The 113,391-nt window shown below is 60.7% G+C and carries 107 protein-coding genes and 1 tRNA gene (2 of these 108 only partly in view); 60 read left to right on the top strand and 48 right to left on the bottom strand.

The window, feature by feature from the left end:
- The 7 genes from AC1RT4_RS22365 to cobA all read left to right on the top strand — a co-directional run.
- A protein-coding gene (locus tag AC1RT4_RS22365; RefSeq protein ID WP_007916390.1) for an ANTAR domain-containing response regulator crosses the window boundary here: on the top strand, window positions 1-526 show its 3' portion. 50 nt of this gene lie to the left of the window's left edge; the window shows 526 of its 576 coding nt (coding positions 51-576); its start codon lies beyond the left edge, outside the window; its stop codon occupies window positions 524-526.
- A gap of 220 nt (window positions 527-746) precedes the next feature.
- Window positions 747-1,958: a nitrate/nitrite transporter gene (locus AC1RT4_RS22370; RefSeq protein WP_102686943.1), complete on the top strand. Its 1,212-nt coding sequence runs from the start codon at window positions 747-749 to the stop codon at window positions 1,956-1,958.
- Between the two features lie 7 nt (window positions 1,959-1,965).
- Window positions 1,966-3,636 (top strand): bifunctional protein-serine/threonine kinase/phosphatase, encoded by a 1,671-nt coding sequence (locus AC1RT4_RS22375; protein ID WP_493087933.1) that lies wholly within the window; start codon window positions 1,966-1,968, stop codon window positions 3,634-3,636.
- A 309-nt stretch (window positions 3,637-3,945) separates the two neighbouring features.
- Window positions 3,946-6,399: a nitrite reductase large subunit NirB gene (gene nirB, locus AC1RT4_RS22380; RefSeq protein ID WP_493087935.1), complete on the top strand. Its 2,454-nt coding sequence runs from the start codon at window positions 3,946-3,948 to the stop codon at window positions 6,397-6,399.
- Window positions 6,396-6,713: a nitrite reductase small subunit NirD gene (gene nirD / locus AC1RT4_RS22385; protein WP_007951992.1), complete on the top strand. Its 318-nt coding sequence runs from the start codon at window positions 6,396-6,398 to the stop codon at window positions 6,711-6,713. Before nirB ends, nirD begins: the two co-directional genes overlap by 4 nt.
- Window positions 6,713-9,427 (top strand): nitrate reductase, encoded by a 2,715-nt coding sequence (locus AC1RT4_RS22390; protein ID WP_493087937.1) that lies wholly within the window; start codon window positions 6,713-6,715, stop codon window positions 9,425-9,427. Before nirD ends, AC1RT4_RS22390 begins: the two co-directional genes overlap by 1 nt.
- A 13-nt stretch (window positions 9,428-9,440) precedes the next feature.
- The gene (gene cobA, locus AC1RT4_RS22395; protein WP_493087939.1) at window positions 9,441-10,193 is read left to right on the top strand and encodes a uroporphyrinogen-III C-methyltransferase; all 753 of its coding nucleotides are present in this window, start codon (window positions 9,441-9,443) and stop codon (window positions 10,191-10,193) included.
- 75 nt (window positions 10,194-10,268) lie between these two features.
- On the opposite strand, the gene AC1RT4_RS22400 is transcribed toward cobA, so the two are convergent.
- From AC1RT4_RS22400 to ppsA, 8 genes are all read right to left on the bottom strand, one after another.
- Window positions 10,269-11,303, bottom strand: coding sequence for an OmpA family protein (locus tag AC1RT4_RS22400; protein WP_339447809.1), 1,035 nt, complete (start codon window positions 11,301-11,303; stop codon window positions 10,269-10,271).
- A 107-nt stretch (window positions 11,304-11,410) separates the two neighbouring features.
- The gene (sigX, locus tag AC1RT4_RS22405) at window positions 11,411-12,001 is read right to left on the bottom strand and encodes an RNA polymerase sigma factor SigX (protein ID WP_011333251.1); all 591 of its coding nucleotides are present in this window, start codon (window positions 11,999-12,001) and stop codon (window positions 11,411-11,413) included.
- A 90-nt stretch (window positions 12,002-12,091) separates the two neighbouring features.
- Window positions 12,092-12,916 carry a mechanosensitive ion channel family protein gene (locus AC1RT4_RS22410; protein ID WP_007951987.1) on the bottom strand — a complete coding sequence of 275 codons (825 nt, stop codon included), beginning with the start codon at window positions 12,914-12,916 and terminating at the stop codon, window positions 12,092-12,094.
- 2 nt (window positions 12,917-12,918) lie between these two features.
- Window positions 12,919-13,167, bottom strand: a complete 249-nt coding sequence (locus AC1RT4_RS22415) for a hypothetical protein (RefSeq protein WP_007951986.1) — start codon at window positions 13,165-13,167, stop codon at window positions 12,919-12,921.
- A gap of 63 nt (window positions 13,168-13,230) precedes the next feature.
- Window positions 13,231-14,226 carry a zinc transporter ZntB gene (locus AC1RT4_RS22420; RefSeq protein WP_230736519.1) on the bottom strand — a complete coding sequence of 332 codons (996 nt, stop codon included), beginning with the start codon at window positions 14,224-14,226 and terminating at the stop codon, window positions 13,231-13,233.
- Between the two features lie 24 nt (window positions 14,227-14,250).
- Window positions 14,251-14,742, bottom strand: coding sequence for a ribonuclease E activity regulator RraA (gene rraA / locus AC1RT4_RS22425; RefSeq protein WP_007951984.1), 492 nt, complete (start codon window positions 14,740-14,742; stop codon window positions 14,251-14,253).
- Between the two features lie 226 nt (window positions 14,743-14,968).
- A complete protein-coding gene (locus AC1RT4_RS22430; protein ID WP_493087943.1) occupies window positions 14,969-15,958 on the bottom strand; it encodes an alpha/beta fold hydrolase in 990 nt (329 codons plus the stop codon).
- Between the two features lie 98 nt (window positions 15,959-16,056).
- Window positions 16,057-18,432, bottom strand: a complete 2,376-nt coding sequence (gene ppsA, locus AC1RT4_RS22435) for a phosphoenolpyruvate synthase (RefSeq protein WP_258713127.1) — start codon at window positions 18,430-18,432, stop codon at window positions 16,057-16,059.
- 174 nt (window positions 18,433-18,606) lie between these two features.
- On the opposite strand from ppsA, the gene ppsR reads away from it, so the two are divergent.
- A complete protein-coding gene (ppsR, locus tag AC1RT4_RS22440) occupies window positions 18,607-19,425 on the top strand; it encodes a posphoenolpyruvate synthetase regulatory kinase/phosphorylase PpsR (RefSeq protein WP_007951980.1) in 819 nt (272 codons plus the stop codon).
- On the opposite strand, the gene prpD is transcribed toward ppsR, so the two are convergent.
- From prpD to AC1RT4_RS22470, 6 genes are all read right to left on the bottom strand, one after another.
- Window positions 19,418-20,902, bottom strand: a complete 1,485-nt coding sequence (prpD, locus tag AC1RT4_RS22445; RefSeq protein ID WP_493087946.1) for a 2-methylcitrate dehydratase — start codon at window positions 20,900-20,902, stop codon at window positions 19,418-19,420. The two genes, ppsR and prpD, sit on opposite strands and share 8 nt — an antisense overlap.
- Window positions 20,903-21,019: 117 nt before the next feature.
- The gene (gene prpF, locus AC1RT4_RS22450; RefSeq protein WP_493087948.1) at window positions 21,020-22,210 is read right to left on the bottom strand and encodes a 2-methylaconitate cis-trans isomerase PrpF; all 1,191 of its coding nucleotides are present in this window, start codon (window positions 22,208-22,210) and stop codon (window positions 21,020-21,022) included.
- Window positions 22,211-22,264: 54 nt separating this feature from the next.
- The gene (gene acnD / locus AC1RT4_RS22455) at window positions 22,265-24,859 is read right to left on the bottom strand and encodes a Fe/S-dependent 2-methylisocitrate dehydratase AcnD (protein WP_493087950.1); all 2,595 of its coding nucleotides are present in this window, start codon (window positions 24,857-24,859) and stop codon (window positions 22,265-22,267) included.
- A gap of 61 nt (window positions 24,860-24,920) precedes the next feature.
- A complete protein-coding gene (gene prpC / locus AC1RT4_RS22460; RefSeq protein ID WP_074687616.1) occupies window positions 24,921-26,048 on the bottom strand; it encodes a bifunctional 2-methylcitrate synthase/citrate synthase in 1,128 nt (375 codons plus the stop codon).
- 43 nt (window positions 26,049-26,091) lie between these two features.
- Complete coding sequence (gene prpB, locus AC1RT4_RS22465; RefSeq protein ID WP_007951973.1) at window positions 26,092-26,982, bottom strand: methylisocitrate lyase; 891 nt, start codon at window positions 26,980-26,982, stop codon at window positions 26,092-26,094.
- Window positions 26,979-27,701: a GntR family transcriptional regulator gene (locus AC1RT4_RS22470; RefSeq protein WP_173892848.1), complete on the bottom strand. Its 723-nt coding sequence runs from the start codon at window positions 27,699-27,701 to the stop codon at window positions 26,979-26,981. Before AC1RT4_RS22470 ends, prpB begins: the two co-directional genes overlap by 4 nt.
- A gap of 300 nt (window positions 27,702-28,001) precedes the next feature.
- On the opposite strand from AC1RT4_RS22470, the gene rloA reads away from it, so the two are divergent.
- From rloA to pabB, 4 genes are all read left to right on the top strand, one after another.
- Window positions 28,002-28,538 carry a retropepsin-like aspartic peptidase RloA gene (rloA, locus tag AC1RT4_RS22475; RefSeq protein WP_011333239.1) on the top strand — a complete coding sequence of 179 codons (537 nt, stop codon included), beginning with the start codon at window positions 28,002-28,004 and terminating at the stop codon, window positions 28,536-28,538.
- A gap of 5 nt (window positions 28,539-28,543) precedes the next feature.
- A complete protein-coding gene (rloB, locus tag AC1RT4_RS22480; RefSeq protein WP_039769978.1) occupies window positions 28,544-30,079 on the top strand; it encodes an osmotic stress tolerance membrane protein RloB in 1,536 nt (511 codons plus the stop codon).
- Entirely contained in the window at window positions 30,079-31,065 is a 987-nt protein-coding gene (locus tag AC1RT4_RS22485) for an alpha-L-glutamate ligase-like protein (RefSeq protein ID WP_007951965.1), read from the top strand. The genes rloB and AC1RT4_RS22485 overlap by 1 nt, the downstream gene beginning before the upstream one ends.
- Window positions 31,066-31,173: 108 nt before the next feature.
- Window positions 31,174-32,517, top strand: a complete 1,344-nt coding sequence (gene pabB, locus AC1RT4_RS22490; RefSeq protein ID WP_493087954.1) for an aminodeoxychorismate synthase component I — start codon at window positions 31,174-31,176, stop codon at window positions 32,515-32,517.
- 133 nt (window positions 32,518-32,650) lie between these two features.
- On the opposite strand, the gene thrH is transcribed toward pabB, so the two are convergent.
- On the bottom strand, window positions 32,651-33,268 hold the full coding sequence (gene thrH, locus AC1RT4_RS22495) for a bifunctional phosphoserine phosphatase/homoserine phosphotransferase ThrH (protein WP_085690230.1): 618 nt from the start codon (window positions 33,266-33,268) through the stop codon (window positions 32,651-32,653).
- A 163-nt stretch (window positions 33,269-33,431) separates the two neighbouring features.
- Between thrH and AC1RT4_RS22500 the strand changes: the two genes are divergently transcribed.
- The 3 genes from AC1RT4_RS22500 (at window position 33,432) to AC1RT4_RS22510 (ending at window position 36,995) form a co-directional block, all read left to right on the top strand.
- On the top strand, window positions 33,432-34,166 hold the full coding sequence (locus tag AC1RT4_RS22500) for a phosphoadenylyl-sulfate reductase (RefSeq protein WP_007960132.1): 735 nt from the start codon (window positions 33,432-33,434) through the stop codon (window positions 34,164-34,166).
- A gap of 501 nt (window positions 34,167-34,667) precedes the next feature.
- Window positions 34,668-36,212: an NCS1 family nucleobase:cation symporter-1 gene (locus AC1RT4_RS22505; protein ID WP_493087957.1), complete on the top strand. Its 1,545-nt coding sequence runs from the start codon at window positions 34,668-34,670 to the stop codon at window positions 36,210-36,212.
- Window positions 36,213-36,266: 54 nt separating this feature from the next.
- Entirely contained in the window at window positions 36,267-36,995 is a 729-nt protein-coding gene (locus AC1RT4_RS22510) for an aspartate/glutamate racemase family protein (RefSeq protein ID WP_493087959.1), read from the top strand.
- 413 nt (window positions 36,996-37,408) lie between these two features.
- Here AC1RT4_RS22510 and AC1RT4_RS22515 read toward each other — a convergent pair whose 3' ends face one another.
- Window positions 37,409-38,332: a LysR family transcriptional regulator gene (locus AC1RT4_RS22515; RefSeq protein ID WP_493087961.1), complete on the bottom strand. Its 924-nt coding sequence runs from the start codon at window positions 38,330-38,332 to the stop codon at window positions 37,409-37,411.
- A gap of 125 nt (window positions 38,333-38,457) precedes the next feature.
- On the opposite strand from AC1RT4_RS22515, the gene AC1RT4_RS22520 reads away from it, so the two are divergent.
- The gene (locus AC1RT4_RS22520) at window positions 38,458-39,204 is read left to right on the top strand and encodes a 3-oxoacyl-ACP reductase family protein (protein WP_230736494.1); all 747 of its coding nucleotides are present in this window, start codon (window positions 38,458-38,460) and stop codon (window positions 39,202-39,204) included.
- A gap of 76 nt (window positions 39,205-39,280) precedes the next feature.
- Here AC1RT4_RS22520 and AC1RT4_RS22525 read toward each other — a convergent pair whose 3' ends face one another.
- A complete protein-coding gene (locus tag AC1RT4_RS22525) occupies window positions 39,281-39,976 on the bottom strand; it encodes an HAD-IA family hydrolase (RefSeq protein ID WP_007960113.1) in 696 nt (231 codons plus the stop codon).
- 247 nt (window positions 39,977-40,223) lie between these two features.
- Here AC1RT4_RS22525 and AC1RT4_RS22530 point away from each other — a divergent pair, with 247 nt between their 5' ends.
- Window positions 40,224-45,011, top strand: a complete 4,788-nt coding sequence (locus AC1RT4_RS22530; protein WP_493087963.1) for an RHS repeat-associated core domain-containing protein — start codon at window positions 40,224-40,226, stop codon at window positions 45,009-45,011.
- On the top strand, window positions 45,004-45,384 hold the full coding sequence (locus AC1RT4_RS22535) for a UCP019853 family protein (RefSeq protein ID WP_493087965.1): 381 nt from the start codon (window positions 45,004-45,006) through the stop codon (window positions 45,382-45,384). The genes AC1RT4_RS22530 and AC1RT4_RS22535 overlap by 8 nt, the downstream gene beginning before the upstream one ends.
- Before the next feature lie 146 nt (window positions 45,385-45,530).
- Here the strand turns inward: AC1RT4_RS22535 and AC1RT4_RS22540 are convergent, their stop codons facing one another.
- The 3 genes from AC1RT4_RS22540 to AC1RT4_RS22550 form a co-directional block, all read right to left on the bottom strand.
- A complete protein-coding gene (locus AC1RT4_RS22540; protein WP_007952178.1) occupies window positions 45,531-45,695 on the bottom strand; it encodes a hypothetical protein in 165 nt (54 codons plus the stop codon).
- Window positions 45,696-45,817: 122 nt separating this feature from the next.
- A complete protein-coding gene (locus tag AC1RT4_RS22545; RefSeq protein ID WP_493087967.1) occupies window positions 45,818-46,240 on the bottom strand; it encodes a glycine zipper domain-containing protein in 423 nt (140 codons plus the stop codon).
- Window positions 46,241-46,377: 137 nt separating this feature from the next.
- Window positions 46,378-46,746: a glycine zipper domain-containing protein gene (locus AC1RT4_RS22550; protein ID WP_039769955.1), complete on the bottom strand. Its 369-nt coding sequence runs from the start codon at window positions 46,744-46,746 to the stop codon at window positions 46,378-46,380.
- Between AC1RT4_RS22550 and AC1RT4_RS22555 the strand changes: the two genes are divergently transcribed.
- A complete protein-coding gene (locus tag AC1RT4_RS22555; RefSeq protein WP_493087969.1) occupies window positions 46,745-46,951 on the top strand; it encodes a hypothetical protein in 207 nt (68 codons plus the stop codon). The two genes, AC1RT4_RS22550 and AC1RT4_RS22555, sit on opposite strands and share 2 nt — an antisense overlap.
- Before the next feature lie 105 nt (window positions 46,952-47,056).
- Here AC1RT4_RS22555 and AC1RT4_RS22560 read toward each other — a convergent pair whose 3' ends face one another.
- Complete coding sequence (locus AC1RT4_RS22560) at window positions 47,057-47,245, bottom strand: hypothetical protein (RefSeq protein WP_007952174.1); 189 nt, start codon at window positions 47,243-47,245, stop codon at window positions 47,057-47,059.
- Between the two features lie 242 nt (window positions 47,246-47,487).
- Here AC1RT4_RS22560 and AC1RT4_RS22565 point away from each other — a divergent pair, with 242 nt between their 5' ends.
- Window positions 47,488-47,766, top strand: coding sequence for a hypothetical protein (locus tag AC1RT4_RS22565; protein ID WP_493087971.1), 279 nt, complete (start codon window positions 47,488-47,490; stop codon window positions 47,764-47,766).
- Between the two features lie 52 nt (window positions 47,767-47,818).
- On the opposite strand, the gene AC1RT4_RS22570 is transcribed toward AC1RT4_RS22565, so the two are convergent.
- Window positions 47,819-48,139 (bottom strand): YbjQ family protein, encoded by a 321-nt coding sequence (locus AC1RT4_RS22570; RefSeq protein ID WP_064594651.1) that lies wholly within the window; start codon window positions 48,137-48,139, stop codon window positions 47,819-47,821.
- Between the two features lie 154 nt (window positions 48,140-48,293).
- Window positions 48,294-48,383, bottom strand: a tRNA-Ser gene (locus tag AC1RT4_RS22575).
- Window positions 48,384-48,690: 307 nt separating this feature from the next.
- Between AC1RT4_RS22575 and AC1RT4_RS22580 the strand changes: the two genes are divergently transcribed.
- The 3 genes from AC1RT4_RS22580 (at window position 48,691) to AC1RT4_RS22590 (ending at window position 51,425) form a co-directional block, all read left to right on the top strand.
- Entirely contained in the window at window positions 48,691-49,380 is a 690-nt protein-coding gene (locus AC1RT4_RS22580) for a crotonase/enoyl-CoA hydratase family protein (RefSeq protein WP_273902055.1), read from the top strand.
- A gap of 216 nt (window positions 49,381-49,596) precedes the next feature.
- Window positions 49,597-50,319, top strand: coding sequence for a 1-acylglycerol-3-phosphate O-acyltransferase (locus AC1RT4_RS22585; RefSeq protein ID WP_493087973.1), 723 nt, complete (start codon window positions 49,597-49,599; stop codon window positions 50,317-50,319).
- 134 nt (window positions 50,320-50,453) lie between these two features.
- Window positions 50,454-51,425 (top strand): magnesium and cobalt transport protein CorA, encoded by a 972-nt coding sequence (locus tag AC1RT4_RS22590; protein ID WP_007959954.1) that lies wholly within the window; start codon window positions 50,454-50,456, stop codon window positions 51,423-51,425.
- A gap of 39 nt (window positions 51,426-51,464) precedes the next feature.
- Here the strand turns inward: AC1RT4_RS22590 and AC1RT4_RS22595 are convergent, their stop codons facing one another.
- The 3 genes from AC1RT4_RS22595 to AC1RT4_RS22605 form a co-directional block, all read right to left on the bottom strand.
- Window positions 51,465-52,187, bottom strand: a complete 723-nt coding sequence (locus tag AC1RT4_RS22595; RefSeq protein WP_493087975.1) for an amidotransferase — start codon at window positions 52,185-52,187, stop codon at window positions 51,465-51,467.
- A 95-nt stretch (window positions 52,188-52,282) separates the two neighbouring features.
- Window positions 52,283-54,427 (bottom strand): 3-hydroxyacyl-CoA dehydrogenase NAD-binding domain-containing protein, encoded by a 2,145-nt coding sequence (locus AC1RT4_RS22600; RefSeq protein ID WP_493087977.1) that lies wholly within the window; start codon window positions 54,425-54,427, stop codon window positions 52,283-52,285.
- A 17-nt stretch (window positions 54,428-54,444) separates the two neighbouring features.
- A complete protein-coding gene (locus AC1RT4_RS22605; protein WP_039769940.1) occupies window positions 54,445-55,650 on the bottom strand; it encodes an acetyl-CoA C-acetyltransferase in 1,206 nt (401 codons plus the stop codon).
- A gap of 624 nt (window positions 55,651-56,274) precedes the next feature.
- On the opposite strand from AC1RT4_RS22605, the gene AC1RT4_RS22610 reads away from it, so the two are divergent.
- Window positions 56,275-57,060: a c-type cytochrome gene (locus AC1RT4_RS22610; protein WP_493088031.1), complete on the top strand. Its 786-nt coding sequence runs from the start codon at window positions 56,275-56,277 to the stop codon at window positions 57,058-57,060.
- 14 nt (window positions 57,061-57,074) lie between these two features.
- Here the strand turns inward: AC1RT4_RS22610 and AC1RT4_RS22615 are convergent, their stop codons facing one another.
- The 10 genes from AC1RT4_RS22615 to AC1RT4_RS22660 form a co-directional block, all read right to left on the bottom strand.
- Window positions 57,075-57,884 (bottom strand): transglutaminase family protein, encoded by an 810-nt coding sequence (locus AC1RT4_RS22615; protein WP_007959971.1) that lies wholly within the window; start codon window positions 57,882-57,884, stop codon window positions 57,075-57,077.
- Window positions 57,881-58,831, bottom strand: a complete 951-nt coding sequence (locus AC1RT4_RS22620; RefSeq protein WP_007959974.1) for an alpha-E domain-containing protein — start codon at window positions 58,829-58,831, stop codon at window positions 57,881-57,883. Before AC1RT4_RS22620 ends, AC1RT4_RS22615 begins: the two co-directional genes overlap by 4 nt.
- A gap of 12 nt (window positions 58,832-58,843) precedes the next feature.
- Entirely contained in the window at window positions 58,844-60,253 is a 1,410-nt protein-coding gene (locus AC1RT4_RS22625; RefSeq protein ID WP_085690507.1) for a circularly permuted type 2 ATP-grasp protein, read from the bottom strand.
- Window positions 60,254-60,730: 477 nt separating this feature from the next.
- Complete coding sequence (locus AC1RT4_RS22630) at window positions 60,731-61,078, bottom strand: ribonuclease E inhibitor RraB (RefSeq protein ID WP_007959978.1); 348 nt, start codon at window positions 61,076-61,078, stop codon at window positions 60,731-60,733.
- A 210-nt stretch (window positions 61,079-61,288) separates the two neighbouring features.
- Window positions 61,289-61,522, bottom strand: coding sequence for a hypothetical protein (locus AC1RT4_RS22635; RefSeq protein ID WP_007959980.1), 234 nt, complete (start codon window positions 61,520-61,522; stop codon window positions 61,289-61,291).
- A gap of 156 nt (window positions 61,523-61,678) precedes the next feature.
- A complete protein-coding gene (speE, locus tag AC1RT4_RS22640; protein WP_493087981.1) occupies window positions 61,679-62,554 on the bottom strand; it encodes a polyamine aminopropyltransferase in 876 nt (291 codons plus the stop codon).
- Between the two features lie 134 nt (window positions 62,555-62,688).
- Window positions 62,689-62,880, bottom strand: coding sequence for a PLDc N-terminal domain-containing protein (locus AC1RT4_RS22645; protein WP_493087983.1), 192 nt, complete (start codon window positions 62,878-62,880; stop codon window positions 62,689-62,691).
- A gap of 71 nt (window positions 62,881-62,951) precedes the next feature.
- Window positions 62,952-63,482 (bottom strand): hypothetical protein, encoded by a 531-nt coding sequence (locus tag AC1RT4_RS22650; protein WP_262158048.1) that lies wholly within the window; start codon window positions 63,480-63,482, stop codon window positions 62,952-62,954.
- Window positions 63,483-63,572: 90 nt separating this feature from the next.
- Complete coding sequence (locus AC1RT4_RS22655; protein ID WP_085608799.1) at window positions 63,573-64,091, bottom strand: ankyrin repeat domain-containing protein; 519 nt, start codon at window positions 64,089-64,091, stop codon at window positions 63,573-63,575.
- Window positions 64,092-64,188: 97 nt separating this feature from the next.
- A complete protein-coding gene (locus tag AC1RT4_RS22660; RefSeq protein WP_493087986.1) occupies window positions 64,189-66,027 on the bottom strand; it encodes a long-chain-acyl-CoA synthetase in 1,839 nt (612 codons plus the stop codon).
- 388 nt (window positions 66,028-66,415) lie between these two features.
- On the opposite strand from AC1RT4_RS22660, the gene AC1RT4_RS22665 reads away from it, so the two are divergent.
- Window positions 66,416-66,694: a DUF3509 domain-containing protein gene (locus AC1RT4_RS22665; protein WP_007959992.1), complete on the top strand. Its 279-nt coding sequence runs from the start codon at window positions 66,416-66,418 to the stop codon at window positions 66,692-66,694.
- 78 nt (window positions 66,695-66,772) lie between these two features.
- Here AC1RT4_RS22665 and mtnC read toward each other — a convergent pair whose 3' ends face one another.
- From mtnC to aroC, 5 genes are all read right to left on the bottom strand, one after another.
- Window positions 66,773-67,456 (bottom strand): acireductone synthase, encoded by a 684-nt coding sequence (mtnC, locus tag AC1RT4_RS22670; protein WP_493087988.1) that lies wholly within the window; start codon window positions 67,454-67,456, stop codon window positions 66,773-66,775.
- 4 nt (window positions 67,457-67,460) lie between these two features.
- On the bottom strand, window positions 67,461-68,006 hold the full coding sequence (locus AC1RT4_RS22675) for a 1,2-dihydroxy-3-keto-5-methylthiopentene dioxygenase (RefSeq protein WP_007959995.1): 546 nt from the start codon (window positions 68,004-68,006) through the stop codon (window positions 67,461-67,463).
- Between the two features lie 91 nt (window positions 68,007-68,097).
- Window positions 68,098-68,724: a methylthioribulose 1-phosphate dehydratase gene (locus AC1RT4_RS22680; protein WP_493087990.1), complete on the bottom strand. Its 627-nt coding sequence runs from the start codon at window positions 68,722-68,724 to the stop codon at window positions 68,098-68,100.
- Complete coding sequence (locus tag AC1RT4_RS22685; RefSeq protein ID WP_011333208.1) at window positions 68,721-69,866, bottom strand: MFS transporter; 1,146 nt, start codon at window positions 69,864-69,866, stop codon at window positions 68,721-68,723. The genes AC1RT4_RS22680 and AC1RT4_RS22685 overlap by 4 nt, the downstream gene beginning before the upstream one ends.
- A 31-nt stretch (window positions 69,867-69,897) precedes the next feature.
- Window positions 69,898-70,989: a chorismate synthase gene (gene aroC / locus AC1RT4_RS22690; RefSeq protein ID WP_102718276.1), complete on the bottom strand. Its 1,092-nt coding sequence runs from the start codon at window positions 70,987-70,989 to the stop codon at window positions 69,898-69,900.
- 130 nt (window positions 70,990-71,119) lie between these two features.
- Here aroC and AC1RT4_RS22695 point away from each other — a divergent pair, with 130 nt between their 5' ends.
- Both AC1RT4_RS22695 and AC1RT4_RS22700 read left to right on the top strand, forming a co-directional pair.
- The gene (locus AC1RT4_RS22695; protein ID WP_085608804.1) at window positions 71,120-72,073 is read left to right on the top strand and encodes an alpha/beta hydrolase; all 954 of its coding nucleotides are present in this window, start codon (window positions 71,120-71,122) and stop codon (window positions 72,071-72,073) included.
- A 97-nt stretch (window positions 72,074-72,170) separates the two neighbouring features.
- Window positions 72,171-72,962, top strand: a complete 792-nt coding sequence (locus AC1RT4_RS22700; protein ID WP_007960006.1) for a hypothetical protein — start codon at window positions 72,171-72,173, stop codon at window positions 72,960-72,962.
- Window positions 72,963-73,073: 111 nt separating this feature from the next.
- Here AC1RT4_RS22700 and prmB read toward each other — a convergent pair whose 3' ends face one another.
- Window positions 73,074-73,982 carry a 50S ribosomal protein L3 N(5)-glutamine methyltransferase gene (prmB, locus tag AC1RT4_RS22705; protein WP_493087994.1) on the bottom strand — a complete coding sequence of 303 codons (909 nt, stop codon included), beginning with the start codon at window positions 73,980-73,982 and terminating at the stop codon, window positions 73,074-73,076.
- 239 nt (window positions 73,983-74,221) lie between these two features.
- Here prmB and AC1RT4_RS22710 point away from each other — a divergent pair, with 239 nt between their 5' ends.
- The 5 genes from AC1RT4_RS22710 to AC1RT4_RS22730 all read left to right on the top strand — a co-directional run bounded on the left by AC1RT4_RS22710 (window position 74,222) and on the right by AC1RT4_RS22730 (window position 76,992).
- Window positions 74,222-74,812, top strand: coding sequence for a cysteine hydrolase family protein (locus tag AC1RT4_RS22710; RefSeq protein ID WP_011333204.1), 591 nt, complete (start codon window positions 74,222-74,224; stop codon window positions 74,810-74,812).
- Window positions 74,813-74,943: 131 nt separating this feature from the next.
- On the top strand, window positions 74,944-75,264 hold the full coding sequence (locus tag AC1RT4_RS22715; protein WP_007960009.1) for a hypothetical protein: 321 nt from the start codon (window positions 74,944-74,946) through the stop codon (window positions 75,262-75,264).
- Between the two features lie 73 nt (window positions 75,265-75,337).
- Window positions 75,338-75,895 (top strand): Smr/MutS family protein, encoded by a 558-nt coding sequence (locus AC1RT4_RS22720; protein WP_007960010.1) that lies wholly within the window; start codon window positions 75,338-75,340, stop codon window positions 75,893-75,895.
- A 77-nt stretch (window positions 75,896-75,972) separates the two neighbouring features.
- Window positions 75,973-76,518: a GTP cyclohydrolase I FolE gene (folE, locus tag AC1RT4_RS22725; protein WP_003204506.1), complete on the top strand. Its 546-nt coding sequence runs from the start codon at window positions 75,973-75,975 to the stop codon at window positions 76,516-76,518.
- A 102-nt stretch (window positions 76,519-76,620) separates the two neighbouring features.
- Complete coding sequence (locus tag AC1RT4_RS22730) at window positions 76,621-76,992, top strand: glutathione S-transferase N-terminal domain-containing protein (protein WP_007960011.1); 372 nt, start codon at window positions 76,621-76,623, stop codon at window positions 76,990-76,992.
- Window positions 76,993-77,023: 31 nt separating this feature from the next.
- Here AC1RT4_RS22730 and AC1RT4_RS22735 read toward each other — a convergent pair whose 3' ends face one another.
- Entirely contained in the window at window positions 77,024-78,190 is a 1,167-nt protein-coding gene (locus AC1RT4_RS22735) for an aminotransferase-like domain-containing protein (RefSeq protein ID WP_493087997.1), read from the bottom strand.
- A gap of 82 nt (window positions 78,191-78,272) precedes the next feature.
- On the opposite strand from AC1RT4_RS22735, the gene AC1RT4_RS22740 reads away from it, so the two are divergent.
- The 4 genes from AC1RT4_RS22740 to AC1RT4_RS22755 all read left to right on the top strand — a co-directional run bounded on the left by AC1RT4_RS22740 (window position 78,273) and on the right by AC1RT4_RS22755 (window position 82,765).
- Window positions 78,273-78,716, top strand: coding sequence for a MarR family winged helix-turn-helix transcriptional regulator (locus AC1RT4_RS22740; RefSeq protein WP_007960013.1), 444 nt, complete (start codon window positions 78,273-78,275; stop codon window positions 78,714-78,716).
- 196 nt (window positions 78,717-78,912) lie between these two features.
- Window positions 78,913-80,262: an NCS2 family permease gene (locus AC1RT4_RS22745; RefSeq protein ID WP_007960018.1), complete on the top strand. Its 1,350-nt coding sequence runs from the start codon at window positions 78,913-78,915 to the stop codon at window positions 80,260-80,262.
- Between the two features lie 87 nt (window positions 80,263-80,349).
- A complete protein-coding gene (locus tag AC1RT4_RS22750; protein ID WP_007960020.1) occupies window positions 80,350-80,979 on the top strand; it encodes a LysE family translocator in 630 nt (209 codons plus the stop codon).
- Window positions 80,980-81,217: 238 nt separating this feature from the next.
- Window positions 81,218-82,765: a hypothetical protein gene (locus tag AC1RT4_RS22755; RefSeq protein WP_493088000.1), complete on the top strand. Its 1,548-nt coding sequence runs from the start codon at window positions 81,218-81,220 to the stop codon at window positions 82,763-82,765.
- 108 nt (window positions 82,766-82,873) lie between these two features.
- Here AC1RT4_RS22755 and uraH read toward each other — a convergent pair whose 3' ends face one another.
- Window positions 82,874-83,227 carry a hydroxyisourate hydrolase gene (uraH, locus tag AC1RT4_RS22760; RefSeq protein ID WP_011333195.1) on the bottom strand — a complete coding sequence of 118 codons (354 nt, stop codon included), beginning with the start codon at window positions 83,225-83,227 and terminating at the stop codon, window positions 82,874-82,876.
- A gap of 430 nt (window positions 83,228-83,657) precedes the next feature.
- Here uraH and puuE point away from each other — a divergent pair, with 430 nt between their 5' ends.
- The 8 genes from puuE to AC1RT4_RS22800 all read left to right on the top strand — a co-directional run bounded on the left by puuE (window position 83,658) and on the right by AC1RT4_RS22800 (window position 91,762).
- On the top strand, window positions 83,658-84,584 hold the full coding sequence (gene puuE, locus AC1RT4_RS22765; RefSeq protein WP_007960032.1) for an allantoinase PuuE: 927 nt from the start codon (window positions 83,658-83,660) through the stop codon (window positions 84,582-84,584).
- On the top strand, window positions 84,581-85,096 hold the full coding sequence (gene uraD / locus AC1RT4_RS22770) for a 2-oxo-4-hydroxy-4-carboxy-5-ureidoimidazoline decarboxylase (RefSeq protein WP_007960034.1): 516 nt from the start codon (window positions 84,581-84,583) through the stop codon (window positions 85,094-85,096). Before puuE ends, uraD begins: the two co-directional genes overlap by 4 nt.
- An 87-nt stretch (window positions 85,097-85,183) precedes the next feature.
- Window positions 85,184-86,179 carry an allantoicase gene (gene alc, locus AC1RT4_RS22775; protein ID WP_493088002.1) on the top strand — a complete coding sequence of 332 codons (996 nt, stop codon included), beginning with the start codon at window positions 85,184-85,186 and terminating at the stop codon, window positions 86,177-86,179.
- A gap of 156 nt (window positions 86,180-86,335) precedes the next feature.
- Window positions 86,336-86,839: an ureidoglycolate lyase gene (locus tag AC1RT4_RS22780; protein ID WP_027613342.1), complete on the top strand. Its 504-nt coding sequence runs from the start codon at window positions 86,336-86,338 to the stop codon at window positions 86,837-86,839.
- Between the two features lie 51 nt (window positions 86,840-86,890).
- The gene (locus AC1RT4_RS22785; protein WP_007960048.1) at window positions 86,891-88,204 is read left to right on the top strand and encodes a urate hydroxylase PuuD; all 1,314 of its coding nucleotides are present in this window, start codon (window positions 86,891-86,893) and stop codon (window positions 88,202-88,204) included.
- A gap of 169 nt (window positions 88,205-88,373) precedes the next feature.
- Window positions 88,374-89,732, top strand: coding sequence for a nucleobase:cation symporter-2 family protein (locus AC1RT4_RS22790; protein ID WP_011333188.1), 1,359 nt, complete (start codon window positions 88,374-88,376; stop codon window positions 89,730-89,732).
- Between the two features lie 86 nt (window positions 89,733-89,818).
- Entirely contained in the window at window positions 89,819-90,604 is a 786-nt protein-coding gene (locus AC1RT4_RS22795; RefSeq protein WP_493088006.1) for an outer membrane protein OmpK, read from the top strand.
- A 372-nt stretch (window positions 90,605-90,976) separates the two neighbouring features.
- Window positions 90,977-91,762: an outer membrane protein OmpK gene (locus AC1RT4_RS22800; protein WP_007960057.1), complete on the top strand. Its 786-nt coding sequence runs from the start codon at window positions 90,977-90,979 to the stop codon at window positions 91,760-91,762.
- A 38-nt stretch (window positions 91,763-91,800) separates the two neighbouring features.
- Here the strand turns inward: AC1RT4_RS22800 and AC1RT4_RS22805 are convergent, their stop codons facing one another.
- On the bottom strand, window positions 91,801-92,973 hold the full coding sequence (locus tag AC1RT4_RS22805; protein WP_007960059.1) for a patatin-like phospholipase family protein: 1,173 nt from the start codon (window positions 92,971-92,973) through the stop codon (window positions 91,801-91,803).
- 35 nt (window positions 92,974-93,008) lie between these two features.
- Window positions 93,009-93,941 (bottom strand): lipid A biosynthesis lauroyl acyltransferase, encoded by a 933-nt coding sequence (locus AC1RT4_RS22810; protein ID WP_115077092.1) that lies wholly within the window; start codon window positions 93,939-93,941, stop codon window positions 93,009-93,011.
- Window positions 93,942-94,058: 117 nt separating this feature from the next.
- Between AC1RT4_RS22810 and minC the strand changes: the two genes are divergently transcribed.
- The 8 genes from minC (at window position 94,059) to AC1RT4_RS22850 (ending at window position 101,817) form a co-directional block, all read left to right on the top strand.
- A complete protein-coding gene (gene minC, locus AC1RT4_RS22815; RefSeq protein ID WP_007960063.1) occupies window positions 94,059-94,796 on the top strand; it encodes a septum site-determining protein MinC in 738 nt (245 codons plus the stop codon).
- 169 nt (window positions 94,797-94,965) lie between these two features.
- Complete coding sequence (gene minD, locus AC1RT4_RS22820) at window positions 94,966-95,778, top strand: septum site-determining protein MinD (protein WP_064378705.1); 813 nt, start codon at window positions 94,966-94,968, stop codon at window positions 95,776-95,778.
- Window positions 95,778-96,032, top strand: a complete 255-nt coding sequence (gene minE, locus AC1RT4_RS22825) for a cell division topological specificity factor MinE (protein WP_007960071.1) — start codon at window positions 95,778-95,780, stop codon at window positions 96,030-96,032. The genes minD and minE overlap by 1 nt, the downstream gene beginning before the upstream one ends.
- Before the next feature lie 91 nt (window positions 96,033-96,123).
- Window positions 96,124-96,759 carry an RluA family pseudouridine synthase gene (locus AC1RT4_RS22830; RefSeq protein WP_007960072.1) on the top strand — a complete coding sequence of 212 codons (636 nt, stop codon included), beginning with the start codon at window positions 96,124-96,126 and terminating at the stop codon, window positions 96,757-96,759.
- 46 nt (window positions 96,760-96,805) lie between these two features.
- Window positions 96,806-97,906, top strand: coding sequence for a hypothetical protein (locus AC1RT4_RS22835; protein WP_493088011.1), 1,101 nt, complete (start codon window positions 96,806-96,808; stop codon window positions 97,904-97,906).
- A gap of 76 nt (window positions 97,907-97,982) precedes the next feature.
- Window positions 97,983-99,272 (top strand): M18 family aminopeptidase, encoded by a 1,290-nt coding sequence (locus AC1RT4_RS22840; RefSeq protein ID WP_007960074.1) that lies wholly within the window; start codon window positions 97,983-97,985, stop codon window positions 99,270-99,272.
- A gap of 132 nt (window positions 99,273-99,404) precedes the next feature.
- Window positions 99,405-99,581, top strand: a complete 177-nt coding sequence (locus tag AC1RT4_RS22845) for a hypothetical protein (RefSeq protein WP_007960078.1) — start codon at window positions 99,405-99,407, stop codon at window positions 99,579-99,581.
- A 76-nt stretch (window positions 99,582-99,657) separates the two neighbouring features.
- Window positions 99,658-101,817 carry a mechanosensitive ion channel family protein gene (locus tag AC1RT4_RS22850; RefSeq protein WP_493088013.1) on the top strand — a complete coding sequence of 720 codons (2,160 nt, stop codon included), beginning with the start codon at window positions 99,658-99,660 and terminating at the stop codon, window positions 101,815-101,817.
- A 400-nt stretch (window positions 101,818-102,217) separates the two neighbouring features.
- On the opposite strand, the gene AC1RT4_RS22855 is transcribed toward AC1RT4_RS22850, so the two are convergent.
- A complete protein-coding gene (locus AC1RT4_RS22855) occupies window positions 102,218-102,931 on the bottom strand; it encodes a UTRA domain-containing protein (RefSeq protein ID WP_007960207.1) in 714 nt (237 codons plus the stop codon).
- Between the two features lie 351 nt (window positions 102,932-103,282).
- Here AC1RT4_RS22855 and AC1RT4_RS22860 point away from each other — a divergent pair, with 351 nt between their 5' ends.
- The 6 genes from AC1RT4_RS22860 to AC1RT4_RS22885 all read left to right on the top strand — a co-directional run bounded on the left by AC1RT4_RS22860 (window position 103,283) and on the right by AC1RT4_RS22885 (window position 108,574).
- On the top strand, window positions 103,283-104,347 hold the full coding sequence (locus tag AC1RT4_RS22860) for an ABC transporter substrate-binding protein (protein ID WP_115077089.1): 1,065 nt from the start codon (window positions 103,283-103,285) through the stop codon (window positions 104,345-104,347).
- 117 nt (window positions 104,348-104,464) lie between these two features.
- On the top strand, window positions 104,465-105,271 hold the full coding sequence (locus AC1RT4_RS22865; RefSeq protein WP_493088016.1) for an alkaline phosphatase family protein: 807 nt from the start codon (window positions 104,465-104,467) through the stop codon (window positions 105,269-105,271).
- A gap of 5 nt (window positions 105,272-105,276) precedes the next feature.
- The gene (locus AC1RT4_RS22870; protein WP_162130491.1) at window positions 105,277-106,113 is read left to right on the top strand and encodes an ABC transporter permease; all 837 of its coding nucleotides are present in this window, start codon (window positions 105,277-105,279) and stop codon (window positions 106,111-106,113) included.
- The gene (locus AC1RT4_RS22875; protein ID WP_007960203.1) at window positions 106,100-106,900 is read left to right on the top strand and encodes an ABC transporter permease; all 801 of its coding nucleotides are present in this window, start codon (window positions 106,100-106,102) and stop codon (window positions 106,898-106,900) included. The genes AC1RT4_RS22870 and AC1RT4_RS22875 overlap by 14 nt, the downstream gene beginning before the upstream one ends.
- Window positions 106,897-107,886, top strand: a complete 990-nt coding sequence (locus AC1RT4_RS22880) for an ABC transporter ATP-binding protein (RefSeq protein ID WP_011333173.1) — start codon at window positions 106,897-106,899, stop codon at window positions 107,884-107,886. The genes AC1RT4_RS22875 and AC1RT4_RS22880 overlap by 4 nt, the downstream gene beginning before the upstream one ends.
- A 34-nt stretch (window positions 107,887-107,920) precedes the next feature.
- Window positions 107,921-108,574, top strand: a complete 654-nt coding sequence (locus tag AC1RT4_RS22885; protein ID WP_221534153.1) for an HAD family hydrolase — start codon at window positions 107,921-107,923, stop codon at window positions 108,572-108,574.
- 45 nt (window positions 108,575-108,619) lie between these two features.
- Here AC1RT4_RS22885 and AC1RT4_RS22890 read toward each other — a convergent pair whose 3' ends face one another.
- Entirely contained in the window at window positions 108,620-109,582 is a 963-nt protein-coding gene (locus tag AC1RT4_RS22890) for a zinc-binding dehydrogenase (protein ID WP_493088019.1), read from the bottom strand.
- A 181-nt stretch (window positions 109,583-109,763) separates the two neighbouring features.
- On the opposite strand from AC1RT4_RS22890, the gene AC1RT4_RS22895 reads away from it, so the two are divergent.
- Together AC1RT4_RS22895 and AC1RT4_RS22900 are read left to right on the top strand one after the other, a co-directional pair.
- On the top strand, window positions 109,764-111,848 hold the full coding sequence (locus AC1RT4_RS22895) for a carboxy terminal-processing peptidase (protein WP_007960197.1): 2,085 nt from the start codon (window positions 109,764-109,766) through the stop codon (window positions 111,846-111,848).
- 134 nt (window positions 111,849-111,982) lie between these two features.
- Window positions 111,983-113,391 carry the 5' portion of a bifunctional diguanylate cyclase/phosphodiesterase gene (locus AC1RT4_RS22900; RefSeq protein WP_493088021.1) on the top strand. Its footprint extends 382 nt past the window's final position, so 1,409 of the gene's 1,791 nt are visible here — the first part of the coding sequence; its start codon is at window positions 111,983-111,985; its stop codon lies beyond the right edge, outside the window.

Genomic DNA, 113,391 nt, shown 5'->3' on the forward strand with positions numbered 1-113,391 from the left:
GAAAGCCGCGCTGACCGAGGCCGGTTTCGAGGTGATCGACGAGTCGGGCCTGACCATCGACCTGCCGGCGCGCGTCGAAACGGTGCGTCCGGACGTGATCCTGATCGATACCGAGTCACCGAGCCGCGATGTGATGGAGCAAGTGGTGCTGGTCAGCCGCGACCAGCCCCGGCCGATCGTGATGTTTACCGACGAACATGACCCCGGCGTGATGCGTCAGGCGATCAAGTCCGGGGTCAGTGCCTACATCGTTGAGGGCATTCACGCACAACGCTTGCAGCCGATTCTCGACGTGGCCATGGCCCGCTTCGAAAGCGACCAAGCCTTGCGCGCCCAGCTACAGGCCCGCGACCAGCAACTGGCCGAGCGCAAGCGCATCGAACTGGCCAAGGGCCTGTTGATGAAAATGAAGGACTGCAATGAAGAAGAGGCCTACACCCTGATGCGCCGCCAGGCCATGAGCCGCCAGCAGAAACTGATTCAGGTGGCGGAACAGATCATTGCGATGAGCGAGTTGCTTGGCTGAACTGGCACAAATCTCGCTAAGCAATCCCCACAGGTAACCAACGGCGGTTGCCCCACCTACGACAAAGACGTCGCTCACCTTCTTCGCCCCTTTCGGCGGTCCGGGTAGCGGCGTTTTTGCGTTTTGGCCCCACAGCCCGGGGCCGGTGGTGCGGCCGTGGCGGCGCCCCACTGTGCTGGTTCTGACTCCTTCTCGAGATTCTCTACAGCTGAGGTGCGCGATGAATAAAAGCTTCTGGAAATCCGGCCACACCCCGACCCTGTTCGCGGCCTTCCTGTATTTCGACCTGAGCTTCATGGTCTGGTACCTGCTCGGCCCGCTGGCGGTGCAGATTGCCGCCGACCTGCACCTGACCACCCAACAGCGCGGCCTCGTGGTGGCGACGCCGATTCTGGCCGGCGCGGTGCTGCGCTTTGCGATGGGCATGCTCGCCGATCGCCTGTCGCCGAAAACCGCCGGGCTGATCGGCCAGGTGATCGTGATCTGTGCGCTGTTCGGTGCCTGGAAACTCGGCATTCACAGCTACGAACAAGCATTGTTGCTCGGCCTGTTCCTCGGCATGGCCGGCGCTTCGTTCGCCGTGGCCCTGCCGCTGGCGTCGCAATGGTATCCGCCGGAGCATCAGGGCAAGGCGATGGGCATCGCCGGGGCCGGCAACTCCGGGACCGTGTTCGCGGCACTGATCGCCCCGGTACTCGCGGCGTCGTTCGGCTGGAGCAACGTGTTCGGTTTCGCCCTGATTCCGCTGATCCTGACGCTGGTGCTGTTTGCCTGGCTGGCGAAAAACGCGCCGGAGCGGCCGAAAGCCAAATCCATGGCCGACTACTTCAAGGCGCTGGGTGATCGCGACAGCTGGTGGTTCATGTTTTTCTACAGCGTCACCTTCGGCGGCTTCATCGGCCTGGCCAGCGCCCTGCCCGGCTACTTCAACGATCAATACGGCCTGAGCCCGGTGACCGCCGGTTATTACACCGCGGCCTGCGTGTTCGGCGGCAGCCTGATGCGTCCCCTCGGTGGCGCACTGGCTGACCGTTTCGGCGGTATCCGTACGCTCTTGGCGATGTACACAGTCGCAGCAGTCTGCATCGCGGCCGTCGGCTTCAACCTGCCAAGTTCCTACGCGGCGCTGGCACTTTTCGTCTGCACCATGCTCGGTCTCGGCGCAGGTAACGGCGCGGTGTTCCAACTGGTGCCTCAGCGTTTTCGCCGCGAAATCGGTGTGATGACTGGCCTGATCGGCATGGCCGGCGGCATCGGCGGTTTCGCTCTGGCAGCAGGCATGGGCGCGATCAAACAGAGCACCGGCAGCTATCAACTGGCGCTGTGGTTGTTCGCCAGCCTGGGTGTGCTGGCGTGGTTCGGTCTGCACGGGGTCAAACGTCGCTGGAGAACCACCTGGGGTTCGGCGGCCGTGACTGCTGCCCGGGTCTGAGGCCTGCATGGCCCTGCAACTGAGCTTCGCTGAAGCCAGCGCCACCGGCCCCCGCGCGGAAAACCAGGACGCCTTGCGCCTGGTGACCCCGGCCCCGGCGCTGGCGGCCAGCAAAGGTTTTCTGTTTGCCATCGCCGACGGCGTCAGCCAGTGCGCCGATGGCGGGCTGGCTGCGCGTTCGACCTTGCAGGCGCTGGCGCTGGACTACTACGCCACCCCGGAAACCTGGAGCGTGGCCCAGGCCCTTGATCGTCTGCTGCTCGCACAAAACCGCTGGTTGCAGGCCAACGGTGGCGGACAGCCGCTGCTCACTACGGTCAGTGCGCTGGTCATGCGCGGCCGGCGGTTTACCCTGGCGCACGTCGGTGATTGCCGGGTCTATCGCTGGCACGCCGAGAACTTACAGCGGATCAGCGAGGATCACGTCTGGGATCAACCGGGCATGCAGCATGTGCTCAAGCGCGCACTGGGGCTGGATCAGCATCTGGTGCTGGACTTTCTCGATGGTGAACTGCGTGACGGCGAATGTTTTGTACTGCTCAGCGATGGCGTGTGGGCGGCGCTTGGTGATACCGCCATCTCCGGAATCCTGCGCGATCAGCCGGATTTGCACAGTGCCGCGCAAACGTTGGTGAACGCCGCGCACCTGGCCGGCAGTCAGGACAATGCCAGTGCGCTATTGGTGCGGGTGGATGCTGTTGGCGAGGCCAGCCTTGGCGATGCGCTGATTCATTTGCAGCAGTGGCCGCTGCCCCCGTCGCTGAAACCGGATCAGGTCTTTGAAGGCTGGCGGGTTCATGAGGTTATAAGTCGCAGCCAGCAATCATTGCTGTATCGCGTGCTCGATGGTCAGGGCCAGGCGTGGCTGTTGAAGACGTTGCCTGCACAATTGGCAGACGATGCCCAGGCCGGTCAGGCCTTGCTGGCGGAGGAATGGTTTCTCAAACGCGTCGCCGGGCGGCATTTCCCTGAAGTCCATAGCGCTGGCCAGCGTCAGCATTTGTACTACGTGATGCGTGAATATTCGGGGACGACCCTGGCTCATCTGTTCGAACAAAGCGGTCCGCTGCCACTGGCTCAGTGGCAGGATCTGGCCGAACGCCTGCTGCGGGCGGTCGGCCTGTTGCATCGACGGCAGATCCTGCACCGCGACATCAAACCGGAAAACCTGCACCTGGGAGACGACGGCGAGTTGCGCCTGCTGGATTTCGGTCTGGCGTATTGCCCCGGCCTGTCGCAAGACGCACCGTCGACCTTGCCCGGAACCCCGAGCTTCATAGCGCCGGAAGCCTTTCAAAGTGCAGTACCCAGCGCACAACAGGATCTGTATGCGGTGGGCGTGACCTTGTATTTCCTGCTCACCGGGCATTTTCCCTACGGCGAGATCGAAGCCTTCCAGCGTCCGCGTTTCGGGGCGCCGGTGAGTGCCGGGCGTTATCGCCCGGATCTGCCGGAGTGGCTGGCGCAGTGTCTGGAACGCGGTGTGGCGGCCGATCCTTTGCAACGCTATGAAACCGCCGAGGAATGGCTGCTGACGCTGGAGCAAGGTGAGCGCCGAAGCTTGAATGTACGCCCTCGCCCCTTGCTGGAACGTGAGCCGCTGAAGGTCTGGCGAACACTGGCGTTACTGGCACTGCTGGGCAATCTGGTGCTGCTGTTTCTGTTGTTTCATGGCTGATGCGGCGCTCCATTAACGGGCGTGCCGCTTCCATTCAGTGCAAAAACCACACTGAGCATCTGGCCAATTCCAGCGTTACCCCAGTGAATTCGCGGCTCATCACGACTTGGCACAACCACTGCATTAACGTTTTCAACTGACATAAAGCCCGACCTTCAACGACGAAGGCCAGGCTTCCCGAGAGAACGGGACAAGGACAAAGGCGTCCTCGCTAGGTAACTGGCGGGACGCCTTTTTTGTTTGCGCCATTTTTGTCGAGCAAGGCCTGACTGCCCACAAGAGGCAAGCCCGATGCTCCCGGAGAACCTGATGAAAAAACTCAAACTGGTGATGATCGGTAATGGCATGGCCGGGGTCCGCACCCTGGAAGAACTGCTCAAGCTGAGCAACGAACTGTACGACATCACGGTCTTCGGCGCCGAACCGCACACCAACTACAACCGCATCCTGTTGTCGCCGGTACTGGCCGGCGAACAGACCTTCGAAGAAATCGTGCTCAACGACCTCGACTGGTACCTGGAAAACAACATCAAACTGCTGCTCAACCGCAAAGTGGTGGAGATCGACCGGGTCAAACGCCGAGTGATCGCCGAGGACGGCACCGAGGCCGAATACGATCGCCTGCTGATCGCCACCGGCTCGACCCCGTTCATCCTGCCGATCCCCGGCAACGCCTTGCAGGGTGTGATCGGCTACCGCGACATCGCCGACACCCAGGCCATGATCGACACCGCCAAAACCCACAAGCACGCCGTGGTGATCGGCGGCGGCCTGCTCGGCCTCGAAGCCGCCAACGGCCTGATGCTGCGCGGCATGCACGTCACCGTGGTGCACCTCGGTGAATGGCTGCTGGAGCGGCAACTGGACAAGACCAGCGGCCAGCTCCTGCAAACCGCCCTCGAATCCCGTGGCCTGCACTTTCGCCTGTGCGAACAGACCCAGGTCCTGCACGACGCCGGCAACGGTCGCGTGGGCTCGGTGCAGTTCAAGAACGGCGACATCATTCCTGCCGATCTGGTGGTCATGGCCGCCGGCATCCGCCCCAATACCGAACTCGCGGAAAAGGCCGGTATCCCGTGCAACCGCGGGATTCTGGTCAACGATACCCTGCAAACCTACGACCCGCGCATCTATGCCATCGGCGAATGCGCCAGCCACCGTGGCATCGCCTACGGTCTGGTGGCACCGTTGTTCGAACAGGCCAAGGTCTGCGCCAACCACCTGGCCCAATTGGGTTTCGCCCGTTATCAGGGCTCGGTGACATCGACCAAACTGAAGGTCACCGGCATCGACCTGTTTTCCGCCGGCGACTTCATGGGCGGCGAAGGCACCGAGACCATCACCCTCTCCGACCCGATCGGCGGGGTGTACAAAAAACTGGTGATCAAGGATGACGTGCTGGTCGGCGCCTGTCTGTACGGCGATACGGCAGATGGCGGTTGGTATTTCCGGCAGATTCGTGAGAATCACGCCATCGGCGAGATCCGCGATCACCTCATGTTTGGAGAAAATGCACTTGGCGATGTAGGACATCAGGGCCAGGACAAAGCCATGAGCATGGCCGACAACGCCGAAGTCTGCGGCTGCAACGGCGTGTGCAAGGGCACCATCGTCAAGGCGATTCAGGAACACGGCCTGTTCAGCGTCGACGAGGTGAAAAAACACACCAAGGCTGCCAGCTCCTGCGGCTCCTGCGCCGGACTGGTCGAGCAGATCCTGATCAACACCGTCGGCGGCGCGGCGGACGTCAAACCGAAAAGCGAAAAAGCCATCTGCGGTTGCAGCGATCTCAACCATGGCCAGATTCGCCAGGCCATTCGCGAACAGCATTTGCTGACCATCGCCGGCACCATGAGTTACCTCAACTGGCGTACCCCGAACGGCTGCGCCACCTGCCGCCCGGCCCTCAACTACTACCTGATTTCCACCTGGCCCGGCGAAGCCAAGGACGATCCGCAGTCGCGCCTGATCAACGAGCGGGCCCACGCCAACATTCAGAAGGACGGCACCTACTCGGTCGTGCCACGGATGTGGGGCGGCGTGACCAACCCGTCGGAACTGCGACGGATCGCCGACGTGGCGGACAAATATCAGGTGCCGATGGTCAAGGTCACCGGCGGCCAGCGCATCGACCTTTTGGGGATCAAAAAGCAGGATCTGCCGGGTGTGTGGAAAGACCTCGACATGCCGTCCGGTCACGCCTACGGCAAATCGATCCGCACTGTGAAAACCTGCGTCGGCAGCGAGTTCTGCCGCTTCGGCACGCAGAATTCGACCCAGTTGGGCATCGACCTCGAACATGACCTGTTCAATATGTGGTCGCCGCACAAAGTGAAACTGGCGGTCTCCGGATGCCCACGCAACTGTTCGGAAGCGGGGATCAAGGACGTAGGAATCATCGGTGTCGATTCCGGCTGGGAGATGTACATCGGTGGCAACGGCGGGATCAAGACCGAAGTCGCCGAGTTCTTCGTCAAGCTCAAGACCGCCGAGGAAGTGCGCGAATACAACGGCGCGTTCCTGCAGCTGTACCGCGAAGAAGCCTTCTACCTCGAACGCACCGTGCACTACCTGCAACGGGTCGGCATGGAGCACATCAAGAAGGCCGTGCAGGAAGACCCCGAGCGCCGCAAGGCCCTGAACGAGCGCCTGCAATTCTCCCTGTCGTTCGAACAGGACCCGTGGAAAGAGCGCCTCGCCCAGCCGCAACTGAAAAAAGAATTCGACTTGATCCCCGTGAAAAACCTGGAGGTGCCAGCATGAACTGGCTCGATATCTGTGCCCTGGAAGAGATCAACGCCCTCGGTTCGCGGATCATCGCCGGGCCCAAAGGTGACATTGCGATCTTTCGCACAAGCGACGACGAAGTTTTCGCACTCGATGACCGCTGCCCGCACAAGGGCGGCCCGTTGTCTCAAGGCCTGATCTACGGCAAACGTGTCGCCTGCCCGCTGCACAACTGGCAGATCGACCTGCAATCCGGCGAAGCCCAGGCGCCGGACGTCGGTTGCGCGCACCATCACCCGGCCCGGGTCGAGAACGGCCGTGTGCAACTGGCCCTGCGGGACGCCGTCTGATGAACCGCCAGACGACCGCCTCGACCTGCTGCTATTGCGGGGTCGGCTGCGGCGTGCTGATCGAGCATGACGGCGAGCGCATTTTCGGCGTCAGCGGCGATCCGGCGCATCCGGCCAACTTCGGCAAACTGTGCAGCAAAGGCTCGACCCTGCACCTGACAGGCGACCTGACAGCCCGGGCGTTGTATCCGGAATTACGTCTGGGCAAAGGCCTGGCGCGCAGTCGTTGTGACTGGGACACCGCGCTGGATCACGCCACCAACGTGTTCGCCGAAACCATCGCCGAACATGGCCCGGACAGCGTGGCGTTCTACATCTCCGGGCAGTTGCTGACCGAGGATTACTACGCCTTCAACAAACTGGCGCGGGCGCTGGTCGGCACCAACAACATCGACAGCAATTCGCGGCTGTGCATGTCTTCGGCGGTGGTCGGCTACAAACGCAGCCTCGGCGCCGACGCACCGCCGTGCAGCTACGAAGACCTGGAGTTGAGCGATTGCGTGGTGATCGTCGGCAGTAACATGGCCTACGCCCATCCGGTACTTTTTCGCCGTCTCGAAGAGGCAAAATCCCGCCGCCCGCAGATGAAAGTCGTCGTCATCGACCCACGGCGCACCGACACCTGCGATCTGGCCGACCTGCATCTGGCGATTCTGCCGGGCACCGATGTCGCTTTGTTCCATGGGATTTTGCATCTGCTGTTGTGGGAAGACTGGATCGACCGCGACTTCATCAAGGCGCACACCGACGGGCTCGCCGAGCTGAAAAGCCTGGTGCGCGACTACACCCCGGCGATGGTGTCGCAGCTGTGCGGGATCAGTGTCGAGCAATTGCAGCAATGCGCCGAATGGATCGGCACCGCGCCGAGTTTTCTGTCGCTGTGGTGCATGGGCCTGAACCAGTCCACCGCCGGCAGCGCGAAGAACAGCGCGCTGATCAATCTGCATCTGGCCACCGGGCAAATCGGCCGGCCGGGCGCAGGACCTTTCTCCCTGACCGGTCAGCCGAATGCCATGGGCGGGCGGGAAACCGGTAGCCTCTCCAACCTGTTGCCCGGCCATCGTGAGGCTGCCAACCCGGAGCACCGCGCAGAAGTGGCGGCGTATTGGGGGGTGGAGTCACTGCCGGAAAACACCGGTCTCAGCGCCATCGAACTGTTTGAACAAGTGCGCAGCGGCAAGATCAAGGCGTTGTGGATTGCCTGCACCAACCCGGCGCAATCGATGCCGGACCAGAATGCTGTGCGGGCTGCGCTGGAGGCTTGTCCGTTCGTGGTGTTGCAGGAGGCGTTCCGCACCACTGAAACCGCAGCGTTTGCCGATCTGCTGCTGCCGGCGGCCAGTTGGGGCGAGAAGGAAGGCTCGGTGACCAACTCCGAGCGGCGGATTTCCCACGTTCGCAAAGCCATTGCCGCACCGGGGGAAGCGCGTCCGGACTGGGCAATCACAGTGGATTTCGCACAACGGCTGGAGAAACGTCTGCGGCCGCAACAACCAGGTCTGTTTGCGTTCGAGGAAGCGGCGCAGCTGTTTGACGAGTACAAACAACTGACCCGTGGCCGCGATCTGGATTTGTCCGGGATCAGCCATGGGTTGATTGATGAACTGGGACCACAGCAATGGCCCTTCCCCGCTGGCGCCCGCCAAGGCACAGCCCGCCTGTACGGCGACGGGATCTTTCCTACGGCGAACGGGCGCGCGCAGTTTGTTGCCGATCCCTATCGCGCCGCCAAGGAACAACGCGACGCGCGCTTTCCCCTGACCCTGATCACCGGCCGCCTGCGTGATCAATGGCACGGTATGAGCCGCACCGGTACGGCGGCGCAGTTGTTCGGTCATGTCAGCGAAGCGGTGTTGAGCCTGCATCCTGACGAGTTGCGCCGCCACCGCTTGCAGCCGGGGGACCTGGTGAATCTGAAAAGTCGTCGGGGCGCGGTGATTGTGGCGGTTGCCAGCGATGACAGCGTGCGTCCGGGCCAGGCGTTTTTGCCGATGCACTGGGGCGATCGTTTCCTCAAGGGTGGCGTGAACAGCCTGACCCTGCCCGCCTTCGATCCTTTGTCGAAACAGCCGGAACTCAAGCACAGCGGTGTGCGGCTGGAACCGGTGAATTTGCCATGGCAACTGTTCGCATTGATCGAGGGCGATGTTCAACGGCATTTCGAGGCGCTTCGACCGCTCTGTGAGGCGTTTTCCCACGCAAGTCTCAGCCTTGTCGGACGTGAGCGGCCTGCGCTGCTGATACGCGCAGCCAGCGCCGTGGCGCCGGAGCCGCAATTACTGCGTGAAATCGACCAGTGCCTGGCCCTGATCGACGGGCCGGTGCTGGCTTATGACGATCCTCGCCGCGCCATTGGCAAACGGGTACGCATCGAAAACGGACGAATCACTGCGATCCGTCTGGCCGGCGAAACCCTCGCCCAACACTGGTTGCAAGGTCTGTGGCTGGAAGGTCGCGCCGACGAACAACTGCGGCGCTGGCTGCTGGCACCGATGAGTGCACCACCGGGCAATGCCGGCGCGCAGGTTGTGGCGGACAAAACCCTGTGCAACTGCAAGAACGTCAGTCACAGCACGGTCTGCGCCGGTATTCGTGAAGGTCTGGATCTGCAGGGTTTGAAAAACAAGTTGGGGTGCGGCACGCAATGCGGTTCCTGCGTCCCGGAAATCAAGCGCTTGCTGGCCGCCGAAGTGCGTCCGGTCGCCGTCATCTGAAGAGGAAAACACCATGAACGCGAAAGTCTGGCTGGTGGGCGCGGGCCCCGGTGATCCTGAACTGCTGACGCTCAAAGCGGTACGTGCCTTGCGCGAGGCCGAGGTGGTGCTGATCGACGATCTGGTCAATGAGGCGGTACTTGAGCACTGCCCTGCTGCGCGGATTATCGCGGTCGGCAAACGCGGCGGCTGCCGCTCGACGCCCCAGGCGTTCATCCATCGGCTGATGCTGCGTTATGCCCGTCAGGGCAAATGCGTGGTGCGGCTCAAGGGCGGCGATCCGTGCATTTTCGGGCGTGGGGGTGAGGAAGCGCAGTGGTTGCGCGAGCGCGGGGTCGAGGTGGAACTGGTCAATGGCATCACCGCCGGACTGGCCGGCGCGACCCAGTGTGATATTCCGCTGACGCTACGCGGCGTGGCCCGGGGCGTGACGCTGGTCACGGCCCACACCCAGGACGACAGCCAGTTGAACTGGCGGGCCCTGGCCCAAGGCGGGACAACGCTGGTGATTTACATGGGAGTGGCGAAGCTCGGCGAGATTCGCGAACAGCTGTTGGCAGGCGGTATGGCAGCGGATACGCCAGTGGCGATGATCGAGAATGCTTCATTGCCAGAGCAACGCGAATGCCGCAGTGATCTGACAGCGATGGAAGACGATGCCCTTGGTTTCCAGCTCAAGAGTCCTGCGATTCTGGTCATAGGCGCCGTCGCAGCGGCTGCAACCCAGGTCGATTCGATTAGCTGGGCAGCCGATCGCCTGGCCTGACAATCTCTGGCTTCATCAAATCGCAGGCAAAGAAAAGCCCGGCCTGAGCCGGGCTTTTCTCGCAGCGGCAGCTAATTACTTAGCTTGAGCTTCAACCTGCGCTTCTACGCGACGGTTAACAGCACGGCCAGCGTCAGTTTTGTTGTCAGCAACTGGGCGGGTTTCGCCGTAGCCAACAGACTGAACGCGGGACGATTCAACACCGTACTGGTTGGTCAGAACTTGCTTAACGGCGTTTGCACGACGCTCGGACAGTTTCTGGTTGTAAGCGTCAGGACCGACGGAGTCAGTGTGACCTTCAACAGTAGTGGTGGTGGATGGGTACTGCTTCATGAAGTCAGCCAGGTTTTTGATGTCGCCGTAGCTGTTTGGCTTCACAACCGACTTGTCGAAGTCGAACTTGACGTCCAGCTCAACACGAACAACTTCAGCAACTGCCGGGCAGCCATCAGCGTCAACAGTTACGTTGGCTGGGGTGTCTGGGCACTTGTCAACGTTGTCGCAAACGCCGTCGTTGTCGCTGTCGGAGCAGACTTCAGCTGGTGCTGGAACTGGAGCAGCAGCAGGCTTGGAGCCGCCACCGAAGTTCACACCGATACCGACGCTAGGAGCCCACTCGGTGTCGCCCTGGTCGATGTTGTACTGAGCTTCAACGCCAGCACGAGCGTAGAAGTTGTCGGTGAAGTACAGCTTGGCACCAGCGCCCAGGTTGGCGAAGGTGGAACGGTTACGACCGTTCGAGCCGTTCTGGTCGATGCTCTGGTCGGAGAAACCGGCCGAGACGTATGGACGCAGCATGTCGCCTGGGTTGTTGAAGTGGTACAGAGCGTCCAGAGCGGTGTTAGCGCCTTTGACGTTCTTGCCATCGTCGGCACGCACGTTGTGCACTTCGTCGTAGCCCAGACGCAGTTCAACGTCGTCGGTCAGGAAGTAACCGATCGAACCGCCGAACAGGTTGCCGTTGTTCTTGAAGTTACGAGCGCTGTCGAATTGTTCTTTCTTTGCGAAGCCTTCGATTTCAACTGCGCCTTGGCCTTGTGCCAGAGCGCCGAACGAAGTGGCGGCAATCAAAGAACCAATGGCCAAGCCCAAGGTGTTTTTCAGTTTCATCCGTTAAATCCCCATCTGGTGATTGTGAAGCAGTCCCGCAAACCGGGGGACAACTCGGCGGCAAGTCTATCAGAACTTGCCTACACGTAAGAGATATTTGCGCCGAACTAAGTTTCAGCAATGCCTGCAAATTTCTCACGCAATTTATCAAGAGCGCGTTTGTAACGCATTTTTGTCGCACTCAAACCCATGTGCATGATGTCTGCGATCTCCTGGAATTCCAGCTCTGCGACAAATCGTAGCACCAGAATCTCCCGGTCGATCGGGTTCACATACACCAGCCAGCGATCGAGCCCGCCCTTCTCCTCGGGTTTCGGCGCCTTTTCTTCGGACGCTTCCTCGAGGGGGTCAAGACTCAGTGCGTCCATCAAGCGACGCTTTCGCCGTTCCTTCCGATACTGTGTGATGCATTCGTTGTAAGTGATGCTATATAGCCATGTCTTGAACTTCGATTTCCCCTCGAAGTTCTTCAGGCCATACAGCACCTTCAACATCACTTCCTGACAGACATCGTCTGCGTCGCGATCGTTCCCGAGATAACGCGCACAAACGTTAAATAATGTCCGCTGGTAACGCCGCATCAGTTCTTCATACGCGCGCGTCACGTGAAAAAGCTCGGTATGCGAGCGCGCGACCAACTCCTCATCAGAGAGCTCGCGGGGGTCGTAGCGCGTGGATAGCGTTTGGGCTTTATTCAAAACAAGTCGTGCCGACAGTCAGGTCAATGTCCACCGCAGCCAGCGACAGCTGGCATTTTGCGGCGGCATACATTAGCAGGGTTTGCCGGGTTAGCGGCTACTCACATGCTGCTCCAGCAGGATCCGATTGGAGAGAGAGACTAGCTCACCCTCATCGGTCAGCAATGTGGTCTTAACCGTGCCGATCTCTTCGATCTGGCCTTCGACCTCGCCAATACGCACTTGTTGCCCAACCTGATACAACTCACGCACATAGATTCCCGCAAGAATCTGACCGGCAATTTCCCGGCTTCCCAAACCCATGGCCAGCGCAACCGCCAGACCAACGGTAATCAATACGATGACGATCACATGGTTCAGCAGGTCGGTCTTGACCTCCAGCTGACTGATCGCGACCGAAATGCTGATGATGATCACCAGGCCCTGGGCAATTCGCCCAAGCCCTGAAGCGTAGTCCAGGCCTACGCCTTCTGCCGCCCCGCGAACCAGGCCATTGGCCAGTTGCGCAAGCAAAACACCCACCAGCAACACCAGCGCGGCACCGAACACTTTCGGCAAATACAGCGCGAGCATGTCAAGCGTAGCTGAAACTCGCTCAAGTCCAAGGGATTCTGCTGCCGAAACCAGAAAAATCAGCAGAACGAACCAGTAGACGATTTTGCCGATCAGGGTCGAGATCGGCACTTGCAGCCCCGCGCGGGACATCAGTTTGGTCAGGCCGGTGCCGCCCATCAGGCGATCGAGGCCCAGTTTGGCCAGCAATTTGGACAGCAGGGTGTCCAGCAGCTTGGCCACGACAAAACCCAACAGCAGCACAACCAGTGCGCCGAACAGGTTCGGAATGAAGTTAGCGACTTTGGTCCACAACGCAGTCATTGCAGTGACGAGGCTCTGAGTCCAGAGATCAAGTTCCATATTCAATCAGCCTTATCAGCAGTGCGAGCGGTAGGTTTACGGAGACGGGAGACCGGCGCGACATGGGCCGAGCCGTTATTAAGGGCGATCATCAGCGCGGGCAGCCAGCGGCCCAGCAGGCTGAACAGATCGCCGGCGCCAACCTGGCGGTTGGCGGTTTTGAGTACGCGGCCCAAGCAGGCATCGTCGTCGCGGCTGGACGGCGAGGCGTTGAGCATGTCGCGCAAAGACTGTTCAAACGGATCGTGCATACGCACCTCTCGTGATGTCTGTGAAAGACGCGGGCAAATTTGGTCGGGTCACATGGCGCATCGTCATACCCAGCGCAAACGGCGGAACAACCACCATTGTCCGAACGCCAGGGCGAGCACTGTCAGGCAGGCGATCAGGAAACCATAAGGGCTGCTCGCGAACGGAATGCCGCCGACATTGATGCCCAGCAGACCGGTCAGAAAACTCATCGGCAAAAAGATGCAGGTGATGATCCCGAAGCGATACATGGTGCGATTCATGCGCACGCTCAAACGCCGGTCTTCGGCCTCCAGCACAAGCCCCACGCGCTCTCGGGTCAATTCGAGCTCTTCGAGATAGCGGGTCAGGCTGTTGTTCAATTCGTTCCAGTAGTCGGCATCGTCATCGACGAACCATGGCAGTTTTATCCGCGTCAGCTGTCCGAAAATATCCCGCTGCGGTGCCAGAAAACGCTTCAGCCCGGCAGCCCGGCGACGGATGTGCAAAATGGCGCCGTGCTCGGGGGTATACCGTTCGTCGGCATCCAGTTTTTCTTCCTCTTCATCGACCACTTCGGAGAGGCAAGTCACCAGATCCTGCACCTTGTTGGTGAGGAATTGCGCCAGATACAGCATCAGTTCGGACGAGGTTTTCGGCCCCTTGCCCTCGCCCAGCATCACCAGCAACTCGTCGGTGGCCCGCAATGGACGCAAGCGCAGGGAAATCACCCGCTGGGCCGAAGCGAAAATTCGCACCGACACCATGTCTTCCGGCTCGGCACCGGGGTTGAGATTGACCCCGCGCAAAAACAGCAGCAGCTCGGAGTCCGGCAGCGGCAACAGGCGTGGGCGAGTGTTTTCTTCCAGCAGCAGATCGCAGGCGAACTCGTTGAGCCCACTGGATTTGCGCAGCCAGGTCTGGGTCTGCGGGTGACTGCGATCCCAATGCAGCCACAGGCTTTCATGAGCCTGCAGCTGCAGATCGTCGAGATCAGTCCGGGCTATCGAACGCGCACCGCCTTTACCGTCCAGCACCAGGGCATGCACCAGCCCCCATTGCGCGTTTTCTTCCTCGAACATCCTCACCCCTGTGGTTACCGCGATTTATTCAGGCATTTTCAGCGGACTTGGCGAGATGATCACGCCATTGTTGTCCGCATAGATGTACTGGCCGGGATGGAAAGTGACACCCGCGAAGGTCACCGGCACGTTGAGGTCGCCGATACCGCGCTTGTCGGTCTTCATCGGGTGGCTGGCCAGGGCCTGCACGCCCAGATCGGTCTGGGCGATGACGTCCACATCACGGATGCAGCCGTAGATGACCAGCCCTTCCCAACCGTTTTTCGAGGCTTTCTCGGCGAGCATGTCGCCCAGCAGCGCGCGACGCAGGGAACCGCCACCATCAACCACCAGCACCTTGCCATTACCCTTGAGCTCGACTTGCTCCTTGACCAGCGAGTTGTCTTCGAAGCACTTGATGGTCACGATCTCGCCGCCGAACGAATCACGGCCGCCGAAATTGCTGAACATCGGGTCCAGCACCTGAACCAGCTCCGGATAGGCGTCGCAAAGATCAGGCGTAAGGTAATGGTTCATCGAATAACTCCTGTAACAAGGAAGACGATCAAGGATGTCGCACTCTTTTGAAACGAGTTCCGGCGGTCGCTGTTTACCTTAGCCCATGTCATGGTCGCTGAACGAACCTGAACACAAGCTGAAACGTAATAGCGAAACAGTCACTAAATATGACCAGAACCGTCCAATTCGTCATATCTTAGCCGCAAGCCGACTCGAACGAAATGCCCTTTTCAGGGCGCCGCGTTCAGACCGCTGCCGCCAGATCCGGCTTCTCGCCAAGCAATGGCGTGTGCTGATCCGCCAGCCAACGCGCCACCAGCGGCCAGACCTCAGCCTGCGCCGCCTTGCTGACCAGCATCTCGACATGCCCGAACTGATCGTTGAAACCCTGCTCACGGCCCAGGTTGATGAACTGCTTGTGCTCCGAGCCGATCTGTTCGAACAGCTTCTGGCACGCCCAGGCCGGATCCTGATGATCCCCCGCCGCGCTCACCGCCAGCACCGGCACCTGCACATCGGCAAGGCCCGCCCACCAATCCTTGTCCTTGTCGCCGAAACGGCCGAACAGTCCGTACCAGCGCATGCTTTCCAGCGCCAGGCCGATCGGTTCGTCCTCGGGGCCGCGCTTGAGTCGCGAGCCGGACAACTGGGCAAAACGCTTGAGAATGAAGCGCCCGCCCCACTCCACTGGCGGAATCTTCAGCGGCCAGTACGTGCGGCTGACCTGGGTGCCGAAAAACGCCGCCGACGCCACCGCCGGCTCGCCGAGGTACTCGCCGCCCAGCGCGGCTGCCAAGGTGATGCCACCCAGCGAGTGACCGATCCAGTGCGGAATCTGCCCGCTCTGCTCACGCACGAACGCGGCGATGGCCGGCAGATCGTAACGGGCATAGTCGGCGACGCGGTTGCGGCGGTAGTCCTCGTTGCGCTGGGACAGACCGTGACCGCGCATTTCCGGGATCCACACATCGAAGCCCAGACGCGTCAGATACGCGCCCAGGCCCAGGCCCTTCGGTGAAAACCAGAAGCGTCGGTTGGAAAAACTGCCGTGCAGCAAGATCACCGGCACGCCGCGCGACGCCGGCTCATCCGCCATGCCGAGACGGGTCACCGCGATTTCCACGGACCAGTCAGGGCTGTTGCCCGGTTTCAAACGGTAAACGTCTTCGCTCAGATCACCGCGTCGTTCGGCGCTGATCAGGGCGACAGGAAATAGGTTGCTGCTGCTTTGCATAATGCTCTTGCACAAAAAAGGGCGGCATCCGGAGAGCTCGCCCTACTTCAATCTTAAAGCCCCGACCCGGTTCAACGGGCCGGGGCTTCATTCACGGCTTATTCCGCCGCCTGGCCTTCGGCAAGGAAGAACCAGGTTTCCAGCACGGTGTCCGGGTTCAGCGACACGCTTTCGATGCCCTGCTCCATCAGCCACTTGGCCAGGTCCGGGTGGTCCGAAGGACCCTGACCGCAGATGCCGATGTACTTGCCGGCCTTGTTGCACGCGGCAATCGCGTTGGCCAGCAGCTTCTTGACCGCCGGATTACGCTCGTCGAACAGGTGCGCGATGATCCCGGAGTCACGGTCCAGACCCAGTGTCAGCTGAGTCAGGTCGTTGGAGCCGATCGAGAAACCGTCGAAGAATTCGAGGAACTCTTCAGCCAGGATCGCGTTGGATGGCAGTTCGCACATCATGATCACGCGCAGACCGTTGTCGCCACGGGCCAGGCCGTTTTCGGCGAGCAGATCCACCACCTGGCTGGCTTCGCCGAGGGTACGGACGAACGGCACCATGATTTCGACGTTGGTCAGGCCCATCTCGTTGCGCACACGTTTCAGCGCACGGCACTCGAGTTCGAAGCAGTCACGGAACGATTCGCTGATGTAACGCGAAGCGCCACGGAAGCCCAGCATCGGGTTCTCTTCTTCCGGCTCGTAGAGTTTGCCGCCGATCAGGTTGGCGTATTCGTTGGACTTGAAGTCCGACAGACGCACGATGACCTTCTTCGGTGCGAACGCAGCGGCCAGGGTGCTGATGCCTTCAACCAGTTTCTCGACATAGAAGCCGACCGGATCGTCGTAACCGGCGATGCGCTTGTCGACGCTTTCCTTGATGTCCTGTGGCAGGCCGTCGTAGTTCAACAGCGCTTTCGGGTGAACACCGATCATGCGGTTGATGATGAATTCCAGACGGGCCAGGCCCACACCGGCGTTCGGCAGCTGCGCGAAGTCGAAGGCGCGGTCCGGGTTGCCGACGTTCATCATGATCTTGAACGGCAGCTCCGGCATGGCGTCGACGGAGTTCTTCTTGATGTCGAAGCCCAGTTCGCCTTCGAAAATGTAACCGGTGTCGCCTTCGGCGCAGGACACGGTCACACCCTGGCCATCCTTCAGCAGTTGGGTGGCGTTGCCGCAACCCACGACTGCAGGAATACCCAGTTCACGGGCGATGATCGCCGCGTGGCAGGTACGGCCGCCACGGTTGGTGACGATGGCGCTGGCGCGCTTCATCACCGGTTCCCAGTCCGGGTCGGTCATGTCGGAGACCAGCACGTCGCCCGGCTGGACTTTGTCCATCTCGGAGACATCCTTGATGATCCGCACCTTGCCGGCGCCGATGCGCTGGCCGATGGCACGACCTTCCACCAGCACGGTGCCGGTTTCTTTCAACAGGTAACGTTCCATGACGTTGGCCTGGGTGCGGCTCTTCACGGTTTCCGGACGGGCCTGCACGATGTACAGCTTGCCGTCGTCACCGTCCTTGGCCCACTCGATGTCCATCGGGCAGCCGTAGTGCTTCTCGATGATCATCGCCTGCTTGGCCAGCTCGCTGACTTCAGCGTCGGTCAGGCAGAAACGCGCACGTTCGGCCTTGTCGACATCAACGGTTTTCACGGAACGACCGGCCTTGGCCTCGTCGCCGTAGATCATCTTGATGGCCTTGCTGCCCAGGTTGCGGCGCAGGATCGCCGGGCGACCGGCTGCCAGCGTGCCCTTGTGGACATAGAATTCGTCCGGGTTCACCGCGCCTTGTACGACGGTTTCGCCCAGGCCGTAGGCGCCGGTGATGAACACCACGTCACGGAAGCCGGATTCGGTATCGAGGGTGAACATCACACCGGCGGTGCCGGTTTCCGAACGCACCATGCGCTGCACGCCGGCCGACAGGGCGACCAGCTTGTGGTCGAAGCCCTGGTGGACGCGGTAGGAAATGGCACGGTCGTTGAACAGGGAAGCGAACACTTCCTTGGCCGCGCGGATGACGTTTTCCACGCCACGGATGTTCAGAAAGGTTTCCTGCTGACCGGCGAACGAAGCGTCCGGCAAGTCTTCGGCGGTGGCGGAGGAACGCACGGCCACGGCCACGTCAGGGTTACCGGCCGACAGCGCGGCGAACGCGGTGCGGATCTCGGCATTCAGTTTTTCAGGGAATTCGGCTTCCATGATCCATTGGCGGATCTGGGCGCCGGTCTTGGCCAGGGCATTGACGTCATCGACGTCCAGCGCATCGAGGGCCTTGTGGATCTGATCGTTCAGACCGCTCAGTTCCAGGAAGTCGCGATAGGCTTGCGCCGTGGTGGCGAAGCCGCCGGGGACCGAAACACCGGCACCGGCCAGGTTACTGATCATCTCGCCCAGGGATGCGTTCTTGCCCCCCACATGCTCAACATCGTGTTTGCCGAGCTTATCGAGGGAAACTACGTACTCTACCAAGGTGATCTCTCCACTAACTGTGTTGGAAAAGCTCAGAAACCGGCGGCTCGGGGGAGCGTTGGCCGGCTGTATGGCCTGGACCTGGAAAATAAGTGAGAATGCGGGCCAATGGCGGCCGGCAAATCGCGCCTATCATATCCAAGATTCGTCACTAGCTTAAGGCCCAAGGTGCAAATGAAACGATCTGCTTTCTTTATCTCCGATGGCACCGGCATCACCGCCGAAACCCTGGGTCAAAGCCTTCTGGCGCAGTTCGAAAACATTACCTTCAGCAAATTCACGCGCCCGTACATCGACAGCGTTGAAAAAGCGCGGGCCATGGTACAACAAATCAACAAAGCCGCTGAAACCGACGGTTTCCGGCCGATCATCTTCGACACCATCGTCAATCAGGACATTCGTGAGATTCTCGCAACCTCCAATGGTTTCATGATCGACATTTTCTCGACGTTCCTCGCCCCTCTCGAGCAGGAACTGACCGAGCACTCTTCCTACACCGTCGGCAAATCCCACTCCATCGGCCACAACTCCAATTACATGGAGCGGATCGAGGCGGTGAACTTCGCCCTCGACAACGATGACGGCGCCCGCACGCACTATTACGACAAGGCCGACCTGATACTAGTGGGCGTGTCGCGTTGTGGTAAGACGCCGACGTGCCTGTACATGGCGATGCAGTTCGGCATCCGCGCGGCCAACTACCCGCTGACCGAAGACGACATGGAACGCCTGCAACTGCCGGCCGCCCTGCGCGCCCACCAGCACAAGCTGTTCGGCCTGACCATCGACCCGGACCGCCTCACCGCGATCCGCAACGAACGCAAGCCCAACAGCCGCTATTCGAGCTACGCCCAGTGCGAGTTCGAAGTGCGCGAGGTGGAAAACCTGTTCCGCCGCGAGAACATCCCGAACATCAACTCCACGCATTTCTCGGTAGAAGAAATTTCCGCGAAGATCCTCGTGGAAAAAGGCGTGGAGCGGCGCTTCAAATAACCAATAAATCCATAAAACGGTTCACCGGCGTGGCCTCAAGCCGCGCCTGATCCTTGCACAGCGCCAGAATCTCCCCGCTGCGTTGCCCGATGAAACGGGTGGCCAGGTTCGCCCTGAACTTGTCCTCCAGCAATGGAATGCCCTCGGCGCGACGCCGGCGATGGCCGATCGGGTATTCCACCACCACGTTCTCCGTGCTCGAACCGTCCTTGAAAAACACCTGCACCGCGTTGGCAATCGAGCGCTTGTCGGCCTCCAGGTATTCGCGGGTGAAACGCGGATCTTCGACGATGACCATTTTTTCGCGCAGCACATCGATGACCGGATGGGCCTTGTGGAAATCGTCCTCGTACTGCTCGGCCACCAGATTGCCGAACGCCAGCGGCACGGCGGTCATGTACTGGAGGCAGTGATCGCGGTCGGCGGCGTTGGCCAGCGGCCCGACCTTGGAAATGATGCGGATCGCCGATTCGTGGGTGGTGATGACGATCCGGTCGATTTCATGCAGACGATTGCGCACTTGCGGATGCAGGGTCACGGCAGCTTCGCAGGCGGTTTGCGCGTGGAATTCGGCGGGGAAGCTGATCTTGAACAACACGTTCTCCATCACGTAACTACCGAATGGCCGCGAGAAGCTGAAGGCGCGTTTGTCTTCGGGCTTGAGCGCCAGATCGTTGTTGGTGTGGCTGAACAAAACGTCGTAAAAGCCCCATTGTTTGGCACTCAAGACGCCGGGAATCCCCATTTCGCCGCGCATCGCGATATCCGCCAGTCGCACGCCCCGGCTCGACGCATCCCCCGCCGCCCAGGATTTTCGCGAGCCGGCGTTCGGCGCATGGCGGTACGTGCGCAACGCCTGACCGTCCGCAAACGCGTGGGACAACGCCGATAACAGCTGCTCACGATTGGCGCCCATCAGTTTGGCGGTCACGGCAGTCGAGGCCACTTTCACCAGAATGACGTGGTCGAGGCCTACGCGATTGAACGAGTTTTCCAGCGCGATCACGCCCTGGATTTCGTGGGCCATGATCATGGCTTCGAGTACATCGCGCACGGTCAGCGGCGCTTCACCATTGGCCAGACGCTTTTGCGACAGATGATCGGCCACCGCGAGAATCCCGCCGAGGTTGTCCGACGGATGCCCCCATTCGGCGGCGAGCCAGGTGTCGTTGTAATCGAGCCAGCGCACGATGCAGCCGATGTCCCACGCGGCCTTGACCGGGTCGAGGCGATAGGACGTGCCGGGGACTCGGGCGCCGAACGGCACAATAGTGCCTTCGACGATTGGGCCAAGGTGCTTGGTGCATTCCGGGAAACGCAAGGCCAGCAGGCCGCAGCCGAGGGTGTCCATCAGGCAGTTGCGGGCGGTGTCCAGGGCTTCGGTGGATTCGATCTTGTAGGTGAGGACGTAATCGGCGATGTCCTGCAGGACACGGTCGTAGTCGGGGCGGTTGTTCAGGTCGACGTTGGCGCTCATGTTCGATTCACTCTTCAAAGTGGTTCGTTGATGGGACCTCGGTTCAGGGCTAATTTTCTTCTTATTGAAATGTGCATGGCGGTGAGAGCGAACAGGCTCGCTCTCACCGGTTGTTCATTAGAACGAATCTCCAGGCACGCGAACGAAACCTTCCATCAGGACGCGCGCACTACGGCTCATGATCGCCTTTTTCACGATCCACTCACCGTTTTCCAGGCTGGCCTCAGCCCCGACGCGCAACGTCCCGGACGGATGTCCGAACCGCACAGCATTCCGCTCAACACCTCCCGCCGCCAGATTCACCAATGTGCCCGAGATGGCTGCTGCGGTACCAATCGCCACCGCCGCCGTGCCCATCATCGCGTGGTGCAACTTGCCCATCGACAGCGCCCGCACCAGCAAATCCACATCCCCGGCGCCAATGGCTTTGCCACTGGACGCGACGTAATCCGCAGGCTTGGCGACGAACGCTACCTTCGGCGTGTGCTGCCGCTTGACCGCTTCATCCAGACTGGAAATCAGCCCCATGCGCAGCGCCCCATAAGCACGAATCGTCTCAAACATCTGCAACGCTTTCGGGTCGCTGTTGATCGCGCTCTGCAGCTCGGTGCCGGTGTAGCCGATGTCTTCGGCGTTGACGAAGATCGTCGGGATCCCCGCGTTGATCATGGTCGCCTTGAACGTGCCGACGCCCGGTACTTCCAGCTCGTCGATCAGGTTGCCGGTGGGGAACATCGAGCCACCGCCGCCCTCTTCTTCCGCCGCCGGGTCCATGAATTCGACCTGGACTTCGGCGGCCGGAAAGGTCACGCCGTCGAGTTCGAAATCACCGGTTTCCTGGACTTCGCCGTTGGTGATCGGCACGTGGGCAATGATCGTTTTGCCGATGTTGGCCTGCCACACGCGAACCACCGCCACGCCGTTGTGCGGAATGCGGCTGGCGTCCACCAGACCGTTGCTGATGGCGAACGAACCGACCGCCGCCGACAGATTGCCGCAGTTGCCGCTCCAGTCCACGAACGGCTTGTCGATGGATACCTGACCGAACAGGTAATCGACGTCGTGATCGGCCTTGATGCTTTTCGACAGGATCACGGTTTTGCTGGTGCTCGACGTGGCGCCGCCCATGCCGTCGATCTGTTTGTCATACGGGTCGGGGCTGCCGATTACCCGCAGCAATAGAGCATCGCGGGTCGGGCCGGGAATCTGCGCGGCTTCGGGCAGATCCTTGAGGCTGAAAAACACGCCTTTGCTGGTGCCGCCGCGCATGTAGGTCGCGGGGATCTTTATTTGCGGTGCGTGAGCCATGGTGCTCCTTAACGAAAGCATGGGACTTTAAGTCCCATGCCCACATCGATTGATTTAAACGGCAACCGCCGACTCTTCGAGGAAATCCTGAGCGAAGCGCTGCAACACGCCGCCGGCCTCGTAGATCGACACTTCTTCGGCGGTGTCGAGGCGGCAGGTCACCGGCACATCGACGCGTTCGCCGTTCTTGCGATGAATCACGAGCGTCAGGTCTGCGCGCGGCGTGCGCTCACCGATCACGTCATAGGTTTCGCTGCCGTCGATGCCCAATGTTTTACGGTCGGTGCCCGGTTTGAATTCCAGCGGCAACACGCCCATGCCCACCAGGTTGGTGCGGTGAATGCGCTCGAAGCCTTCGGCGGCAATCGCCTCCACACCCGCCAGACGCACGCCTTTGGCCGCCCAGTCGCGGGAAGAACCCTGACCGTAGTCGGCGCCGGCGATGATGATCAGCGGCTGCTTGCGCTCCATGTAGGTTTCGATGGCTTCCCACATGCGCATCACTTGGCCTTCCGGCTCGACACGGGCCAGCGAACCCTGCTTGACCTTGCCGTTTTCCACGACCATTTCGTTGAACAGTTTCGGGTTGGCAAACGTCGCGCGTTGCGCGGTCAAGTGGTCGCCACGGTGAGTCGCGTAAGAGTTGAAGTCCTCTTCCGGCAGGCCCATTTTCGCCAGGTATTCGCCGGCGGCGCTGTCGAGCATGATCGCGTTCGACGGCGACAGGTGATCGGTGGTGATGTTGTCCGGCAGCACCGCCAGCGGGCGCATGCCCTTGAGCGGCCGCGCCCCGGCCAGCGCGCCTTCCCAGTACGGCGGACGGCGGATGTAGGTGCTCATCTCGCGCCAGTCGTACAGCGGCGTGACTTTCGGGCCGGTGTCTTCATGGATGGCGAACATCGGGATGTAGACCTGACGAAACTGCTCGGGCTTGACCGAGGATTTCACCACCGCGTCGATTTCTTCGTCGCTCGGCCAGATGTCTTTCAGGCGGATTTCCTTGCCGTCGACCACGCCCAGAACATCTTTTTCGATGTCGAAACGGATGGTGCCGGCAATCGCGTAAGCCACTACCAGCGGCGGCGAAGCGAGGAACGCCTGCTTGGCGTACGGGTGAATCCGGCCGTCGAAGTTGCGGTTACCGGACAGCACAGCGGTCGCGTACAGATCGCGGTCGATGATCTCTTGCTGGATCACCGGATCCAGCGCGCCGGACATGCCGTTGCAGGTGGTGCAGGCAAACGCGACGACGCCGAATCCGAGCTGCTCCAGCTCCGTGGTCAGGCCCGCCTCATCGAGGTACAGCGCCACGGTTTTCGAGCCCGGCGCCAGCGACGACTTGACCCATGGTTTGCGGGTCAGCCCGAGCTTGTTGGCGTTGCGCGCCAGCAGGCCGGCGGCGATCACATTGCGTGGGTTGCTGGTGTTGGTGCAACTGGTGATGGCCGCGATGATCACCGCGCCGTCGGGCATTTGCCCCGGCACGTCTTCCCACTGACCGGCGATGCCTTTGGCCGCCAGATCCGACACTGCCACGCGGGCGTGCGGGTTGCTCGGGCCGGCCATGTTGCGCACCACCGAAGACAGATCGAAGGTCAGGCCGCGCTCGTATTGCGCGCCTTTCAGGCTGTCAGCCCACAGGCCGATCTGCTTGGCGTATTGCTCGACCAGTTGCACTTGCTGGTCTTCGCGACCGGTGAGTTTCAGGTAGTCGATGGTCTGCTGGTCGATGTAGAACATCGCGGCCGTGGCGCCGTATTCCGGGGCCATGTTGGAGATGGTTGCGCGGTCGCCGAGGGTCAGCGCGGAAGCGCCCTCGCCGAAGAATTCCAGCCATGCGCCGACCACTTTCTGTTTGCGCAGGTATTCGGTCAGCGCCAGCACCATGTCGGTGGCGGTGATGCCCGGTTGCAGCTTGCCGGTCAGTTCGACGCCGACGCATTCCGGCAGGCGCATCCACGACGCGCGGCCGAGCATCACGCTCTCGGCTTCAAGCCCACCGACGCCGATGGCGATCACGCCCAGCGCATCGACGTGCGGGGTGTGGCTGTCGGTGCCGACGCAGGTATCCGGGAATGCCACGCCGTCGCGCACCTGGATCACCGGAGACATTTTCTCCAGGTTGATCTGGTGCATGATGCCGTTGCCCGGCGGGATCACGTCGACGTTCTTGAACGCCTTTTTAGTCCAGTTGATGAAGTGGAAGCGGTCCTCGTTGCGACGGTCTTCGATGGCGCGGTTCTTCTCGAACGCCTGGGCGTCAAAACCGCCTGCCTCCACCGCCAGCGAGTGGTCGACGATCAGTTGGGTCGGCACCACCGGGTTGACCTGCGCCGGGTCGCCGCCCTGCTGGGCAATCGCGTCGCGCAGGCCGGCCAGATCCACCAGCGCGGTCTGGCCGAGAATGTCGTGGCAAACCACACGGGCCGGGAACCACGGGAAGTCGAGATCGCGTTTGCGCTCGATCAGTTGCTTCAGGGAATCGGTGAGCGTGGCCGGGTCGCAGCGACGCACGAGGTTTTCCGCCAACACGCGAGAGGTGTACGGCAGGGTGTCGTAGCTGCCCGGCTGGATCGCATCGACAGCCGCGCGGACGTCGAAAAAGTCCAGCGGCGTGCCGGGCAGGTTCTTGCGAAATTCTGTGTTCATCGGTCAGGACTCGGTCACGGTAGTTTCAAAGAGGGGGCGCCTGTGCCGGCGCCCTCCCCGGTCAGCGCTGTTCGATGGGCACGAACTTGCGCTGTTCGACGCCGGTGTACTCGGCGCTTGGACGGATGATGCGGTTGTTGGCGCGCTGTTCGAACACGTGCGCCGCCCAGCCGGTCAGGCGCGAGCAGACGAAGATCGGGGTGAACAGCTTGGTCGGGATGCCCATGAAGTGGTACGCCGAGGCATGGTAGAAGTCGGCGTTGGGGAACAGTTTCTTTTGCTCCCACATGGTCTTGTCGATCGCTTCCGAAACCGCGAACAACACCTTGTCACCCACTTCGTCGGCGAGTTTTTTCGACCAGCCCTTGATCACCTCGTTGCGCGGATCGCTGTCCTTATAGATCGCGTGACCGAAGCCCATGATCTTGTCCTTGCGTTCGAGCATGCCGAGGGTGCCCTTGATCGCCTCTTCCGGCGACGAGAAGCGCTCGATCATTTCCATCGCCGCTTCGTTGGCGCCGCCGTGCAACGGGCCGCGCAGCGAGCCGATGGCCGCCGTGACGCAGGAATACAGATCGGACAGGGTCGAAGCACACACGCGAGCGGTGAAGGTCGAGGCGTTGAATTCGTGCTCGGCGTAGAGGATCAGCGACACGTTCATCACTTTGACGTGCAGTTCGCTCGGCTTCTTGTCGTGCAGCAGGTGCAGGAAGTGGCCGCCGATGGACTGCTCGTCCGTCACGCAATTGATGCGTTTGCCGTCGTGGCTGAAGCGATACCAGTAGCACATGATCGCCGGGAACGCGGCCAGCAGGCGGTCGGTCTTGTCGCGTTGCTCGGAGAAGTCTTTCTCCGGCTCGATGTTGCCCAGAAACGAGCAACCGGTGCGCATCACGTCCATCGGATGGGCGTCGGCAGGGATGCGTTCCAGCACTTCTTTCAGCGCTTGCGGCAGGTCGCGCAGCTTGCTCAGTTTGCCTTGATAGTCGGCGAGCTGTGCCTTGGTCGGCAGCTCTCCGTAGAGCAGCAGGTACGCCACTTCTTCAAATTGTGCGTCTGCCGCCAGTTCGCGCACGTCGTAGCCGCGATAGGTCAGCCCGGCACCGGCCTGGCCCACGGTGGACAGTGCGGTTTGCCCGGCAACCTGGCCCCGGAGCCCGGCGCCACTGAGTACTTTTGCTTCGGCCATTGTTGTCTCCAATCTTGAATTTATTAGGGAGTACGGTTGCGGCTTACTTCTTCGCCGCAAACAACGCGTCGAGCTTCTGCTCGAAGGTGTGGTAATCGATGCGATCGTAGAGCTCCATGCGAGTCTGCATGGTGTCGATGACATTCTGCTGAGTACCGTCGCGGCGGATCGCGGTGTAGACGTTTTCCGCGGCCTTGTTCATCGCGCGGAATGCCGACAGCGGGTAGAGCACCAGCGACACATCGGCGCCGGCCAGTTGCTCGGTGGTGTACAGCGGCGTCGAGCCGAATTCGGTGATGTTGGCCAGGATCGGCGCTTTCACGCGGCTGGCGAACAGCTTGTACATTTCAAGCTCGGTGATGGCTTCCGGGAAGATCATGTCGGCGCCAGCCTCGATGCACGCGGCGGCGCGATCCAGTGCCGATTCCAGACCTTCAACGGCCAGCGCGTCGGTGCGGGCCATGATCACGAAGCTGTCGTCGGTGCGGGCATCGACGGCGGCCTTGATGCGGTCGACCATTTCCTGCTGGGTCACGATTTCTTTGTTCGGACGGTGGCCACAGCGCTTGGCGCCGACCTGGTCTTCGATGTGAATCGCCGCGGCGCCGAACTTGATCATCGACTTGACGGTGCGGGCCACGTTGAACGCCGAGGCGCCGAAACCGGTGTCCACGTCCACCAGCAGCGGCAGGTCGCAGACGTCGGTGATGCGGCGCACGTCGGTCAGCACGTCATCCAGGCCGGTGATGCCCAGGTCCGGCACGCCGAGGGAGCCGGCAGCCACCCCGCCACCCGACAGGTAGATCGCCTTGAAACCGGCGCGCTTGGCCAGCAGCGCGTGGTTGGCGTTGATCGCCCCGACCACTTGCAGCGGATGTTCGCTGGCGACCGCATCGCGGAAACGCTGGCCTGGAGTGCTCTTGTTGGAACTCATGACTCACCTCGTTCAGTGGCTGTCTTATTGTCGGCGCCGTCCTGGTAGTGACGGGCGATGTTGCGTTTCGAGGCGCCGATGTGACGGCGCATCAACAATTCCGCGAGCTCGCCGTCACGGTCGGCGATGGCATCGAGAATCCGGTGGTGTTCGGCAAAGGCCTGGCGCGGGCGGTTGGGCGTGGTGGAAAACTGGATGCGGTACATGCGCACCAACTGATAGAGCTCGCCGCAGAGCATTTGCGTGAGGGTGCGGTTGCCGCTGCCCTGGATGATCCGGTAGTGAAAGTCGAAATCCCCTTCCTGCTGGTAGTAGCCGACACCGGCCTGGAACGCTGCATCGCGTTCGTGGGTTTCCAGCACCCGGCGCAGTTCGTCGATTTCCTCGACGCTCATGCGTTCGGCCGCCAGACGGCAGGCCATGCCTTCGAGGGATTCGCGGATTTCGTAGAGTTCGAGCAATTCGGCGTGGCTCAGCGACACCACTCGCGCACCGACGTGCGGTACGCGCACCAGCAGGCGCTGGCCTTCCAGCCGGTGGATCGCCTCGCGCAGCGGCCCGCGGCTGATGCCGTAGGTGCGCGCCAGTTCCGGCTCGGAGATCTTGCTGCCCGGGGCGATCTCGCCTTTGACGATGGCCGCCTGGATGCGCCGGAAGACGTTTTCCGAGAGCGTCTCGGAATCATCGCCGTTGATCACCGGGGGATCGAGTTGATCCAGCATATTGTCGACACCTTCAAATCCAATGCGGCAAAAACTAGCGAATCAGCCCGTATCAGTCAAAGGATAAATCTAGATTGTCGACAATCGTCTAATAAGCCTGCGTATCAGCCCCAAGGGTTATAGACCGCCCCCGGCGCTGGCGCCATAAAACCACCGTGCTAGAATGCCGCCCGCATTTGCGAGTCATTTGCACGGCTTGTCATAAAAAGCTGATAGGCACACGAAGGCGCATGGGCAGACAGGATTTCCTGATGCCATGGCCCTGAACCGAGAACGGAACGCTGCTCGCCAGGATTTATGAGACTCAAGCCCTTCCCCACATTCTTTGCACTGTTTTGCCTGCCCGGCCTTGCTGCGGCGGGGGAAAAGACCGTGTACGGCCTCAACGAATACGCTGCCCTCGACGGGATCAACCTGGAAGTGGCGGCGAAACTCGACACCGGGGCGAAAACCGCCTCTCTGAGCGCCCGCGACATCAAACGCTTCAAACGCAACGGCGAGTCCTGGGTACGTTTCTACCTGGCCATCGACGCCGCGCATTCGCACCCGATCGAACGGCCGCTGGCCCGGGTCAGCAAGATCAAGCGCCGCGCCGGCGACTACGACCCGGAAGAAGGCAAGAAGTACACCGCCCGCCCGGTGATCGAGCTGGACATCTGCATGGGTTCGGCAATGCGCAGCATCGAAGTGAACCTGACCGACCGTAGTGCGTTCCAATACCCGCTTTTGATCGGCTCCGAGGCGCTGAAACGCTTCGATGCGCTGGTCGATCCCAGTCTTAAATACGCTGCCGGCAAACCCGCCTGCGCCATCGCCGCTCATACCGCCGAGTAATTTCCATGCGTTCTCTAACCTTCCACCTGAAAGTCCTGATCACCATCCTGGTGTTGCTGGGCGTTTCGGTTACGGCCTATCAGATTTTCGTGCTCGGCATCCCGGTGACCGAAGACGCCACCGACGACCTGTGGAACATCGACGCCAAGGTCGAGTTCGTCGCCAGCACCAAGGATCCGGTCAAGATCCAGATGTTCGTGCCGCCCCTGAGCCGCGATTACGTCAGCCTCAATGAAAGCTTTATCTCCAACAATTACGGCGTGGCGGTCAACCGCGTCGACGGCAACCGCAAGGTCACCTGGTCGGCACGCCGGGCCAAGGGCAACCAGACCCTTTATTACCGTCTGGTGCTGACCAAGCGTTACACCGCCGAGAAAACCAAGGTCAAAGGCCCGACTTTCCGCGACAGCATGGCCATCGAAGGCCCGGAAAAGATCGCCGCCGAAGCCCTGCTCGCGCCGATCCGCCAGCACTCGGCCGACGTCGAGACGTTCATTGGCGAAGCGATCAAACGCGTCAACAACGTCAACGACGACAACGTGAAACTGCTGCTGGCCGGCGATCCGTCGACGCCGCACAAGGCGAAAATCGTCGAGCTGCTGCTGTCCATCGCCCACGTACCGGTGGAGAAAGTCCACACCATCCGCCTTGTCGCCGATCAGCCGCAAACCCCGGAACTGTGGCTGCGCAGTTTCAACGGCACCGACTGGCTGTACTTCAACCCGGAAACCGGCGAACAAGGCCTGCCGACCGACCGCCTTCTGTGGTGGAGCGGTGATGAAAACCTGATTACTGTCGATGGCGGCAAGAAAGCCAACGTGACCTTCAGCCTGAACAACAGCGAGATGAACGCGATTCGTCTGGCCAAGCTGACCGACGAAAACACCGACGCCAACTTCCTCGAATACTCGCTGTACGGCCTGCCGCTGCAAACCCAGCAGACCTTCATGATCATGGTGATGATCCCGATCGGCGTGCTGGTGATCCTGATCCTGCGCAACCTGATCGGCCTGCAGACCCTCGGCACGTTTACCCCAGTGCTGATCGCCCTGGCCTTCCGCGAGACGCAGCTGGGCTTCGGCATCCTGCTGTTTACCGTGATCACCGCGCTCGGGTTATCGCTGCGCTCGTACCTGGAACACCTGAAGCTGCAAATGCTGCCGCGCCTGTCGGTGGTGTTGACGTTCGTGGTGGTGCTGATTGCGGCGATCAGTCTGTTCAGTCACAAGCTCGGTCTGGAGCGCGGCCTGTCGGTGGCGCTGTTCCCGATGGTGATTCTGACCATGACCATCGAACGCCTGTCGATCACCTGGGAAGAACGCGGCGCCAGCCACGCCATGAAAGTGGCGATCGGCACGCTATTCGCGGCGTCCCTGGCGCACCTGATCATGACCGTTCCGGAGCTGGTGTACTTTGTGTTCACCTTCCCGGCGATCCTGTTGATCCTGGTGGGCTTCATGCTGGCCATGGGTCGCTATCGCGGTTATCGCCTGACTGAACTCGTTCGTTTCAAGGCTTTCCTGAAGAAGGCTGACGCCTGATGTTCGGTTTCTGGAAGACCTGGAAGGCCCTGGAAGCCCGGGGCATCATGGGCATCAATCGGCGTAACGCCGACTACGTGCTCAAGTACAACAAGCGCAGCCTGTACCCGATCGTCGATGACAAGATCATCACCAAGGAACGCGCGATCAAGGCCGGCATTCATGTGCCGGAACTGTATGGCGTGATTTCCACGGAGAAGGAAATCGACAAGCTCGGCGAGATCATCGGCGGGCGCAACGACTTCGTGATCAAGCCGGCCCAGGGCGCCGGCGGCGACGGCATCATCGTGGTCGCCGACCGTTTCGAAGGTCGCTATCGCACGGTGTCGGGCAAAATCATTGCCCACGAAGAGCTGGAGCATCATATCTCCAGCATCCTCACCGGCCTGTATTCGCTGGGCGGCCACCGTGATCGGGCGCTGATCGAATATCGGGTGACCCCGGACCAGATCTTCAAAAGCATCAGCTACGAAGGCGTGCCGGACATCCGCATTATCGTGCTGATGGGTTACCCGGTGATGGCGATGTTGCGCCTGCCGACCCGTCAATCCGGGGGCAAGGCCAACCTGCACCAGGGCGCGATCGGCGTCGGCGTCGACCTGGCCACCGGCCTTACTTTGCGCGGCACCTGGCTGAACAACATCATCACCAAACACCCGGACACCACCAACGCGGTGGACGGCGTGCAACTGCCCTACTGGGACGGTTTCATGAAGCTCGCCGCCGGTTGCTATGAGCTGTGTGGTTTGGGTTACATCGGCGTGGACATGGTGCTGGACCAGGAGAAAGGCCCGCTGATTCTGGAGCTGAATGCGCGGCCGGGGCTGAACATCCAGATTGCCAACGACTGCGGGCTGACATTGCGTACGCATGCGGTGGAAGCGCATCTGGAAGAGCTCAAGGCGCGCGGCGTGACGGAGTCGGTTGAAGAGCGGGTGGCGTTTGCTCAGGAGTTGTTTGGGCATATTCCGGCGGTAGAGGGCTGAGTCGCACTCCCTGCCGCCAATCTGCCAATCCCCGACATCCCCTCTAGGAGCAATTCCCGGAGGGGACTACAATCCCCACCCCGCCTCGATGGCCGATCTGCCCCGCCCATGTTGACCTGTTCCGTACACCCGCTGCCCTACCGCGCCAACCCCGCCGACTATTTCGCGGCTGTCCGCCATGCGCCTGGCGCTGTGCTGCTCGACAGTGGCCGGCCGAGTGCCGACCGTGGCCGTTATGACCTGCTCAGCGCCTGGCCGCTGGAACAACTGGCGGTATTGCCGGACGAGCGCGGGGACGATTTCCTGCAACGTCTGCGGGATAATCTGACCCGTTTGGGTAACGCGCAATTGCCCGATGGGTACGAATTGCCCTTCGCCGGCGGCCTGATCGGTTACCTGAGCTACGACTTCGGCCGGCATCTGGAAAACCTGCCGAGCCAGGCCCGGGATGATCTGCAACTGCCCGATGCGCGATTTGGTTTGTACGACTGGGCGTTGATCAGTGACCACCAATCGGCCACCAGCCAACTGGTGTTTCACCCGTCGGTAAGCGCCAGCGAGAAACAGCGGTTGATCGATGTATTCAGCCAACCGGTGGGCAAGGAACTGAACCCGTTCAAGCTGAACAGCCCGATGGCGGCAGATCTTTCAGCCGACGAGTACCGTCAGGCCTTCGAACGCATCCAGCATTACATCCAGGCCGGCGACTGCTATCAGGTCAACTTCGCCCAGCGTTTCCGCGCGCCGTGCCAGGGCGATCCATGGCTGGCCTACTGCAAATTGCGTGAGGCCTGCCCGACACCGTTTTCCGGATTCCAGAGCCTGCCCGCCGGCAACGCGGTACTGAGCCTGTCGCCCGAGCGTTTCGTCAAAGTCAGCCGGCGTCAGGTGGAAACCCGTCCGATCAAGGGCACCCGCCCCCGTGGTGCGACCCTGGCCGAAGACGCGGCGAACGCCGCCGAACTGCTGGCCAGCCCCAAGGATCGCGCGGAAAACCTGATGATCGTCGACCTGCTGCGCAACGACCTGGGCCGCACCTGCCGCATCGGCTCGGTGCGGGTGCCGGAGTTGTTCAGCCTGGAAAGTTATCCGAACGTGCATCACCTGGTCAGCAGCGTGACCGGTGAGCTGGCGGAAGATCGCGACGCTCTTGACCTGATCGCCGGCAGCTTCCCCGGCGGCTCGATCACCGGCGCACCGAAGATTCGTGCGATGCAGATCATCGACGAACTGGAGCCGACCCGACGTGGTTTGTATTGCGGTTCGTTGCTGTATCTGGATGTTCGCGGCGAGATGGACAGCTCCATCGCCATTCGCAGTCTGCTGGTGAAGGATGGGCAGGTGTGCTGCTGGGGCGGTGGCGGGATCGTCGCCGATTCGGACTGGCAGGCGGAGTATCAGGAGTCGATCACCAAGGTCAGAGTCCTGCTCGAAACCCTGCAGAACCTTTAACTAGAAGCGCCCCACGTTGATCGTTCCCACGCTCTGCGTGGGAATGCATCCCTTGACGCTCCGCGTCACAGTGGACGCGGAGCGTCCATAGCGGCATTCCCACGCGGAGCATGGGAACGATCAAGGAATGTGATTACAGGGACAGGTCGCGGTTCGAAGCCTTGAGAAACTCCTGCTTCAACTCGGCAAAGGTATGCACCGCCGGAAACTGCGGAAACTCGCGAATCACGTTATCCGGCGCATGGAACAGAATCCCCGCATCCGCCTCGCCCAGCATGCTGGTGTCGTTGTAGGAATCCCCCGCCGCAATCACCCGGTAATACAAGCCCTTGAAGGCCAGGACCGACTGACGTTTCGGATCTTTCTGACGCAACTGGTAGCTGGTCACCCGACCGCTGTCATCGGTAATCAGTCGATGGCAAAGCAAGGTCGGAAAGCCCAGTTGACGCATCAGCGGCTGGGAAAACTCGTAGAACGTGTCCGACAGAATCACCACCTGAAACCGCTCGCGCAGCCAGTTGACGAACTCCACCGCGCCGTCCAGCGGCTTGAGTGTGGCGATCACTTCCTGAATGTCCGAAAGCTTCAGGCCATGCTCGTCGAGGATGCGCAGGCGCTGCTTCATCAGCACGTCGTAGTCGGGAATGTCCCGGGTGGTGGCCTTGAGCGATTCGATTCCGGTTTTTTCGGCGAAGGCGATCCAGATTTCCGGCACCAGCACCCCTTCAAGATCAAGACAGGCGATTTCCACAAGACACTCCCGTTTGTAATGTTTATTGAGTCGAGCGAGCCCGAACTCTAGCGGCTCGACCTGGACCGCGCAACGCAGAGGCTGCCCCGGCGGGCGCCGCTTTTTGTTAACATCGCCGCCATATAGAGCGCCAAGCGCCACCGACCTGTAGGAAGCCGCCCTGATGAGCCCAACGTTCGACGTCGTGGAACTCGCCACGACCTATGCCAACAAATCCGCCCAGGACATCCTCAAACTCGCGTTCGCCGAGTTCGGCGATGACCTGTGGATATCTTTCAGCGGCGCCGAGGATGTGGTGCTGGTGGACATGGCCTGGAAGCTGAACAAGAACGTCAAGGTGTTCAGTCTCGACACCGGCCGCCTGCATCCGGAAACCTACCGCTTCATCGATCAGGTGCGCGAGCATTACAAGATCGACATCGAACTGGTCTCGCCGGACTACACGAAACTTGAACCGTTCGTGAAGGAAAAAGGCCTGTTCAGTTTCTACAAGGACGGCCATGGCGAATGCTGCGGCATCCGCAAGATCGAGCCGCTGCGCCGCAAGCTGTCCGGCGTCAAAGCCTGGGCCACCGGCCAGCGCCGCGACCAGAGCCCGGGCACCCGCAGCGCCGTGGCGGTGATGGAAATCGATACAGCGTTCTCCACCCCGGAGCGTACCCTGTACAAGTTCAACCCGCTGGCGCAGATGACCAGCGAGGAAATCTGGGGCTACATCCGTATGCTGGAGCTGCCGTACAACAGCCTGCACGAGCGCGGTTTCATCAGCATCGGCTGCGAACCGTGCACCCGCCCTGTCCTGCCGAACCAGCACGAACGCGAAGGCCGCTGGTGGTGGGAAGAAGCGACCCAGAAAGAATGCGGGTTGCATGCCGGGAACATCATCAGCAAGGCATAACCCCTGATGCCCTGTGGGAGCAAATCAGCTCCCACAGTGTTCTCTACCCGCCTTGAAAAATATGTACACACGAATGTCACCATCGGTGCCATTTATGTGTGCACTTTTCGTTTCTTCGCCCTGAAAAGTTACATCACTCTCTAAAAAGACTCCCTTCCGGCGTCCGCCAAAATCCCTCCCGAAAAATAAATACCTGTTCGAACGGTCAATTTATATCGCCCGTATTTCAACGACTTGGCGCGCCTCAATAACTTTTCGAAATCAGCGGTGATTTTCATAGATCGCCGACTGGCACAGATCTGGCTTAAGTGCATACATGTTTTGTATACAAAACTGCAAAACATGAACCCACACTTTCGATCCGCAAGCCTGAAGCGCCCTATCCCGTACAGGCTGCAGATGCCCCGTAACCAGTGATGTTTTCACCGCCGCGACGAAGATCTGCCGAGCCCGAATGCTCATGCACAGTCATCGTGGCCCGAACATCAGGAGCCTGCCGGAATGCGTACGAGTCTCTCCAATAACAACATCGCGCTGAATCTGCCCGCCTCTTCACCCCTCGATCACAGCGTGCCCGATGATGGCATCGCCGAACCGCTGCAACTGAGCCCGCGTCTGCATAACAGTGACCTCGCGCCGACCAAGGTCGAAGGACGGCGTTGGGGCAAATACAGCATCTTCGCCCTGTGGACCAACGATGTGCACAACATCGCCAACTACTCGTTTGCCATCGGTCTGTACGCCCTGGGCCTGGGCGGCTGGCAGATTCTGCTGTCGCTGGGGATCGGCGCGGCGCTGGTGTATTTCTTCATGAACCTGTCCGGCTACATGGGGCAGAAAACCGGCGTGCCGTTTCCGGTGATCAGCCGGATCAGTTTCGGCATTCACGGGGCACAGATTCCTGCATTGATCCGGGCGGTGATCGCCATTGCCTGGTTCGGGATTCAGACGTACCTGGCGTCGGTGGTGTTTCGCGTGTTGCTCACGGCGATCCATCCCGGTTTCGCTGACTACGACCACAACTCGATCCTCGGCCTGTCGAGCCTGGGCTGGGTGTGTTTCGTGGCGATCTGGTTCGTGCAGTTGGGGATTCTGGCGTACGGCATGGAAATGGTCCGCCGCTACGAAGCCTTCGCCGGGCCGGTGATTCTGCTGACCGTCGCCTGCCTCGCCGCGTGGATGTACACCCAGGCCAACGCGACCATTGCCTGGTCGATCCGCGAACCGCTGACCGGCGGCGAGATGTGGCGGAACATCTTTGCCGGCGGCGCCTTGTGGCTGGCGATCTACGGGACGCTGATCCTCAACTTCTGCGACTTCGCCCGCTCTTCGCCGTGCCGCAAGACCATCAAGATCGGAAACTTCTGGGGCCTGCCGGTAAACATTCTGGTGTTCGCCGGGATCACCGTCCTGCTGTGCGGTGCGCAATTTCAGATCAATGGCCGGATCATCGAAAGCCCGACCGAGATCATTGCGTCGATTCCCAACACGTTCTTTCTGGTGCTCGGTTGCCTGGCCTTCCTGATCGTCACCGTGGCGGTGAACATCATGGCCAACTTCGTCGCCCCGGCCTTCGTACTCAGCAACCTGGCACCGAAATACCTGACCTTCCGCCGCGCCGGGCTGATCAGCGCCACCATCGCCGTGCTGATCCTGCCGTGGAACCTCTACAACAGCCCGCTGGTGATCGTGTACTTCCTGTCCGGCCTCGGCGCCCTGCTCGGCCCGCTGTACGGCGTGATCATGGTCGACTACTGGCTGATCCGCAAAGGCCGGATCCACGTACCGCAGCTGTACAGCGAAAGCCCCAACGGCGCGTATTACTACAGCCGCGGGGTCAACCTGCGGGCCGTGGCGGCGTTCATTCCGGCGGCACTGATTGCCATCGTTCTGGCACTGGTGCCGGGCTTCCACAGCGTTTCGCCCTTCTCCTGGCTGATCGGCGCCGGCATTGCCGGGATGCTCTATCTGATCATCGCCAAACGCCAGCCGCACTACGCCGACGTCGACGGTGAAGCCATCGCCGTCGACAACGTCAGCCACTGAATCTTTTGGCGGCCCTTCGCGGGGCCGCAGAACCAACCGTAATAAGGACTTCCCATGCGAATTCTCGTGGTCAACGTCAACACCACCGAATCCATCACTCAGACCATCGCTCGCTCGGCGCAGGCCGTCGCCTCCCCCGGCACCGAGATTGTCGGCCTGACGCCGCACTTTGGCGCCGATTCCGTCGAGGGCAATTTCGAAAGTTATCTGGCCGCCATCGCCGTGATGGACCGGGTAATGTCCTACGACCAGCCGTTCGACGCCGTGATTCAGGCCGGCTACGGCGAGCACGGTCGCGAAGGCTTGCAGGAATTGCTCAACGTGCCGGTGGTGGACATCACCGATGCGGCTGCCAGCACCGCGATGTTTCTCGGCCACGCCTATTCGGTGGTCACCACGCTGGATCGCACCGTGCCGTTGATCGAGGATCGGCTGAAACTGTCCGGCCTGTGGGATCGCTGCGCCTCGGTACGCGCCAGTGGGCTGGCGGTTCTGGAGCTGGAACATGAACCGCAGCGGGCACTGGAAGCGATCGTGCACCAGGCGGAACTGGCGGTCAGTCAGGATAAAGCCGAAGTGATTTGCCTCGGTTGCGGCGGCATGGCCGGGCTCGATGAAAAAATCCGCCAGCGCACTGGCGTGCCGGTGGTGGACGGTGTCACTGCGGCCGTGACCATCGCTGAATCACTGGTGCGACTGGGCCTGTCGACGTCCAAGGTTCGGACGTATGCGACGCCACGACCGAAAACCATCATCGGCTGGCCAGCACGTTTTGCGCGTTGAACCTGCCGCTCATCAGAAAATGACTCCCCTGAGGACCGATCCCTCCCTTGCAGTCCTCGTTTCAGAGCCTTCAAAAGGAATCCCGTCAAGTGCAGACTTCGTACCTGATACTTCTGACAGTTGTGCCTGACAGGAGGCGCAGGTTCACTGACGATTCGGCAACTCGATTAATGGCAGTTCCCGTTGCTTTCACGCAAATCAAGGAGGGTGAACATGAAAAATGCAACCGCTCGTGTGTACGCGTTATTGATCCTTGGCGGGACCATGGCGTTTCTCAGCAGCACGGCGGCAACAGCAGCCGCGCTGTGCGGGCCGATCTGGTGCCCATAACGCTGAAGTATCAATAATGCGCTGTTGAACCGGCGCCTGCCTTCATTGGTAAACAGTGAAGGCAGACGCTCAATTGCGCTTCTTCAAACCGCCGAGAAGCGTGTGGCCAACCCCTGCTGAGCAAACTGCTCGATGACAAAATCGACGAACGCCCGGGTCTTGCCCGGCAGCAGTTTGTGTTCGGCGTAATAGATGGAGATGTTGCCGTCGTCGACGTACCAGTCAGGCAGGACCCGCTGCAACGTCCCCGCCTCTAGGTAGCCGACCGCGAACGGCATGCTCACCAGTGCAATCCCCAACCCCTGCGCCGCCGTGCCGCAGGCGGCTTCGGAATCGCTCATGGTCATTCGCGCCTTGAGCGTCAGCGGGCTGTGTTGCCGGGTGCGATGCGTCAACTGCCAGGAGCGCACGCGACCGGTTTGCGGTGAGCGGATCAGGATGCCGTCGTGCAGCTTGAGGTCGTCCGGTTCGCTGATCGGCGCGTACCGATTCAGATAATCCGCAGAAGCTACCAACACCCGATGCGCCGGCGTCAGCCTGCGCGCCACCACGCCTTGGGGCAGTTCGAAGCCGCCGCCAATCGCTGCATCGAAACCCTGGCCGATCAGATCGACCTGGCGGTTATCGAAATGCCAGTCGGGGTTGATCGCCGGAAACCTTTTCAGGAACTCCCCCAGCAACGGCACGATGTACAAGCGGCCGAACACCGTGCCCATGCTGACTTTCAGCGTACCGGCCGGTTGGCCACCGGCGCTGGCCAGATTGTTCACCGCGTTCTGGATGGTGGTCAGACTGCCGCTGACCTCACTCAGAAACAGTTGCCCCGCTTCCGTCAGGGTCAATCTTCGAGTGCTACGCTGGAACAGCCTCACGCCGAGGCGCGCTTCCAGTTTCGCCACGCTTTTTCCCACGGCGGCCGGTGTCAGGCTCAGGCGTCGTGCGGCTTCGGCAAAGCTGCCGACTTCGGCGCTGCGCACGAAGCATTCGATACTGCTGAAGGTTTCCATGGCCGCCACTCTAAACTTTTGGTTTACACAGACTATAGCAACCACGGTCTACCCGCCTGGTGGCGAGGGGCAGATACTCGACACCACACCAAGGCAGCCTGCCTTGAAACTTCTGGAGATCGAACATGACCACTCAACACCTCAGCGGTAAAGTCGCTCTGATTCAAGGCGGCTCTCGCGGCATCGGTGCCGCCATCGTCAAACGCCTGGCCGCTGAAGGCGCCGCGGTTGCCTTTACCTACGTCAGCTCCGCCGCGAAGGCTGAAGAACTGCAAAACAGCATCACTGCCACCGGCGGCAAAGCCCTGGCGATCAAGGCTGACAGCGCCGACGCCAGCGCCATCCGCAACGCGGTGAACGCCACTGTCGAAGCCTTTGGCCGCCTCGACATCCTGGTCAACAACGCGGGCGTGCTGGCCGTCGCACCGCTGGAAGACTTCAAACTGGAAGACTTCGACCAGACCCTGGCAATCAACGTGCGCAGCGTGTTCATCGCCAGCCAGGAAGCCGCCAAACACATGGGCGAAGGCTCGCGCATCATCAACATCGGCAGCACCAACGCCGACCGCATGCCCTTCGCTGGCGGCGGCGTGTATGCGATGAGTAAATCTGCCCTGGTCGGCCTGACCAAAGGCCTGGCCCGCGACCTCGGCCCACGCGGCATCACCATCAACAACGTGCAGCCAGGCCCGGTCGATACCGACATGAACCCGGCTCATGGCGAGTTCGCTGACAGCCTGATCCCGCTGATGGCGGTGGGTCGCTACGGTAAAGCCGAGGAAATCGCCAGCTTCGTGGCTTACCTTGCAAGCCCGGAGGCCGGTTACATCACCGGTGCCAGCCTGACCATCGATGGTGGTTTCGGCGCCTGATTGATCAGATAGTCGATAACGAAAAACGCCGCCCCTCCTTTAACAGAGGGGCGGCGTTTTTTGGTTCGCGATTTGATCAGGCCCAGTCGAGCGCCGGCAATCCGCATGCACTCGGCGTGAACGCCTTCAACGTACGAAGAATCCCGTCGGCGTGTGCGTATTTTTCATCGGCCATGGCGGCATCGGGAATCGCGATGGCGGTCATGCCGGCTGCTTTCGCTGCCGTCACGCCGAATGGCGAATCTTCGAACACCAGACAATCTTCCGGCGCTACACCCAGGCGGCGCGCAGCGGTGAGGAAGATATCCGGCGCCGGTTTGGCCGCGCCGACTTCCGGGTCGTCAGCGGTGACGATGAAGTCGAACAACGCGAACCAGTCGCGGTGCAAGGTGGTTTTCTGACCGAACGACTGACGCGACGAACTGGTGCCGACGGCAATCGGAATGTTGTGCGCCTTGAGGTGGCGGATCAGTTCCTCGGCGCCCGGCATCGCTTGCGCGGTAGGAAAACGCTCGCGCATCAGCGGCTCGCGGATCACCAGAAACTCTTCGGCGGTGATCGGCAGGTCCAGCGCCTCGACCACATAACGCGCCAGATCGCCGGCGCCACGGCCGATGATGTTCTGCTTGATGCTCCAGTCGAACGTGCGCCCGTACCGCTCGGCAATCAGCGAGGTGACCTCGGTGTAAATGCCCTCGGTGTCCAGCAGCAAACCGTCCATATCGAAAATCACGGCCTTGATCGGGCCGAACGCCTTCAGCGGTGCATTCATCATCGGATCCGTTATCAAAAACATCCCAGGCGGCATCGGGTACCGCTGCTCGGATCTGATTAAAGGGTTCAGCAGCATAACGAGCGCGGCCGAGGTTGAGCAACGGGCAATGTCGGTTGTCCGCCGAACGCCCTCCCGCACATTTAGAGAATCGCCCTACAGACATCGCCTACTCGGCTGACTTCTTTCCTGTTTGATCCCCCGCAAAGTTTCGCGCCATTCCCCTGATGCGCGCGAGTGACTGCGAATGCTTCCATCTGACCAACTCCTGAAACTGAACAACAGCATTGGTTTGCTGGTGGTCGCTGCGCTGAACCCTGATCAGCCCGACGTCGAAAAGCTGTTTAAGGAGTTTCGCCTCTGCCTCAACAACTATGACGCCTGGGCCGAGCAGTTCTGGACGGGCACCGCGCTGGGTGTCGAGCAAGTGTTCCAGGTCGGCAACGATGTGCGGCTCAGTGCACCGGTTGGCAGTCGCAAACCCATCAGTTCCTCCGTGGCCATGTGTTCCGCCAGCGGCTCCCTGACGCTGGTGCACATGTTCGAAGCCGCACGGTTTGTGCCGATCGGTGATACGCCGGTGATCCTTGAACCGGTCATTTCCGATGTCGACGGTGTTCTGGGTTTCGGCGAGCCGCGACGTTACACCATCGGCCCCAGCGGCATTCTCAAGGTCGACGATTGCGACCGGGGCCAGCGTTATCGCATCACCTTCTTTCCCGATGTTTCCACCGCGCATATCCAGACGTTGTACGCCTCGTATCAGGGCCTTGTTGATGACCTGGAAGGCTGGCTGCGTGAGGAATGGAAAGGGTTTCAACCGCAGTGGACGGAGTTTTCCAGCGCCGGTTTCACCGAGCGTTACGGGCAGTTGCAACGGGCTGACTGGCACGGCTTCGAATCCGCCCTGAATGGTGTCTGGGATGACGTGAAGCAGCTGTTTGCCCTGCTCGCCGATTTGCAGGCCAACAGCGAAAAGCTTCTGCAGTACCTGTCCAGTGCTGAACTGGATGCCTTGCTTGAGGCGTCCAGCGAGGCCATCGCCAATGGCCTGCTGATGCTCGGCGATGAGCCGTTGCTGTTCATCTATCTGGCGGCCTTTACCAGTTGGCTGAAGATGCTGCCGCCGCAGTATCTGGCCGAAGTGGTGGCTGAGGTTCGGGCCGAGCTGCTGGTCAGTTTTCTGCTGATGTGCGTGTCGGGTGGCATGGGTGTGCCGCTGCGGTTGAGCACCAAAGTACTGGGGAAGATCAAGTCGCCGCGTGCGCGGGAATGGCTGGCGGCGTCGGCGTTGCGGTTGGCGGAGATGACCTCGGCGCCTGACCTGACCCGGCATGCGAGCGCGTTGAAACCGCTGATGGTCAATGCAGGTCCGGCACCGTTGCGGCCGACACCGGCTATTCCGCTGGAGGTTCGCACGGGGGATGCGCTGGTGCTGACAGTGCCTAATCCGGCGGCCATTGCCCGTGACAAGTCCCATGGCACGACGCGAATGGAGCGGCATGAGCCTCGGGATGAGGCTTCGGATCAGGCGAAAAATCCCAACGGCGACAGCGCCGATTGTGCGCCGCTGACCTGTACCAATGGGTGTCCGGTGTCGATGGTCACCGGCGAAGAGCTGCTGACGCTGACTGACGGTGTGCTTGATGGACTGCTGCCGTTTGAGTTCAGCCGGTTGTATCGCACTAGTGCCGCCGAGATGGATGTCGGGCTGGGGTTTGGCTGGAGTCACTCGCTGGCGCATCGGCTGGAGGTTGATGGCGATGGCGTGGTCTGGGTTGACCATGAGAACCGGCGCACGCGGTTTCCGTTGCCGAGTGTCGAGCGGCCGCAGATCCACAACAGCTTGTCGCGGGCGGCGATCTTTCTGGGGGACGAGCCGGAGGAGTTGATTGTTGCGCTGGCGGGGGAAGCGGCGCGGTTTTATCACTTTCGGGCTGGTCGTCTGACTGCTGTTAGCGATGCCTACGGTAACCGGTTGCGTATTACGCAGGATCGTCTGGATCGAGTTGAGCGCCTCGACAACGGCGCTGGTCGTTCCTTGTTGCTGCGCTACGAGCGCGCGCACTTGGTCGCGGTCGATTATCAGGTTTTTCGGGAGTCTGCCTGGCGTACCGAGCAGACGCTGGCCAGTTATCGCTTTGATGCCCGCCATCGATTGATCGAGGCGTCGAACGCGGTCGGCGAGACCGAGCGTTACGACTACGACGATCAGCATGTCATCCTGCAACGGCAGCTGAGTGGCGGCGCGAGCTTCTTCTGGGAATGGGAGCGCGCCGGCAAGGCGGCGCGTTGCGTGCGGCACTGGGCGTCGTTTTCGCAGATGGATACGCGTTACGTCTGGGATGACGCCGGTAGCGTCACGGTGCAGTACGTCGACGGTCGCGAAGAGGTTTATGTACACGACGACACGGCGCGGCTGGTGCGTCAGGTCGCCGCCGACGGGGGTGAACAGCTCAAGGCCTACGATTCGGCGGGCCGGCTGGTCGCCGAGCAGGATGCGCTGGGGGCGGTTACCGAGTACCGCTACGACGCCGCCGGACGGCTGATCGCGCTGATTCCGCCGGACGATGCACCGACGTCCTACGAATACCGCAATGGTTTCCTGCACAGCCGTTCGCGTGGCGATGCGGTGTGGGCGTACCGGCGCAATGCCCAGGGTGACATCACCGAAGCGGTCGATCCGGACGGCCACGTCACCCATTACCACTACGACGCGCAGGGGCGGTTGCTGTCGATCCGTTATCCGGACAGTGGCCGGCACGTGTTCGTGTGGAACGACCTGGGCCAGTTGGTCGAGGAAAGCCTGCCGGACGGTGGGGTTCGTAAGTTTTCCTACGACACTTTGGGGCGGCGGATTACGGCGCAGGACGAGCATGGTGCCATCACCCGCCACGCGTGGGACGCCGTTGGCCGGCTGATCCAGACCACCTCGCCGAATGGCGCCACTCGCGCCTGGTCCTACAACGCCTACGGCCAGATCACCGCCGAACGCGATGAACTGGGGCGGATCACCCGTTACGAGTATGACGACGACCTGCACCTGGTCAGCCGGCGGATCAATCCCGACGGCACCCGGCTGCAATACCGCTACGACCATGCGCAGCTGCTGCTCACGGAAATCGAGAACGAGTCCGGCGAAAAGTATCGGCTGGACTACACGCCCACCGGACTGATCCGACAGGAAACCGGCTTCGATGGCCGGCGCACCGCCTACGCCTACGACCGCAACGGCCACCTACTGGAAAAGACCGAGTTCGGCGATGACGGCTCGACGCTGGTCACTGCTTACCAACGCGATAATGCTGGGCGTCTGCTGCTCAAGACCCTACCCGACGGGGTCGAGGTCAGCTATCGCTATGACCGCCTCGGTCGGCTGGTCGGCGTGGATGACGGCCAGGATCACCCGCTGGCCTTCGAATACGATCTGCAGGACCGTCTGGTGCGCGAGCACCAGGGCTGGGGCACCCTGCGTTACACCTACGACGCCTGCGGCCAACTGACCCGCCTGCGTCTGCCGGACAACAGCAAGCTCGATTACCACTACGCCAAGGGCGGTACGCTGACCGCGATCGACCTCAACGGCGCCTTGCTCACCCGTCACGTCTACCAGAACGGCCGCGAACAGCAGCGTCAGCAAGGCCTGCTGCTCAGCGAATATGCCTACGACGAACAGGGCCGGTTAAGCGCCCACGCTGTAGGCCATCAACGCAACTCGCTGTACCGTCGCGACTTTGCCTACAGCGCCAACGGCAACCTCGAACACATCGCCGACACCCGCCACGGCCAGCGCAGCTACACGTACGACGCCCTCGACCGGCTGATCCGCGTGCGCCACACCCGCGACGATGTGCCGGAAAACTTTGCCCACGACCCGGCGGGCAACCTGCTGATGCAGGACCGCCCCGGTCCGACACAGATCAAAGGCAACCGCCTGTTGATGCAGGGCGACCGTCATTACGACTACGACGCCTTCGGCAACCTGATCCGCGAACGCCGCGGCCGTGCGCAGACACTCGTCACCGAATACCGCTACGACAGCCAGCACCGCCTGATCGGCCTGACCCGTCCCGACGGCACCAGCGCCACCTACCAATACGACGCCTTCGGCCGCCGCATCCGCAAAACCGTCGACGGCCAGACCACCGAATTCTTCTGGCAAGGCGACCACCTGATCGCCGAAAGCAGCAAGGGCCAGCACCGCAGCTTCATCTACGAACCCGGCACCTTCCGCCCGCTGGCGATGCTCGACGGCAAAGGCCCGAAACGCGCCTGCCCGTTCTATTACCAACTCGACCACCTCGGCACCCCGCAGGAGTTGACCGATTACAGCGGCGACATCGTCTGGTCAGCCAAATACAGCGCCTACGGCAAGGTCACCTCGCTGGAACTGGCGACCGAGGACTACCTGAACCAGCCACTGCGCTTTCAGGGGCAGTACTTCGATGACGAAAGCGGGCTGCATTACAACCGGCACCGGTATTACGACCCGGAGGTGGGACGGTATCTGACGCCGGATCCGGTGAAGCTGGCGGGCGGGCTGAATCAGTACCGGTACGTGCCGAATCCGACGGGGTGGGTGGATCCGTTGGGGTTGACGTCCAATTGTCCTCCACCGCATAAGCCGGGTTGTCCGGTGCCGGATGGGGTGGGTGGTTCGGTTGTTGACGAAGGTGAACCGCTGATTCCAAAGCCAAAATCTCGACCCGAAAATTTTGGGAGTGATGAAAAGCTTACCGGGCATTTTGAAAAGCATGGCGCCGAATTCAAAGCGATGAGCAACGAAGAGTACTTACTCACCGCGCGAGGCGTTGTGAATCAAGGCACGCGTGTAGAGTACTTATACAAGGGCGAGCTGCGAGCAGGGTATATCCAGTTGATGGGGACTAACCGAAAAGGTGAAGCGAAATTCGCTTTCGTTGGTACCAACACCAATGATGAAATTACGACTTTACACACCAAAAGTGGGAAAGAGTTTTGGCGGACGATCAATGGTAATGCACGAGATAAAACAGTGAGACCCGCTCATGACTAAGACGTACAAAGCACTGGTTGTCGAAATAGACCCGTATGTAGAAGAAGCTATTTTGCTGGTCGTGGAGGGCACAGCGGTCAGGTGCTTCGTAAGCTACAGCCCTTCAGAAATTGAGGTGGGAAAAACTTACGACGTTGAGTTCGAAATGGTGTTATCTGATGAAGAATGTGTATCACCTTCAGAATGCGAAAAAACGCAGATCAAGATGCTCGGTAGCGGATTCCCCTGTGAGATTTATGGCTACCTGGATGGCGAAGTTTTCCGGTCGATTGTCGATTTTACTGATCAGGATATCCACTACGAATTCCCACGTCTGAATGGGCAATTTGTCAAAATTAACGCGGACAGGATTGACGTTTCGTTTGTTCGATAGCGAATGGCAGGGATTAGACCGCTGCTCCACGGGCATTGGTGCGGACAGGGAAGTCAGTGTTGACCAATTGGCCGCGGCGCATTGAGGTCCGGGAGGATAAGGCTGTCGAGTAGGCGCACGCCAAATTCAACGAGGCGAGTGCCCCATCACTCATCATCATCAAAATCCTCATACTCAAGCTCCTCCTCACCCTCCAAAAGCGGAACCGTCGCATCATCCATCAACGACCCCGGATCTTCATTTCCCGGATCATTGATAAACGGCAATCCGCTCGGGCCTTTTTCTTCCTTGCCTTCGGTTTCAGGAGTCATGGCGCACCTCGTCAATCGCGTTCGTATAGGACGTTCGAAAAGTATGGTCGCCATTCGTTCCTGCGCATGACGCGCAGGCACAAAAAACCCGGCATAAGCCGGGTTTCCGTAGAACCGGTCACTCAACGATGACGATTCTTGTGTTTGTTCTTGTGCTTGTGGCCGCTCCCGGAGTGCGACTTGCCGCCATCGTCACCCAGGTTGTTGCCGACCGCGCCACCCGCCGCGCCGCCCAACCCTGCGCCGATGGTCGAACCGGTAGAACCGCCGAGGCTGTTGCCGACCACGGAGCCGCCTGCGGCGCCGAGGCCACCGCCAATGGCGGCTTCCGTGCGGTTGCGTTTGTTCGCGCCGACGGCACTACCGGCCGCACCGCCAACGCCGGCACCCACTGCAGCACCGGTGCTGCCGCCGAGCTGGCCGCCGACCACATTGCCCAACGCACCACCCAATCCACCACCCACGGCGGCCGTGCCGTCACCGGCGGCCATGGCGCCTTGGGCCACGAACAATCCCAAAACCAATGCGGATAATGTCAATCGCATACAGACCTCACAGGTCCCGAGTCGGGACGGTACGCCCGCGGAGGGGGCTATGTGGTATTGGAGGCGCATCCGGGAAAAACGTTCAGCAACGAAAAGGCCCGGCATAAAGCCGGGCCTTTCCAGTCACGCGCGGGCAATCAGTGACGCTTGTGACCCTTGGACAGGTTGCTGCCCACCGCGCCACCGGCTGCGCCACCCAGGCCAGCACCAATGGTGGCGCCAGTCTTGCCGCCCAGGCTGTTACCGATCACCGAACCGCCCGCCGCGCCGACGCCGCCGCCGATGGCCGCTTTGGTACGAGCACCTTTCTTGGCAGCCAATGCACTGCCGGCAGCACCCGCTACACCAGCACCAATCGCTGCACCGGTGCTGCCACCCATTTTCTGGCCAACCACGTTACCCAGCGCACCGCCCAGGCCGCCGCCCAGTGCGGCGGTACCGTCGCCAGCCATTGCACCTTGAGCAACCAGAAGCCCCAGAACCAGAGCAGGCAGAGTTAAACGCATGACGAAAAACCTCAACAGAAGGAATAAAAAAGGGCGCAAATTGAATGCTCTTGCCGCCGCAATGTCCAGCGCCGCAGCGCACTTGGCGCCGATTGGACAGCGAATACCGGAAAGGTTTTATGACGGGCAAAAAAAAGCCCGCTGGGGAGACGGGCTGGAGACTTGCTTTCTAACGGATGGCTTCACCCTACTCAGCCGGGTGTGAAAAGTTTGTGAAAGAAACCAGACGAATCCGCAATTTCTGTAGGACGCTTCTCAAAAAAAAGAAACAAAAAACCCCGCTCAATGGCGGGGTTGTGTGGCATCCGGATTACTTCCTGGAACGTGTCGTCACTTTGGGCAGAAATTTTGCTTTAGGCCCCTTGGGTGCCGCGGACTTGATCTTGCCGGTCTGCACCGGATCCTCGCCAAACCCGGCCTGATACTCAGTCTGGCCACAGCGCACGCAATTGTTGAATGGAAATTCAGCCCCGTCGTCTTCGATGTACGGATCAGTCATCTCTTCACCCCTTTTCAAATGCGGGCCGACACCGGCAAACCCTTTTGCCTGAAAAAATATCGACCTCCAAGGCTTTTGAGACTAGCCGGTCATTCCTGGACTTGTTATTCAGATCGCCTGGGGCCCGACGAATGGCCTACGGAAATTAAACACAACGACGAACCGTTGGTCTCACGCGGCTAAAGATTCCCGGCGACCGGCCGCTGCCCTTTTTCCTGCGCAATAAATCTCAAGGAGAGAACATGGAAATCAAAGGATTCCCAACGATGCCTGTTGTAAAGCTCACGGACGAGCAGATCGCCGCCGGTAAAGCCGGGGCGGAGAAATTCAAGGAAAAAGTCGCTTCAGGTGAAATTGTCATCAAGCAGCCGACCGGGCCGAGCCCGTTGCAGCCTGGCGTCATATACCACCCGGACCCGGTTCAGCCAGTTCAACCAGGCGATACCCCGCCACTCGTCGCGATCGACACCCCACTGACCTACGACTCGAAAGGCACCATCCTGCTCAAACCGCAGGGCTGATTGTCAGCAACGAGCCCATTCCGTTGAATGGGCTCACAAGCGGAAACAATGCTCAGCGCAACTTGACCGCCGTACCGGTCGCAAACACCACAACCATGCCACCCTTCCCTGCCGGCATGCTGATCTCGAAATCCACCCCGACCACCGCATCCGCCTGCAAGGCCCGCGCGCGCTCCTTGATCTCGTCAGTCGCCTGAACCCGCGCCTCCTTCAACGCCCGCTCCAGTGTCTGCGAACGCCCGCCGAAAAAGTCCCGCATGCCCGCGAACATATCGCGAATCACGTTCACGCCCTGCACCGATTCGGCACTGACGATGTCCAGATACGCCGTAATCTGCCGGCCTTCGATGGATTGGGTGGTGGAAATGATCATGGAGGTCGTCCTTTTACATGCCGGATAAAACCGCGATTGTAATGCCCTGACAAAAAGAAGCCGAACCGATCTCTGTGACCAAAAAAATCAGGACGCCAGAATGCACAAAACCCCTGGTTTCTTTCGAAACCAGGGGTTTTGATTACATCGAATTTGGCGGTGAAGGAGAGATTCGAACTCTCGATACAGTTTCCTGTATACACACTTTCCAGGCGTGCTCCTTAAGCCACTCGGACACTTCACCGTATCTCTTCAAACATGTTCTGTCTGTCGAGGCGCGCTAATGTAGTCGAAAGCTTTTCTGATGGCAAACTTTTTTTCAGAATTTTCATGCGGTTAAGAGAAAAAGTCGCTTCCACCTTCTAGCGGCCATGGCAATCCGGCCAATCTCGGGTGGGCGCAGCCCTTCTATATAGGCTTGAAGGCGTTAGCCATGGGGCACGTTGCGGCGGACAAGCTGCTCAAGGGTGACCGGCGGGTCAGTCACAGTGCTTTACCTGACCGGCGACGGTGGGTAACGTCTGCCCATCTTTCTTATAAGGAATTGCGCCATGAGCGACCTGATTGCCTACCACCTCGAAGACGGTATCGCGACCCTGACCCTGAGCAACGGCAAGGTCAACGCCATTTCCCCGGACGTGATCGCGGCCTTCAACGCGGCGCTGGATCAGGCGGTGGCGGATCGTGCCATTGTGATCATCACCGGTCAGCCGGGCATTCTCTCTGGCGGCTACGACCTGAAAGTGATGACCGCCGGCCCTAAAGAAGCCGTGTCCCTGGTGACTGCTGGTTCGACCCTGGCCCGCCGCCTGCTGTCGCACCCGTTCCCGGTGATCGTCGCTTGCCCAGGGCATGCCGTAGCCAAAGGCGCATTCATTCTGTTGTCCGCCGATTACCGGATCGGTGTCGACGGCCCGTTCAGCATTGGTCTGAACGAAGTGCAGATCGGCATGACCATGCACCACGCCGGCATCGAGCTGGCTCGTGATCGTCTGCGTCGCTCGGCCTTCCATCGCTCGGTGATCAACGGCGAGATGTTCGATCCGCAAAGCGCAGTGGATGCCGGCTTCCTCGACAAAGTGGTCGCGGCCGAAGAACTGCAAAGTGCCGCCCTTGCCGCCGCGCGTCAGTTGAAGAAGATCAACATGACCGCGCACAAGAACACCAAGCTGAAAGTGCGCAAGGCGCTGCTGGAAACCCTGGACAACGCGATCATCCAGGATCAGGAGCATCTGGGCTGATACCCGGCTCGCACCGTTTCAGAAAAGCCCGACCGTCGTGTCGGGCTTTTTCTTACGCGGCCTGTTGAAAACGCCGCAGCAGCTCTAGGACGCCTCTGACCAACAAGTCGGAAACATGCGCTTAAACATCGCCCATCTCCGGACTCTATATCGGCAATTGCCGAAAACAGTGCACATCCGTACACTGCGCCACCTTTTGTCCCGATGGGCCTGAAAATGCTGTTTGTGTTTCGTATGTTATTGATGGGCCTGCACTTTGTTCTGGCGGGGATCCTCGGAGTGATCCTCGGGCTGTGCCGGCCATTCAATCCGGACAACAGTCGCCTGTGCGCCCGCCTCTATGCACTGCCGGCCATGTGCATTTTGCGTCTGCGAGTGAAGGCCGAAGTCGGCCCGTTGATGAACAAACCCGACAGCTGCGTGATCATCGCCAACCATCAGTCCAACTACGACCTGTTCGTGTTCGGCAACGTGGTGCCGCGTCGGACGGTGTGCATCGGCAAAAAGAGCCTGAAGTGGGTGCCGCTGTTCGGGCAGCTGTTCTGGCTGGCGGGCAATGTGTTGATCGATCGTGGGAACGCGCACAAGGCGCGCCAGTCGATGCTGACCACCACCGACACCTTGCAGCACAAAGACACCTCGATCTGGGTGTTCCCGGAAGGCACCCGCAACCTGGGCGAGGAACTGCTGCCATTCAAGAAAGGCGCGTTCCAGATGGCCATTGCTGCCGGGGTGCCGATCGTTCCGGTGTGTGTCAGCAGCTACATCAAGCACATGCGCCTGAACCGCTGGCACGGCGGGAAAATTCTCATACGCTCGCTGCCGGCAATTCCTACCGCCGGCCTGACCATGGACGACATGCCCATGCTCATCAACCAATGCCGCGAGCAGATGCGCGAATGCATCGATGCGATGGATCGGCAGCTGCAAGCCGCGTGAAAAAGAAGCCCGCCCTGTGCGGGTTTTCTTTTGCCCGGTGAACTGTGCAGATTTCACTGACTCTCAAGCAGCGACACGGCTAAGCTGAAGCCATGTCTCCCCTGCCATCTGCCAAGAAGAAGTGAATCACCACCATGGGTCGAGTTGTTGCTGCTGCGGTTTACAGCGCCGGTAAGAAAGTCACCAATATTTCCCTCGACGAAGGCGCGGCCTGGGCCGCCAAGACCGGCCACTTCGTCTGGATCGGCCTCGAAGAGCCGAACGCCCAGGAACTCTCCAACCTGCAACGCCAGTTCAACCTGCACGAACTGGCCATCGAAGACGCCCTGGAAAAGCACAGCCGGCCGAAGCTGGAAACCTTTGGCGACGCGCTGTTCATCGTCACCTACTCGCCGGTGCGCGAACACGGGATTCTGCAGTTCATCGAAACCCACATCTTTGCCGGCAAGGGCTACATCATCACTGCCCGTAACGGCCACTCGGCGTCCTACGCCCACGTCCGCCAACGCTGTGAGGCGCGACCGCTGTTGCTGGAGCACGGGGAAGATTTCGTACTGTATGCGCTGCTGGATTTCGTGATCGAAAACTATCAGCCGGTGGGCGAAGCGATCCACGCCGAGATCGATGAACTGGAACGCAACGTGTTGTGCAGCGCACTGAATGAATACGACATCCAGAAGCTGCACGGCCTGCGTCGCGACGTCCTGCGCCTGCGCCGTTACGCCGCGCCGATGGTGGAAATCGGCGAGGAACTGCAGAAGCTGAGCTTTCCCTTCATCGACAAGAACATGCGCCCGTACTTTCGCGATGTGCAGATTCACGTGAACCGGCAGATGGAAGACCTGACCACCCTGGCCGACATCGCCAGCCAGACCATTGAAATCGGCGTGTTGCTGGAGGCGTCACGCCAGAGCGTGGTGCAGCGCAAATTCGCGGCATGGGCGGCGATTCTGGCGTTCCCCACGGCAGTGGCGGGGATTTATGGGATGAACTTCCAGAACATGCCGGAGCTGAGCTGGCACTACGGCTATTTCGGCGTGCTGGGCTTTATCACGGTCGGCTGCGTGAGCCTGTGGGCGAGCTTCAAGAAATCCGGCTGGCTATAAGAAAAAACGCCCCCGTGCAAAACACGGGGGCGCCTGGATTCAAGCAGCGGTCGGCTTGTGCGCCACGAAACGCATCATCCATTCCGCCACCGTGGCGCCGTGGTGATCGTTTTCAAGGCTGGCCACGCCCTTGCTGTAGATCTGCTCGCCCAGCGCTTCCTGACGCAGATCCAGCAGCGCTCGCGAGTAGTCGTGAATAAATTCGGGATGCCCCTGGAAGCACAGCACCTGATCGTTGATGTGGTACGCGGCGAACGGGCAGAAATCGCTCGATGCAATCACCGTGGCGTTCTCCGGCAACGCCGTGACTTGATCCTGGTGGCTGATCAACAGCGTCAGCTCTTCACGCACCGGGCTCATCCACGGCGCCTTGGCCGCCAGTTTGTAGTTGTGGATGCCGACACCCCAGCCTTGCGTGGCGCGCTCGCTCTTGCCGCCCAGCAGCAGTGCCAGCAGCTGATGGCCGAAGCACACGCCGAGCAGTTTGTCGCCGCGCTCATAGCGGTTCAGCAGGTATTGCTTGAGGGTCTGGATCCACGGATCGGTACCGAACGAGTCGGCCTTGCTGCCGGTGACCAGATACGCATCGAAGGTCAGGTCATCACTCGGATAATCGCCCTGCATCACGTTGTACACCGTGAACTCGGCGGCGATCGGCTGTTGCGAGAACAGGCGCTGGAACATCTGCCCGTAACCCTGATATTCATCGACCAGTTCCGGACGCAGGATGTCGGTTTCCAGAATGCAGATGCGTAGCGACATAAAAAATACCTGACACGTGATGGGAATAATGCACACCCCAGAGCCTGCCTTGAAACCACCCGGCAAGGCAAGCCCCGAAATGCGTCCCCACCCCGTTAGAACAACTCGCCTTTCGCGGCTTTTTCCAACAGCAGCGCAGGCGGCGCGAAACGCTCGCCGTACTGCTCCGCCAGGTACTGCGCCCGCGCGACAAAGTCCTTCACACCATATTGGTTGATGAACTGCAGCGCACCGCCCGTCCATGCCGCAAAACCGATGCCGAAGATCGAGCCGACGTTGGCGTCCGCCGTCGACGTCAGCACGCCCTCCTCCACGCAACGCACGGTTTCGATGGCCTGCACGAACAGCAGCCGGTCACGTACATCCTTCGGCGAAATCTGCCCGTCGGCTTTCTCGAAACGGGTTTTCAGTTCGGGCCATAGATGTTTCTGCCCACCCGCCGGGTACTCATAAAAACCGCCTCCCGCCGCCTTGCCCGGCCGCTTGTATTCGTTGAGCAGCAAGTCAATCACGGCGAACGCCGGGTGCTCAATCAGCGGTTTCCCTTCTGCTTGAAGGTCTTTGGCCGTTTGCTGACGGATATGGCTCATCAGGCTGAGGGAAACTTCGTCAGAGATCGCCAGCGGCCCGACAGGCATGCCGGCCTTGCGCGCTTCGGTCTCGATCATCGGCGCACTGACGCCCTCACCGAGCATCGCGATGCCTTCATTGGTGAAGGTGCCGAATACTCGCGACGTGAAGAAGCCGCGATTGTCGTTGACCACAATCGGGGTTTTCTTGATTTGCAGTACGAAATCGAACCCGCGTGCGAGGGTTTCTTCGCTGGTCTGTGCGCCTTTGATGATTTCCACCAGCGGCATCTTTTCCACCGGGCTGAAGAAGTGCAGGCCGATGAACTTGCTTTGATCCGGTACTGCAGTGGCCAAGCCAGTGATTGGCAAGGTCGACGTGTTGGAAGCAATCACCGCATCCGCACCGACCACCTGTTGCGCTGCTGCCGAGACCTTGGCCTTGAGTTGACGATCCTCGAACACCGCCTCGATGATCAGATCGCAACCTGCCAGATCGGCATCGCTTTCGGTCGGATGAATCCGCGCCAGAACCGTTTCACGCTGCTGCACAGACATTTGCCCGCGAGCGACTTTCTTGTCCAGCAACGCCGCCGAATGCGCCTTGCCCTTTTCGGCAGCCGCAAGGTTGATGTCCTTGAGCACCACGTCGATCCCGGCCGATGCGCTGACATAGGCGATCCCGGCGCCCATCATGCCCGCGCCGAGTACGCCCACGCGCTTCGTCACATAAGGCGCAAAATCCTGCGGACGCGAACCGCCGGCATTGATTTCATTGAGCTGGAACCAGAAGGTGCCGATCAAGTTTTTCGAGATCTGGCCGGTGGTCAGTTCGGTGAAGTAGCGGGTTTCGATCAGGTGCGCCGTGTCGAAATCCACCTGCGCGCCTTCCACCGCCGCACACAGAATTTTCTCCGGTGCCGGCAACGTGCCCTGGGTTTTGGTACGCAGGATCGACGGCGCAATCGCCAGCATCTGAGCAACTTTCGGATTGGATGGTGTGCCGCCGGGAATCTGATAACCCTTCACATCCCAACGCTGCACAGCCGCAGGATTGGCCAGGATCCAGGCCCGGGCCTTGGCCAGCAGCTCATCGCGATCCGCCGCCAGTTCATCGATCAATCCGGCCTGCAACGCCTGCTGCGGACGGACCTTCTTGCCTTCGAGCAGATACGGCAAAGCCTTTTCGATGCCAAGCATGCGTACCATGCGCACCACGCCACCGCCGCCCGGCAACAGGCCGAGGGTCACTTCCGGCAAACCGAGTTGCACCGACGCATCGTCCAGCGCCACGCGGTGGTGGCAAGCCAGGCAGATTTCCCAGCCACCGCCGAGCGCCGCGCCGTTGATCGCCGCGACCACCGGTTTGCCGAGGGTTTCCAGGGTGCGCAACTGGCCCTTGAGAGTCAGCACCATGTCGTAGAACGCCTTGGCTTCGGGCTTGCCGACCTTGATCAGTTCATTCAGGTCGCCACCGGCGAAGAAGGTTTTCTTGGCCGAAGTGATGATCACCCCGGCGATGTCATCTTTTTCCGCCTGCAAACGGGCGACGCTTTCGGCCATGGCTTCGCGGTACACCGCGTTCATGGTGTTGGCGCTCTGGCCCGGCATGTCGATGGTCAGGAGGACGATGCCGTCCTGGCCTTTTTCGTAACGAATGGCTTGGGTCATGACAGGATTCCTTGGGGTCAGAGGCGTTCGATGATGGTGGCGATGCCCATGCCGCCGCCGACGCACAGCGTCGCGAGGCCGTAGCGCAGGCGCCGGGCTTCCAGTTCATCGAGCAAGGTGCCGAGGATCGCGCAGCCGGTGGCGCCCAGCGGGTGGCCCATGGCGATCGAGCCTCCATTGACGTTGACCTTGTCCGGGTCGACGGCCATGTCCTTGATGAACTTCAGCACCACCGAGGCGAACGCCTCGTTGACTTCAAACAGGTCGATGTCTTCCACCCGTAGCCCGGCCTTGGCCAGCGCCTTGCGAGTGGCCGGCGCCGGGCCGGTGAGCATGATGGTCGGATCGGTGCTGGTGACCGCCGTGGCGACAATTCGCGCCCGGGGTTGCAGACCCAGCGCCCGGCCCTTGGCCTCGGAGCCGATCAGCATCAGCGCCGCGCCATCGACGATCCCCGAGCTGTTGCCCGGCGTGTGCACATGATTGATCCGCTCGACATGGCTGTAGACCCGCAACGCAGTGGCGTCGAAGCCCATCTGGCCGATCATCTCGAAGCTCGGCTTGAGCTTGCCCAGGCCTTCAAGGGTCGACTCGGCGCGAATGAACTCATCGTGATCGAGCAGGATGATGCCGTTCTGGTCCTGTACCGGCACCAACGACTTGTTGAACGAACCGTCGGCCCGGGCACGCGCGGCTTTCTGCTGCGAGTGCAGCGCATAGGCATCGACGTCCTGCCGGCTGAAGCCTTCAAGGGTGGCGATCAGGTCGGCGCCGACGCCTTGTGGTGTGAAGTGGCTGTGCAGGTTGGTCTGCGGGTCCAGCGCCCAGGCACCGCCGTCGCTGCCCATCGGCACCCGGGACATGGATTCGACGCCACCGACCACCACCAGGTCTTCGAACCCGGAGCGCACTTTCATCGCCCCCAGGTTCACCGCTTCCAGCCCCGAGGCGCAGAAGCGGTTGATCTGCACGCCCGCGACGCTGACGTCCCAATCGGCCACCTGCACGGCGGTCTTGGCGATGTCCGAGCCCTGATCGCCAATCGGCGTGACACAGCCCAGCACCACGTCATCGACCTGGCTGGTGTCCAGCGCCGTGCGCGCTTGCAAAGCGGTCAGCAGCCCTGCCACCAGGTTCACCGGTTTGACGCTGTGCAGCGAACCGTCGGCCTTGCCCTTGCCACGGGGCGTGCGTAACGCGTCGAAAATCAAAGCTTGGGTCATGACGTCCTCGAACCTGTGCGGTGAGTGAAATTCGTGTTGTCACTGTTGTCTTCGCAGGCCATGGATTCAATGACCACAGCGCTCAATGACGTTGACGCGCACGCTCAGACGGACGGTCATCCGTGGCTTGATTAACCGGTTCAGGTGCGCGAGCTGTCTAGCAAACGGGCGGCAAAGAAGCTGGCAATGGGCCTCATGCCTTTTTAATCGCGACGGGTAGCAAATACATACGAAATGGATCTAAGCCAAGCGTGACGCGGGCCCTAAGGTGAAGATGTACGTCGTTGTCGTCGGGTTTTGCCGAGACAGGCGTTCGCTACAGGAAGTGCAGCGCTTGCCGTCATGGATATGCAGGCAGGTATCAGGAAATAACAAAAAAGGCGGTCAAGCCATGTTCAAACAACCGAAAGTACGGCAAGCAGGGCTCATTCTTTTCGCCACGACGCTGTTGTTGATTCTGCCGAACCTGACCAAGGTCATCGGCTGATTCAAGCGGCAGGTATTGTTCATCGCCACTGAAAATGTGACTGGCCCGCTACCCGGGCCAGCGTGGCTGTGCCAACCTTTGCGCACTTCCACGACACGGACGGCGATCACTTGAAAACGCTCATTCTGTTCGGGGCCATGCTGCTGAGCATGCCCCTGTCTGCCGCGCAGCTGAACCTGGAGCTGGGCGCGAACAGCCGCATCTGGCAGACCGAGGAATTGCTCAAGCATCCTCAGGTACAAACCCTCACGATCAAGAATGACGTGTCCTACAAGAAGGACATGACTTATCGCGCCGTGCCGATTGCCGCGCTGCTGACCGGAATCAAACCGGACGATCACCTGCAAGCCGTGGCGCTGGACGGTTTTGCCGCCGAACTGTCCGCCGCGCCGCTACTCAACAACAAAGGTTCACGCGCCTGGCTGGCCATCGAGGATCCGGCGCAGCCCTGGCCGCCGCTGTCGGAAGGCAAGCACAGCGCCGGGCCGTTTTATCTGGTGTGGACCGATCCACAGGCCGGCAATATCAGCCCGGAACAATGGCCGTTCGAAGTGGCGAGCATCAAGCGCATGGCGCCAGTGGCCGAGCGCTTCCCTGCTCTGCTGCCGGATCCTGCGTTGAAGGGCGATGACCCGGTGAATCAGGGTTTTGCGCTGTTCCAGAAAAACTGCCTGGCCTGCCATCGCCTGAATGGCGCGGGGGATGCGCAGTTCGGGCCGGACCTGAACATTCCGTACAACCCGACCGAGTACTTCGGCGCGGACTTCCTCAAGCGCTATATCCGCGATCCGCAGAGTCTGCGTCAGTGGCCGCAAGCGAAGATGCCAGGGTTTTCCGCCGAAGTGTTGCCGGATGCGGATCTGCATAAGCTGATCGGGTATTTGCAGCACATGGCCGGGCGCAAGGTTGCGCCGGCCAAGTAATCCAATTACGCCGCTTACTGCTGCTGAACCGAGATGATTGGCGCTGGTGTCGGCGACACCAGCACTTTCGCGTGCATCTGCTCTGACCCGCCGCCCCGGCGCATCCCGCGCACCGGGCAGGCATCCAGATAATCCAGACCCACCGCCAGTTTCAGGTGCCGCTCCGGCCGAGCCAGTTCATTGGTCACGTCAAAGCTGTACCAGGCGTCATCGATCCAAGCTTCGGCCCAGGCGTGACTGGCCAGATGCTCGCAATCCTCACTGTACAGATAACCCGACACATATCGCGATGGCACCCCAAGGCTGCGCGCGCAGGCGAGAAACGCGTGGGCGTGATCCTGGCAAACACCCGCCCGCCCGGCAAACGCTTCGGCGGCGCTGGTGTCGACTTCGGTGGCGCCCGGCTTATAGGTCATGTGCTGGTTCAGCCCATGCATCAGGTCGATCAGTGCATTGCGGTCGCGTCGTTGTTTGCAGGACTTCTCGGCAAACGCCCGCAGTGCCTCGTCAGCCTCGGTGAGCCGGGTGAAACGCAGGAACGGCAGCGCCGACTGACTCTCGTGCTCGGCTTCGCGCAACTCATCGATATCCACCTGTCCCCGGGCGCCGATGATGATCGCTTCGTGGGGTTCGTCCATGGTCAGCACGTGCAGGATGTTGCCGAACGGATCGAGCTGGGCGCGCACCGGGCGCGGCAGGTCGAGCTGCCAGCTCAGCACGTGCTGACGCTCGCTGTCGTGGGGTGTCAGGCGCAGGTACTGGATGCTCGCGCGCACCTGATCTTCGTAGTGATAGGTGGTCTCGTGGCTGATGGAAAGTCTCATGCGGCCTCCAGGTAGGAACTGTGAATGGCGTTGCCCAGCTGGCGCACCAGCGGGATGAATTCGGTGAGCCAGGCGTGCAGCCCTTCCTCGAGAATTTCTTGAATGCCGGTGTAGCGCAGACGCGCGTCCATTTCCGCCGCCAGTCGTTGTGCAGGACGACCGTTGGCCCCCGGCAGTTGCGCGAGAATCTGGTCGATTTCTTCGGTGCAGGCCCGCAGCGAACGCGGCACGTCGGCGCGCAACAACAGCAGCTCGGCCACATGCCGGGCGCCCGGGGCATCGCGATAGATCTCGGTGTAGGCCTCGAACGATGACAAGGCCCGCAACAGCGCACTCCACTGGTAATAGGCATGCGCGGTGCCGTCGCTGACCGCTTCGGCCTGATCGCCGGCCATTTCGTAGCGGGCATCGAGCAGGCGCAACGTGTTGTCAGCGCGTTCGATAAACGTACCCAGGCGAATAAAACGAAACGCATCGTTGCGCATGATGGTGCCGTAGGACGCGCCCCGAAACAGGTGCGAACGCTCCTTGATCCACTCGCAGAAACGGCTCATGCCATAACGGCTGAGGCCCTGATTGGCGATCCCGCGGATCTCCAGCCAGGTGGCGTTGATGTTCTCCCACATGTCGGCAGTAATTCGCCCCCGCACCGCATGAGCACTGGCTCGCGCCGCGCCGAGGCAGCTATAGATGCTCGCCGGATTCGCCGCATCGAGGGCGAAGAAGTGCAGCAAGCGCTCGGCATGCAACTCGCCGTGGCGTTCCAGGTAATCGTCCAGCGTACCGGTGATCAGCAGCGGCATCGCCAGTTCGTGCAGACCGTCGCCACGGCCGTCCTGCGGCATCAGCGACAGCGAATAACTGACATCGAGCATCCGTGCGAGGTTTTCCGCCCGCTCCAGGTAACGCGACATCCAGTACAGATCCGAGGCAGTTCTACTTAACATGGCAGGCTTCCTTCAATCCTCGACCACCCAGGTGTCCTTGGTTCCGCCGCCCTGGGATGAATTCACCACCAGAGAGCCTTCACGCAGGGCGACACGGGTCAAACCGCCGGGTACGACCCGGGTTTCGCGGCCGGACAATACGAACGGGCGCAGGTCGATATGGCGCGGCGCAATGCCGTTTTCGACAAAGGTCGGACAGGTCGACAGCGACAGCGTCGGTTGCGCGATATACGCGTGGGGCTTGGCCTTGATCCGCTCGCGGAAGGCATCGATTTCCGCGGTCGTCGCTGCCGGCCCCACGAGCATTCCGTAACCGCCGGAGCCCTGGGTTTCCTTGACCACCAGATCCGGAAGATTGGCCAGGACATGGGAAAGTTCAGACGGATTGCGGCATTGCCAGGTCGGCACGTTCTTCAGGATCGGCTCTTCGTCGAGGTAGAAACGGATCATCTCGGTGACAAACGGATACACCGATTTGTCGTCGGCCACGCCGGTGCCGATGGCATTGGCCAGCACCACGTTGCCGGAGCGATACGACGACAGCAGCCCCGGCACGCCGAGCATCGAATCCGGGCGGAAGGCCAGTGGATCGAGGAATGCGTCGTCGAGCCGGCGGTAGATCACGTCCACCGCTTTCGGCCCGTCGGTGGTGCGCATGAAGACTTTGTCGTCGCGCACGAACAGGTCCGCGCCCTCCACCAGCTCCACGCCCATTTCCCGGGCCAGGAACGCATGCTCGAAAAACGCGCTGTTGAACCGTCCCGGTGTCAGCACCACGACACTCGGGTCGTCGATCGGGCTTGAGCTTTTCAGGGTGTCGAGCAACAGGTTCGGGTAATGGTCGATCGGGGCGATGCGCTGGGCCGCGAACAGCTCGGGGAACAGGCGCATCATCATCTTGCGGTCTTCGAGCATGTAGCTCACGCCGCTCGGCGTGCGCAGGTTGTCCTCGAGCACGTAATACGTGCCGTCGCCGTCGCGCACCAGATCGACGCCGGAGATGTGCGAATAGATATCGCGGTGCAGATCCAGCCCCTGCATCGCCAACTGGTATTGCTCGTTGGCCAGCACCTGTTCGGCGGGAATGATCCCGGCCTTGATGATGCGCTGCTCGTGGTAAAGGTCGGCGAGGAACATGTTCAACGCCTTGACCCGCTGGATGCAGCCGCGCTCGACGATCCGCCACTCGCTGGCGGGAATGCTGCGCGGGATGGTGTCGAAGGGAATCAGGCGTTCTGTCCCTTGCTCGTCCCCGTAGAGCGTGAAAGTGATCCCGGCACGATGGAACAGCAGATCGGCCTCGCGTCGCCGCTGGGCCAGCAGTTCGTCAGGCGTTTCGGCCAGCCAGCGGGCAAACTCCCGGTAATGCGGGCGGACCTGGCCGCCGGCATCGTACATTTCATCAAAATAGGTGCGGATCATGCCGTACTCCTTGTCACCCCGGACATACAGGCCTTCGCAAGGCCCGTGCCATCGGCATAAACGCTTTGATTTCAATCGGTTGGATAATCACGCCACACGCACCGCACCATTCCTGTGCGGCAAATGCCCCAACCTGATCGCCCCCGCTTCATTGCGACGCAGTCCCGTCGCCTATCACCAGCATAGTCAGAGTTGATTTCACTGCCCGCCGACGGCTGCGGATAATCCGCGCATCCGCTGCAAAAACGTCGCTGACGAAGTCCGCAGCTCCACTTATCCGGCTTGCCTCGGCAGCCTTCCCGGCCGTAACCCTGACCGGTTTCCTCTCCTTCCGGTCTTCCCTTTCAGCCACCTTTTCAGGTGGCTTTTTTTTGCGCCGGTTTCTTGTTTCAGGGTTTTGCCATGCGCTTTCGGGGCGGCAGAAACGACAACGGCCGACCCGAAGGTCAGCCGTAGCTCGACGTGTTGCGAGAGTGATCAGTTCAAACGGTGCCGGTTGCGGATCTCCTGTTTCACGCCCCAGCCTTCGATGATGCCGCCCAAGGGCTCGACCACCGCCGAAAAGCCCTGCTCGAAATCGCCAATGTCGTCGTAGGTTGCGTACATCACCTTGCTCAATTCCAGAGACCAGGCGCCGTCGTCGCGCGCACTGACCTGGGCATTGATGGATTCACCGCGAAATTTGCCTGCCGCCCTGCGCGCCCGCTCCTCGTCCGGGAAAATGGCGTAGAACTCGATGGGATGGAATCGGGAAAAATCGAAACCGCCTTCTTTCATGCGGCGCAGCACGCTGCTGCTGATGTCTTCTTGATAGGCTGTGCTCATGAATCGTCCCCCTCGCATAGATGGATAGACTTTCCGTATTCCCTGCACTGGCCCACAGGGCCCGGGTGCTTACGGCAACCGCGTTGCCGGCGGGAAACAAGCATGTAGCTGACAAGACCAGACCTTAGCGATCCGTTCGCTGATCTCGCTTGCAGAGTAGCCCCAAGATAGAGCCGCTGCCAAGGCCTGGTAAGCAATGTAAAGGAAGATTCAGATTGGGGTGATGCTGCGGATTTCGATGCTGTTCTGGGTTTTCAGGCTTTTTACGCCGGCATCGGCGGTGCGCCCTTCCAGATCGTTCAGGTCAAGCTCGGCGGCGACCGGCAGCAATCGTTCCTTGATGAGGCGGGCTGCCCGTTCATGACTGGGGCATTCCTCGCACTCGAAGACTTCGTCGATCGTTTCACCATGATCGTCCACGAAAGTGACTTTCCACTTTGACATCGGAGCCTCCTCGATCAAACCCGCAAATGGGCTTACACCTATCTCGACTTTTGTCAGGATTGATCGTTCAAAAGGTTTACACCGATGCAACATGAAAAAAGCCGAGGCCGGCGTGTTTTCGCACACCGGCCTCGGCTTTTTCTGACCCGCGAACGATCAGTCGTTGCTTGGCTTGTTCACCGCTTGCAGCACGTATTGCGGCAAGGCGAAAGCACCGATGTGGATTTCCGAGTTGTAGTAGCGAGTGACGATGCCGCTGCCGATGAAGCGCTGTTGCAGCACTTCGCGGCTCAGCTTGCGGTAGGCCGGGTTGGTCGAGCCCCAGGCGAAGGTCATCGAACCGCCGATGTAGGTCGGTACGGCCGCCTGATAGAAGTGCCAGTCCGGGAACAGGCTGCGCAGGCGGCCGGCGGTGGTTTTCACTTCTTCGATCTGCATGAACGGCGTGCCGTTCTGGGTCACGAGGATGCCGCCCTCGTTCAGGCAGCGGTGGCAGGCCTGGTAGAAGTTTTCCGAGAACAGCACTTCGCCCGGGCCGATCGGGTCGGTGGAGTCGGAAATGATCACGTCGAACTTTTCAGTGGTGGTGGCGACGAAACGCATGCCGTCGTCGATCACCAGGTTCAGGCGTGGATCGTCGTAGGCGCCCTTGGAGTGGTTCGGCAGGAACTCCTTGCACATGTCGACCACGGTGCCGTCGATCTCGACCATGGTGATGTGTTCGACGCTGGCGTGTTTGGTCACTTCGCGCAGCATGCCGCCGTCGCCGCCGCCGATGATCAGCACGCGCTTGGCGGTGCCGTGGGCGAGGATCGGCACGTGGGTGAGCATTTCGTGGTAGATGAATTCATCGGCTTCAGTGGTCTGGATCACGCCGTCCAGCGCCATCACCCGGCCCATGCGCGGGTTCTGGAAGATCACCAGGTGCTGGTGTTCGGTGCGCACTTCGTGCAGCAGTTTTTCCATGCGAAAACGCTGGCCGTAGCCTTCGTAGAGGGTTTCCAGGTATTCGCTGGTCTTGGTGACGGTCATGGTGAAGTGCTCCGATGAATGCGCGGGCGCCAATCGTCAGGTTCGATTGCCCGGGAAAGGCGCGCATTCTACGTTGCCGAAGATGACAGGTCGAACCTCAGTTCATCGGCCCGACCCAATCAGGCTGCGAACGGTCAGATCCGCACACTGCCCCGCGGTCCGGCAATCGCCCAGATGATCAGGCCCAGCACCGGCAGGAGGATGATCAACAGCACCCAGAGGATTTTCATCCCGGTCTCGGCGCCGCTTTTCAGCACATTGATGATCGCCCAGATGTCGAGCGCAAGAATGATCAGGCCGACCAGGCCGTTGAACGTGGAACCCATGGTGTCGCTCCAGAATAGTGGCATGCACTTTTAGGATAGACGGTCACGCACAGGGTTCCCTTTTATTGCGTTCAGACGTGAACGGCGACCTTCAGGGCTTCCAGCGACGGCGCGGCGGCAATGCCGACTTCGGCACACAGTTCCAGCACGCGCGGTACGTCGTTGCCGTAGACCAGTACCACTTGCAGCTCGTCGTCGAGCAGCTGACTGAAGTTCATCAGCGTGTAACCGCCGTTTTCCTTGTTCAGGCTGCTCATCTGCACCTGGATGCGGTTGAGCGCGGTCAGCGCTTCGGTCTTGGCCAGTTGCTTGGGCTTGAGGTTGAAGTCGACGCCCGGGCCGAACGAGGCAACGATCTGCGCGAACAGGTCGGCGTAAGTATCCGCCTGGAACAGCACGGTCTCCGGCAGGCTGCCGACCACGACCCACTCGCCCAGCGGAATCGGGAAAGTGTCGTCGTAGTTGATGTCCGGGTTGGCGGTCAGAAAAGCGTCGGCATCGGCGTAGGCCTGCGCCGCTTCGTCAGCGACCTTCAGGATCTCGTCTTCGCCCATGCAGCCGGAGCTGATTTTGCTGATGAGTTCGGCGAGTGCGGCTTTCATGGGGGCGGATCCTGTGGCGAAGGGAATTTTGAGGGCGCGAAGGATAGCGCATTCTCGCCTTCGCCACAGAGCGGGTTCCGGCCAGCGGCGTTAGCCCAGCAGTTTTTCCAGCTGCGCGGTGGTGTCCACGGCGCCCATGGTGCGGGCTGCGTCCAGCGCGGTGATGCCGTTGGCATCCTTGGCTTTCGGATCGGCGCCCTGGTCGATCAGGAAGTCGACGATTTCAACGCGGTTGAACATCGCCGCCATCATCAACGCCGTGCGGCCGTCGAAGGAGGCGCCTTCGATCTGCGCCCCACCGGCGACCAATGCCTTGACCACGGCCAGATCACCCTTGAACGCCGCGCCGGCAATCGGGCTCTGGCCGTTGCCGTTGCGTTGTTCCGGGTCGGCCTTGTGCTTGAGCAGCACTTGCACCGCGTCAACGTGACCGTAATAACTGGCGAGCATCAGCAGGGTGTCGCCCTTGCTGTTGGTCAGGTTCACCGGCAGACCGGCAGTGATCAGGCGATCCAGCATCACCGCATCGCCCTCGCGCGCCTTGTTGAATACCTGCTCGGTGAATTCGGCAGCTTCTTCGGGGGTCATCTGGCGGCTTTGGTCGGACATGGGGCAACTCCACTTTCGGTCAATCGGAAAGCCGATAGTTTCCCGAGCGCGGCGATAGCTGTCATCCCCTTTTTTCCAAGACCGCCGATAGCCAATATCAATAACGGAACTTGCCTGCCCGGATGTCCGCAAGGATTTCACCTGTGACTTGCACGTAGGTTTCGGTCCCCGGCAGCCAGGCATAAATCGGGTCATCCCCCGTCTGGCCGGGGTCGAAACCTTCGTTTTTCAGGCGGGTTTTCTGGTATTTGAAGGTGCCGGTGGTTTCCATCTTCACCTTGACCCGCAAGAACAGCGGCACCGCGTAGGCCGGCATGCGCTGGCGGGCGAAAGCCAGCAGCTCGGCGAAATCCAGGGTCGCCAAAGACTCGGCCGGGGTGATCGCCGCCATCCCGGCGCGGCCATTGGTGTTGGGGATTTCCACGCCATAGGCCACCGCTTCGGAAATGTGCGGGTGCTGGAGCAGCAGATTTTCGACCTCGGTGGTCGAGACGTTCTCGCCCTTCCAGCGATAGGTGTCGCCGAGACGGTCGACAAACTGTGCGTGGCCGAAACCGATATTGCGCAGCAGATCTCCGGTGTTGAAGAAGCGATCGCCCTTGGCGAACACGTCCTGCAGCACGACTTTCGCGGTTTTCTGTGGGTCGGTGTAGCCATCCAGCGGCGCCTTGTCATCGATCCGCGCCAGCAACAGGCCTCGCTCGCCCCGGCCGACCTTGCGCATGAAACCGTCAGCGCCGCGAATCGGCTCGCCACTGTCCTGATCGTAGGCGACCAGTTCCCAGGCCATCAGCGAGAAGCCGATGGTGTTGTCGAAATTGAGGATGTTGGTGAAGCCGATATTGCCATCGCTGGCGGCGTAGAGCTCGCAGATATGATCCACGCCGAAGCGGGTCTTGAACTCGGCCCACGCGCCGGGACGAAGGCCGTTGCCGATCATCTTGCGCACGTCGTGACGGCTGTCGTCGGCGCTAAGCGGCTGATCCACCAGATACCGGCACAACTCGCCGACGTAACCGATGGTGGTTGCGCGGTAGCGGCGCACATCGCTCCAGAACTGCCGGGCGCTGAATTTGCGGCGGATGGCGAAACCCGACGCGCCATTGACTGCCGAACCCCAGCACACGCAAAGCCCGGTGGCGTGGTACAGCGGCAAGGTGCAATAGACGATGTCGTCCGGACGCATGTCGAGGGCGATCATGCCGAAGCTCGCCGAGCTACGCATCCAGCGTCCGTGCTTGAACACGCCGGCCTTGGGCAAACCGGTGGTGCCGGAGGTGTAGATATAGAAACAGGGATCGTCGAAGAAAATCTGCCGGCTGCTGGCCGGGTTGTCGCCCGAGGCGTCGGCACTGGCGCTGATCAGGTTGATATAACCCTCGGGCGCGATGCCCGGATGGCTGAACGTATCCTGATCGGCGATGAACCAGGCACGCGCTGCCGGGATCGACACTTGCTCGCGTACCGCCGCAAATGCCGGCAGCAATTCTTCACCGACGACAATCGCCGCCGGTGTCACCAGATTGATGCTGTGGATAAGCGTATCGCGGGTCTGCGAGGTATTGAGCAGCGCGCTGACCGCGCCGACCTTGGCCAGCGCGAGAATCGTCACCAGCAGTTCCGGGCGGTTCTCGATGAACACCGCCACCACATCGCCCTTGCCGATGCCCTGCCCGATTAAGTAGTGGGCGATGCGGTTGGCCCACTGGTTGACCTGTGAATAACTCAGCACCACCTCGCCCGACAGCAGCGCGGGGCCTTCGGGATTGCGCAGGGTCGCTTGCTCGAATGTCCAGCCCAGGCCACAGGTTTGGGTCGGATCCTTGACGTTAGCCACCTTCATGCCTTTCACCACCCGGGGGATAGCTTTGGCAATCATCGGCAGTTTGCGGAGCATCATGCTCCAGGTAATCGTGTCGCTCGGCGCGTGGCGCATGGCAGCTCCCGTTCGACCTTGACGTGCAGGCCGGATTTTTATTGTCGGGCAATCGGGTGAGGCAACCGGCGCTTCTCGAGCGAGGGTCGAGGCCGAAAATACGTCAGGGCTTCGCGGGCTGTACACGCGGTTTTTGCAATGTTTTGTATCCGCCAGCGCTACAAGGTAAAGCGGGATTGCGGCCCGCCGGAATGGTTCCATTGGATCGACAGCGATCCCGCAAAATGCAGGATGCACGATGGCCATTCATGCAGATTGCACGACAGTCGAAATATGCAGGCTTTATAAGTTATTGATTTTTAAAGATATTTAAAAAAAGAAATACTGGCACAATCGCTGCAACTCCCTACGCATGCTTGCCATTCAAGTGCATACGGAGCTGAAAGACATGAGCCTGATCCAAGAAAAATTTACCTCCCTGTTCTCCAACTTCAACGTCACCACTGCGCCACGTCCCGATGGCGGGATTCTGCTGACGCTGAAGAGTGCCGACGGCAAAGTGTTCAAACGTGCGCTGACCTATCAGCAACTGCATGCCGGCGACCAACTGTCGTGGGCGATCAGCGCGATCCGTCGTGATCTGGCAGAACAAGCCAGCGAGCTGCCGCAGATCGGCATGCTGCAAAGCCAGCAGCGTTTTGCCCTGCCGACTTATCACTCGATGTAATCCGAACACCGTATAAACAGACAGGCCGTGGAGCGTTCGCTTCACGGCCTGTTTTTTTTGCGCGTCGATTGGGTGAACTCAGAACGCTTCCGGTTCGATCCCGGTGAAGCTGTCGACAGTCACGTGACCCTCCAGCTCCCCGCCCTCACGGGCCAGGCCGCAGGTCTGCAGGCCGGCGGCCTGGGCGGCATCGAGTTCCTGGACGATGTCGGACAGGAACAGGATTTCCTGCGGTTCGACACCGATGGACTGCTGGATGTTGCTGTACGACTGCGCCTCGCGCTTAGGGCCCGACGTGGTGTCGAAGTAGCCGCTGAACAGCGGCGTCAGATCCCCTGCTTCCGAGCAGCCGAAAATCAGCTTCTGCGCCTGAATCGAACCGGACGAATACACAAACAGTTGATAACCGGCCTGATGCCAGCGCTGGAGCGCTTCAACGGCGTCCGGGTAAACATGGCCTTTCAACTGACCGGCCTGATAACCCTGTTCCCAGACCATGCCCTGCAACGCTTTCAGCGGCGTGGCCTTGCGGTCTTCGGCGATCCACGCCAGCAGAATTTCCACGACCCGCTCGACGTCAGCCTGCGGTTCGTTGCTGTCGCGGCGCACGGCGTCCAGTTGCTCGGCAACATCCGCGCGCTGGGCGTTCTGACGAACGAAGTCCGGCAGGTGTTTGGCGGCATATGGGAACAACACGTCGAATACATAACTCACCGCGCTGGTGGTGCCTTCGATGTCGGTGAGAATGACCTTGATCGACATCGGCTCAGTCCTCCAGACGCGGGAAGCGACCGGCGATGTCTTCGCCGGTGAAGTTGGCGACCCAGCCTTCAGGGTTGTTGAACAGGCGGATCGCCACGAAATGCGGGTTCTCGCCCATGTCGAACCAGTGCTTGGTGCCGGCCGGCACCGAAATCAGGTCGTTCTTCTCGCACAGCACGGCATAGACGTAATCGTCGATGTGCAGGGTAAACAGGCCACGACCAGCGACGAAGAAACGCACTTCGTCTTCGCCATGGCGATGTTCTTCGAGGAACTTGGCGCGAAATTCGGCTTTTTGCGGGTGATCGCTGTTGAGGCTGATCACATCGACAGTGATGTAACCGCGCTCGGTCATCAGTTTGTCGATCTGCTCTTTATAGGCACCGATCACTTCTTCCTGGCTGGCGCCGGGCTGGATCTTCGCGGCGGCTTGCCAGCGGTCGAAGCGCACGCCCTGTTCGGCCAGGGTCGAGGCGATGTCTTCGAAATGGGTCAGCACCTTGTTTGGAATCTCGGGGCTGGAAACGTGATAGACGGACAGGCTGCTCATGGGGCATTCCTCGGTATCGGCCTTGCCGTCCGGTTCTTCGAGACCGGTCGGGCACTGCATTCATCAGGCAAATGGGCTGGTTCTGGTGAAGTCAGCCTTGGCGGTTCATGACGCTGCGGGTCTTCAACTCGCATTCAAACAGGAATTCAAAGGCTTCGATCTGGCGCAACGCATCGCTCATCTGCGCGCCCCAGGTGTAGAGGCCGTGGCCGCGAATCAGATAACCGACGCAATCGGGATGGGCGTCGAGCCAAGGCTGCACCTTGGCGGCAAGGCGCGCAATGTCCTGATCGTTGTCGAAGATCGGCACGCGCACCCGGGACTCGTGGGTCGAAACGCCGCTGAAGGCTTTTTGCAGTTCGTAGTCTTCGAACTCGATGAAGTCTTCGGGCGTCAGGCGCGACAGCACCGTGGCGTTCACCGAGTGGGTGTGCAACACGGCGCCGATCGCCGGACGCCAGCTGTAGAGCTGGGTGTGCAACAAGGTTTCGGCGGACGGTTTTTTGCCCGGTTCCAGGCTGTTGCCGGACAGGTCGGTGGCGAGCACGTCGTCCAGGCCCAACTGGCCCTTGTGCTTGCCGGACACGGTCAGCAGCGCTTCGCTCGGCGACAGGCGCGTCGAGTAATTGCTGCTGGTGGCCGGCGACCAGCCGCGGCCATAAAGAAAACGCCCGGCGTCGACAATTTGCTGGGCAAGCTGTTCACGGGTAAGGCTCATGGCCTGTCCTCTTGCATTCGAATGGCAATGATAACGGCAGCGGCGAGCGCTGCGAGACTGGCAATACTAAAGGTCAATGTCGCGCCCAGGGCATTCCAGCTGTAACCGGAATACAACGCGCCAAGCGCACCACCGGTGCCGGCCAGCGCGGCATACAACGCCTGGCCCTGCCCTTGCTGGCGCGCGCCGAAGCTACGTTGCACGAACGCGATGGCGGCCGCATGAAAGCTGCCGAACGTCGCCGCGTGCAGCACCTGGGCAAACAGCAAGACCCACAGGAACTCGGCGAACGAACCTAGCAGCAACCAGCGCAAGGCCGCCAGCAGAAAACTCGCCATCAGCACCCGCCGCAGGGAAAAACGCGCGAGGATCCGGCTCATGGCCATGAACATCAGCACTTCCGCCACCACGCCGACCGCCCAGAGCATGCCGATCACGCCACGGCTGTAGCCCAGTCGTTCGAGGTGCAGAGTGAGAAACGTGTAATACGGCCCGTGGCTCATCTGCATCAGCGCCACGCAACCGTAGAACGCCAACACCCCGGGATTGCGCAACTGCTTGAGAAAGCCTTCGCCCGTCGGCCGATTGCCCTGAGGCGGCTGAGCGTTCGGCACCCACAGACTGCTGAGGACGATGCCGGCCATGATCAACACCAGCGCCGCCGGGTAGATGTCGAGGCTGAGCCATTCAAACAGGCGACCGAGGGCGACCACGGTGATGATGAAACCGATCGAGCCCCAGAGGCGGATCTGGCTGTAGCGGGAGGTCTGGCCCTGCAAATGCGCCAAGGTGATGACTTCGAACTGCGGCAGCACCGCGTGCCAGAAGAACGCGTGCAAGGCCATGACCATCGCTAGCCAGGCGTAAGTCTTGCTGACGAAAATCAATGAGAACGTCAGCAGCGTACACACCGCGCCGAAGCGCACGATGGCCAGGCGTCTGCCGGTGTAATCGCCGAGCCAGCCCCAGATGTTCGGCGCCACGCAGCGCATCAGCATCGGGATCGCCACCAGCTCGCCGATACGCGCGGCACTGAATCCGAGGTGATCGAAGTACAGCGCCAGAAACGGTGCCGTCGAACCGAGCAAGGCGAAATAGAACAGATAGAAACTGGACAGCCGCCAGTACGGGAGCGCCGCCACGGTCAGACCGCGGCGGCTTTGAGATCACCCATCAAAGCTGACCCAGCACCGGGGTGCTCACGCGCACATCGGCGTTCTGGCCACGGTGACGCAGCAGGTGGTCCATCAGCACGATGGCCATCATCGCCTCGGCAATCGGCGTGGCGCGGATGCCGACGCACGGATCGTGACGGCCCTTGGTGATCACTTCGACCGGGTTGCCATCGATGTCGATCGAACGGCCCGGGGTGGTGATGCTCGAAGTCGGCTTCAACGCCAGGTGCGCGACGATCGGCTGACCCGAAGAGATCCCGCCGAGGATGCCGCCGGCGTTGTTGCTGAGGAAACCTTCCGGGGTCAGCTCGTCACGGTGTTCGGTGCCGCGCTGGGCAACGCAGGCAAAACCGGCGCCGATTTCCACGCCTTTGACCGCGTTGATGCTCATCAGCGCGTGGGCCAGTTCGGCGTCGAGACGGTCGAAGATCGGCTCGCCCAGGCCCGGCATCACACCTTCGGCGACCACGGTGATCTTCGCGCCGACGGAGTCCTGATCGCGACGCAGCTGGTCCATGTAGGCTTCCAGCTCCGGCACCTTGTCCGGGTCCGGGCTGAAGAAGGCGTTCTGCTCGACCGATTCCCAGGTCTTGAACGGGATTTCGATCGGGCCGAGCTGGCTCATGTAGCCGCGAATGACGATGCCCTGGCTGGCCAGGTACTTTTTGGCGATGGCGCCCGCCGCGACGCGCATGGCGGTTTCCCGCGCGGAGCTGCGACCGCCACCGCGATAATCGCGCTCGCCGTATTTGTGGTGGTACGTGTAGTCGGCGTGGGCCGGGCGGAACAGGTCCTTGATCGCCGAGTAGTCCTTGGACTTCTGGTCGGTGTTGCGGATCAGCAGGCCGATGGAGCAACCGGTGGTGCGACCTTCAAAAACGCCGGAAAGTATTTCGACTTCGTCGGCTTCCTGGCGCTGGGTGGTGTGGCGGCTGGTGCCCGGCTTGCGACGGTCGAGATCGCGTTGCAAGTCCTCAAGGGAAATCTCCAGGCCCGGCGGGCAGCCGTCGACAATGGCGACCAACGCCGGACCATGGCTTTCGCCCGCGGTGGTGACAGTGAACAGCTTGCCGTAGGTATTGCCGGACATGCAGGACGCTCCGTGAAATCGAACCCAAATTCGTGATGCGCGCCAGTATACGCAGGCTAACCGAGTAGTTCATCCTCGAACCTTAGCGGTGTGGGTGAGTCCAACCGGCACCTTGGCAAATGATGGCGTGATGATGCTGCGAGTTTTGATCTTGAGCCTTTCCCTGTTTACCGGCTTCGTCCAGGCGACTGTCCTGCAACGACCGGTCACGTTGACTACCGACAATGGCGAACTTTTCGGCTCGCTGTTGCTGCCGAAATCCGACAGCCCCGTGCCGGTTGTCCTGATCCTTTCTGGCTCGGGTCCTACGGATCGCGACGGAAACAACCCCGACGGCGGACGCAATGACAGCCTCAAGCGACTGGCCTGGGTGCTGGCCAAACACAATGTTGCCAGCGTGCGTTTCGACAAGCGCGGCGTGGCTGCCAGCCTGGCGGCAACCCCGGACGAGCGAAACCTGTCGGTGGAAGCCTATGTGGCGGACGCCGTGGCCTGGGGTCAGAAGCTGAAAGCCGATCCGCGCTTCGGCCCGTTGATCCTGCTCGGCCACAGCGAAGGCGCGCTGATTGCCAGCCTCGCGGCGCCAAAGGTCGACGCGGCGGCGGTCATCTCGCTCTCCGGCACAGCCCGACCGATCGATCAGGTACTGCGTCGGCAACTGGCCCGCAGCCTCCCTCCTCCGCTGATGCTGCGCAGCAACGAACTGCTCGACAGCCTCAAGGCCGGGCATACCGACGACAATGTGCCGGCGCCGCTGCAGGTGATTTTCCGTCCGAGTGTGCAGCCGTACCTGATTTCGCTGTTCCGTCAGGATCCGGCGGCGGCCTTCGCTCAACTGAAAATGCCGGCGCTGATCGTGCAAGGCAGCAACGACATCCAGGTTCAGGTCGATGATGCGAAATTGCTCAAGGCCGCCAAACCGGACGCGCAGCTGGCGCTGATCGAAGGCATGAACCACGTGTTGCGCATCGTGCCCAACGACGTGAAGCGGCAACTGGCCTCCTACAAGGACCCGAATTTGCCGCTGGCGGCGGAACTGGGGACACGCGTCCTTGAATTTATTGACGGACTTCGCACCCGTTGAGCTCTTTTTACCCTCTAGTCCTGTAGAAAACGGCCGATAAGCCTTTGTCGCCAGCGTACTGGCTGGCGGCAAGCAGCTTGGACAGGATCTCGCCGTTATGACTGATACCCAGACTTCACCCGACACCACCGCTGAAAAAGACGCACCGCCAGCGGTCGAGCTGCCATGGGCGGATGTCCACGTCGAGCACCACAAGATGCTCCGCCTGGCGCCGTTGCAGACCGACCGCAACACTGGCGGACGGCCGCTGCGCTTCGTTGAATTCGGTTACGCCGAGCGCAACGGCAAAGAGCACAGCCTGATGCGCATGGCGATCAAGTTGCCCGCTCAGCGCGTGCGCAAAGAACAGAATCATCTGGACGTGTGGGTCGATCACACGACCAAACGCGTGCATTTCGGCCCGGACAGCGGTTTGCAGATCGAACCGATGAACCGTGGCATCGGCCGCTTCATGGCCGCCCAAGGCATCAACTGGGCGAAAAAACGCTGGCCCACCTACACCGTCGACGGCATGGACTTGAACAACAAGGACGCGCTGAACGAAGACACTCGCCTGCGCCGCGATCACTTTCTGCGGGTGCACGGCTTTGATGTGGTTTACGCCGACGCCCAGCATTTGAAGGGCAGCGTCAAGGAAGTGCAGGTCGGCGATTTGCTGGGCGACTGGAACAGCGAAAAGCTGCAGATCGTCGAGATTCTTGAAGCCGCGCAGATGTTGCAGCAGGCTGAGCAGAATCTGGCCGAGCAGGAAGTGAAGCTGAAGAAGCAGGAAGACAAGGTCAGCAAGTTCAAACGTGAAGACGCCGGGTTGCGGTTCACCATTACTTGTCTGGTGGCGTTTGCGGTGTTTCAGGCCGGGTTGCTGATCTGGATTGCAACGCACCGCTGACTGATCTTTCCCACACTCCGCGTTTGATTCGGATGGGACGCGGAGCGTCCCGGGCTGCATTCCCACGCAGAGCGTGGGAACGATCGGCGCCCCGTCAGCGTTCGGCGTCAGTCAAACGCGGGAAGCGAACAGTGCCTGATGGGCGCGGCACTGTTCGGCGGTCAGCATGAACACGCCATGCCCGCCGCGCTCGAACTCCAGCCAGGCGAAATCGACTTCCGGGTACAGCGCCTCGACGTGCACCTGGCTGTTGCCCACCTCGACAATCAGCAAACCCTTCTCGGTCAGATGATCCGCCGCTTCGGCGAGCATCCGGCGTACCAGGTTCAGACCATCGTCGCCGCAGGCCAGGCCCAGTTCCGGCTCGTGCTGGTATTCGTCCGGCATGTCGGCGAAATCTTCCGCATCGACGTAAGGCGGGTTCGACACGATCAGGTCGAAACGTTGACCCGGCAGACCATCGAAACCATCGCCCTGCACAGTGAACACACGCTCATCGACGCCATGACGCTCGATGTTCTGATTCGCCACTTCCAGCGCTTCGAACGACAAGTCAGCCAGCACCACTTCGGCATTCTGGAACTCGTAGGCGCAGGCGATGCCGATGCAGCCGGAGCCGGTGCACAGGTCGAGAATGCGCGCGGGGTCGTCGCCGATCCATGGGGCAAAACGGTTTTCGATCAGCTCGCCAATCGGCGAACGCGGGATCAGCACGCGCTCATCGACGATGAACGACATGCCGCAGAACCAGGCTTCGCCGAGCAGGTAAGCGGTTGGAATGCGCTCTTCGATGCGGCGCTTGAGCAGGCGCTGAAGATTGACCAGTTCATCGTCTTCCAGCGCGCAATCCAGATAGCTGTCGGCGATTTCCCATGGCAGGTGCAAGGCACCGAGTACTAGCTGCCGGGCTTCGTCCCAGGCATTGTCGGTGCCATGGCCGAAAAACAGATCCTCCCCATGGAAGCGGCTGACGGCCCAACGGATGTGGTCGCGCAGGGTACGAAGTCGGGAAGTGATCACGGGGCAGAACTCCAGAAAAAACGACTGGCGATTCTAGCAGCCAAAACGCGCCGCGACGACGCAGGAAAGATTCCGGGGCGACGGTAGGACGCTTCCGATTTTCCCCTCGGCTATTGAACAGATCGTGTAACTTGACAAGGCTGCAGGCCAGCAACGACGGTGTCTACGATGGTAGCGATTCACAGAACCGCTCAGCCAGAGGACAATGTCGCAAAAGCCCCACCCGAAGGAGCCCCAGAATGTCCGTTCCAAAAACGATGTTTCAACTCAGCGGTCGCGGTTACGCAGCGGCCACGTTGAGCCATGCCACCGTGGTCATCATCGATGCCCAGAAAGAGTACCTCAGCGGCCCGCTGGCCCTGAGCGGCATGGACGCGGCTGTCGCGAACATCAAACAACTGGTTGCCGCCGCCCGCGCAGCCGGCCGGCCGATCGTGCATGTGCGCCACCTCGGCACCGTCGGCGGTCTGTTCGACCCGCAGGGCGAACGCGGCGAGTTCATCCCCGGCCTGGAACCCCAGGGCGATGAAACCATCATCGGCAAACTGCTGCCGAGCGCTTTCCACGGCACCGAACTCTACGATCGTCTGCAAACCATCGGTTCGCTGGACCTGATCGTCTGCGGTTTCATGAGCCACTCCAGCGTCAGCACCACCGTGCGCGCGGCGAAGAACCTCGGTTTCCGCTGCACACTGGTCGAAGACGCCTGCGCCACCCGCGATCTGCCGTTCAAGGGCCGCGTGCTCAGCGCCGAACAGGTGCAGGAAGCGGAAATGGCGATCATGGCCGACAACTTCGCCACCCTCGCGCTGACCCAGGATCTGATCTGATCGACCGTAAATGAGCGGCTCAGCCCGCCGCTCATCTGCAAAAACCTCGCATTTGCTTCAATTACCCTAGCCTCAGGAACAACCCGGTCAACTCCCGGTCGAAGGGCCGATACCCATTGAGGAAGGTCGGAATGAAGTTATCCGATGGATTTGACGCACGCCGCTTGCGGCCCAAAGGCCAAAGCAACTGGCGATTTCGATTCGGCGCGGCGATCGCGGCCATTCTGGCCACGTTCGGCGTGCTGCTGGCGATGGCCGGGGCCGCCAGCCTGCTGGGGCGCCCGCCGGCGCTCGGCGATCTGAATGCAACACCGCTCGGCTCGGCGATCATTCTCGCAGTCGGCCTGCTGTTCCTGTATTTCGGTGTGGCCCTGTGGCGTCGTTGCCGGCGTCGCGCACGGCAATCGCGGGAGCTGAACATGTCCCCGCACCTGATGAAAAAACACGATTGATCGACGGCCTGGCTTTTTGCCGGGCCGTTTTGTGTCTGTTTGGGTAAACTGGCCGCCCTTCGCGGAGGCTGACATGCAAGACGACGATTTTTCCCTGTTCAAAAGTGCGATCCAAGGCGTCAAGCCGATCAAGCACGACCGCGCCGACACCGGCAAACCCAAGGCAGACCGTGACCGGATCGCCAAGCTGCGCCAGTCCGCCACCGTGCGCACCGACACCGCTACCGTTGACGGCCTGTCCGATCAGTTCGTGATCGACGTCGGTCCCGAAGACGAGTTGATGTGGGCCCGCGACGGGGTGCAGGAAAGCCAGATGCGCAAGCTCAAGGTCGGGCAGATCCCGTTCGAAGGCAGCCTCGACCTGCACGGTATGAGCGTCGAAAAAGCCCGCGAAACCCTTTGGGCGTTTCTCGCCGAAGCGACCAAATTCGAAATCCGCTGCGTGCGCGTCACCCACGGCAAGGCTGTGCGTCTGGACGGCAAGCGACCGATGATCAAAAGCCACGTCAACACCTGGTTGCGCCAGCACGCGCAGGTGCTCGGTTTCTGCTCGTGCCAGGCGAAACATGGCGGCGCCGGCGCCGTGTATGTGATGCTCAAACGCACCATGATGGAAGGCCGCGACGAATAAACCCGTCACACCGAACTTGCAGGGTCGTGTCCGCCACCGTACCCTTGCCCTTTGCGAAAATCCCCACAGGTAGTTTCATGTCCCTGGAACAGAATTACACCGCGATTCTCGGCCAACTGGGCGAGGACGTCTCCCGCGAGGGCCTGCTCGACACGCCAAAGCGTGCCGCCAAAGCCATGCAGTACCTCTGCCGCGGTTATGAACAGACGCTCGAAGAGGTCACCAACGGTGCCCTGTTCAGCTCCGACAACAGCGAAATGGTGCTGGTCAAGGACATCGAGCTCTACTCGTTGTGCGAACACCACCTGCTGCCGTTCATCGGCAAGGCCCACGTCGCGTATATCCCGAGCGGAAAAGTGCTGGGCCTGTCGAAGGTCGCGCGGATCGTCGACATGTACGCCCGCCGCCTGCAGATCCAGGAAAATCTCAGCCGCCAGATCGCCGATGCGGTCCAGCAGGTCACCGGCGCGCTGGGCGTGGCCGTGGTGATCGAGGCCAAGCACATGTGCATGATGATGCGCGGTGTGGAGAAACAGAATTCGTCGATGATCACTTCGGTGATGCTCGGTGAGTTCCGCGAAAACGCGGCGACCCGCAGCGAGTTTCTCAGCTTGATCAAGTAACTCGTGACACAAAAAAACCGGCGTTGATCGCCGGTTTTTTTTCGTCCGTGAAAAATCGGGTAAGCTGCGCGCCTTCTTCAATGTCCCTGTGAGGCTTGTAACGTGTTCGTCAAAGCGCTTCGTGTCGGCCTCGGCCAACTGATCATCTTCGTTGATTTCCTGACCCGCCCGGGCAAGAAACAGCGCCCCGCCGCTGCCCAGGCTCAGGTTGACGCCGCCGCCAAGGACCTGACCCTGTATCAGTTCCACGCCTGCCCGTTCTGCGTGAAGACCCGCCGCAGCCTGCGCCGCCTGAACGTTCCGGTGGCCCTGAAGGATGCGAAAAACAACGAGCAGGATCGTCAGACCCTGCTGGAACAGGGCGGCAAGATCAAAGTGCCGTGCCTGCGCATCGAAGAGAACGGCCAGACCACCTGGATGTACGAGTCCAACACGATCATCGAATATCTGAACAAGCGGTTCGCCGCAGTCTGAACCAAAAAAACCGGCCTGATGGCCGGTTTTTTTATGCGGCCTGCGCAGCCTGTGCCTGGCGCACCACCGCCGCCAGCCGCTTGAGCCCTTCGTCCAGTCGTGCCGGATCGATGTGACTGAAGTTCAGGCGCAGATGCCCGGGATTGCGATCCGGCTCGGGGAAGAACGGTTCGCCCGGCATGAACGCCACATCGTTGGCCAGCGCGGTGTTCAACAACGTGCGGGTGTCCAGCGGTTGCTTCAGGGTCAGCCAGAAAAACAGCCCGCCCTGCGGCGTGTTCCAGTCCGCCAGATCGGCGAAATGGGTTTCCAGCGCTGCTTGAAAGGCGTCGCGGCGCTGACGGTAGAAGCCGCGCAATTCACTCAAGTGCTGCTGATATTTCTCACTGCCAATCCACTGCAATGCCTGCCACTGGCCAATGCGGTTGGTGTGCAGATCCGCCGACTGCTTGAGTCTGAGCAGGTGCGGGAACAGATCCGGGCTGGCGATCAGGTAGCCGACACGCAGGCCCGGCAACAGGGTTTTCGACACGGTGCCGGTGTAGATCCAGCTGGATTTCTTCAGGCGTCCGGCAATCGGCTGGGCGCTGCCGCCGTCGAAGGTCAGCTCGCGATAGGGTTCGTCTTCGATCAGGGTCACGCCGAATTCGTCGAGCAATGCCGCAACGGCTTCGCGCTTGGCTTCGCTATAGCGCACGGCGGACGGGTTCTGGAAGGTCGGAATCAAATAGATGAACGCCGGACGATGCTGCTCGAGACGCTGACGTAACTGCGCAAGGTTCGGACCGTCAGCCTCCAGCGGCACGGTCAGGCAATCGGCGCCGAACAGCTGGAAGATCTGCAAGGCCGCCAGATAGGTCGGTGCTTCGAGCAGGATTTCGGTGCCCTTGTCGATGTAGAGCTTGGCCGCCAGGTCGAGGGTTTGCTGAGAACCACTGACCACCAGCACCTGACTCGCCTCACACGGCAACCCCAGCGCCCTCGCCTCTGCCGCCAGCGCTTCGCGCAGTGCCGGCTCGCCCTCGCTCATGCCGTACTGGCCGAGAGACAGCGGCATTTCTGCCCATTCAACTTTCGGCAGCATCGCTTCGGCCGGCAAACCTCCGGCGAAAGACATGACTTCCGGGCGCTGGGCCGCAGCAAGGATTTCACGGATCAGAGAACTTTTGAGGCGCGAGACACGTTCGGAAAAAGCCATGGAAGTCACCGCTAGCGAGGCATGAGAAAAATGAGTCAAACTTGTTGACTGAAATTACGACACCCTCTCTGGAAACGTCAATATGCTTGACCTTAAAAACTGCGCCAGCCAGCAACAAGCCATGGAAGCGTTTTTCTTCGGTTACCAGGCGTTCACCGCCAAGGCTGATGAAATGCTCGAGCGTCGCGGCTTGTCCCGCGTGCATCAACGCATTGTGTTTTTCATCGCCCGCTACCCGAACCTGAGCGTCAAGGAATTGCTCGCGCTGCTCGGCGTCAGCAAGCAGGCGCTGAACATGCCGTTGCGGCAATTGCAGGAAATGCATCTGGTGGACAGCGTGGCGTCCGAGACCGACAAGCGCAAACGCCTGCTGGAGCTGACCGCTGAAGGCGCGAAACTTGAACAGGCGCTGCGCCGTGAACAGGTGAAATTGCTCGAGCGCGTCTTTGCCGAAGCCGGCGAAACGGCGGTAAACGGCTGGCTGGCGGTGAATCTGGCGCTGGGAACCCATCGTCCGAATGAGTGATATAGCTTGATCGCCAGTATTTTCGTCTACAAAAACAAAAACAATATTTGCTTTATTTGTACACAAAAGCATAATCCACAGCGTGCGAGTTCCTGACCGCATGGTCAACAAATTCGCGTATGCCTCAAAGGGCCGCTGCCACCCCTCATGGGTCCGGTCCTGGAAATAACAATAAAACTCTTGAGGAGTACTCGCTGTGGAAAGCCGCAAATCCGAAGCATCGACGCTGGAACTCTCGCCGCCGTTACGCAATGGCTTGCTTGAGCGCATCTTTAAACTCAGCTTGCATGGCACCACGGTGAAGACCGAGCTGATTGCCGGTCTGACAACCTTCATCACCATGGCCTACATCATTTTCGTCAACCCGAACATCATGGCCGATGCCGGGATCGATCACGGTGCAGCCTTCGTCGCTACCTGTATCGCCGCTGCGCTGGGCTGCCTGTTGATGGGCCTCTACGCCAACTGGCCGGTGGGCCTCGCGCCGGGCATGGGTCTCAACGCGTTCTTCACCTACACCGTGGTCGGCACCATGGGCTACAACTGGGAAACCGCGCTCGGTGCGGTGTTCGTCTCGGGTGTGCTGTTCATGATCCTGACCTTTTCGCGGATTCGCGAATGGCTGCTCAACAGCATCCCGGTCAGCCTGCGCTATGCAATGGGCGCCGGCGTGGGTCTGTTCCTCGGTCTGATCGGCCTGAAAACCGCCGGCATCGTCGTCGATAGCCCGGCCACCCTGATCAAGCTCGGCTCGCTGCGTGAACCCGGCCCGCTGCTCGCCGCCATCTGCTTCCTGATGATCGCGATCCTCAGCTATCACAAAGTGTTCGGCGCGATCCTCATCAGCATCATCACCGTGACCCTGGCGGGCTGGGGGATTGGTCTGGTGCACTACGAGGGCATCATGTCTGCCCCGCCAAGCCTGGCGCCGACTTTTATGGCCATGAACGTCGCCGGCGTGTTCAACGTCAGCATGATCAGCGTGGTGCTGGCCTTCCTATTCGTGCACATGTTCGACACCGCCGGCACCCTGATGGGCGTCGCCCAGCGCGCCAACCTGGTGAACGCTGACGGGCGCATCGAAAACCTGTCCCGTGCGATGAAAGCCGACTCCGCCTCCAGCGTTTTCGGCGCGGTCGTCGGTGTTCCGCCGGTCACCAGTTACGTGGAAAGTGCCGCCGGTGTAGCGGCTGGTGGTCGGACTGGTCTTACCGCAGTCACCGTGGGTGTGCTATTTATAGCCGCGATGTTCTTTGCACCGCTGGCCGGCATGATTCCCGCCTATGCCACCGCCGGCGCGCTGATTTATGTAGCGATGCTGATGATGGGCGGCATGGCGCACATCGAATGGGACGAAGCGACCGACAGCATTCCGGCGATCGTCACCGCGATCATGATGCCGCTGACCTTCTCGGTCGCCGACGGTATCGCGCTGGGCTTCATTACCTATGTCGCGCTGAAGGCCGGCACCGGTAAGTACAAAGAAATCTCCGTCAGCCTGTGGGTGCTCTGCGCGATCTTCATCGCCAAGTTCATCTTCCTGTAAGCGCTACGCGGTTCACGCTTCAAAACAGCCTCACCCCACCGGGTGGGGCTTTTGCACATTCTTGATAACGATAAAAAGGAGCAAGTGATGAGTCTGGAAACCTGGCTGCTGTTCAGCGGCGCTGCGCTGGTGGTGATCCTGATTCCGGGGCCGCTGTCGTTGCTGATGATCAGCAACAGTCTGAATTACGGTCTGCGTCGTTCGTACCCGGCGTTTCTCGGTGGCGTGTTCGCCTCGATCTGCCTGCTCAGTGCCTCGGCGCTGGGGCTGGGCGCCCTGCTGCTGGCGTCCGAAAAACTGTTCAGCGCCCTGAAGATCGTCGGCGCGATTTACCTGTTCTACCTCGCCTGGCAGAGCTGGCAGCAATCGCGCCAGCCGTCGGTGGGTGCCGAAGTACCTCAGGCTGCACCGGTTCCGAAATTCCGTGCATTGTTCAGCCGGGCCTTCGTGCTGGGCGCGAGCAATCCGAAAGACATTCTGTTTTTCGCCGCGTTTCTGCCGCAATTCCTCAGCGCCGAGCAACCGTTCCTGCCGCAACTGCTGGTGATGATTGCCACCTGGACGCTGCTCGATCTGCTGTGCAAATTGACCTACGGCCTCGGTGCCCATGGCGCCGCGCGTTACCTGCGCAGCGGCAAGGGTCAAAGCTGGTTCAACCGCATCAGCGCAGGACTGTTTGGCGGTGCCGGTGCAGCATCGCTGCTCAGCGGGCACTGAGATCACGAAATCGTGTCCTGACTGACTGCCACCCTCGAATCGCCATGCGAGGGTGGCAGACGATTCGCTAACGCCCCCTTCTGATGAACGATTGCCCGATCGTATTCATCTGCCTGTGCAATACATATGTACCACCTGTCAAAACACCGGTTTGACGATCCTTTCCGTGCATCGTGCGCCTCATCTGGCACACGAAGAATGTGCCCTGAAACGATTGCCTGACTGAGCTAAAGAATCAATGAGCCCCAAACGCCCCATCCGACCGAAAACAGATACGCCGGATACTGCGCCTGTCGTACGGGACACCGCGCCGGACATCCAAACACCCCCGAGCCTGGTGCCCGACATACTGGTCGATCCAACCTTGACCCACCCGGCCTGGCAGATACCAATGCCCGCTGTCACCCGCCAGCAGATGATCGAAGTCTACGATCTCCCTCCCGAGACGCGTGTACGGGCTACCACCGCGCAAAGGCCGATCGGCAGTTATTTTCTCGCACCCGGACTGGTCAACAGATTGCCGCCTCCCGACCTGGCGAATGGCATTCGTTCAGCGGGGCGCTATGCCTATGTCGACCTTGTCGAGGGTGGAACGGTGCTGATCGGCCCCGATCCACAGAACAGGCTGAGAGCGCGGTTATCCAGCGAACTCCTTGCGTCCGGCCCTTTGCTGGAACGGGTCGAGGGAACGCTTGTCTGGCGTCCGCTCCCTGCGCAAGACGCGCCAGATACCAACACTTCATACCTTCTCATGACACGCCATCCATTGCCGGAGGGTGAACCGCCAGCCACCCCGTCAAAACGACCTCGCATCGATGAATCGCTTGTTCCGTGGAGCAGTTGGGGCATAGACCAGCAACAGGCCACCGCGGCTGACATTCGCGTCGACGGGATTCAGTACAAAATCATTCCCCGAGGCGACGCACGCGATCCGATCGTCTACATCAAGAACCCGAACCATCTGATCTACGACTTCGACTTGCTGGATCACACGCTTAGAACAGACCCTCAGCAACAACCGCGTGGCGCCATTCAGGTTCCGCCTGCCCATCACTGGGAAATTGATCCGACGTTGCCGTTCGAGCACCCGTTGACGAATTACGTCAGCCGATACTTTCCGGAGTTATCGGCGATCTCGCGGGAGAACGTCGCCTTCCATCAGTTTGTACTGGCAAACGGCGCCAACACCGCCACCGGCTCGGGATTGACCCTGCTGCGACAAACCTTCAACGACTGGAAAGCCGGGAATGCCCATCCACGCCCGCAACTGGCAGACCCCCTGCTGATGCTGCCGATACTGCCGACATCGGGAGGTGGAACGATCCGCATCATCGAACTGCCGACACCTACACCGGGCGGTCCATTGCAACGAATTGATTTTGATCCGGCACTGTTTCGCCAGGAATGGCTGTACTCGACCAACACCCAGTCGGCGGTGGATCTCAAACGCTTCATGGCGACACTGCTGACCCGTAATGGCTACGCCGTATTCGATCCCAGCCCCTCCAACTCGTTTCCGGCGCTGGTGTTCAAGCGCACCGGGCATGACTACGTGTTTTTCATCAGCCTGCATCGCATCCGGGGTCGCAAAATCCACCAGACGCTGAATGTCGACCAGAACAGCGCCAGCCTGCGCCTGCACATTCAGGTCGGCGCAGCGGCGGCAGCGGCCGTTATCGCAGCAAATGCCACCAACCAGGTCGTCTGGCTCAGAGGCGGGCCGCAAACGCTTGCAAACGCTGGTGACACGGTGTTTATCGTGCGCGACGGACTCGCACGACTGTGATCGCAACGGGCTGAACGACGGGCGAAAAAAAGCCCGCAGTGTGAGCGGGCGAAAGACCAAAGAAGCTATATGCGCAGTCGCTTCCCGGCAGGGGCAGCTGCTTGGGGGTCAGCTGCCCCGATAGGTGGAATAGCTGTAAGGCGAGATCAGCAACGGTACGTGGTAGTGATCCTGTTCGGCAGAAATACCGAACCGCAGCACGACCACGTCCAGGAATGCCGGCTCCGGCAACTGGACGCCACGGGCGCGGTAGTAATCGCCGGCGTGGAACTGAACCTGATAGACACCGGTACGGTAGTCATCGCCTTGCAGCAGCGGCGCATCGACCCGGCCATCGCTGTTGGTAAGCGCACTGGCGACCAATTCCAGGTGCGAACCTTCAACGCGGTACAGCTCGACCTTGATCGAGCTGCCCGGGCAACCGTGTGCAGCGTCCAAAACGTGTGTTGTCAAACGTCCCATTGATTCTGCGCGCCTGCCTGCGTGGAGCAGTCAGACTTCGCGCCTCCCGAAGTCAGTTGAAAAGGAGACCGCACCGTTTCGGAGCACGAAAAGCTGCGGCGAGCGATTGATTAAGACACTTTTCAAAAAAATTGTACACAATAAAAACGACATTTTTCCTCTCATCCCCGCCATCCCTCGATTTCCCGGTGATTTGCCCCATAACCTCGCATTCATTGAACCCCCAATCCATTAGCTGACTGGTCAGGCAGGTTTCTTGCAGGTTCACGCCATTAACAGCAAAAGATGACAGCCGGTGAAAAATGCGAAAATTCAGGCTTACAAATTGAGAATAAAGTTGTATACAATCAGCCCATCGCTGTGACGCCAGCCTGCCATCCAAACTTCAGGGCGCCACACAATCTGTCAACGAATAAGAAGGAAGACTGCAGTGAGCGCTGACTACCCACGCGACCTGATCGGTTACGGCAGTAACCCTCCTCACCCACACTGGCCGGGCAATGCCCGGATCGCCCTGTCGTTCGTGCTCAATTACGAAGAAGGCGGCGAGCGCAACATTCTGCACGGCGACAAAGAATCGGAAGCCTTCCTCTCGGAAATGGTTGCGGCCCAGCCTCTGCAAGGCGCGCGCAACATGAGCATGGAATCGCTTTACGAGTATGGCAGCCGTGCCGGCGTCTGGCGGATCCTGAAACTGTTCAAGGAATTCGACATTCCGCTGACCATCTTCGCCGTGGCCATGGCCGCCCAGCGTCACCCGGACGTGATCCGCGCGATGGTCGAGGCCGGTCACGAGATCTGCAGTCACGGCTACCGCTGGATCGACTACCAGTACATGGACGAAGCGCAGGAACGCGAGCACATGCTCGAAGCGATCCGCATCCTCACCGAACTCACCGGCGAGCGCCCGCTGGGCTGGTACACCGGTCGCACCGGCCCGAACACCCGTCGCCTGGTGATGGAAGAAGGCGGTTTCCTCTACGACTGCGACACCTACGACGACGACCTGCCCTACTGGGAACCGAACAACCCAACCGGCAAGCCGCACCTGGTGATCCCGTACACCCTGGACACCAACGACATGCGCTTCACCCAGGTCCAGGGTTTCAACAAGGGCGACGATTTCTTCGAATACCTCAAAGATGCGTTCGACGTGCTTTATGCCGAAGGCGCCGAAGCACCGAAGATGCTGTCGATCGGCCTGCACTGCCGTCTGGTGGGCCGTCCGGCGCGTCTGGCTTCGCTCAAGCGCTTTATCGAATACGCTAAAAGTCATGAACAGGTGTGGTTCAGCCGTCGCGTCGACATCGCGCGTCACTGGCACGAAACCCACCCGTACCAAGGGGCTGCCAAATGAGCACCTTTCAAACCCTGAAACCGTCGACCCTGAGCCGCGACGCCTTCGTCAAAGCCTTCGCCGACATCTACGAACATTCGCCATGGGTGGCCGAGAAGGCCTTCGACCTGGGCCAGGACGCGTCGATCGACCAGATCGAAACCCTGCACCAGCGCATGAGCGACATCCTGTTGAGCGCCGATCACGCCAGTCAGCTGGCACTGATCAACGCTCACCCGGACCTGGCCGGCAAAGCTGCCGTCCAGGGCGAGTTGACCGAAGCCAGCACCAATGAACAGGCTGGCGCCGGTATTCACCAATGCACGGCCGAAGAGTTCCAGCGCTTCACCGAGCTGAACGACGCCTACAAAGCCAAGTTCAAGTTTCCCTTCATCATGGCGGTAAAAGGCAGCAACCGGCATCAGATCCTCGCGGCGTTCGAAACGCGCATTCACAACCCGGTGGATACCGAGTTCAAATGCGCGCTGGCGGAGATCAACAAGATCGCCCTGTTCCGATTACTGACTCTCTAGCAAGCCTGGCCCGAGCGTGTCAGACGCGGAGAACGCCCAGGGCCTCGCAAGCATCCCAAGCCACTTATTTAAAGGCAGACAAGAAGAATGAAAGCTTACGCCGTACCTTTCGAGAAGTTCGTCAACCTGGCCGATGCCCGTCTGGGCACCAAAATCATCTCGGTCACCGATGACTGGTTCGCAGACGCCAATCGTCTGTTTCAGCCGACCCCGGCCGTGTGGAAGGAGGGCGTGTTCGATGACAACGGCAAGTGGATGGACGGCTGGGAGTCCCGCCGCAAGCGCTTCGAAGGCTACGACAGCGCGGTGATCCGCCTGGGCGTACCGGGTTCGATCAAAGGCGTGGACATCGACACTTCATTCTTCACCGGCAACTTCCCGCCATCGGCCTCGCTGGAAGCGTGCTTCCTGGCGTCGGGCGAGCCGGACGAAAACACCCAGTGGACCGAAGTGCTGTCGGCCGTCGAGCTGCAGGGCAACAGCCACCACTACCACGAAATCAGCAACGACAAGGCGTTCAGCCACCTGCGCTTCAACATCTACCCGGATGGCGGCGTGGCCCGTCTGCGCGTGTACGGCATTCCGTTCCGCGACTGGTCCGCTGTTGGCGACAACGAACAAGTCGACCTGGCTGCAGCCCTTAACGGTGGCCGCGCCCTCGCCTGCTCCGACGAACACTTCGGCCGCATGAGCAACATCCTCAACCCGGGTCGTGGCATCAACATGGGCGACGGCTGGGAAACCGCACGTCGTCGCACGCCAGGCAATGACTGGGTAATCGTCGCGTTGGGCCACCCGGGCGAGATCGAAAAAATCATCGTCGACACCCTGCACTTCAAGGGCAACTACCCGGACACCTGCTCGATCCAGGGCGCGTTCGTCAAGGGCGGCACCGACAGCCAGATCGAAACCCAGTCGCTGTTCTGGCGCGAACTGCTGCCGAGCCAGAAGCTGGAAATGCACGCCGAACACACCTTCGTCGAGCAGATCAAGGCACTGGGCCCGATCACCCACATCCGTCTGAACGTGTTCCCGGATGGTGGTGTGAGCCGCCTGCGCGTACTGGGCAAGATCGCGAAGTAACACCGTAATGATCGTTCCCACGTCGAGGCGTCGAACCGTCTGCGTGGGAACGCATCACTGGACGCTCTGCGTCCACTCTGGATGTGACGCGGAGCGTCACGGGCTGCATTCCCACGCGGAGCGTGGGAACGATCACTCAACGAAAAGAAGAACAGCATGCGCACACTGACGATTGAACCGCTGACCAAAGAAGCCTTCGCCCCTTTCGGTGACGTGATCGAAACCGACGGCAGCGATCACTTCATGATCAACAACGGTTCGACCATGCGCTTCCACAAACTGGCGACGGTCGAAACCGCGACGCCTGAGGACAACGCGATCATCAGCATCTTCCGCGCCGACGCGCAGGACATGCCGCTGACCGTCAGCATGCTGGAACGCCATCCGCTGGGCAGCCAGGCTTTCATTCCGCTGCTCGGCAACCCCTTTCTGATCGTGGTCGCGCCACTTGGCGATGTACCTGTATCAGGCTTGGTCCGCGCCTTCGTCACCAACGGCAGGCAGGGCATCAATTACCATCGCGGCGTCTGGCACCACCCGGTGCTGACGATCGAAAAGCGGGATGACTTCCTGGTGGTTGATCGCAGTGGCACAGGCAATAACTGCGATGAGCATTTTTTCAAAGAGGATGAGCGTTTGATCCTCGCCCCCCACCAATAAGAGAAGGTCCGATCACTCGACAACAAGAGTGACGGGCGAGAGGTAAAGACTGTGGAAGCACATCTGTTGGAATGGCTGAACCTGAGCGTGCGCTGGGTTCACATGATCACTGGCGTGGCCTGGATCGGCGCGTCGTTCTACTTCGTCTGGCTGGAGAACAACCTCAACCGCGTCAACCCGAAAACCGGTCTTGCCGGTGATCTGTGGGCGATCCACGGCGGCGGTATCTATCACCTGGAAAAATACAAACTGGCCCCTCCGTCGATGCCGGAGAACCTGCACTGGTTCAAATGGGAAGCCTATTTCACCTGGATGTCGGGGATCGCGCTGCTGTGCGTGGTGTTCTACTCCAACCCCGTGCTCTACCTCGTGGCACCCGGCAGCGGCCTGACCGGCCCTGAAGGCGTGGCAATCGGCATCGGTTCGCTGATCGCCGGCTGGTTCATCTACGACTTCCTCTGCGATTCGCCTCTGGGCAAGAAACCCGCCCTGCTCGGCTTCATCCTGTTCGTGCTGATCATCGGCGCGGCGTATGGCTTCAGCAAGGTGTTCAGCGGTCGTGGTGCGTACCTGCACGTCGGCGCGATCATCGGCACCATCATGGTCGGCAACGTGTTCCGCATCATCATGCCGGCGCAGCGCGCACTGGTTGCCGCGATTGCCGAGAACCGCACGCCTGATCCGGCGCTGCCGGCCAAAGGCCTGCTGCGTTCGCGTCACAACAACTACTTCACCCTGCCGGTGCTGTTCATCATGATCAGCAACCACTTCCCGAGCACTTACGGCAGCCAGTACAACTGGCTGATCCTGGCCGGGATCGCGGTGTTGGCGGTGTTGGTGCGTCACTACTTCAACACCCGTCACGACAGCCACAAGTTTGCCTGGACCCTGCCGGTTGCAGCGGTGGGCATGATCAGTCTGGCGTACGTCACCGGCCCTGCGCCGATGTCGACCGCTCCGGACGTGGCCAAGGCCCCTGCGAAAATCGAGTACCAGCCGCTGCCGGAAACGGCTTTGGGTGGTGGCGCGAAACCGGCTGAAGCGGCACAACCAGCCGCCCCTGCTGCACCGGCCGCTGCTCCCGCTCAGGCGTCCAACGCCGGCCCGGGTTTCGACAAGGTGCACACAGTGATCCAGGAACGCTGCGCGGTCTGCCACTCGGCCAAACCGACCAGCCCGCTGTTCAGCGCTGCACCGGCCGGTGTGATGTTCGACACCCCCGAGCAGATCCGCCAGAACGCGGCACGGATCCAGGCGCAAGCCATCACCACGCAGATCATGCCACTGGGCAACATCACACAGATGACCCAGCAGGAACGTGACCTGATCGGTGCATGGATCGCCCAGGGAGCCCAGACCAACTAAGCCGTAAAAACCTCGCGAGCAGGCTCGCGCCCACGCGGATCATCCGGATCCTGTGGGCGCTGGCTTGCCTGCGATTGGCCGCATAAGCGGTCTGCCTGATGCAAAGAGAACAGCGGCAAGCAACCCGGCTGCTGTTCATCACAAGAATAAAAAAGATCCGAGGTGTTGCATGTCCGAGCTGTCCAAAGCGCGCATCCCCGACGCACCCGCCATTCAGCGTTTGCCCCTTTTGCAACTGATCCTGGTCGGTTTGCAACATGTACTGCTGATGTACGGCGGCGCCATCGCGGTACCGCTGATCATTGGACAGGCCGCTGGCCTGAGTCGTGAAGAAATCGCCTTCCTGATCAACGCCGACCTGCTGGTCGCCGGCATCGCCACCATCGTGCAGTCCTTAGGGATAGGCCCGATGGGCATTCGCATGCCGGTGATGATGGGCGCCAGTTTCGCCGCCGTCGGCAGCATGGTCGCCATGGCCGGCATGCCCGGCATCGGTCTGCAGGGAATCTTCGGCGCCACCATCGCCGCCGGGTTCTTCGGCATGATCATCGCGCCGTTCATGTCCAAGGTCGTACGCTTCTTCCCGCCTCTGGTGACCGGCACGGTCATCACCTCGATCGGTTTGTCGCTGTTCCCCGTGGCCGTGAACTGGGCCGGCGGCGGCGCTGGCGCCGCTCAATTCGGTTCACCGATTTATCTGGCCATCGCCGCTTTGGTGCTGGCCACCATTTTGTTGATCCACCGCTTCATGCGCGGTTTCTGGGTCAACATTTCCGTGCTGATCGGCATGTGCCTGGGCTACGTGCTCTGCGGCGCCATCGGCATGGTCGACCTGAGCGGCATGGCCAACGCGCCGTGGGTTCAGTTCGTCACCCCGCTGCATTTCGGCATGCCGAAGTTCGAACTGGCACCGATCCTGTCGATGTGCCTGGTGGTGGTGATCATCTTCGTCGAGTCCACCGGGATGTTCCTCGCGCTGGGCAAGATCACCGGCCAGGAAGTCTGCCCGCGCATGCTGCGTCGCGGCTTGCTGTGTGATGCCGGCGCGTCGTTCTTCGCCGGTTTCTTCAACACCTTCACCCACTCCTCCTTCGCGCAGAACATCGGCCTGGTGCAGATGACCGGCGTGCGCTGCCGTTCGGTGACCATCGTTGCCGGTGGTTTGCTGATCGTCCTGAGCCTGCTGCCGAAAGCGGCGTTCCTGGTGGCATCGATTCCACCAGCGGTACTGGGTGGCGCGGCGATTGCGATGTTCGGCATGGTGGCGGCGACCGGCATCAAGATTCTGCAGGAAGCCGACATCGGCGACCGTCGCAATCAATTGCTGGTAGCCGTGAGCATCGGCATGGGCCTGATCCCGGTGGTGCGCCCGGAATTCTTCGCCCACTTGCCGTTGTGGATGAGCCCGATCACCCACAGCGGGATCGCCATGGCCACCCTCAGCGCGCTGACGCTGAACCTGTTGTTCAACATTCTCGGCGGTGCCGAACGCGCCGCGATCAACGACTGTCACGCACACCCGCACTGATCCGAAGAGTAAAAAAGGGGGCTCGCCCAAGCCTGCCCCCTCGCGACAGCTTTGCCTCAAACAATAAAAACAAGAGGGAGCAACAGATGATCCGGACTCAAACCAACGTGTTGTTGAGCGGCGGCCTGCTGGCCGCATCGCAAGCCATGGCCGGCGATTTATTGCTGTGGCAGACCAACAGCCTGAGCTACCTGTACGGCAAGAACTTCGCGATCAACCCGTCGATCCAGCAGACGGTGACGTTCGAGCACGCCGACAAGTGGAAGTACGGCGACAACTTCCTGTTCGTCGATAAGATCTTCTACAACGGCCAGGAAGACCGCAACAAAGGCCCCCACGCGTTCTACGGCGAATTCAGCCCGCGCCTGTCGTTCGGCAAGATCTTCGACAGGAAGCTGGAGTTCGGCCCGATCAGGGACGTGCTGCTGGCCATGACCTACGAGTACGGCGAAGGCGACAGCGAGGCCTACCTGATCGGCCCCGGCTTCGACCTGAAGGTGCCGGGCTTCAACTATTTCACCCTGAATTTCTATCGCCGCCAGACCGAAGGCCCGCGCCCCGGCGACGGCGTCTGGCAGATCACCCCCGGCTGGTCCTACAGCATTCCCGTGGGCAATTCCGACCTGCTGATCGACGGCTATCTGGACTGGGTGGTCGACAACGACCAGAACTCACGCGGCACCTATCACGCCAACCTGCACATCAACCCGCAGATCAAATACGACTTGGGCAAAGCCCTCGGCTGGGGTGAAAAGCAGGTGTACGTCGGCACCGAATACAGCTACTGGAAAAACAAATACGGGGTCGAGAGCACCCACAGTTTCGACACCAACCAGAACACCGCCAGCCTGCTGGTGAAGGTGCACTTCTAAGATGACCCGCAACCGTGCCCCCTACCTGTCGTCGGTGCTCTGTTGCGGGGCACTTGAGGCCTGGCCGTTGAGTCAGTATTCTCCGCGGCCTCCTGAATTCGGTCTAAAAAAAAGCCCGAATTTAATTCCTGACCGAAAAGCCAACTTATCCCGGCCGCGGTCAGTACCGAGGCATCCCGAAAACACGCTCAATCGACTGTTTTTCAGCAGCCGACGGGCGTTTTTTTGCTTTTCGAAAAGCCTTGGCTCAGCTCTTGCTAACAGCACTAAAGCTGACCGAATGGATGAATTTTGCTGCAACGAAAAAAGGCGCCACACCAGAGCGCCGACTCAAAAAAATAAACGTGGAACACCTACTTTGGGAGCAACCGAATGAAACGTATGTGCACCAGCCTGATGCTTGCGGGATCGCTGCTGGCAGGGGGTCAGGCCATGGCCGACGGCCTGCTGCAATGGCAGAACAACAGCCTGACCTACCTCTACGGCAAAGACTTCAAGGTCAACCCGGCCATCCAGCAGACCGTGACCTTCGAACACGCCGATGCGTGGAAGTACGGGGACAACTTCTTCTTCCTCGACAAGATCTTCTACAACGGTGACAAGGACTTCAACAACGGTCCGAACACCTACTACGGCGAATTCCAGCCACGCATCTCGCTGGGCAAGGTGCTCGACCAGAAGATCGAGTTCGGCCCGATCAAGGACGTCCTGCTGGCGATGACCTACGAGTTCGGCGAGGGTGACACCGAGTCCTACCTGATCGGCCCGGGCTTCGACCTGGCCATTCCGGGCTTCGACTACTTCCAGCTGAACTTCTACCAGCGTCACACCGAAGGCTCGCGTCCGGGTGACAACGTCTGGCAGATCACACCAGTGTGGTCCTACACCATTCCGGTGGGCGACTCGAACATCCTGATCGACGGCTACATGGACTGGGTGGTCGACAACGACGTCAACAGCAGAGGCGAATACCACGCCAACCTGCACTTCAACCCGCAGGTCAAATACGACCTGGGCAAGGCGCTGAATTTCGGCGAGAAGCAGTTGTACGTCGGTGTTGAATACGACTACTGGAAAGACAAGTACGGTATCGACGACACCAAGGCCTTCACCACCAATCAGAACGTGACCAGCTTCCTGGTGAAGTTCCACTTCTGATGAAGGTTCAGATGGCGCCCGCTCGGGCGCCATCGTTCTCAGGCCGGAACCAGCGCCTCGCCAATCCCGAGAAACCGGCACAGCTCATCGCGCTTGGCCAGGGCATCGCGCCGCCCCAGATCGATCAATTCGCTGCAATACCCCGCCTCGAACAGCAAGTAACTCAACACCCCTGCCCCGCTCGTCTTGGTCGCTCCCGGCCCACGCAAAAACAACCGCAACGCCGCCGGCAATTCCTGGCGATGCCGCGCCGCGATTTCATCGATCGGCTGACTTGGTGAAATCACCAACACTTCCACCGGCGCCACACCCAGCGCGCGGGTCGGCGTGCCTTCGGGCATCAGATGACTGAACTGGTTCAGACGCTGAAGCAGCTCGATGTCGCTTTCCAGGCTATCAATGAACGTACTGTTGAGCATGTGCCCGCCGATCTGCGCCAGCGTCGGCTGCTGCCCGGTGTAAGTGCGCTCCAGCGGTTGCGCCGGATCAAAACCGCGCGGATTGCCGCTGACGCCCACCACCAGCACCCGGCTCGCGCCCAGGTGCAGCGCCGGGCTGATCGGCGCCGACTGCCGCACCGCGCCATCGCCGAAATATTCATCGCCGATCTTCACCGGCGCGAACAACAGCGGGATCGCCGAACTGGCCAGCAAGTGCTCCACCGACAACTGCGTCGGCACACCGATGCGCCGGTGACGCAGCCATGAGTCGATGGTGCCGCCGCCCTGATAGAAGGTCACGGCTTGCCCGGACTCGTAGCCGAACGCCGTCACCGCCACCGCGTGCAGTTGCTTGCGGGCGATGGATTCGGCGATGCCGGGCATGTGCAGTTTTTCGTTGAGAAGATGACGCAGCGGCGAGCTGTTGAGCAGCGCCACCGGCATTTGCCGGCCCATGCCCAACAGGCTGTGGCTGACAAAACGACTGGCCTGGCGGATCACCCCCGGCCAGTCGCTGCGCAACACGCGATGGCTGCGAAAGCCTTGCCAGAACAGCGTCAGGCGTTCGATGGCGGCGCGAAAGTCCGTGGCGCCGCTGGCCAGGCTGACCGCGTTGATCGCCCCGGCCGACGTGCCGACGATCACCGGAAACGGATTGTCCGCCCCCAGCGGCAGCAATTCGGCAATCGCCGCCAGCACCCCCACCTGATACGCCGCCCGAGCCCCGCCGCCGGAAAGAATCAAACCTGTGACCGGTTCAGCTGGGCTCATCGCAACGCTCCGTGGTGCTTATGGGGATGGGTCAATCAACCGCGTTTGGCGTACAGCTTCGGCTCGCCCGGTGGCCGGCTCTTGAAGCGCCGGTGTGCCCACAGGTATTGCTCGGGGCACTCACGCAACACGCCTTCGACCCACTGATTGATGCGGATGCAATCTTCTTCTTCGGTCTCGCCCGGGAAACCTTCCAGCGGCGGATGAATCACCAGACGATAACCGCTGCCGTCGGCCAGACGCTCCTGGGTGAACGGCACCACCAGCGCCTTGCCCAGACGGGCGAACTTGCTGGTGGCGGTGACCGTCGCGGCCTGAATGCCGAACAGCGGCACGAAGATGCTTTGCTTGGCGCCGTAGTCCTGATCCGGCGCGTACCAGATCGCCCGGCCCGCGCGCAGCAACTTGAGCATGCCACGCACGTCGTCACGCTCCACCGCCAGCGAATCGAGGTTGTGCCGCTCGCGGCCCTGACGCTGGATGAAGTCGAACAAAGGGTTCTTGTGCTCGCGGTACATGCCGTCAATGGTGTGCTGCTGACCGAGCAGCGCCGCGCCGATTTCCAGGGTGGTGAAATGCACCGCCATCAGAATCACGCCCTTGCCTTCGCGCTGGGCCTTTTGTAGATGTTCCAGCCCTTCGACGTGAGCCAGTTTCGCCAGGCGCTGACGCGACCACCACCAGCTCATCGCCATTTCAAAGAAAGCGATGCCGGTGGAGGCGAAGTTTTCCTTGAGCAGGCGCTTGCGTTCGGCCGCGGATTTTTCCGGGAAACACAGTTCCAGATTGCGCTTGGCAATGCGCCGCCGGTCGCCGGCGAAGCGATACATCAGGGCACCAAGAAAACGACCGATGGCCAGCAAGGCCGGATACGGCAGCTGCACGATCAGCCACAACAGCCCGAGGCCGCACCAGAGCGGCCAGAAGCGTGGGGCAAGAAATGCTTTTCGAAAACGCGGGCGATCCATTAAAGCTTCCGTAAATACAGTGGCCGCGCATTCTACATCGTTCGACCCGGCTTGCGGCCTGCGGGCGTTCTCGTTATAAGTCTCGGCACTTTTAGTGACAAGCCGTTGTATGCCGACATGAGCCAAACCGAACCGAAAGACCAAGATCCCGTGTTCCAGCTGAAGGGCAGCATGCTCGCCATTACAGTGCTGGAGCTGTCCCGCAACGACCTGGACAGCCTCGATCGGCAATTGGCCGCCAAAGTCGCCCAGGCACCGAATTTCTTCAGCAACGCGCCGCTGGTTCTGGCGCTGGACAAACTGCCGCCAAGCGAAGGCGCCGTCGACCTGCCGGGCCTGATGCGCGTGTGCCGTCAGCACGGCCTGCGCACCCTGGCGATCCGCGCCAGCCGCATCGAAGACATCGCCGCCGCCATCGCCATCGACATCCCGGTGCTGCCGCCGTCCGGCGCCCGCGAACGACCGCTGGAAAGCGCTGAACCCGTCGCACCGAAGAAGCCGGAAAAGCCGCCGGAGCCAGCCGTCAAACCGACCCGCGTCATCACCACGCCAGTACGTGGTGGCCAACAGATATATGCGCAAGGTGGCGATTTGGTGGTGGTTTCCTCGGTCAGTCCGGGGGCGGAACTTCTCGCCGATGGCAACATCCATGTATACGGCCCGATGCGCGGTCGTGCGCTGGCCGGGGTCAAGGGTGACACCAAGGCGCGGATTTTCTGTCAGCAATTGAGCGCTGAACTGATCTCCATCGCAGGCCATTACAAGGTTTCCGAAGACCTGCGTCGCGATCCGATGTGGGGTTCGGGCGTACAGGTCAGCCTGTCGGGCGACGTGTTGAACATCATTCGGCTTTAACGGATACTGCCGCATTTTCCAAGCATCTCTAAAACGTAGCGAAAACGGCTCAAACGAAGTAGGAAAAAGGCCAAAAGCCGAATTCCAGCCAAGGCTGTCCGACTGCAGTAGTTTTCTAGAGATGTTTTTCAGGGGCTGAACAGTCCTTCTTCCTTAGGGGTGAAACACCTTGGCCAAGATTCTCGTGGTTACATCCGGCAAGGGTGGTGTGGGTAAGACCACCACCAGCGCCGCTATCGGTACCGGCCTCGCTCTGCGCGGCCACAAAACAGTGATCGTCGACTTCGACGTGGGCTTGCGTAACCTTGACCTGATCATGGGTTGCGAGCGCCGCGTGGTGTATGACTTCGTCAACGTGGTGAACGGCGAAGCGAACCTGCAACAGGCCCTGATCAAAGACAAGCGCCTGGAAAACCTCTACGTACTGGCCGCCAGCCAGACCCGCGACAAAGACGCGCTGACACAGGAAGGCGTGGAAAAAGTCCTGATGGAGCTCAAGGAACAATTCGAGTTCGTCGTCTGCGACTCCCCGGCGGGTATCGAAAAAGGCGCCCACCTGGCCATGTACTTCGCTGACGAAGCGATCGTCGTGACCAACCCGGAAGTGTCCTCGGTACGTGACTCGGACCGCATGCTCGGCCTGCTGGCCAGCAAGTCCCGTCGCGCCGAACGCGGCGAAGAGCCGATCCAGGAACACCTGCTGATCACCCGCTACCACCCGGAGCGCGTCGAAAAAGGCGAGATGCTGGGCGTCGAAGACGTCAAGGAAATCCTCGCCGTGCGCCTGCTGGGCGTCATTCCGGAATCCCAGGCCGTACTCAAGGCCTCCAACCAGGGCGTACCTGTGATCCTCGATGATCAGAGCGACGCCGGCCAGGCCTACAGCGATACCGTTGATCGCCTGCTGGGCAAGGAAAAAGAACACCGGTTCCTGAATGTCGAGAAGAAGGGATTCTTCGAGCGTCTGTTTGGAGGTAGGTAATGAACCTTTTTGACTTCTTTCGTGCCAACAAAAAGCCAAGTACCGCCTCGGTCGCGAAAGAGCGTCTACAGATCATCGTGGCGCATGAACGCGGCCAGCGCAGCACCCCTGACTACCTGCCATCCTTGCAGAAGGAACTGGTGGAAGTGATCCGCAAATACGTCAACATCGGCAACGACGACGTACACGTGGCACTGGAGAGCCAGGGCAGCTGCTCGATTCTGGAACTCAACATCACCCTGCCAGACCGCTGAGTCGATCCGGCAGGAACGACGGCGGCTCAGGGCCCTTCCGACACCGGAGGGGCCCTGAGCCGCCGTTGGCATTTGTTACGAGGCTGTTTTAATGCCGTTGTCCAACGTCCAAATCATTCATCAGGACGCCGCCGTTCTGGTGGTGAACAAACCGACCCTGTTGCTCTCCGTCCCTGGCCGGGCCGACGACAACAAGGACTGCCTGATCACCCGCCTGCAGGAAAACGGCTACCCGGAAGCGCGTATCGTCCATCGCCTGGACTGGGAAACGTCGGGGATCATTCTGCTGGCCCGTGACGCCGATACCCACCGCGAACTGTCGCGGCAGTTTCACGATCGTGAAACAGAGAAAGCCTACACTGCGCTCTGCTGGGGTCAGCCGGAACTGGACAGCGGCAGCATCGACCTGCCCTTGCGCTACGACCCGCCGACCAAACCGCGTCACGTGGTCGATCACGAACTCGGCAAGCACGCGCTGACCTTCTGGCGTGTACTTGAGCGCTGCGGCGACTGGTGTCGCGTCGAGCTCACGCCGATCACCGGGCGTTCGCACCAGTTGCGCGTGCACATGCTGTCGATCGGTCACCCGTTGCTCGGTGACGGCCTCTACGCCCACGAGCAAGCCCTGGCTGCCTGGCCGCGCCTGTGCCTGCACGCGAGCATGCTCAGCTTCACCCATCCCCAGTCCGGCGAGCGTTTGCGCTTCGAATGCCCGGCACCGTTTTAAGCACTGTCAGACCGACAGTTGCCCGATTTAAAGGATTTTGTTCCGGATGAGTTGTACTGATTCCCTGGCAACACCCGTCAAGAAGACCCGTCATCAACTGCTTTACCTGATTTACGGCAATCAGGATGTCTACCGGCGCGAAGCCAAGTTCAGCATCCTGACCGCCCTGTCCCAGGCCAAAAACGGCAAGCGCCCGGCGATCAGAATCCTCACTGACCGACCGCAGGATTACGAAGGCTGGCCAGTCGACACCGTGTTGCTCGACGAAGCGACCCTGACTCGCTGGCAAGGGCAGAACGGCTACCACCATCGGCGCAAGGCCTGCGCGATTGCCGCCGGTATGCAACTGGCCGAGAAAACCCTGTTCGTCGACACGGACACGCTGTTCACCAGCCACCCGAACAGCCTGTTCCAATACATCGATGCAAATCAGTCGGTGATGGATCGCTTCGAATACGACTGGAAAGACGTCTTCGAACGGCCGGACTACCTGAAGCTCGCTCGCGACCTCAGCGTCCACGGTGTTTCCCCGCAGAACGGTTTCAAGCTCTACAACAGCGGCCTGTGTGGCATCACCGACCGCGACTCTGCGCTGTTCGAAGAGTCGATCCGCCTGATTGACGAGTGGACGGCCGGCGGGTTCGAGATTCACACCATCGAGCAGATCGCCCTGTCCTACGCAATGCGCGAACGGCCGGTGATGGAAGCGCGCAAACACGTCTATCACTACTTCGCGGAAAAGCGTTTCTTCCACGCGATGCAGGCGTTTTTCTTCGCTCAGCACGGCGAGAAATTCAGTCAGCGACTGGTGGACCTGTGCACTGACGTACCTCGGGTCAAACCCTTTCCGTCCGCCTGGCAGCGGCTGAAGATCAAATGGAAACTGCGCAACCAGAGCGGCGCCATGCGCAAGGTCGGCCGGGATCTGTTGTACGGCAGCGCCGCGCCGGATCACCCTTACTACAGCGCCTGTCGTCATGAGTGGTGGGAATGCGCCTCGCGGGAGATCCTGCGCTGGGACGAGAGCCGACAGAAAAAGCTTCTTGAGCAAAGCCGCTGGCCAAAGCAACTGCCTCGCCCGGACAAGCCTGAAGACGAAAAAGCGATCATGAACTACCTGAAAAAACGCGTGGCCGCCGCTCGTTGACGCGAGCGGCACATGTCATGTCCCAAGCATCAGGCCGATGCGTTAAACTCCCGCCCATTGCTGTCTGGAGCTTCTTATGCGCGAAGAGTTGAACCAAGGCCTGATCGACTTCCTCAAGGCCTCCCCTACCCCGTTCCACGCCACCGCCAGCCTTGTTCAACGCCTGGAGGCCGCCGGTTATGTGCGCCTCGACGAGCGCGAAACCTGGCACACCGAAGCCAATGGTCGTTACTACGTCACCCGTAACGATTCCTCGATTGTCGCGATCAAGATGGGCCGCAACTCGCCGCTGCACGACGGCATCCGTCTGGTCGGCGCCCACACCGACAGCCCGTGCCTGCGGGTCAAGCCACAACCTGAACTGCAGCGCCAGGGCTTCTGGCAACTGGGTGTCGAAGTCTACGGCGGCGCGCTGCTGGCGCCATGGTTCGACCGCGACCTGTCGCTGGCCGGCCGCGTCACCTTCCGCCGCGACGGCAAGGTCGAAAGCCAACTGATCGACTTCAAGGCCCCGATTGCGATCATTCCCAACCTGGCCATTCACCTCAACCGTGAAGCCAACCAGGGCTGGGCCATCAACGCCCAGACCGAACTGCCGCCGATTCTCGCGCAGTTCGCCGGTGACGAGCGCGTGGACTTCCGCGCGGTGCTCACCGATCAACTGGCCCGCGAGCACGGCCTCAACGCCGACGTGGTGCTGGATTACGAACTGAGTTTCTACGACACCCAAAGCGCAGCGGTTATCGGTCTGCACGGCGACTTTATCGCCGGTGCGCGCTTGGACAACCTGCTGTCGTGCTACGCCGGCCTGCAAGCCTTGCTGACCGCCGACACCGAAGAAACCTGCGTGCTGGTGTGCAACGACCACGAAGAAGTCGGCTCCTGCTCGGCGTGTGGCGCCGACGGCCCGATGCTGGAACAGACCCTGCGCCGTCTGCTGCCGGAAGGTGACGAATTCGTACGCACCATTCAGAAATCCCTGCTGGTCTCGGCCGACAACGCCCACGGCGTACACCCGAACTACGCCGAGAAACACGACGCCAACCACGGCCCGAAACTCAACGCCGGCCCGGTGATCAAGGTCAACAGCAATCAGCGCTACGCCACCAACAGCGAAACCGCCGGTTTCTTCCGCCATCTGTGCATGGCCGAAGAAGTGCCGGTGCAAAGCTTCGTGGTGCGCAGCGACATGGGCTGCGGTTCGACCATCGGCCCGATCACCGCCAGCCACCTGGGCGTGCGCACGGTCGACATCGGCCTGCCGACCTTCGCCATGCATTCGATCCGCGAACTGTGCGGCAGCCACGACCTGGCGCACCTGGTCAAAGTGCTGAGCGCGTTCTACGCCAGTCGCGAGTTGCCATAAGAAACAGCCGGGATCGCAGCGTGGAGCTGCGATCCCCCGGCCTGTAGAACCGGCTCATTTCTGATACACATCAGCACCGTTCATCGAAAACCCACCTAGACTTGAATTATCCCTTTCGACAAGGCTGTCGCCATGATCTCGATGTCTGCGTTCCACTCCATGCTCATTCCCATCCTGTGCGGAATGATTCTGCTGGCCATCGGCTTCAACTTCCGTGACAAGAACGCCGGCGTGTTCGCCATGTGGATCGGCATGCTGATGATCCTGGCCACCGTGGTCTACAAGATCCTCGCCAAACTCAACGAATAAATCCGCGCCCGGCTCGCATTGAATCTGGCGGGCTCGTACACTCGCCCGATCCGCCCCTTGCGAGGTTGACCGCCTAGTGTTCGCTCGTCTTTTTGCCCTGCCCTGCCTGCTCCTCGTCTGCCTGATGACCCTGATGTCGCCGGCACCTGCCGACGCTGCCGGTCTGCCGGGACTGCTCACGGGCTCCGGCAAGGCTCAGCCCGAAGCTCAGGAACCACTCGGCCAGTCGCTGGACGAAGTCATCAAGTCGCTGGAAAACGACAAGCAACGCGCCCAGTTGCTGACCGACCTGAAAAAACTCCGCGACGCCACGAAAAAAGCCCAGGCCAGCCCGGAAGAAGGTGTGTTGGGACTGATCGGCGGCACCCTCGCCACCTTCGAAAAACAGTTCACCGGCGCCGACAGCCCGCTCAATCGCTGGTCCGCCGAATTCGACATGGCCACGGACGAATTGAAAGGCCTGATGCTGCCGGCCAGCGAATGGCTGCCGATCATCTTTGCCTTCGCCGTGATCCTCGCGGTCTGGAGCCTGCTCGCCGCCGCGCTGATCTGGCTCGGCCACCGGGTACGCATGCGCTTCGGCCTGACCGAAGAACTGCCGCAAAATCCCCGGGCACTCGACATGTTGCGCTTCGCCCTGCGCAAGCTCGGCCCCTGGCTGATCGCGTTGGTGATCACGGTCTACATGAGCTACGCACTGCCCTCGTCACTGGGCAAAAGCCTGGCGATGGTGCTGGCTTACGCGCTGGTGGTCGGCACCTGTTTTTCGGCGATCTGCGTGATCGCCTTCTCCGTACTCGACGGCCCGCACCGTCATCGCGCGCTGTACATCCTGCGTCACCAGGCCTTCCGCCCGTTGTGGCTGATCGGCAGCTTCGCCGCCTTCGGTGAAGCCCTGAGCGATCCAAAACTGGTGGCCGCCCTCGGCGTACACCTGGCCCACACCGCTGCCACCGTCGCCAACGTCCTCGCGGCGCTGTCGACCGGGCTGTTCATCCTGCGTTTCCGCCGGCCGATCGCCCACCTGATCCGCAACCAGCCCCTGTCCCGCCGCCTGACCCGCCGCGCGCTCAGCGACACCATCGAAATCCTCGGCACCTTCTGGTACATCCCGGCACTGGTGCTGGTGGGCATCTCCCTGTTCGCCACCTTCGTCTCCGCCGGCGACACCAGCACCGCCCTGCGCCAGTCGCTGATCTGCACCGTGCTGCTGGTGTTGTGCATGGTGATCAACGGCCTCGTCCGCCGTCACGCCCTCAAACCCCAACGCGGACCGAAACGCCACGCGCTGTATTCCGAGCGCCTGAAAAGCTTCTTCTACACCCTCGCCCACCTGATCGTGTGGCTGGCCTTCATCGAACTCGGCCTGCGGGTCTGGGGCATGTCGCTGATCGGCTTCACCGAAGGCGAAGGCCACGACGTCAGCGTCAAACTGTTCAGCCTGATCGGCACGTTGATCTTCGCGTGGCTGATCTGGATCCTCAGCGACACCGCCGTGCACCACGCCCTCACCCGCTCCCGCAAAGGCCTGGCCAACGCCCGCGCACAAACCATGATGCCGCTGATCCGCAACGTGCTGTTCGTGGCGATCTTCATCATCGCCCTGATCGTCGCCCTCGCAAACATGGGCATGAACGTCACGCCCCTGCTGGCCGGTGCCGGCGTGATCGGCCTGGCCATCGGCTTCGGCGCCCAGTCACTGGTGGCCGACCTGATCACCGGCCTGTTCATCATCATCGAAGACTCCCTGGCCATCGACGACTACGTCGACGTCGGCGGCCACCTGGGCACCGTTGAAGGCCTGACCATCCGCACCGTCCGCCTGCGGGACATCGACGGCATCGTCCACACCATCCCGTTCAGCGAAATCAAAAGCATCAAAAACTACTCCCGCGAATTCGGCTACGCCATCTTCCGCGTGGCCGTGCCGTTCAACATGAGCATCGACGAAGCCATCAAACTGATGCGCGATGTCGGCCAGAAAATGCGCACAGATCCGCTGCAACGACGCAACATCTGGTCACCGCTGGAATTTCAGGGCGTGGAAAGCTTTGAATCCGGCAACGCGATATTGCGTGCAAGGTTCAAGACCGCACCGATCAAACAGTGGGAAGTTTCACGGGCGTTCAATCTGTCGCTGAAACGACATCTGGATGAAGCCGGCCTGGACCTCGCAACACCAAGAATGAACGTGCAAGTGATCACAGCAGGCGGTGGTGGCCAAACTCAAGAATAGGGCTACCGTCAAAGCCCTCTTCGCTGGCAAGCCAACTCCCACCACTCAACACAATGAGCGTTAGCTCGAGTACCGCTCTTGACGTGCCGGCCCCATCGGAAGGCTGAGTGGAGGGATTTATCCGGGGGTGGGAGCGCAGCGACCGTGCGGCGAAGCCGCATGCATCGAGAGGAGGTGCAGCGAAGCAAACCGTAGGCGATGCCCCCGGATGAATCCCGGAACGAAGGAACGCCGAGCCTCAGCGAGGCGCCGAACGCCGGGGCCCAGCGTTTTTGGTTACTTTTTTGGCGTTTGAAAAAAGTGACTCGCCGTAAGGGCGAAACCGTCAGCCGCCGCACCCGAAGCAACGGATATTCACCCAAAACAACCCAAAACCTGGTCGGCCCAGAGGCCGCCAAGGTCAAACCACATCAACCCCAACGTGAATCGCATCATGCCGCCAAAACTCCAGATCACAATCAATCAACCGCCCAAACTGATCATAATTAACCCGAGCAATCCTCAACCCCGGACTCCCCACCGAAACCCGTAACCCCGCCGCCGCCTCCACCGACAACGACGTCGGAACAATCTCGAACCGCACCCGCCCATAGTGCAAATCGTAATGCCGCGCATACAGCTCGGTAATCGACTGATTCAAATCAAACTCCAGAATCCCCGGAAAAAACTGCGGATTCAGATAATGCTCCACATACAACACCAGCCGCCCATCGATCCGCCGCGACCGGCAAATCTGAATCACGCTCGACAACGCCGGCAACTGCAACCACGCACAGACCGCCGCTGACGCCGGCTGCAACCGCGCCGAAATCACCTCGGTCGACGGCACCCGCCCCTGCGCACTGACCATCGCGTGAAAGTGACTGCGCTGCATCAGGTTGTAGGCCAGACGCGGCGGCGACACGAACCAGCCCCGCCGCTCCTCGCGATAAATCTGCCCTTGCGCCTCCAGCTGCAACAAGGCTTCCCGTACCGTAATCCGCGTCGTGCCGAACAGCTCACTGAGCTTGCGCTCGGCCGGCAACTTGCTCCCTGCCGCCAGCAACCCATGGTCGAGTTGCTCCTGAAGGATCTGGCCAATCGCTGTCACCGCTTTTGTTGCCTCATCGCGCATCAACGTTACCTATCTGGACTAGACCAGCACTGTTTCGGGGCAAAACCGCACAGCTATTGCGCCGTTTGGTCGTGTTGCAAGCCTAGGCAGTGCAGATGACCGAGAGATGACAAAACTACCGAACGGTCGCCCTGACAACTTGCAATACATCGGCCAAGTCCCTTGCCCACCGGGACTTTGCGGGTGGTCTACGCTTAGCGGGCAGCCGTCGATACCGGAGAAATAAAACGCGGGTCGGGTATCCGCCGACATCAAAGTGTCATCCAGCCCCCCTACATTGGCTCAGGTATTGCTGACCTAGACCAACACAAACCGCAATCGCAGCGTTGAACACGACCAAGGAGCTTCGGAATGAAACAGCTTTTCCTGGCAACACTGTTAGGCTCGACCATTGCCATGTGCACCGCCGCCATGGCGGCTGATGATCTGAAAACCCTCGAAGCCGCTGCGAAAGCGGAAGGCGCCGTCAACAGCGTCGGCATGCCCGATGACTGGGCCAACTGGAAAGGCACCTGGGAAGACCTGGCCAAGAACTACGGCCTCAAACACATCGACACCGACATGAGCTCGGCCCAGGAAATCGCCAAGTTCGCCGCAGAAAAAGACAATGCCACTGCCGACATCGGTGACGTCGGCGCGGCCTTCGGCCCGATCGCGGTCAAGCAGGGCGTGGTGCAACCGTACAAGCCGACCACCTGGGATCAAGTGCCTGCATGGGCCAAGGACAAGGACGGCAACTGGGCACTGGCCTACACCGGCACCATCGCTTTCATCGTCAACAAGAAACTGCTGCACGGCTCCGAAGTGCCGACCAAATGGGCTGACCTCAAGGGCGGCAAATACAAGGTTTCCATCGGTGACGTGAGCACTGCCGCACAGGCTGCCAACGGCGTACTCGCCGCTGCGCTGGCCAACGGCGGCGACGAGAAAAACCTCCAGCCTGCCCTGCTGCTGTTCGCAGATATCGCCAAGCAGGGGCGTCTGTCGATGGCCAACCCGACCATCGCCACCATGGAAAAAGGCGAGATCGAAGTCGGCGTGGTCTGGGACTTCAACGGTCTGAGCTACAAGGCCAAGATGGCCAACCCGGATGACTACGTGGTGCTGATCCCGTCCGACGGCTCGGTGATTTCCGGCTACACCACCATCATCAACAAATACGCGAAGAACCCGAACGCCGCCAAGCTGACCCGCGAATACATCTTCAGCGACGCCGGCCAGACCAACCTCGCCCGCGGCAACGCCCGCCCGATCCGCGCCGAGCACCTGCAACTGCCGGAAGACGTGAAAGCCAAGCTGCTGCCAAACGAGCAGTACAAGAAGGTCACGCCGATCAAGGACGCCGATGCGTGGGAAAAAACCTCCAAGGCCCTGCCGCAGAAGTGGAACGAAGAAGTCATCGTCGAGATGAAGTAAGCCCGTAAGTCCCGCTTCCGGGATTGCTGGAGATCCCTTGTGGGAGCGAGGTTACTCGCTCCCACAAGGGCTCCCGACTGAATCTGAAATTTTCTGTTTCGCGGAGTTTTTGCCCCTATGAAGCACACCGTCATCCTTGTCGTGCTCGACGGCCTCAACTACGAGGTTGCGCGTCACGCCATGGGGCATCTGCAGGCTTACGTTGGCGCAGGACGCGCCGCGCTCTATCAGTTGGAGTGCGAGCTGCCGGCCCTGTCCCGACCGCTTTACGAATGCATCCTCACGGGGGTGCCGCCGATCGACAGCGGCATCGTCCACAACAACGTCTCGCGCCTGTCCAACCAGCGCAGCATCTATCACTACGCCCGCGATGCCGGTCTGAAAACCGCCGCCGCGGCGTACCATTGGGTCAGCGAGCTCTACAACCGCTCGCCGTTCGTGGCGGCACGGGATCGGCATACCGATGACCCGACGCTACCGATCCAGCACGGCCACTTCTACTGGAACGATCACTACCCAGATTCGCACCTGTTCGCTGACGCGGAAAACCTGCGCCTGCGCCACGCCCCGGATTTTCTGCTGATCCACCCGATGAACATCGACGACGCCGGCCACAAGCACGGCCTCGACACCCCGCAATACCGCAACAGCGCGCGCAGCGCCGACATCATCCTAGCCGACTACCTGCAAGCCTGGCTCGACGCCGGCTGCCAGGTGCTGGTGACCGCCGACCACGGCATGAACAACGACCGCTCGCACAACGGCCTGCTACCGGAAGAACGTCAGGTGCCGTTGTTCGTACTCGGTGATGCCTTCAGCCTGGACAGCGAAGCTGCACCGAAGCAGACCGACATCTGCGGCACCGTCTGCGAACTGCTCGGCGTACCCCACGACAAACCTGTGTGCCGGGAGTTGCTCAAGTGAACTCAATGACTCGCGGCAAATGGCTGGCCGCCCTGTGCCTGGTGCCTTTCGCGCTGTTCTTTATCGTGTTCGAAATCGCCCCGCTGATCTGGGTGATGATCAACAGCCTGCAATCGGAAGAATTCGGTTGGGGCTTCGCCAACTTCAGCAAGATCTTCAGTTCGAAGTTCTATCTGCAGGCGATCCAGTACAGCCTCGAAATCAGTTTCTGGTCGAGTGTGTTCGGCATCATCATCGCGGTGCTGGGCGCCTACTCCCTGCGCCGGGTCGATTCGAAACTGCGCAACTTCGTCAACGCCTTCGCCAACATGACCAGCAACTTCGCCGGTGTACCCCTGGCCTTCGCGTTCATCATCCTGCTCGGCTTCAACGGCAGCATCACCATCATGCTGAAACAGGCAGGGATCATCGAGGACTTCAACCTGTACTCGAAGACCGGGTTGATCATCCTCTACACCTACTTTCAGATTCCCCTCGGCGTCCTGCTGCTGTACCCGGCGTTCGATGCCCTGCGCGAAGACTGGCGCGAATCCGCCGCGCTACTCGGCGCTGACGGCTGGCAGTTCTGGCGCCACATCGGCCTTCCGGTGCTGACCCCGGCCCTGCTCGGCACCTTCGTGATCCTGCTGGCCAACGCCCTCGGCGCCTATGCCACGGTCTACGCGCTGACCACCGGCAACTTCAACGTATTGCCGATTCGCATCGCAGCAATGGTGTCCGGCGACATTTCCCTCGACCCGAACCTAGCCAGCGCCCTGGCCGTGGTGCTGGTGGCGCTGATGACCCTGGTGACCGTCGTGCATCAACTGCTGCTGAAGAGGAGCTACCATGTCTCGCGCTGAATCCGGCCCGGCCGGCGTCTACCACCGCGTCGTGGTCTATCTGTTGTTCGCCATCCTGCTGCTGCCGCTGGTGGGCACGCTGATCTACTCGATCGCCAGCAGTTGGTCGGCCACCATCCTGCCTAGCGGTTTCACCTTCAAGTGGTACATCCAGTTGTGGAGCGATCCGCGCTTTCTGCACGCCTTCGGCCAGTCGTTGCTGGTGTGCGTCGGCGCGCTGATTCTGTCGGTGGTGCTGATCCTGCCGCTGCTGTTCGTGGTGCATTACCACTTCCCGAAACTCGATGCGCTGATGAACATCCTGATCCTGCTGCCCTTCGCGGTGCCGCCGGTGGTGTCGTCGGTGGGCCTGTTGCAGCTCTACGGTTCCGGGCCGTTCGCAATGGTCGGCACGCCGTGGATCCTGATCGGTTGCTACTTCACCGTGGCGCTGCCGTTCATGTACCGGGCGATCACCAACAACCTGCAAGCGATCAACCTGCGCGACCTGATGGACGCCGCCCAACTGCTTGGCGCCAGCACTTTTCAGGCAGCCTTCCTGGTGGTGCTGCCGAACCTGCGCAAAGGCCTGATGGTTGCGTTGCTGCTGTCGTTCTCGTTCCTGTTCGGTGAGTTCGTGTTCGCCAACATTCTGGTCGGCACCCGCTACGAAACCCTGCAGGTTTATCTGAACAACATGCGCAACAGCAGCGGCCACTTCACCAGTGCGCTGGTGATCTCCTACTTCTTTTTCGTGCTGGTCCTGACCTGGGTCGCCAACATCTTGAACAAGGACAAAAGCGAATGAGCTATGTCAGCGTCCAACACCTGCAAAAAAACTACGCGGGCACCACGGTGTTCAGCGATATCAACTGCGAGATCCAGAAGGGTGAATTCGTCACCCTGCTCGGCCCGTCCGGTTGCGGCAAATCTACCCTGCTGCGTTGCATCGCCGGGCTGACGCCGGTGGATGGCGGCAAGATTCTGCTCGATGGCGTCGACATCGTGCCGCTCACCCCGCAGAAACGCGGGATCGGCATGGTGTTCCAGAGCTACGCGCTGTTCCCCAACATGACCGTGGAGCAGAACGTCGCCTTCGGCCTGCGCATGCAAAAGGTCAACGCCGACGACAGCCACAAGCGGGTTGCCGAAGTGTTGAAACTGGTTGAACTCAACGACTTCGCCAGTCGCTATCCGCATCAGCTGTCCGGCGGTCAATGCCAGCGTGTCGCCCTCGCCCGCTCACTGGTGACCCGTCCACGCCTGTTGCTGCTGGATGAACCGCTGTCGGCCCTCGACGCGCGGATTCGCAAACACCTGCGCGAACAGATCCGTCAGATCCAGCGCGAACTTGGCCTGACCACGATCTTCGTCACACACGATCAGGAAGAAGCCCTGACCATGTCTGACCGGATTTTCCTGATGAATCAGGGAAAGATCGTACAAAGCGGCGATGCCGAAACCCTCTACACCGCGCCGGTCGACGTATTCGCCGCCGGCTTCATCGGCAACTACAACCTGCTGGATGCCGAGAGTGCCTCGAAGCTGTTGCAGCGGCCGATCAACCACCGCATCGCGATTCGCCCGGAAGCCATTGAACTGAGCCTCAGCGGTGAACCCGACGCGCAAATCCGCAGCCACAGCCTGCTGGGCAACGTGATCCGCTACCGCGTCGAAGCCCGAGGCGTGGAACTGGTGGTGGATGTGCTCAACCGTTCGGCGGCGGATCTGCATCCCGACGGTCAGCGCCTGTCACTTTCCATCGATCCCACCGCCCTGTGTGAGGTAGCCTGATGACTTTGCTGACACCCAAGAGGGAACTGAACTGATGGCCCTGGCAATTTTTGATCTGGACGAAACCCTGATCCACGGTGACTGCGCCACTCTCTGGAGCGAGCAGATGGGGCGCCTGGGCTGGGTCGATCCCGAGTCGTTCATGCGCAGGAACAACGAGCTGATGGACGCCTACAGCCATGGCAAGTTGCGCATGGAAGACTACATGGACTTCAGCCTCGAGCCGCTGATCGGGCGCACCCCGGAAGAAGTCGAGCATCTGGTCGGGCCGTGGGTTGAAGACTTCATCGAACCGATCATCTTCAGCGACGCCACCAAGACCATCGCCGCCCACCGCAAGGCCGGCGACCGGATTCTGGTGATCTCGGCCTCAGGCACACACCTGGTCAAACCGATTGCCGAACGACTGGGCATCGACGAGGTGCTGGGGATCGAACTGGAAGTGGCGCATGGCGTGTACAGCGGCCACACCGTGGGCACCCTGACCTACCGCGAAGGCAAGATCACCCGCTTGCTGGAATGGCTGGATGCCGAAGAGGAAAACCTAGAGGGCGCGAGTTTCTATTCCGACTCACGCAATGATCTGCCGCTGCTGCTGAAAGTGGATTTCCCGCATGTGGTCAATCCGGATCCGGTGCTGCTTGCAGAGGCCGAGAAATCCGGGTGGCCGATCCACCTCTGGAAGTAAGCGATTGTCTCGTGGGAGCACACCTGCTCCCACAAGCTTCGATGATCAGCTCAGGCTTTCGTCGATCACCAGTACCAGTTTCCCCGCCACCGTATTGCTCGCCAGTTCGGCGAACGCCGCCTCGGCATCCTTGATCGCAAAGGTCTTGGCCAGTTGCGGCTTCAGGCGCCCTTCGGAAAACAGCGGCCACACGTGCTGGCTCAGATCGCTGAACAGGTCGGCCTTGAACTGATCGTCACGGCTGCGCAGGGTCGAGCCCAGCAGTTGCACGCGCTTGGCCAATACCTGGGCCAGATCCAGTTTTGCCTCGCGGCCGCCCATCAGACCGATCAGCACCCAGCGTCCGTCCTGCGCCATCAACTTCAGATTCAACGCCGAATAATTGCCGCCCACCGGATCCAGAATCACATCGAACGGTCCGAAATCCCGCAGGCTTTCCAGATCGTCGGTGCGAACCACCCCGCCCTGGGCACCCAGCGATTCGCAGTAGGCCAGCCGCTCAGCCGAGCCAACGCTGACCCAGCACGGATTGCCGAAAGCCTTGCACAGTTGAATGGCGGCTGAACCGATGCCACTGGCCCCGGCGTGCAGAAGAACTTTCTCACCCGGTTTGAGCGCCGCAAGTTGAAACACATTCAGCCAGACGGTCGCGTACACCTCGGGCAAGGCAGCGGCCTCGATCAGCGATACACCTTCCGGAACCGGCAGCACATGCCGTCCGTCGACGACCACCTCTTGCGCCATCCCGCCCCCGGCCAGCAAGGCGCAGACCCGGTCACCGACCTGCCAGGACGAGCCTGCGCCAACCTCGCTGATCACCCCGGAACACTCAAGACCCAGCACCTGGCTGGCACCCGGAGGGGGTGGATAAAGTCCGGCTTTCTGTAATAAATCCGCGCGATTGAGGCCCGCTGCCGCCACCCGGATGCGAACTTGTCCTACATCACATGTAGGACTTGGTTCATCAACCCATGCCACTTGACCTTCAACGCCTTGCAATGCCTTCACAGTGCCTCCATAGTGAGTCTGGACTGAGCCCGAAGCTGTAGCGCCGGGCTTTTTGCATTATGCGACCGGCCCTGGGGTCTGAACGAACGCTGAACAGCAGTTATCGTACAGAGCGTAGAGGTACCGGCGACTTCAAAGACGGCCTAATATGCGTTATCAATTGTCCCCGCGTCGAATCAGCATGAAGCATCTGCTCCCCAGCACCGCCCTCGCTCTTTTCATCGGTATCGGTCTGTTGCCGGTGTCGGGCACCACATTCGCAGCCAACAGCTGGGACAAGTTGCAGCCTGATCGCGACGAAGTGATCGCCAGTCTGAACGTCGTCGAGTTGCTCAAGCGTCACCACTACAGCAAGCCGCCGCTCGACGATGCGCGCTCGGTGATCATCTACGACAGCTACATCAAGCTGCTCGACCCGTCGCGCAGCTACTTCATGGCCAGCGACATCGCCGAATTCGACAAGTGGAAGACCCAGTTCGACGACTTCCTCAAGAGCGGCGACCTCAACGCCGGGTTCACCATCTACAAGCGCTACCTGGACCGCGTGAAGGCGCGTCTGGACTTCGCTCTTGCCGAGTTGAACAAAGGCGTCGACAAGATGGACTTCACCACCAAGGAAACCTTGCTGATCGATCGCAAGGACGCTCCGTGGCTCAAGTCCACCGCCGAACTCGATGACCTGTGGCGCAAACGCGTCAAGGACGAAGTGCTGCGGCAGAAGATCGCCGGCAAAGAGCCGAAGCAGATCCAGGAAACCCTGACCAAACGCTACAAGAATCAACTGGCGCGTCTGGACCAGACCCGCGCCGAAGACATCTTCCAGGCATACATCAACACCTTCGCCATGTCTTACGATCCGCACACCAACTATCTGTCGCCGGATAACGCGGAGAACTTCGACATCAACATGAGCCTGTCCCTCGAGGGCATCGGCGCCGTGTTGCAGAGCGACAACGACCAGGTGAAAGTCGTGCGTCTGGTGCCGGCAGGCCCGGCTGACAAGACCAAGCAGGTTGCTCCGGCCGACAAGATCATCGGCGTTGCCCAGGGCAACAAAGAGATGGTCGACGTGGTCGGCTGGCGTCTGGACGAAGTGGTCAAGCTGATCCGTGGTCCGAAAGGCACCGTGGTGCGTCTGGAAGTCATCCCGGCCAGCAATGCGCCGAACGACCAGACCAGCAAGATCGTGCCGATCACCCGCGAAGCGGTGAAGCTCGAAGACCAGGCCGTGAAGAAGTCCGTGCTGAACCTGAAACAGGACGGCCGCGACTACAAGCTCGGCGTGATCGAGATTCCGGCGTTCTACCTCGACTTCAAGGCCTTCCGTGCCGGCGATCCGGACTACAAGAGCACCACGCGCGACGTCAAGAAGCTGCTGACCGAACTGCAGAAAGAGAAAGTCGACGGCGTGGTCATCGACCTGCGCAACAACGGCGGCGGTTCCCTGCAGGAAGCCACCGAGCTGACCAGCCTGTTCATCGACAAGGGCCCTACCGTGCTCGTGCGTAACGCCGATGGCCGGGTCGATGTACTTGAAGATGAAAACCCGGGCGCGTTCTACAAAGGCCCGATGGCGCTGCTGGTCAACCGCCTGTCCGCCTCGGCTTCGGAGATCTTCGCCGGCGCCATGCAGGACTACCATCGCGCGCTGATCATCGGTGGCCAGACCTTCGGCAAAGGCACCGTGCAGACCATTCAGCCGCTGAACCATGGCGAACTGAAACTGACCCTGGCCAAGTTCTACCGGGTTTCCGGTCAGAGCACCCAGCATCAGGGCGTACTGCCGGACATCGATTACCCGTCGATCATCGACACCAAGGAAATCGGCGAAAGCGCCCTGCCGGAAGCCATGCCGTGGGACACCATCCGCGCGGCGATCAAACCGGCGAGCGATCCGTTCAAGCCGTACCTGGCCCAGCTGAAATCCGAGCATGACAGCCGTTCCGCCAAGGACGCGGAGTTCGTGTTCATCCGCGACAAGCTGGCTCTGGCGCAGAAGCTGCTGGAAGAAAAAACCGTCAGCCTCAATGAAGCCGAACGCCGTGCCCAGCACGCCGACATCGACGCCAAGCAACTGGCGATGGAGAACATCCGTCGCAAGGCCAAAGGCGAAGAACCGCTCAAAGAGCTGAAGAAAGAAGACGACGACGCCCTGGCAGCCGCCGAGCCGGACAAGGTCAAACCGGAAGATGACGCCTACCTGAGCGAGACCGGGCGCGTACTGCTGGATTACCTCAAGCTGAGCAACCAGGTCGCAAAGAAGTAAGGTGATGGCAATTTAATGCTGACGATCCCCGGATCGTCATCAAACAGTCATCATTCTGTCGTGCAATAAAGGACTGGGAGCTGTTCTCTTCATCGAGAACGCTCCCAGTCCTTTTTTTATCGCCAGAGATTGCCATGACCACGACCGAACAGCTGAGTGCCTTGAGCTCGATCCTGACTCAAAGCGGTTTACACAGCCTGTTCCAGCCGATCATTTGCCTCTCCGAACGGCGCATTCTCGGCTACGAAGCCCTGACCCGCGGCCCGTCCAACAGCCCGCTGCACTCCCCCATCGCCCTGTTCGCCGTGGCCCGCCAGGCCGGGCGCTTGAGCGAACTGGAAATCGCCTGCCGGCAAAGTGCATGCCGCCGTTTTAATGAGCAGCAGTTGCCGGGCAAGCTGTTTCTCAACGTCTCTCCGGAATCCCTGCTCGAAGCCGCGCACCAGCCGGGGCGCACACTGCAGCTGCTTCAGGATTTTGGTATTCCGCCGAGCCAGGTGGTGATCGAACTCACCGAACAGACGCCGATCGATGATTTCCAGTTGCTGCAAACCGCACTGCATCACTATCGGGCGATGGGGTTTTCGATTGCCCTCGACGATCTGGGCGCGGGTTATTCGAGCCTGCGCCTGTGGTCGGAGCTGCGACCGGATTACGTGAAGATCGACAGACACTTCATCGACGGCATTCATCAGGACGCGTTGAAGCGCGAGTTTGTCGGATCGATCCTGCAAATCGCCAAGGCCTCCCGGGCCCAGGTAATTGCCGAAGGCATCGAACTGCCGGAAGAACTGGCGGTACTGACCGAGATGGGTGTGGATCTGGTGCAGGGCTATCTGCTCGGCCGTCCTCAGGAACACCCACCGCGTGATGCCCGAGCCTTGATGCCCAAGCACGACAGCAGCGCCGTGGCACTGAACGATGAAGGCAGCGACCTCAGCGCCCTGCTCAACGATCAACCCGCCGTGAATCGCGACACACCGACCGCCACCGTACTGGAAGCCTTCCGCCGCCAGGCCAACCTGAACTCGCTGGCGGTACTCGACGAACAGGGTCAGCCATGCGGCATTGTCCACCGTCACTCGTTGTCCGATGCGCTGCTCAAACCGTTCGCCACCGACCTGTTCGCCCGCAAACCGATCAGCCGCCTGATGAACGACGACTTCCTCGCCGTGGAAATGAGCCAGTCGCTGCAACAAGTCAGCCGCCTGATCACCAGCCGCGCCCGGCAACGCATCGAAGAAGACTTCATCATCACCCTCAACGGCAGTTACCTGGGCCTGGGCCGGGTGATTGACGTGCTCAAACTGATTACCGAACTGAAGATCCAGCAGGCGCGCTATGCCAATCCGTTGACGTTGCTGCCGGGGAATGTGCCGATTCAGCAATGCCTCACCCGACTGTTGCAACAGGGGCGCGAGTCGGTCATTTGTTATGTCGACATCGACAGCTTCAAACCCTTTAACGATATCTATGGGTATGGGCGTGGGGATGAGGTGTTGCTGTGTCTGGCGCAATGCCTCAACGAACGCGTCGACCCGTC

It is taken from the genome of Pseudomonas sp. GW821-FHT11D10, from assembly GCF_058808435.1.

Excerpts from the sequence above, each read along its gene's own strand:
- uraD (WP_007960034.1), top strand. The coding sequence starts at position 84,581 with ATGAGCACCTTTCAAACCCTGAAACCGTCGACCCTGAGCCGCGACGCC.
- AC1RT4_RS22590 (WP_007959954.1), top strand. The coding sequence starts at position 50,454 with ATGGGTCGAGTTGTTGCTGCTGCGGTTTACAGCGCCGGTAAGAAAGTC.
- rloB (WP_039769978.1), top strand. The coding sequence starts at position 28,544 with ATGCGTTCTCTAACCTTCCACCTGAAAGTCCTGATCACCATCCTGGTG.
- AC1RT4_RS22795 (WP_493088006.1), top strand. The coding sequence starts at position 89,819 with ATGATCCGGACTCAAACCAACGTGTTGTTGAGCGGCGGCCTGCTGGCC.
- AC1RT4_RS22635 (WP_007959980.1), bottom strand. The coding sequence starts at position 61,522 with ATGTCAAAGTGGAAAGTCACTTTCGTGGACGATCATGGTGAAACGATC.
- minE (WP_007960071.1), top strand. The coding sequence starts at position 95,778 with ATGAACCTTTTTGACTTCTTTCGTGCCAACAAAAAGCCAAGTACCGCC.
- AC1RT4_RS22565 (WP_493087971.1), top strand. The coding sequence starts at position 47,488 with ATGGAAATCAAAGGATTCCCAACGATGCCTGTTGTAAAGCTCACGGAC.
- AC1RT4_RS22620 (WP_007959974.1), bottom strand. The coding sequence starts at position 58,831 with ATGTTAAGTAGAACTGCCTCGGATCTGTACTGGATGTCGCGTTACCTG.
- AC1RT4_RS22400 (WP_339447809.1), bottom strand. The coding sequence starts at position 11,303 with ATGAAACTGAAAAACACCTTGGGCTTGGCCATTGGTTCTTTGATTGCC.
- AC1RT4_RS22800 (WP_007960057.1), top strand. The coding sequence starts at position 90,977 with ATGAAACGTATGTGCACCAGCCTGATGCTTGCGGGATCGCTGCTGGCA.
- AC1RT4_RS22870 (WP_162130491.1), top strand. The coding sequence starts at position 105,277 with ATGACTCGCGGCAAATGGCTGGCCGCCCTGTGCCTGGTGCCTTTCGCG.
- AC1RT4_RS22710 (WP_011333204.1), top strand. The coding sequence starts at position 74,222 with ATGTCCGTTCCAAAAACGATGTTTCAACTCAGCGGTCGCGGTTACGCA.
- AC1RT4_RS22875 (WP_007960203.1), top strand. The coding sequence starts at position 106,100 with ATGTCTCGCGCTGAATCCGGCCCGGCCGGCGTCTACCACCGCGTCGTG.
- AC1RT4_RS22675 (WP_007959995.1), bottom strand. The coding sequence starts at position 68,006 with ATGAGCAGCCTGTCCGTCTATCACGTTTCCAGCCCCGAGATTCCAAAC.
- aroC (WP_102718276.1), bottom strand. The coding sequence starts at position 70,989 with ATGTCCGGCAATACCTACGGCAAGCTGTTCACTGTCACCACCGCGGGC.
- AC1RT4_RS22485 (WP_007951965.1), top strand. The coding sequence starts at position 30,079 with ATGTTCGGTTTCTGGAAGACCTGGAAGGCCCTGGAAGCCCGGGGCATC.
- AC1RT4_RS22810 (WP_115077092.1), bottom strand. The coding sequence starts at position 93,941 with ATGGATCGCCCGCGTTTTCGAAAAGCATTTCTTGCCCCACGCTTCTGG.
- mtnC (WP_493087988.1), bottom strand. The coding sequence starts at position 67,456 with ATGTCGATCAAGGTCATTCTCACCGACATCGAAGGCACCACCAGCGCG.
- rloA (WP_011333239.1), top strand. The coding sequence starts at position 28,002 with ATGAGACTCAAGCCCTTCCCCACATTCTTTGCACTGTTTTGCCTGCCC.
- AC1RT4_RS22790 (WP_011333188.1), top strand. The coding sequence starts at position 88,374 with ATGTCCGAGCTGTCCAAAGCGCGCATCCCCGACGCACCCGCCATTCAG.
- AC1RT4_RS22515 (WP_493087961.1), bottom strand. The coding sequence starts at position 38,332 with ATGGAAACCTTCAGCAGTATCGAATGCTTCGTGCGCAGCGCCGAAGTC.
- AC1RT4_RS22735 (WP_493087997.1), bottom strand. The coding sequence starts at position 78,190 with ATGGCTTTTTCCGAACGTGTCTCGCGCCTCAAAAGTTCTCTGATCCGT.
- AC1RT4_RS22855 (WP_007960207.1), bottom strand. The coding sequence starts at position 102,931 with ATGCGCGATGAGGCAACAAAAGCGGTGACAGCGATTGGCCAGATCCTT.
- AC1RT4_RS22510 (WP_493087959.1), top strand. The coding sequence starts at position 36,267 with ATGCGAATTCTCGTGGTCAACGTCAACACCACCGAATCCATCACTCAG.
- AC1RT4_RS22605 (WP_039769940.1), bottom strand. The coding sequence starts at position 55,650 with ATGACCCAAGCTTTGATTTTCGACGCGTTACGCACGCCCCGTGGCAAG.
- AC1RT4_RS22680 (WP_493087990.1), bottom strand. The coding sequence starts at position 68,724 with ATGAGCCTTACCCGTGAACAGCTTGCCCAGCAAATTGTCGACGCCGGG.
- prpF (WP_493087948.1), bottom strand. The coding sequence starts at position 22,210 with ATGGCTCACGCACCGCAAATAAAGATCCCCGCGACCTACATGCGCGGC.
- prpD (WP_493087946.1), bottom strand. The coding sequence starts at position 20,902 with ATGAGCGCCAACGTCGACCTGAACAACCGCCCCGACTACGACCGTGTC.
- prpC (WP_074687616.1), bottom strand. The coding sequence starts at position 26,048 with ATGGCCGAAGCAAAAGTACTCAGTGGCGCCGGGCTCCGGGGCCAGGTT.
- AC1RT4_RS22665 (WP_007959992.1), top strand. The coding sequence starts at position 66,416 with ATGAGCCTGATCCAAGAAAAATTTACCTCCCTGTTCTCCAACTTCAAC.
- AC1RT4_RS22550 (WP_039769955.1), bottom strand. The coding sequence starts at position 46,746 with ATGCGTTTAACTCTGCCTGCTCTGGTTCTGGGGCTTCTGGTTGCTCAA.
- AC1RT4_RS22840 (WP_007960074.1), top strand. The coding sequence starts at position 97,983 with ATGCGCGAAGAGTTGAACCAAGGCCTGATCGACTTCCTCAAGGCCTCC.
- AC1RT4_RS22880 (WP_011333173.1), top strand. The coding sequence starts at position 106,897 with ATGAGCTATGTCAGCGTCCAACACCTGCAAAAAAACTACGCGGGCACC.
- AC1RT4_RS22585 (WP_493087973.1), top strand. The coding sequence starts at position 49,597 with ATGCTGTTTGTGTTTCGTATGTTATTGATGGGCCTGCACTTTGTTCTG.
- AC1RT4_RS22720 (WP_007960010.1), top strand. The coding sequence starts at position 75,338 with ATGCAAGACGACGATTTTTCCCTGTTCAAAAGTGCGATCCAAGGCGTC.
- AC1RT4_RS22375 (WP_493087933.1), top strand. The coding sequence starts at position 1,966 with ATGGCCCTGCAACTGAGCTTCGCTGAAGCCAGCGCCACCGGCCCCCGC.
- ppsR (WP_007951980.1), top strand. The coding sequence starts at position 18,607 with ATGAAACGATCTGCTTTCTTTATCTCCGATGGCACCGGCATCACCGCC.
- AC1RT4_RS22630 (WP_007959978.1), bottom strand. The coding sequence starts at position 61,078 with ATGAGCACAGCCTATCAAGAAGACATCAGCAGCAGCGTGCTGCGCCGC.
- AC1RT4_RS22525 (WP_007960113.1), bottom strand. The coding sequence starts at position 39,976 with ATGAATGCACCGCTGAAGGCGTTCGGCCCGATCAAGGCCGTGATTTTC.
- AC1RT4_RS22695 (WP_085608804.1), top strand. The coding sequence starts at position 71,120 with ATGATGCTGCGAGTTTTGATCTTGAGCCTTTCCCTGTTTACCGGCTTC.
- AC1RT4_RS22430 (WP_493087943.1), bottom strand. The coding sequence starts at position 15,958 with ATGCAAAGCAGCAGCAACCTATTTCCTGTCGCCCTGATCAGCGCCGAA.
- AC1RT4_RS22415 (WP_007951986.1), bottom strand. The coding sequence starts at position 13,167 with ATGCACGATCCGTTTGAACAGTCTTTGCGCGACATGCTCAACGCCTCG.
- AC1RT4_RS22865 (WP_493088016.1), top strand. The coding sequence starts at position 104,465 with ATGAAGCACACCGTCATCCTTGTCGTGCTCGACGGCCTCAACTACGAG.
- prpB (WP_007951973.1), bottom strand. The coding sequence starts at position 26,982 with ATGAGTTCCAACAAGAGCACTCCAGGCCAGCGTTTCCGCGATGCGGTC.
- AC1RT4_RS22755 (WP_493088000.1), top strand. The coding sequence starts at position 81,218 with ATGAGCCCCAAACGCCCCATCCGACCGAAAACAGATACGCCGGATACT.
- AC1RT4_RS22885 (WP_221534153.1), top strand. The coding sequence starts at position 107,921 with ATGGCCCTGGCAATTTTTGATCTGGACGAAACCCTGATCCACGGTGAC.
- alc (WP_493088002.1), top strand. The coding sequence starts at position 85,184 with ATGAAAGCTTACGCCGTACCTTTCGAGAAGTTCGTCAACCTGGCCGAT.
- AC1RT4_RS22595 (WP_493087975.1), bottom strand. The coding sequence starts at position 52,187 with ATGTCGCTACGCATCTGCATTCTGGAAACCGACATCCTGCGTCCGGAA.
- AC1RT4_RS22715 (WP_007960009.1), top strand. The coding sequence starts at position 74,944 with ATGAAGTTATCCGATGGATTTGACGCACGCCGCTTGCGGCCCAAAGGC.
- AC1RT4_RS22860 (WP_115077089.1), top strand. The coding sequence starts at position 103,283 with ATGAAACAGCTTTTCCTGGCAACACTGTTAGGCTCGACCATTGCCATG.
- AC1RT4_RS22805 (WP_007960059.1), bottom strand. The coding sequence starts at position 92,973 with ATGAGCCCAGCTGAACCGGTCACAGGTTTGATTCTTTCCGGCGGCGGG.
- AC1RT4_RS22555 (WP_493087969.1), top strand. The coding sequence starts at position 46,745 with ATGACGAAAAACCTCAACAGAAGGAATAAAAAAGGGCGCAAATTGAAT.
- AC1RT4_RS22390 (WP_493087937.1), top strand. The coding sequence starts at position 6,713 with ATGAACCGCCAGACGACCGCCTCGACCTGCTGCTATTGCGGGGTCGGC.
- nirD (WP_007951992.1), top strand. The coding sequence starts at position 6,396 with ATGAACTGGCTCGATATCTGTGCCCTGGAAGAGATCAACGCCCTCGGT.
- folE (WP_003204506.1), top strand. The coding sequence starts at position 75,973 with ATGTCCCTGGAACAGAATTACACCGCGATTCTCGGCCAACTGGGCGAG.
- AC1RT4_RS22600 (WP_493087977.1), bottom strand. The coding sequence starts at position 54,427 with ATGACCCAAGCCATTCGTTACGAAAAAGGCCAGGACGGCATCGTCCTC.
- AC1RT4_RS22580 (WP_273902055.1), top strand. The coding sequence starts at position 48,691 with ATGAGCGACCTGATTGCCTACCACCTCGAAGACGGTATCGCGACCCTG.
- AC1RT4_RS22625 (WP_085690507.1), bottom strand. The coding sequence starts at position 60,253 with ATGATCCGCACCTATTTTGATGAAATGTACGATGCCGGCGGCCAGGTC.
- AC1RT4_RS22610 (WP_493088031.1), top strand. The coding sequence starts at position 56,275 with ATGCTGCTGAGCATGCCCCTGTCTGCCGCGCAGCTGAACCTGGAGCTG.
- AC1RT4_RS22420 (WP_230736519.1), bottom strand. The coding sequence starts at position 14,226 with ATGTTCGAGGAAGAAAACGCGCAATGGGGGCTGGTGCATGCCCTGGTG.
- AC1RT4_RS22830 (WP_007960072.1), top strand. The coding sequence starts at position 96,124 with ATGCCGTTGTCCAACGTCCAAATCATTCATCAGGACGCCGCCGTTCTG.
- AC1RT4_RS22535 (WP_493087965.1), top strand. The coding sequence starts at position 45,004 with ATGACTAAGACGTACAAAGCACTGGTTGTCGAAATAGACCCGTATGTA.
- acnD (WP_493087950.1), bottom strand. The coding sequence starts at position 24,859 with ATGAACACAGAATTTCGCAAGAACCTGCCCGGCACGCCGCTGGACTTT.
- AC1RT4_RS22505 (WP_493087957.1), top strand. The coding sequence starts at position 34,668 with ATGCGTACGAGTCTCTCCAATAACAACATCGCGCTGAATCTGCCCGCC.
- speE (WP_493087981.1), bottom strand. The coding sequence starts at position 62,554 with ATGACCGTCACCAAGACCAGCGAATACCTGGAAACCCTCTACGAAGGC.
- AC1RT4_RS22895 (WP_007960197.1), top strand. The coding sequence starts at position 109,764 with ATGAAGCATCTGCTCCCCAGCACCGCCCTCGCTCTTTTCATCGGTATC.
- AC1RT4_RS22780 (WP_027613342.1), top strand. The coding sequence starts at position 86,336 with ATGCGCACACTGACGATTGAACCGCTGACCAAAGAAGCCTTCGCCCCT.
- pabB (WP_493087954.1), top strand. The coding sequence starts at position 31,174 with ATGTTGACCTGTTCCGTACACCCGCTGCCCTACCGCGCCAACCCCGCC.
- cobA (WP_493087939.1), top strand. The coding sequence starts at position 9,441 with ATGAACGCGAAAGTCTGGCTGGTGGGCGCGGGCCCCGGTGATCCTGAA.
- AC1RT4_RS22410 (WP_007951987.1), bottom strand. The coding sequence starts at position 12,916 with ATGGAACTTGATCTCTGGACTCAGAGCCTCGTCACTGCAATGACTGCG.
- AC1RT4_RS22560 (WP_007952174.1), bottom strand. The coding sequence starts at position 47,245 with ATGACTGATCCGTACATCGAAGACGACGGGGCTGAATTTCCATTCAAC.
- AC1RT4_RS22845 (WP_007960078.1), top strand. The coding sequence starts at position 99,405 with ATGATCTCGATGTCTGCGTTCCACTCCATGCTCATTCCCATCCTGTGC.
- AC1RT4_RS22615 (WP_007959971.1), bottom strand. The coding sequence starts at position 57,884 with ATGAGACTTTCCATCAGCCACGAGACCACCTATCACTACGAAGATCAG.
- AC1RT4_RS22500 (WP_007960132.1), top strand. The coding sequence starts at position 33,432 with ATGAGCCCAACGTTCGACGTCGTGGAACTCGCCACGACCTATGCCAAC.
- AC1RT4_RS22545 (WP_493087967.1), bottom strand. The coding sequence starts at position 46,240 with ATGCGATTGACATTATCCGCATTGGTTTTGGGATTGTTCGTGGCCCAA.
- AC1RT4_RS22520 (WP_230736494.1), top strand. The coding sequence starts at position 38,458 with ATGACCACTCAACACCTCAGCGGTAAAGTCGCTCTGATTCAAGGCGGC.
- AC1RT4_RS22370 (WP_102686943.1), top strand. The coding sequence starts at position 747 with ATGAATAAAAGCTTCTGGAAATCCGGCCACACCCCGACCCTGTTCGCG.
- AC1RT4_RS22835 (WP_493088011.1), top strand. The coding sequence starts at position 96,806 with ATGAGTTGTACTGATTCCCTGGCAACACCCGTCAAGAAGACCCGTCAT.
- minC (WP_007960063.1), top strand. The coding sequence starts at position 94,059 with ATGAGCCAAACCGAACCGAAAGACCAAGATCCCGTGTTCCAGCTGAAG.
- AC1RT4_RS22740 (WP_007960013.1), top strand. The coding sequence starts at position 78,273 with ATGCTTGACCTTAAAAACTGCGCCAGCCAGCAACAAGCCATGGAAGCG.
- AC1RT4_RS22660 (WP_493087986.1), bottom strand. The coding sequence starts at position 66,027 with ATGCGCCACGCGCCGAGCGACACGATTACCTGGAGCATGATGCTCCGC.
- AC1RT4_RS22700 (WP_007960006.1), top strand. The coding sequence starts at position 72,171 with ATGACTGATACCCAGACTTCACCCGACACCACCGCTGAAAAAGACGCA.
- AC1RT4_RS22655 (WP_085608799.1), bottom strand. The coding sequence starts at position 64,091 with ATGTCCGACCAAAGCCGCCAGATGACCCCCGAAGAAGCTGCCGAATTC.
- rraA (WP_007951984.1), bottom strand. The coding sequence starts at position 14,742 with ATGAACCATTACCTTACGCCTGATCTTTGCGACGCCTATCCGGAGCTG.
- AC1RT4_RS22530 (WP_493087963.1), top strand. The coding sequence starts at position 40,224 with ATGCTTCCATCTGACCAACTCCTGAAACTGAACAACAGCATTGGTTTG.
- uraH (WP_011333195.1), bottom strand. The coding sequence starts at position 83,227 with ATGGGACGTTTGACAACACACGTTTTGGACGCTGCACACGGTTGCCCG.
- AC1RT4_RS22750 (WP_007960020.1), top strand. The coding sequence starts at position 80,350 with ATGAGTCTGGAAACCTGGCTGCTGTTCAGCGGCGCTGCGCTGGTGGTG.
- AC1RT4_RS22645 (WP_493087983.1), bottom strand. The coding sequence starts at position 62,880 with ATGGGTTCCACGTTCAACGGCCTGGTCGGCCTGATCATTCTTGCGCTC.
- AC1RT4_RS22540 (WP_007952178.1), bottom strand. The coding sequence starts at position 45,695 with ATGACTCCTGAAACCGAAGGCAAGGAAGAAAAAGGCCCGAGCGGATTG.
- AC1RT4_RS22570 (WP_064594651.1), bottom strand. The coding sequence starts at position 48,139 with ATGATCATTTCCACCACCCAATCCATCGAAGGCCGGCAGATTACGGCG.
- nirB (WP_493087935.1), top strand. The coding sequence starts at position 3,946 with ATGAAAAAACTCAAACTGGTGATGATCGGTAATGGCATGGCCGGGGTC.
- AC1RT4_RS22650 (WP_262158048.1), bottom strand. The coding sequence starts at position 63,482 with ATGAAAGCCGCACTCGCCGAACTCATCAGCAAAATCAGCTCCGGCTGC.